This window comes from Alcaligenes sp. EGD-AK7 (assembly GCF_000465875.3).
GTDB lineage: Bacteria > Pseudomonadota > Gammaproteobacteria > Burkholderiales > Burkholderiaceae_B > Alcaligenes > Alcaligenes phenolicus.
The window spans coordinates 1-114,310 of record NZ_AVOG02000023.1; the positions used below are offsets into that span (position 1 = coordinate 1).

Below are 114,310 nucleotides of genomic sequence, written 5' to 3' on the forward strand. Positions count from 1 at the left end.
CCACCTATCGTCACCAGCTCTCCATGGGCAAGGTATTCGACAAGGATCTGAGCTTCGGCCCCGTAAAAGATGTGGCCATCACAGCGGGCTTTGACCTGAACACCAAAAACACCGCCTTTGCACCGCGCAAACGCCTGCTGGTACTGGGCCCAACCTTCAAATTCGATGTACCCCGAGGCTTTGTGGACCTGAGCCTGATGGTGGGTAAGGAGTGGAACCACTGCGGTCTGGGTGCTCCCGCCTGCCCGGACAGCCGCCGCTCTTTCGACACCCAGTTTTTAGCCAGCCTGAACTGGAATCTGCCCTTTGATGTGGGTTCAGTGCCTTTGAAGTTCCAGGGCTTTGCCAACTACGCCGGCCCCAAAGGTGATGACTACGCGGGCATCAGCACCAAGTCTGAAGTATTGGTCCGTACATCCCTGATGGCCGACGTGGGTAAAGTGGCCTTCGACAAGAAGAACACCTTGTGGGTGGGGATTGGCTACGAGTACTGGTACAACAAGTTCGGTAACCGCTACAAGGCAGACGGCAGCCTGAAACCCGGTATCAAAACCAGCGCTCCAACCGTACAGCTGGAATGGCATTTCTAAGTCGTACGCAGCAAAAAAACCGCTTTTCGAAGCGGTTTTTTCATTCCAAAGCGTAAAAATCCTAGAACTGCACCTCACCGTCCCAGTAACCCGGCGTGTTGTAGATGGCACGCAAATAATCAATAAAGCGCCGCACTTTGGCCGGCAGATAGCGCTGCTGCTGATACACCGCCTGAATGTCATAACTGGGAATCTCGAACTCGTTCAGCACCGTCACCAGCTCGCCCCGCTTGAGCTCTGGCTGAATTTCCCAGGTGGAGCGCCAACCTATCCCCCAGCCCTGCTTGACCCAGTTAAAAAGCAATTCACCGTCATTGCAATCCAGATCACCATCAACCCGTACCGCCAAAGGACGACCATCCCGCAAGAAGGTCCAGCCGCGTTGCTGCCCACCCTGCAAGTTGAAGGCCAGACAGTTATGACGGGCCAGATCTTCCGGTACGCGCGGCACCCCGTGACGCTCGAAATACTCGGGCGTACCACACACCACACGGCGGTTCGGATACAGACGTACCGCCACATAGTTGGGGTCAGTGACCTCGCCAATACGCAAGGCCATGTCATAACCTTCGCGCACCAGATCCACCACGCTGTCGGTGAAGTTGAAAGATAGTTTCAGCTCGGGGTAACGCTTCTTGAAGGACAAGGCATGCGGTGCCACATGACGGCGCCCAAAGGCAGCCGGAGCCGATACCACCAAGTGCCCGCGCACCACTCTACGCTGGGCGCTGATGCTGGCTTCGGCTTCTTCAAAATCCTTCAGAATTTGTTTGCACTGCTCCAGAAACTGCTCGCCCAGATCAGTCAAAGTCAGCCCGCGCGTGGACCGGTGCATCAAACGCACCCCCAGTCTCTGCTCCAAGGCATCCAGGCGCCTACCCATCACCACCGGGGTAACGCCTTCGATCACGGAAGCAGCCGCAAAACTGCCTTTTTCAGCGACCAGCGCAAAACTTCGAATTTCGGTATAACGGCTCATTCAATACTCCAAGTATCGATAGAAACAATCGTACCACCATTTCTAGGCAGGGCTATCACTCCTTATTATCGAGTTGTGAATTTCGTCAAACGATGATCTAGGAGATATCAATGGCTCGAATGAGAGCAGTGGACGCCGCCGCCGCGATTTTACGTAAAGAAGGCGTGAGCACCGTATTTGGCGTGCCTGGCGCCGCAATCAACCCCTTCTACTCCGCACTGCGCAAGGAAGGTGGCTTTGATCACATTCTCGCCCGCCACGTGGAAGGCGCTTCCCACATGGCCGAAGGTTTTACCCGTGCCAATCCCGGCAATATCGGCGTATGTATCGGTACTTCCGGCCCCGCTGGCACAGACATGATCACCGGCCTGTACTCCGCATCGGCTGACTCGATCCCAATTCTGTGCATTACCGGCCAGGCCCCTCGTGCCCGCCTGTACAAGGAAGACTTCCAGGCTGTGGACATTGAATCCATTGCCAAGCCCGTGACCAAGTGGGCCGTCACCGTGCGCGAACCCGATCTGATCCCGCGCGTGTTCCAGCAGGCTTTCCACATCATGCGCTCTGGCCGTCCTGGTCCTGTGCTGATCGATATGCCTATCGACGTGCAGATGGCCGAGATCGAATTTGATCTGGATACCTACTCCCCGCTGGAAGCCTACAAGCCTGCTGCCACCCGTGCCCAGGCTGAAAAAGCCATCGAACTGCTGAACGCTTCCGAGCGTCCGCTGATCGTATCCGGTGGCGGCGTCATCAACGCCAACGCATCCGAGCTGCTGCAGGAATTTGCCGAGCTGGTCAACGTACCCGTTATCCCGACTCTGATGGGCTGGGGTACTGTGGCCGACGATCACCCATTGATGGCTGGCATGGTTGGCCTGCAAACCTCGCACCGCTACGGCAACCAGACCTTGCTGGCATCGGACTTTGTATTCGGTATCGGTAACCGCTGGGCCAACCGCCACACCGGTTCCGTAGACGTCTACACCGAAGGCCGCAAGTTCGTGCACGTGGACATCGAGCCTACACAGATCGGCCGCGTATTTGGCCCTGATCTGGGCATTGCCTCGGACGCTGGCGCTGCATTGAAACTGTTCATTGAAGTCGCCAAGGAATACAAGGCTGCTGGCAAGCTGCGCGACCGCGCCGCCTGGGTAGCCGACTGCCAGAAGCGCAAGGCCACCTTGCAGCGCAAGACCAATTTCGACAACGTACCCCTGAAGCCTCAGCGCGTTTACGAAGAAATGAACCGCGCCTTTGGTCCTTCGACCACCTACGTCAGCACCATTGGTCTGTCGCAGATTGCTGCCGCCCAGTTCCTGCACGTGTACAAACCACGTCACTGGATCAACTGCGGTCAGGCAGGCCCATTGGGCTGGACCATTCCCGCCGCCCTGGGTGTGGTCGCCGCTGACCCAGGTCGTGAAGTGGTGGCCATTTCGGGCGACTACGACTTCCAGTTCATGATTGAAGAACTGGCCGTGGGCGCGCAGTTCAAGCTGCCTTACATCCATATTCTGGTCAACAACGCCTACCTGGGTCTGATCCGTCAGGCACAGCGTGGCTTCGAGATGGACTATTGTGTACAGCTGGCCTTTGACAACATCAACGCCCCTGAAACCGAAGGTTATGGTGTGGATCACATCACCGTGGTGGAAGGTCTGGGTTGCAAGGCCATCCGCGTACACAAACCCGAAGACATCCAGCCTGCCATTGAACAGGCTCGCGCATGGATGAAAGAGTTCAGCGTGCCGGTTGTGATCGAACTGATCCTGGAGCGCGTCACCAACATTGCCATGGGTACCGAACTGCACAATGTGACGGAATTCGAGTCCCTGGCCGAAGCGGGTATTGACGCCCCCACCGCCATCTCGCTGATGGACTGATTGCTGATTTAAAAAACGGAGTAGCACTATGCCAAAATTTGCCGCCAACCTGACCATGCTGTTTAACGAGCACGACTTCCTGGATCGCTTCCAGGCAGCGGCCGAAGCTGGTTTCAAGGGAGTGGAGTACCTGTTCCCCTACGCCTACGACAAACAGCAGCTGGCTGACAAACTGCAACAACACGGTTTGACCCAAGTGTTGCACAACCTGCCTGCGGGCGACTGGGACAGCGGCGAGCGCGGCATTGCAATCCTGCCCGAGCGCGTGGGTGAATTCCAGGACGGCGTAGGCCATGCCATTGAATACGCCACCGCGCTGGGCTGCAAGCAAGTCAACTGCCTGGCTGGCAAGCTGGCCGAAGGTGCAGACCGCGAACTGGCTCACAAGACCTTGGTCAGCAATCTGCAGTTTGCTGCCGCCAAGTTGAAAGACGCCGGCCTGCGCCTGCTGGTTGAACCCATCAATACCTTCGACATTCCCGGTTTCTACCTGAACCGTACCGAACAGGCCGCGGCGCTGTTGCAGGACGTGGGTTCGGACAATCTGTTCATCCAGTACGACGTCTACCACGCCCAGCGCATGGAAGGCGAGCTGGCTGCCACCATGAAAAAGCACCTGGACAAGATTGCACACATCCAGATCGCGGATAACCCAGGCCGCAACGAACCGGGCACAGGCGAGATCAACTACGCCTGGCTGTTCAAGTACATCGACAGCATTGGCTACCAGGGCTGGATCGGCGGCGAGTACAAGCCCGCCGGCGTGACCAAGGATGGCCTGGGCTGGATGACTGAACTGACTGAAGTCACTGCCTGATCGTCGAATACCTGCAGATAATTATTAGGAGATTACACAATGGCTAAAATCGGTTTTATTGGTTTGGGCATCATGGGCGCACCCATGGCCGTCAACCTGATCAAAGGTGGTCATGAGCTGTTTGCCTACACCCGTGGCGACTTCCCCAAAAGCGTGAAAGAAGCCGGCGCAACCGTTTGCGCCAACGGCACCGAAGTGACCCGTCAGGCTGACATCATCATCACGATGGTGCCCGACACCCCGCACGTGGAAGATGCGCTGTTTGGCGAAGACGGCATTGCCGCCGGTCTGACCGCTGGCAAGATCGTGGTGGACATGAGCTCCATCTCCCCCGTGGCCACGAAAGACTTTGCCGAGCGCATCGTCAAGCTGGGCTGCGAATACCTGGACGCTCCTGTGTCCGGTGGCGAAGTCGGTGCCAAGGCTGGCTCGCTGACCATCATGGTCGGCGGCAAGCAAGAAGCCTTCGACAAGGTCAAGCCCCTGTTTGAACTGATGGGCAAGAACATCACTCTGGTCGGCGGCTACGGCGACGGCCAGATCACCAAAGTGGCCAACCAGATCATCGTGGCCTTGACCATTGAAGCCGTGGGCGAAGCCCTGTTGCTGGCCTCCAAGGCCGGTGCCGATGCGGGCAAGGTTCGTGAAGCGCTGATGGGCGGTTTCGCAAACTCCCGTATTCTGGAAGTTCACGGTGAGCGTATGGTCAAGCGCACGTTTGATCCAGGCTTCCGCATCGAACTGCACCAGAAAGACTTGAACCTGGCCCTGACCACGGCGCGCCAGCTGGGTGTAGCACTGCCCAACACCGCAACGGCCCAGGAGCTGTTCAATACCTGCGCCGCCCACGGTGGCGCCGCACAAGACCACTCCGCCATGGTCCGCGCTCTGGAAATCATGGCCAACTACGAGATTGGTCAATAAGATCGGTTCAAGGATGCTCCCGTCCGGACTGATTTTTTCCAGATATCAAGCCAGTACGACCGGGACATCCAGCAAGCGGGCTGCGGCCCGCTTTTTTTTACCGCCAAGCCCCCCAGACAGCACAATCTTTCTCGAAGGCTGCCAGTCAAAGCGGGGAGGTGAAGGCGTGTTGTAGCGCAGTAAGATGGTTTGTTGCCGTCACTCTGCATTAGGATTGACCCATGAAGATCGAGCCACAAGACTTACTCAGCAAAATGTTTCAAGCTGCCGTCAACGCGGCTCAGCCTGAACATTGCATCCCGCCTTATCTGCCCGATGCTCCCAAAGGCCGCACCATTGTGATCGGTGCTGGCAAAGCATCGGCAGCGATGGCCCAGGCACTGGAGCGTCACTGGGACAAAGGCCCCATCAGCGGTGTTGTCGTCACCCGCTATGGCTACGGCGTGCCTTGTGATCACATCAAGATTCTGGAGGCCTCTCACCCGGTCCCCGATCAAGCCGGTGAAGACGCGGCCCGCGAAATTTTGCGCACGGTCAGCGATCTGAACGAAGACGATCTGGTTATTTGCCTGATTTCCGGTGGCGGCTCGTCTCTGCTGCCTCTTGCCGGAGAAGGCATCACCCTGGCGGACAAGCAAGCTATCAACAAAGCGCTGCTCAAATCGGGCGCTTCAATTGGTGAGATGAACACGGTACGCCGCCACTTGTCTGCCATCAAAGGTGGCCGTCTGGCAGCGGCTTGTGCCCCCGCCCGCGTCCTGAACCTGCTGATTTCCGATGTTCCCGGCGACAAGCCCATGGACATCGCTTCTGGCCCCACGGTGGCAGATCCCACCACGTGCGAGCAAGCGCTGGAAATCATTACCCGCTACGGCATCGAGATTCCAGCCGCAGCCCGTGCCCTGCTGGAGAGCGGCGATGGCGAAACCATCAAGCCTGACGATCCACGCCTGGCTCATGTCACCACCCATGTGGTTGCTACACCCCAATTGGCCCTGCTGGCTGCAGCTCGTGTCGCTGAAGCCCGTGGCGTGCGTCCCGTCTTGCTGGGCGACAGCATTGAAGGCGAAGCGCGCGATGTAGGCAAAGTCATGGCTGGTATTGCCCTGAGCGTTTCCCAGCATGGCCAGCCTGCCCAGGCCCCCTGCGTGCTGCTCTCGGGCGGAGAAACCACCGTGACCTTGCGCGGCCAGGGCCGTGGCGGTCGCAATGTGGAATTTCTGTTGTCCACCGCCATTGCCTTGAACGGGGCACCCGGTATCTACGGTTTGGCCGGCGATACCGACGGTGTGGACGGCCAGGAAGAAATTGCCGGAGCCTTCTGCGGTCCGGACACTTTGGAGCGTGCCTGGCAACAAGGTATACGCCCAAGGGCCAGTCTGGACAATAATGATGGTCATGGCTTCTTTGAAGCCTTGGATGACGCTTTGGTTACGGGCCCTACCCTGACCAACGTCAACGATTTCCGTGCAATTCTGGTTTTAACCCCTAGCGATTAACGCTTTTCTTAAAGGACTGGACATGAGAGACACGAAAGTACTGACCCTGGCCGATGTTAAAAAAATTGCTGCTGCTGCCGAGCAAGAAGCGCTGAAGAACAACTGGGCTGTCAGCATCGCCATTTGCGATGCAGGCGGTCACGCGCTCTGGATGCAACGTATGGACGGCGCTCCCTTGATGAGCGCGCAGGTTGCTCCCGCCAAGGCACACACATGCGTGCTGGGCGGTGGCAAGCCCAGCAAGGTTTTTGAAGACATGGTCAACAATGGTCGCTTTGCCGCTCTGTCCATGCCCATCACGCCACTGGAAGGCGGCGAGCCGATTGTGGTGGACGGTCAAGTCATTGGTGCAGTCGGCGTGTCCGGCGTAAAGGCACCTGAAGACGCTCAGATCGCCCGCGCCGGTATCGCTGCTCTTTGAGCTATCGATCCCCCTAAGGACAACAACCCATGAAACGTCAACGTCATTCCCGCATTCTGGCTACCCTGGGTCCTGCCAGTTCTACGCCAGAACGCATTCGTGAACTGTTCGAGGCCGGCGCTGATGTGTTCCGCCTGAACTTCAGCCACGGCACACATGAAGACCATGCCGCGCGCTATCACACCATTCGTCAGATTGAAAAGGAAACCGGTCGCAGTATCGGTATTCTGATGGACCTGCAAGGGCCCAAGCTGCGCGTTGGCAAAATGCAAGATGGCCGCGTGACATTGGAAACCGGCCAGAAATTCCGCCTGGACCTGGACCCCGCCGAAGGGACCAGCCAGCGTGCCTACCTGCCTCACCCCGAAATCTTCGCTGCACTGGAAGATGGGACAGACCTGCTGCTCGATGACGGCAAGCTGCGTCTGCGTGTGGACAGCTTTGGTCCGGATTTTGCAGAAACCACGGTCATGGTCGGCGGCCCGCTGTCCGACCGCAAGGGCGTGAACGTACCCGGCGTGGTACTGCCTATCTCGCCCTTGACCGAAAAAGACCTGATCGATCTGAAGTTTGGACTGGAATTGGGCGTGGATTGGGTTGCGCTGTCCTTTGTGCAACGTCCTGGCGACATCCGTGAAGCCCGCGAGCTGATCGGCGACAAGGCCTGGATCATGGCCAAGCTGGAAAAACCGCAAGCGCTGGAACACCTGGAAGAAATTGTCCAGCTGTGTGATGGCGTGATGGTGGCACGTGGCGACCTGGGCGTGGAAGTCCCACCCCAGCGCGTGCCTGTGTTGCAGCGTCAAATCGTGCGTACTGCCCGTGCGGCAGGCCGTCCGGTGGTTGTCGCTACACAGATGCTGGAATCCATGATTACCTCGCCGGTGCCTACACGTGCTGAAGCTTCCGACGTGGCTACCGCCATCTATTCCGGTGCCGATGCCGTCATGCTGTCCGCCGAATCGGCCTCCGGCCAGTTTCCACTGGAAGCGGTGTCCATCATGGACAGCATCATCAAGGAAATCGAAAACGATCCTAGCTGGCGCACCATTCTGGAAGCCAACCACAGCACCGCTGAAGCCAGCACCGCAGACGCGATCTGCTGCGCCCTGCGTCGCGTGGCCAGCATTCTGGAACCGGCAACGAACGTGGCCTACACCACGACTGGCTTTAGCGCCTTGCGTGCCAGCCGTGAACGGCCCATCGCCCCTATCCTGGCACTGACACCCCGTGTGGAAACCGCACGCCGTCTGGCCTTGGCCTGGGGTGTCCATGCCGTGCCTTGCGAGGACGTCAGCGATCTGGGCGAGATGATCGACCACGCTACCGATATGGCAGCGCAACATGAGTTCGCCCAGGCGGGCGACACCATCGTGATGATTGCCGGTGTTCCTTTTGGCACCAGCGGTCGCACCAACCTGCTGCATGTGGCCACGGTTCCACAGAAGTAAGTTCGCTCAACCTTGGCGATAAAAAAAGCCTTGTCCATCCACTATGATGGGCAAGGCTTTTCCTATTCAGACTGTGCAGTATTTTTTTTCATGTGAAGCCAAAACAGCGGCGGCGAGCCGCACGGGCATCAACAAGGCCAGAAGCCCCGTAAATGCTGGCCCTTCAAGACAGGACACTCACAAACAAAAGATACGGGCAAAAAAAACCCGAGATCTAGAGATCTCGGGCAAATCCACCAAAGGAGGAGGGTGGAGGAGACAATCGTGGCAAGTTGGGCTACCAGATAAAGTATCGAGCCAGAAAGCTAAGGGTTATTACGCTTGTGCTTTTGCTTATTTCCCGCTTTCTTTTCAACATCCAATAACTAAAGTCTACCCACAAAAATGGTGCAATGCAAGATAAATGCTGTGGAAAACCCTTAGATGCGTATCTTGTCGCATTAATGCATCAATTTCCTAACGCAAATATCAGTCCAGGTATCTAGTCGTTAACCCTAAGCCGCCAAACAAGCTCCAAACCCACAAACAAAAACGGGTCAGTAATTGACCCGTTATTGCTGCTTGCATCCCTGAAAGCTCAGCACTCACGAAGAAGTGACTAGGCCCAGAACCCCTTTTACAAGCGATACGCCGTTGTCGTCATGACTTTGGACATCATGCGCATCAAGGTTTTGACAGGTGGAGGCAAACCCACAGCCCCATGATTCTCGGCGGTACGACGATGCTCAATCTCGTCATCGCGCATTTTTTCTACGATCCGACGCGAGCGATTGTCTGTAGCAGGCAAGGACTCCAGATGGCTTTCCAGATGCTCTTCAACCTGGCGCTCTGTCTCGGCCATAAAACCAAGGTTATACGGCACCCCTGCCCGGCTGGCGAGCAAACCCAGCGCGAAGGAACCGGCATACCACAAGGGGTTGAACACGCTGGGGCGGCTATCGAGCTCGCGCAAACGGTCATCGCACCAGGACAGATGGTCCACCTCTTCCTGGGCAGCTTGCAGCAGTACCTCGGTAGCCTGGGGATCCTTGCACAGCATGGCCTGGCTGCGGTACAAGGCTTGGGCGCAAATCTCGCCCACATGGTTCACACGCATCAAGCCGGCAGCATGGCGGGCTTCGTCAGCCGTGATCTCGGACACTTCCTTGCCAGCGGGATTCGGGCGCGACGCGCGTGCCGAACGTCCCAATACTTCCAGGGCCCGATTCGTCTCGCTCAGAATCTGGTCAAAAAAGCTGTTGCGTCGGTACAGACGGGTATCGCTGTTGGAAACGGTATGGCTCATGAGGACACCTGCAAAACAAAATGGATGGGTATTATTGCCGCAAAAAGGCGATCACTGCCTTGCTCTCAGACAAGAGCCAAAGCAATGGCAGCACACAAGCCATGATAACCAGGCCTATGCCGGCAATCTCTTGGTCAGACTGTAGATAGAAATTACAGAGCCGAACCGGATTGTCGTAATACAGCAGACCAACAATAGCCATCATCCAACTGAAATTACCAAAGAAAAACAGACGAAACACCAGATGGGCGCGGCGCCAGGACTCCATGAACAACATGCCCATCAAGACCAGACCGATATATTTGGCAGTGGCCATGGGAGGCGATACCAGCACATCGTCCAGTGCTTTGGGAACCATCCAGTAAGCCGCCGCAAAGCTGACCATGATCAAACCGGGCAAACCATATTCATTCAGGGCGTAATACGGGCGCAGCAAGGACTGCATGGCAGCCGAACGGCCAACCCCCTGGTAGCGCAAGGCCAGTTGCAAGCTAATGCCCGACAGGACCAACAAGGGAATATGCACCAGCATATGCAGACTCATGGAGGCGGTCAGAGGGCGATCCCAGAAGGCTGCGGCAGCAAACAGCAAAGCTGCCACCAATGCCAGGGCACTACCAAAATAAGGACGTACTTTAGGGGATTCGACGACACGTTTTAAGGACATTACATCGCTCCCTTCTTGTCCAGATCCTCGAGGGCGCGCTTGGCATACGCCAGGGCCAACATAGGCTCACCGTAATCCACGATACGACCCAGGCGCGGCTCGGCACTGACAACGTGATAGGCTGCGTTGTGCTCGTACTCATCAAAAGGGGCGGGAATAACGACGATACCAAAATCATCCAGCACACGTTGACGCTGCTCGCCAGGCATCATGGTGACAAATTGCCAGACGTCCGGGTTGGCCTTCATGGTTTTGCTATAGCGGCGCAGGTGATCGGGTGAATCGGTGGGATCAAAACTGATGCTCAGCAAGCGGATACGGTCCTGCAGGCCCTCGTCCACAATCGCTTTTTGCAGTTGCTGATACTCCGAGCCCATCGCCAGACATAGCGTGACACAGCGGGTATAGATGAAATTGACGATGGTAATACGACCATCGTTTTGCAGCAGAGAGCTTAGCTGGGTACTGCCCCCGGCAGGGAGCAGTACTTCGACATCGGAGATCAAACGCGGCGAGGCGGCAACATCATTGCGACGGGCCGTCTCGGCTGTCAGGGCGGAGAACCCTTGCGTCAAATGGGCCAGTGCCCCAATACCCAGGGCGAAGACCAGGAGAATACTTATAAATAGTCTCATCGCTGGCCCATCATTTCAGTCTTACTCTTCCATGGGAGCCAGATCAGCGTCCCCATTCCAAGGATCGGTTTTATCAGCGGTTTTTTCACGTTCGGCTTTGACAAAGGCCACGTCCACAGGATCGGCGCTATTGCCACCCAATTCTGTACGCAGGTAATTAACAACGGCCGTCATTTCCTCGTCATTGAACTTCTCGCGGAACTCGGGCATCGCACCATTGTACTTATTACCCTTGACCGTGATCTCACCCGTAATACCGTGCAGCATGATCTGGACCAAAACTTCAGGCTTGCGCAGTACCCATTCGGAACCCACCAGCGGAGGGAACACGCCTGGAACACCGGCACCCGTTGCCTGGTGACAGGCGGCACATTGGGCTACGAACAGCTGCTGACCATCTACCGCGCCTTCTGGCAATTCGAAGTCGGCAACGATACGGTTGTCGCCCACGGTTGCGTCATGGCTCAGGTCACTGCTGAAAATATAGTAGATGCCCCACAGGAACAGACCTGCAATGATCAGCAGAACCACCCAAGGGATCGGTGCTGCGTTTTCTTCCGGATCGGAATGCTCACGCAGCTGTGCTTCATATTTACGATTGTCGCTCATTCTAATTCTCCGAGGCGCCCCGCCTTGCGGGGCGCGCTAGCTCAGCAATGCCTGTTTATTTGATAACGCTGGCTGGCGATACGGGATACGTACGATCCAGCGCCAACAGGTATTCAACCAGGTCCAGGGCCTCTTGCTTGGCCACAACCACCTTGCCTTCCGGTGCGAAATCACCTGGCAAGTTGACAACCTTGTCGCCTTCCTCTGCCTTGTCCTTGAGCTCGAACATGAAGGGGTAAGAAGGCATATTGCTGCCAGGGGTATAAGCACGAGGCTGATACAAGTGACCCAGGTGCCAGTCCACGCTAGGCTGACGAGCACCAATATTGAGCAGGTCAGGGCCGGTACGCATGGTGCCGAGCAGGTGAGGCGTGTCGTAGAAGTAGTCGCCTGCTACCGAGGCACGACCCCAGCCACGCTGGAAGTCAGGAGCCTGGTTCTGGCTACGTGGCTGCTGCGAGTGACAGTAGACACAGCCCATATCAATGTATTGCTGACGACCGCGCAGTTGCACTTCCGTGTAAGGCTTCAGGCCTGGAGAAGGCTCCACCCTTTTAACTTGCAGGTAAGGGACAACGACCAGAGCCGATGTGGCCAGGGCGAGCGTCACCATGGCGCCGCCCAATAGTTTGTATTCGCTTTCCATGACTAAATCATGCCTCCACTACATTGCGAGTTGCCGAGCGCTGGTGAAACAGGGCTGGACCAATACGACGGCTGCCATAGCGCAAAGCCATTGCCACAAAGTGGAAGGCAAACACAAGGTGACCCAGAGTCATCAAACCACCACCAATCGAGCGCGACTTCAGGTAAGGCATCGTGACAAACACCGATTCCATGAAGGCTTTGGCAGGATCAAGCATGGCCAGACCTTGCAGCCAACCGCCAATACTCAGACCAATAGCGTAGATGGAGAAACCAATCACAACCAGCCAGAAGTGCAGGGAGATCAGTTTGGGGTAAGGCCATTCCCAGGACATCACGCGTGGCATCACGTAGTAGATGGCACCGAACATCACGATGGTAAAGAAGCCGTACAAGCCGATATGGGCGTGGGCAACCGTGAAGTGCGTGAAGTGGGTAATCGTGTTGATGCTGCGCAGCGCTTCAAAAGAACCTTGAATGGAGCTGACGGTGTACATCATGCCGCCCAGCACGATAAAGCGCAGGGTAGGCGAGTGAATCAGGGTACGGAAGTGACCCTTCATGGTGTAGTGCTGGTTGATCGAGAAAGCCAGCACGGGGATGATCATCATCATGCTTTGGACGATGGACAGGGTAACCATCCACTGCGGCACAGGACCGCCAACCAGGTGGTGACCACCAACCTGACCGTAGAAAAATGCCAGACCCCAGAAACCCACCAGAGACAGGTTGTAGGAGCTGATAGGCTGACCGATGATCTTGGGCAGGAAGTAGTACACCGAAGCCAGAGCCATCGGGGTGTAGAACAGACCCAGCACGTTGTGGCCAAACCACCAGTTCATGGTTGCTTGTTCAACACCCACGTGCACGGCAGGCAGGTTGCCGACCAGGAACAGGATGGGGAACCAGAACAGGGCTGCGCCCATGTACCACACCGACACATACAGGTGGTGAGCACGACGGTTTTGCAAGGTGAAGACCAAAGGCAAGGCTGCCAGAGCACCACCGATAACCATCAGGATATCAACCTGCCAAGGCATTTCCAGCCATTCCATACCGTCGGTGATACCCATCGCGATACATGTCAGACCGATAGCCAGACCAATGTTCCACAAGATCCCGCCCGTGATGGCATAACGCGCACCGATCAGGGGAGTCTTGAGCAAACGAGGCAGCATCCACATGGCAACGCCGAACGCGGCCATTGGAGCCCAGCCGTAAGCCACACCGTTCAGGTGCAGCGTACGCATGCGACCAAAGGTCATCCAGGCGTGTTGCGTCAGAAATTCGGGATCGTGCAGCTTGATCGAGCTGATCAAGCCTGCCGTCGAGGCAAAGAGCAGCCAGAAGACCGAACAGGCCAGCAAAATGAAAGTGACCTTGGCGGAGGAGCGGTCGGCTTCCACGCGTTCTGCCAATTCAAGGCTCAGCGCCTGACGATCTTCAGCCGAAATTGCCTTGCGGCCCATCTCTTCTTGAAGTGCCTGACGTTGTTCAGGGGTGGCGGAGGGGTCATCTACCTGCCCGATTTCGCCTTTGGAGAAGATCTCTCGCGAAGCAGCGGGACTGTGGTCAAAGAAGTTACGGCGTAACGACCAGATGAAAACAAAGAGTCCTGTAACGGACAATATGAAAGCTAGTAGCAGTATTGAAACGGTATTCACAATGATCCAGGCCTGGTTAATGTGAAGCTGCCAAGCAGCTCGGCGGCACCTTGACGCGTCGCAGATCAAAAGAGCATGGACGCAAAAAATCTGCGACTGCCTAGGTCGCGAGAGCCGTCATGTTAAAACACCCGCTTGTGACGTCCGAATAAAGCCCCCATTGAAAGCAAGGTTTATTGAGACAGAACAAATACGAGCACGACATTTTTTGGTATACGGGCGACAGCCATTATAGGCGAGGGTAAACCCCTGTGACATATCTGTTTCAAAATGCCGTGTACCGCACAGCAGTTTATCCTAGGACAAACAACAAAACCAGTCTAAATCTTACAAAGAGCATGGTTCTGCTCTGATTTGTCCATATGGAATTTCTTATACGGGTGCCACATCCGCCACCATCAGATGCCCTGAGAAGTAACAAGGCTCACATCCGGGCTTCACATTTCAATTAGCAATAAAGCTGCAAAAATCCGCGTCAAATCACGCTAAACCTGGTTTCCATCCAGGCGCGACACAGCCCTCATCAAAAAGTACAATCACCGCTATCAATCTACTGACGAGTCTTGGCTCGCACTGCAAACAAAGGAATTCATATGGAATGCACAATCGACTGGGGCGGCAAAGACGGAATGTTGTTCGTTGCCCGTACAGGCAGTGGTCATGTGACGGCCATGGACGGTGCACCCGAAGGTGGCGGCAATAACCTGGCTCCACGCCCCATGGAAATGCTGCTGACCGGCGCCGGTGGCTGCGCAGCCTACGACGTGGTGCTGATCCTCAAGCGTGGTCGGCACGCCATTACCGGCTGCCAGGTCAAGCTGACCGCCGAACGCGCCGACACCGACCCCAAAGTCTTTACCAAGATTCACTTCACTTTTGTGGTCACTGGCAAGGATCTGCCCCAGGCCGCCGTTGAGCGTGCCGTACAACTGTCGCACGACAAGTACTGCTCCGCTTCGGCCATGCTGGGCAAAACAGCCGAGATCACCTATTCCGTCGACATTCAGCAAGCCTGAGGCCATCATGTCCCTGTATCCCTACGAAGACCTGCTGCGCCTGGTCTACACCCAAGGCACTCCCAAAGGGGACCGCACCGGCACCGGCACGAACTCGGTATTTGGTCACCAAATGCGCTTCGATCTGTCGCAGGGTTTCCCGCTGATCACCACCAAGAAACTGCATACCCGCAGCATCTTTATTGAGTTGCTGTGGTTTTTGCGTGGTGAGTCCAATGTGCGCTGGCTGCAAGAGCGCGGCGTATCCATCTGGGACGAATGGGCCGACAAGGACGGCAATCTGGGCCCGGTCTATGGTGTGCAATGGCGTTCCTGGCCCACTCCCGATGGCCGTCATATCGACCAGATCAGTCAGTTGGTGGAACAGATCCGCAAAAACCCCGACTCACGCCGCCTGATTGTTTCGGCCTGGAACGTAGCGGATGTGGGCCAGATGGCCCTGCCCCCATGCCACGCCCTGTTCCAGTTTTATGTGGCAGACGGCAAGCTGTCTTGCCAGCTCTACCAGCGCAGTGCCGATATTTTCCTGGGCGTGCCCTTCAATATCGCCAGCTACGCCTTGCTGACTCACATGATGGCGCAGCAATGTGATCTGGAAGTGGGTGATTTCATCTGGACTGGTGGTGACTGTCACCTGTACTCCAACCACTTCGAACAAGCAGAGCTACAGCTCTCGCGCGAGCCTCGCCCCTACCCCAAGCTGACGATCAAGCGCAAACCCGCCAGTCTGTTTGATTACGAGTACGAAGACTTCGAAATCACCGACTACGATCCTCATCCCCACATCAAGGCGCCGGTTGCCGTATGAGTTCCACTCCTTTCATTCGCCTGGTCGTTGCCTATGCGGCCAATCGCTGCATTGGCAAGGACAATGACCTGCCCTGGCGCCTGCCTTCCGATTTGCAGCACTTCAAACGCGTAACCATGGGTTTGCCCATCATCATGGGCCGTAAAACCTGGGAGTCTCTGGGCCGCCCCTTGCCCGGCCGCCCGAATCTGGTGATCAGCCGCAATGCGGTTTACCAGGCAGAAGGTGCGCAGGTATTCAGCAATCTGGAGGATGCCCTGGCAGCCTGCCCCGGCTTTGAAACCGCTTGTGTGATTGGTGGCGAACAGCTTTTCCGTCTGGCCTTGCCTGTGGCGCAAGAACTGATTGCGACCGAGATCAAGGCTGATGTGGACGGGGATACTTTCTTTCCGGAACTGCCCGCCGGGGAGTGGCAAGAAGTGGAGCGCCTGCCTCAGCCTGAGGAAAACGGTTTCACTTACGACTACGTGACGTACCGCCGCCGTAGTTAAGAAAACCGGCTACTTGGCCCAAGCTATCCGTCTCACTGCACGCTTAACCGCGTATGCTCGAAACCAAATAAAAAGCCTGAATCCGATGACACGGATTCAGGCCTTTTTTGCGATCAGTCCGCCAAAATCAGGCAAGACCAAGGCGTATTCCTGCTAACTCAATATCTGAACTTACTCAGCCACCGCGGCATAGGCAGGGCCATCCAGCAAACCTTGCAGATCAGCCGGATTGTCAGCCTTGAGCTTGAAAATCCAGGTATCAAATGGAGCTTCATTGATCAGATGCGGTGCATCGGACAAGGCCTGGTTGAACTCCACCAGCTCGCCCGCCACAGGCGCGTAAATGTCGGAGGCGGCCTTCACCGACTCCACCACACCCGCTGTAGCACCCGCAGCCAGACGCGTCCCTGGGGTGAAGTCACCCACAAACACCAGGTCGCCCAACTGATCTTGAGCAAAGTCGGTAATGCCAACCAGCACAACACCGTCTTCATCTTTGGCCCACTCGTGGCTTACTACGTACTTTCTATCTCCTGGCAGCTGCATATCGCCTCCCTGACTGACCAGCCAACAATTCCGATGATTTCAGAAACGGCAGCAGACCATGCCCACTGCCCTTCCTGCTCGCATACTTAACCCTGCTCTGCCTGTGTCTTCAAGGCGCGTGCACACGCTGCTGCCGACGCCCAGGCCCATTGGAAGTTATACCCGCCCAGCCAGCCGGTGACATCGACCGCTTCACCGATGAAGTACAGACCAGGTACTTTACGCGCTTCCATGCTCTTCTGATTGAGCTCGCGTGTATCCACGCCACCGCTCATCACTTCCGCCTTTTTATAGCCTGCGGTGCCACTAGGTTTCAACTCCCAGCCATTAATCACCTGTCCCACCGTGCGCAACACGCGATCCGGCAGATCAGCCAGACGTTGCTGTCCCACGCCTTTGGGCAACAAGTCCGAGGTATCCAGCCATTGTTCGACCAGACGGCGCGGCCACAAGGTCGACAAGACAGTGACCAGTTGCTGACGGTTACCCGCCTTCAGATCCAATAATTGTTGCGCGATGTCCTGACCGGGAGCCAAGTCCACACTAATGCTCTCGCCCGACTGCCAGTAGCTGGAGATCTGCAAGATACCCGGCCCGGACAAGCCACGGTGCGTAAACAGCAGATCTTCCAGAAAGGCCTGACGTTGCTTGCCCTGCCCTGTGCTGACCTCCACCTCCAAAGCCATGCCGCTCAAAGCAGAAAATGGCTTCCAATCCCGACCGTCAAAGGTCAAAGGGACTAGAGCGGGGTGCGGCTCAATCACTTTCAAGCCGAAGTGACGTGCCACGCGCAAGGCATAGTCCGTGGAACCCAGCTGCGGAATCGCCATGCCGCCCGTGGCAATCACCACTTGCAAGGCATTCAAATCCCCCTGACCGGTGCGCAGCACAAAGCCGTCCTCGGTACGGCCAATGGACTGCACCGAACAGGGCATGCGCCAGGACACCTGCCCTTTCAAACACTCCTGACGCAGCATCTGGATGATGGACTCGCTGGAATCATCACAGAACAACTGGCCTTTGTGCTTTTCATGAAAGCCGATGCGGTACTCCCGCACCAGCTCCAGAAAATCCTGAGGGGTATAGCCCGCCAAGGCCGAACGGCAAAAATGCGGATTCTTGGACAGAAAATTCTCGGGCGAGGTGCCCGTATTGGTGAAGTTGCAGCGCCCTCCACCGGAAATACGGATTTTCTCGGCCAGCTTTTCAGCGTGATCAATCAGTACCACTCGCAGGCCGCGCTGGCCTGCGATACTGGCAGCCATCATACCGGCCGCACCTGCGCCGATGACGGCAACATCAAAAAAAGGGATCACGCGGGTTTACTCGTTGGTTTCAGACTCAAGCACACAATCTACGTAGTAGCGTGGCAGTCCATCAGGGCCGATATCCTGCGCCAGTCCATGCACATAGGTCTCAAAGCCAGGGAAGCGGGCATTGAACTCGCGTGCAAATTGCAGGTACTCCACAATGCGCGAGTTAAAGCGTTCGCCAGGAATCAGCAAGGGAATACCGGGAGGGTAAGGCGTCAGCAAGACACCCGTCACACGGCCTTCCAGTTCGTCAATGCCAACGCGCTCGATATCGCCGTGCGCCATCTTGGCATAGGCATCCGAAGGCTTCAAAGCGGGAACCATGTCGCTCAGGTACACCTCGGTCGTCAGGCGAGCCAGATCGTACTTGCGATAGGCCTGGTGAATCTGCTGACACAGGTCACGCAAACCCATGCGCTCGTAGGTAGGCTGAGTCTTGCAGAAGTCCGGCAAAATGCGCCACATGGGCTGATTGCGGTCGTAATCGTCCTTGAACTGCTGCAAGGCGGTCAGCAAGGTATTCCAGCGGCCTTTGGTGATGCCAATGGTGAACAGAATAAAGAAGGAATACAGGCCGGTTTTTTCGACTACCACGCCGTGCTCGGCCAGATACTTGGAGACCAGAGCGGCAGGAATACCCTGTTCAGCAAAGGTGCCGGAAATATCCAGGCCAGGAGTCACTACCGTGGCTTTGACCGGGTCCAGCATGTTGAAGTTGGTCGACAACTTGCCAAAGCCGTGCCACTCCGCATCGGAGCGCAGAATCCAGTCGTCGCGCTCGCCTATGCCTTCTTCAGGCAGATTATCCGGGCCCCAAACCTTGAACCACCAGTCGTTCTCGCCGTATTCCTTGGACACCTTGCGCATGGCGCGACGAAAGTCCATGGCCTCGCAAATGCTTTCCTCGACCAGTGCGGTGCCGCCGGGCGGCTCCATCATGGCCGCCGCCACATCACAGGACGCAATAATCGCGTACTGCGGGCTGGTGCTGGTGTGCATCAGGTAGGCTTCATTGAACACGTTGCGGTCCAAGGGGCGGTTCTCCGCATCCTGCACCGTAATCTGGGACGCCTGCGACAAGCCAGCCAGCATTTTATGCGTGGAGTGCGTGGCGTAGATCATGGTGTCTTTGGTGCGCGGACGGTCCGCACCAATGGCGTGCATGTCGTGATAGAAATCGTGGAACGCCGCATGCGGCAACCAGGCTTCATCAAAGTGCAGCGTGGGGATCTTGGAGTCCAGGGTTTCCTTGATCATTTCCACGTTGTAGATCACACCGTCATAGGTGCTTTGCGTCAGCGTCAGAATACGAGGCTTCTTGTTCTTGGCCTTGCTGGCAAAGGGGTTGGCCTCGATCTTGCGCGCAATGTTTTCCGGCAGGAACTCATCTTGCGGAATCGGGCCAATAATGCCCAGGTGGTTGCGCGTGGGGCGCAGAAACACCGGGATAGCGCCCGTCATGGTAATGGCGTGCAGAATCGACTTGTGGCAGTTACGGTCCACAACCACCACGTCGTTATTGGCCACATTGGCGTGCCAGACGATCTTGTTGGACGTGGACGTTCCGTTCGTCACGAAAAAGCAGTGGTCGGCATGGAAGATACGGGCAGCATTGCGCTCGGCCTCGGCCACCGGGCCGGTGTGGTCCAGCAGTTGGCCCAATTCATCGACCGCATTACAGACGTCGGCACGCAACATGTTTTCACCAAAAAACTGGTGAAACATCTGGCCAACCGGGCTTTTCAGAAAGGCTACGCCTCCCGAATGCCCTGGGCAGTGCCAGGAATAGGAACCGTCAGAAGCGTACTTGACCAGCTCGCGGAAAAACGGCGGCGCCAGGCTTTCCAGGTAGGAGCGGGCTTCACGGATGATGTGACGCGCCACGAACTCGGGCGTGTCCTCGAACATGTGAATGAAGCCGTGCAGCTCGCGCAAAATATCGTTGGGGATATGCTGCGAGGTGCGTGTCTCGCCGTACAGATAGATGGGGATGTCCTCGTTGCGGAACCGCAGCTCGCCAATAAAGGAGCGCAGGTTCTTGATCGCATTGGCGACATCCTCCGGGGAATCCACATCGAATTCCTCATCATCAATCGACAAAATGAAGGCGCTCGCGCGGCTTTGCTGTTGCGCAAAAGAACTAAGGTCACCATAGCTGGTGACCCCGAGAACCTCTACGCCTTCGGCCTCTATCGCCGAGGCCAGGGCTCGAATGCCCAGGCCCGACGTATTTTCGGAACGGTAGTCTTCGTCGATGATGACGATGGGAAAACGAAACTTCATCCAGAACTCCTAGGTACGAGGCAGGGTAACGCCTAGCTGACCTTGATATTTGCCGCCGCGGTCGCGGTACGACACTTCGCACACTTCATCGCTTTCAAAGAACAACATCTGTGCACACCCTTCACCGGCGTAAATCTTGGCGGGCAGCGGGGTGGTATTGGAAAACTCCAGGGTGACGTGGCCTTCCCACTCGGGTTCCAGCGGAGTCACGTTCACGATGATGCCGCAACGGGCATAAGTACTTTTGCCCAGACACATGGTCAACACACTGCGAGGAATACGAAAGTACTCAACCGTGCGGGCCAGCGCGAAAGAATTGGGCGGAATAATGCACACATCACCGACAAAATCCACAAAGGATTTTTCATCGAAAGCCTTGGGGTCCACGATGGTCGAGTTGATGTTGGTGAAAATCTTGAATTCGTTGGCACAACGCACATCGTAGCCATAGCTGCTGGTGCCGTAGCTGACGATACGTTGTCCGTCTACATTGCGCACTTGGCCTGGCTCGAAAGGCTCGATCATGCCCTGGGCAGCAGCCCGCCGAATCCAACGGTCGCTTTTGATACTCATAAGAAATTAGCCGCCTTAAATCAGTAACCGGTTATTTTATCGTTTAGATACACACACAAGCCAATTGCGGCGCAAATATGTCATTTGCGCCACAATTCTCTGCCCGCTTTGCGCCGGGCAAGCCTGCATCAATCCTTCGAGAACCAGCGGTAAATCAGGGCCAGACCGTTTACCGTACCGGCGCTGACCTCAGCCGTCAGGCCTCGTGCCAGGCGGTAGCTGGCTCGACCCACCGTTCCGGTATCGGCCATGGCCTGCTCCAGGCTAACGGAAATATCCGCCGTCAGTGCCTTGGTGATCGCAATAAACTTGCGCTCTTCGTTGCTGGTGCCGCTGTTCAGGGATTTGACCACACTTTCCACCGGCAAAATGCTACCGGCACTGCCCAGGTCGCCCGAGCGCATCGCCACTTCATCAATCCCGAACTTGCGGTAGAAGGGCTCGCCATCGCCCAGGAAGGACGTCCCGACACTGAGCAGCAAGGCCATGTCACCACCAGAATCATCCGGCCCGTGGCCCAGCAGGAGCCAGGACAGTTTTTCAACTTCGCTGACTTCCGGGTAGGACACCAAATCGATTCTGGGCTTGCGAGCCGTACCGGCTACCTTAACACCTGCCTCTACAGCCTGACCGGTACGCAAGGCTTCGATGTCCAGAATAGGCGAGGTAATGTCACCCTGGAAGGTCACGGTTCCGCGCTTGAGCAGCAACTTCTGACCATAGAGCTCAATTCGCCCGCCACGAGTGCGCAAGGCACCCATGCCGGTCAACTTGCCGCCAATCATGGTGACCCTCAGGCTGCCAACCAGACCGGAGTTCACGCCGTAACCCGTCAGGTAAAAACGCGGCCCCAGATCCACATCAATTTCCATGCTCATGTCGGTTGCAGCCTGGGAAGGCTCGGAAGCCGGTTCGTCGCCTGCCCGCACAATCACCACATCGCTATCAACAGTGGGAATACCACCCAACATGTCCAGGTTGAACCAACCCGCATCAGCAACAACCTTGCCGGTAATGGCAATACGCGGCAGTTCCATGTCCAGATTGATATTGCCGGACATCATGGCGTAACGATCGGAGCGCTGCAGAATCGGGAAGCGGAAAATATCCACGTCAAAGGCCCCTTGCTGAGTGCTCAGGTTCCACTGCCCCGACACAGTCAGCCTGCCATCCTTGGCGTCCGGGCTCTCTTTCAGCCAGGTTGCGGTACGCCATTCCTGCGGCTCTACTCGTGGGCGAGCCGGGAACGTCAAGGACTCCAGGCGGAAGATGTCACCATCGAAACGGGCATCCAACTGACCGTCAATTAGACGGATGCCGTCATCCAGACGTGTGAAACGCAACTCGCGGCCCCTTACCGTGCCACGACTAGTCCAGGCCCATTTCGCACCCACATCAATATTCACGTCTGCATTCAAGCGACCGCCCAGCTCCATGGCATCGCCCAGGAACAGGCGCGTCCAGCTCAAGTCATCAATATTGGCTTGTATGCTGACCGTTTTGCGATCGTTCTCATTCAAGGCCAGCCCGTGAAGAGGAGTCTGGGCCTTGGCTGTGACGTAACCCATTTCCTTGGTACGCACATCCATCTGAGCATCCAGACGGCTGGTCGTGGCCGAGGTAGGTTTCGCATTGATGACGATACTCAGATCTTCCAGCCCCAGGGACATGGGCGGCTCAGCAAAAACCTGTACATCCCCCGCCACGCGGTCGACGCGCACCTGGCCGGACAAGGCGCCATTAAATTTCAGGTCCCAGCGCGCTTTGATATCAATTTCGGGCGGCTGAGTTTTCTTGTTCTTGGCAATCTTGACACCACCCTTGGCCTTGTCAGCGTTCTCTTCTACGCCAACTTTGCGCAGCAAGCGCGCGATGCGAGGCTCGGACAGGACCAGGTCCAACAACTCACCACGGCTGGCCCATTGTCCAGGCTGGTAAGTGGATTCCTGATGACGCAGATTGATCCAGGGTTCGCCATCAACTGTGGTGCTCAAGGTACCGGCACCAACTCGCACTGACCAGGGAGCCAAAGGCTCGGGTGCCTTGGGAGCGTTTGCTGTTTTATCGGCTGCGTTTTCGGGAACGCCAGCCTGTGCCTTCGCTTGCTCTGCTGCCGATGAAGCAGACGGAGCAGCATTGGCCGCAGCAGCAGACTTAGTATCGGGGTTGTCCTTCGTTTCCGGATTTATACCGGCTTGAGCCGCTCCTTCTTCCTTGGCGGCCCCCTGGCCTGCTGCACCACCTTCAACCTTGGATTGGTCCTTGGCCTCTGCTGTGGCAACTTGAACAGGAGGCTCCGGCGCCCGCAGAGCATCGGTAAAACGCACAGGCAGTGCCGACTGCAAACGCACGATCAAACCGGCATGGTCGGCCACCAAACGGTTTATCTTGCCATCCCAATACGCGGCCTTGCCCTGATCGGCAAAATGCCAGCCACCTTCCAGTGCCAGATCGGCCTCGGCCATGCCTTGGCCCAACTGCCCCTTGGCCTTGCCGCCCAAGTCGTACTGGCCCTTCAACTGCAGGGTGTGATGAGCGATATCGCCACGCAACTGCCCTTCTGCCGACGCCTTGCCCAGCTCCAGGCCAGGCCACAGTTGCTCGGCACGAGGCATCTTCGCCAGCAAATCCAGCTCGGCCTTGCCAGACATGCCAAAACCACCTTTCAACTGAACCTGGTTATCCCCGATCTTCATATCGGTGAGCACATCCGAAACCGACAGCAAACGCCACCAATCCGCTTGGCCCGGCTGAGCCGGAGCCGACGCTTTTGCCTTGATCTGCCCGATAGCGGCCTGCTTGTTCCAGCGACTACCCTGCAAAAGCTGCACATCCACATCCGCGGAGAGCAATTGTTCTTTATCCGCCAAGACCACATCGAACTGGCCTTGGGTATTAATCAGGGCGTCGGGCAGCACATCGCCCAACAAGGCATGCAGATCCAGCTTGTCGCTGCGGAACTGACCTTTGAAATGATCCTGAACGTGCACACCTTCCTGCGTGGCATCCCAGGCGAAGTCTGCATCCAGCGAGGACTCGTCTGGCAGTTTCACCGCCACCTTGGCCTGACGCACTGGCACGGAATCCAGCGGGCTCAATTCTGCGCTGGCGTCCAGGCTATAGCCCTGGCCCTGACCGTTAAGCAGCAAGGTGGCTTGTTCCAGAGAGCCATTCAAGGTGATTTGAGCGTTGACCACACAATCGGGCAAAGGCTCGGGCTCAGGAACAGCAACTGGTTCCTGGATACGTTCTTCATCGACAAGACCCGTACTACCCTCGGGCTCGGAGCTGATGACTCCGGCGACACCCTGGGCGTCTACGGGCTGATCGACTGGCGGGCTGGCAGGAGTTGCATGACTCGGGGCGCTGGCCTCAGCTTGACCTTGCTGTGTTATTGCAGCCTTGGCACTGGTCTTGGCCGTTTCAACCGTGGCTGTTTTTTTGGACCGATCGACTACTGCCTTCTCGGCAGGTTTGCCGGATTTCGACGGCTCTGCATAAGCAGGCAAATACTGTTTCGCACAAATAGGCGAATCGGCCGTCAAACCGCGAGCAATGATTTGAATATCGGCTCGTGCCGGGTAAGGCGCTTGTAGTCCCGCCAACTCCACCTCACCCTGAAAGCCGGCGCGGATGGACTCATTAGCCACCATCAAATCGTACAGTCGAAGCTGCGCGCTGTCGGAATCCAACGCCAGTGCCGAAGACAAATCCGCAATCGCGACCGGCAAGGGCGTGCCATCCTGCGTTAACAAGAACTGCCCCAAAGCCAGCTTGTCCACGGCAATACTAATAGGCAGCTCGGGCATTGTGAAGGGCTCATCGGACTTGGGCTCGTCCGAGGAGGTCAAGGCCACATCCACTTTCTGAGCACTAAGCTCTACCACGTGCAGGCGGCGTTCCCACAGTTCTTTCCAGTTGGCCTGCAAGCGCAAACGCTCGATATCCACATGGGTGTCCGGCAAGCCCAGCACCAGGTGGTCGATACTCAAGCCATCCCAAATGGTTCCGCGCACGCCTTGGGCGCTGCCCTGCGCATAGGGCAAAGCCGTGCGCAAGGCCCAGCTTGTACCGGCCTGACTGGCCAGCACCCAATACACAAAGCCGCAAACAAGCAGCAGGGCAATCACCACAAAAGGAATGCCCCACAAAGCGAAATATCGGAACCAGCGCCGAACCCAAGCCATTAAAATGCGATTCCCAAAGAAAAGCTCAAACGTACGCGTTTGTCTCGCTGACCATAGGCCAGATCAAGATTGAAAGGGCCAGCAGGGGTGCGCACCACCGCACCCAAACCGTAGCCCCAGGCTAAATCCATATCACCAAAGCTGGGCGCAGCGTCACCCACGTCAACAAAAGCGCGCATGCCATACATACTGGTGAAAAAGTGCGTGTATTCCACGCTGGCTACGGCCATGGCTGGCGCGCCCACCACGGCGTCGCCTTGTCGAAGCCCAATGCTTTGATATTTGTAGCCACGGACACTACGAGCGCCCCCGGTGCGATAACCGAAGTCAGGCGGTGTGCGGTCCGTCATGCGCCAAACCTTACCGATTTCACCCCGCAGGGACAAAATATCCCGCTCCCCAACTGGCCACCACTGCTGCAATCGCAAATTACTGCGGTAAAAGGTCTCGCCCTTGTCCAGCGTGACACCGGCGCCCACGCCAAAATCAATCAGATTGCCTTCGCGCGGATCGTACTTCTTGTCTACGTCCCGACGCAGCCATTGCCAGGTTGCAATGGCAGAAGGTGTTTCACGGGTGGGCAGACCGGAAATCTTGGTCTTGTCCCAGGCGCCCAGTAAGCCCCATTCGGTTTCATATTCCACGCGGCTATTGCCCGCTGCCTGTCGCTCCTGGCGCAGCTTCCAGCCCAGGGCCGCCCGCTCCGTGTCCAAACCTTCAATGTCCGAGCGATCGTACAAGACACCAAAACTGTTCTTGTAGCCGCTAATGGTGGGCGGCAAGTGAATGTCATAAAAGGCCCGCTGACGTTTTTTATCCACGCCAATACCGGCCTCGGTCCAGATCGGCAGGCCAAACACAATATTCTTTCGATACAAGGCCTCAACACGCGCGCCGTGGTCACTGTCAAAACCCAAGGAGCCGGTGAACTGCCTGGATGGCGCTTCTGTAACCCGTACACGTACAGGCAGTTCTACATCACCATCTGGAAGCTCTTTCTTTTTGCCGGCTTGTTCATCCAGGGTGACAAAGGCACCCCGGAAAAAAGTGGTGGCAGCCAAAGATTGCTGCCACTCGTCCAGCTTGTCCTGATCGTAAGGATCACCGGGGGTATAGCGCACATAGCGGTCTACCAGAGACTGGGGAACTCGCTTCAGACCAGTGGTTTCCAGCGGCCCCATGCGAACCCTCGGCCCGCTATCCACTTTCAGGGAAAGGTCGGCCACGCCTTCATCGGCCAATACGGTTGCCCGCGTGTCTATGTAACGAGCGTAGTAAAAGTCCTGGCGCTGTACACTTTCCAGCAGATCCGACTTGGCGGAGGACCAGACCGAATTCAAAAAGGGATCGTCCACTTTCAAAGGAAAGCTGGCTTTGATCCCTTCCAGACGCACCTGATATTCCGGCTCCTGAATCTTGCCTTTGAAGTCCAGGGCAATGTCTCGTACGCGCGTGATTTCGCCCGGCTGAATAATGATGTCCCAATATTCACCGCTGGAATCCTCACCCACCTCCAGCGTGACCACAGAGTCAAAATAACCCTGAGTCTGCAAGGCGGAGACGGTCGCATCGTGAGCCCGGCGCCGCAGACGCGAGACCTCTCCCAAGTCCTGGTCTTCCGCCAAACGTGTAATGGCACTGACCGCGCGCTGAATTTCTTTCAGCGCCTGGGGGGGCACGCCCCCCGGATCAATAATGACATCGGGAACGGAAGACTGAGCCCATACTGCAGGGCTCAGGACTATCGAAAACAACAGGCAAAAGCCGGATTTGCGCATACGTACTCAAAGAGGACGAGGAACAACCTTGGGGCGCTGCCCCGACGTGTCTGGAGGAAGTTGCGACAAGTTAGCCGAAACGCGATTGGCAATCTCGTGATACAGGCGGGCCTCGGGACTGTCTGCGCTGGCAATCACCGTCGGGGTACCGGAGTCGGTCTGAGCCCGAATGCTCATTGCCAACGGCAAGGCACCCAGCCAAGGCACGTTGAACTGGCTGGCCATATCGCGACCACCATGCTGACCGAAGACCGGGTCAGCATGACCACAGTTCGAGCAGATATGGACCGACATGTTTTCCACAATACCCAGAACAGGCACATTCACCTTCTGGAACATGTTCAAGCCACGCTTGGCATCGATCAGCGCCAGATCCTGAGGAGTGGTCACAATCACTGCACCCGTCAAAGGCACTTTCTGCGACAAGGTCAAGGCGATATCGCCAGTGCCGGGAGGCATATCGATAATCAGGTAGTCCAGATCATCCCAACGCGTTTGTGTAAGCAGCTGTGTCAGCGCCTGGGTTGCCATCGGGCCGCGCCAGATTGCGGGAGCGTCTTCGTCCAGCAGGAAACCAATCGAGTTGGCTTGCAAACCGTGACCAATCAGCGGCTCCATCATCTTGCCGTCTGCACTGCGTGGGCGCTCGTGCAGGCCCAGCATGGTGGGCACGCTAGGGCCATAAATATCCGCATCCAGCAAACCAACACGCGCACCTTGCATATGCAAGGCCAAAGCCAGGTTCACCGACGTTGTACTTTTACCCACACCGCCCTTGCCCGAGGACACCGCAATAATGTTGCGGATATTGGGCATGGGTCGCAACCCTTCCTGCACAGCATGCACGCCAATGCGGGGATTCAAATGCAGCTTGGACAGGGTGGCACCCACGCCTGTCAAGGCTTGCTCGATACGTTCGCGCAGCTGTCCCTGAATGTCATAAGCCGTATAGGGCAGGTGCAAAGTCAGCTCAACCTGGTTCTGGTCAATGCTCAGCTCGCATCGACCCGCATCGACCGATAACTTCTTTAACGTGTTGGGATCGGTCACACTCGCCAGGGCTTGCAACACGCGCTCGGAACTCACTGTCATTTATCCAAAACCTTGATATAAAGAAACATCACCATACCTTTAAACCAGAAAATTAGCGGTTCAAGAGGAATTTTTTTACACTTATGATGTCATACTAACCCTATGAACACATTTAACCAGATTATCCGCACAGCCCTCTTTGTCTTGCTGACAATTTTCGGTGCAATCATGGCGTTTATCTTCATGGTTTCTACCGCTATTGCGATCGGCATTTTATACATTGTGGCGCGTATTAGTGGCCGTCCTTTCGGCGTCAAAGCCTATTGGGACCAGCGCCGCCGCCCTGCCGCTGCCAGCAAACAGTCGACCACACCACGTTCGCGTGATGTCACCGACATCGAGATGCGCGAGATTCCTTAACAGTTCTTGACTGTTCGCCAAGCCTTTGGCGAGCAGCAACGCTGATTAGGCACTGCCCCCGAACACCCTGAGTCGTCAAAGGCTCAGGGTGTGTGCATTTGTATCATTCGCAATTGCCGATCAGCACTTTGCCCGTGGACATTCCTCGGTCTGGCGCAGCACAAGTGTGCAATAGACCGTAGAATCCTTGTTCCCTTTCTCTTTTATTTTGTTAAGTCATGTCACGAACGATATTTGTTACGACCGCCCTGCCGTATGCCAACGGCTCGTTTCACATCGGCCACATCATGGAATATATCCAGGCCGACATCTGGGTTCGGTCCATGCGAATGTCGGGACATACTGTGCATTTTGTGTGTGCGGACGACGCCCATGGCGCGCCCATCATGCTCAAGGCAGAAAGCGCTGGCATTACCCCCGCTCAGTTGGTAGACAAGATCGCGGCCGAGCGCCCCACCTACCTGAACGGCTTTAACGTCAAATTCGACCACTGGCACCGTACGGACTCGCCAGACAACGTCGAACTGGCCCAGGATATCTACCGCACGCTGAAAAGCGCCGGCTTTATTGACACCCGCACCATCGAACAGTTCTACGATCCGGTCAAAGGCATGTTCCTGCCCGATCGTTACATCAAGGGCGAGTGCCCCAAGTGTCACGCCAAGGACCAGTACGGCGACAGCTGCGAAGTCTGTAGCGCGGTTTACGCTCCTACCGAACTGATCGAGCCCTACTCCACCCTGACCAATGCACGTCCGGTGTTAAAGACCTCGGAGCACTTTTTCTTCCGTCTGTCCGACCCGCGCTGCGTAGCCTTCCTGCAAGAGTGGACCACGGGCAAGAACGCCCAGGGCAAGCCACGTCTGCAATCGGAAGTGCTGGGCAAGACCCGCGAATGGCTGGGTACAGGCGAAGGCGCAGAGGCCTCTCTGAACGACTGGGATATTTCCCGCGACGAACCCTACTACGGCATCCCGATTCCGGACGCTCCCGGCAAATATTTCTACGTCTGGCTGGACGCCCCTGTTGGCTATCTGGCCTCCTTGAAAGCCTACTGCGCCAAGGCCGGTCTGGACTTTGATGCCTTGCTGGATCCGGAAGGCAGCACCGAGCAGGTCCACTTCATCGGCAAGGACATCGTGTACTTCCACGCCCTGTTCTGGCCTGCCATGCTGAAGTTCTCCGGCCGTAAAGTGCCTGACGCCTTGAACGTGCACGGTTTCATCACGGTTAGCGGCGAGAAAATGTCCAAGAGCCGTGGCACCGGCATTTCGCCTCTGCGCTACCTGGAGCTGGGCATGGATGCAGAGTGGATGCGCTATTACATGGCCGCCAAGCTGAACTCGCACGTCGAAGACATGGATTTCAATCCTGACGACTTCATTGCCCGCGTCAACAGCGACCTGATTGGCAAGTACGTCAACATCGCCAGCCGTGCCGCCAACTTCATCAGCAAGCATTTTGATGGCAAGCTGGCATACCAGGGCGACACTTCCGAACTGCAAAACCAGCTCAAGGAAGTCGCCGAGAAAGTCCGCACCGACTTGGAAAGCCGCGAGTATGGTCGTGCCGTGCGCCAGATCATGGCTCAGGCCGACATCATCAACCAGGCTTTTGATACCGCCCAACCTTGGGTCATGGCCAAAGGCATTGCGACCGCCGAGCAAGCTCAGAAAGATGCGCTGCAAGATATTTGCTCGCGCACCCTGGCTGGCTTCAAGGGCTTATCCGTCATGCTGACCGCCATCTTGCCCACCCTGACCCATCGCGTGGCCCACGAACTGTTTGGTCTGGACCGCGACTTTGTCTGGGACGACGTGGCTGCCTTGCCTGATCACATCGCTCCCTTCAAGCATCTGATGCAGCGAGTAGACAGCGCCATGGTGGACGAGCTGCTGGCTCCGCCACCCGCTCCCGTCGTGTTGCCCGGTGGTGAAGCCATTGCCGAAACCATCGACATCAAGGACTTCATCAAGGTGGACCTGCGCATTGCCAAAATCGTCAGTTGCGAAGCCGTAGAAGGTTCGGACAAGCTGCTGCGTCTGAGCCTGGACACTGGCGAAGGCCGCTTGCGCCAAGTGTTCTCCGGCATCAAGTCGGCTTACCAGCCCGAAGATCTGATCGGCAAGCTGACGGTACTGGTCGCTAACCTGGCTCCTCGCAAGATGCGTTTCGGCGTATCCGAGGGCATGGTGCTGGCGGCCAGCCATGCGGATGATGCGGTGGATCAAGGCATCTATATTCTGGAACCATTCCCCGGTGCCCAGCCCGGTATGCGCATCAATTAAGACGCATTCCTGATACGCAAAAGAGCCTCGCCGAAAAAGCGAGGCTTTTTTGTCTACATCTACCAAAGAACAGGCTCAAAACAGTCTGCCAAGCCCCTTTCAGCGCCCCGTAACCCCGGAAAGCCGATACACTCTTTATCTTGAAACTGCTGTATTGATGCACAGTCTGCTGCTTTGAATGCAAGGACCTCTTGGCATGGAAAACATCCCCCCTACTGAACTGGATCGGCACCTTGGTGCGCAGCGCTCCACCTGGGTCAGTGTCATCGTCAATATCAGTTTGAGCGTGCTGCAAATTGTGGTGGGTCTGTTTGCTCATTCGCAGGCCCTGATTGCTGACGCCATCCACTCCCTGTCCGACCTGCTGTCGGACTTTGTAGTGCTGATCGCCAACCGCCATAGCCGTCGAGGTCCGGACGCAGATCACCCTTACGGACATTTGCGCTACGAAACGGCGGCCACCCTGGCCATTGGCGGCCTCTTGCTGGCCGTCGGACTGGGCATGCTATGGAATGCCGTGTCTTCCTTGCGCGACCCCAGCAGCATCGAAGCAGTACACCCGATTGCCCTGGCCATTGCCTTCATCGCGCTCTGTAGTAAAGAACTCCTGTTTCGCTACATGTTGCGTGTCGCGAAGCGCTTGCGCTCGACCATGCTGGTTGCCAATGCCTGGCACGCGCGCTCCGACGCAGCCTCCTCGCTGGTCGTCAGCGTCGGGGTGATGGCCAACCTGGCAGGTCTGCCCTTGGGCGACCCCTTGGCCGCCAGTATTGTGGGTTTGATGATTCTGCGCATGGGCTGGAAGTTTTCTATTGGCGCATTTCACGACCTGACCGATAAAGCGGTCGATCAGGAAACGGAAGAGCGCATTGCCAAGCTCTTGCGCGAGACCCCCGGTGTGGAAGGCATACACCAGCTAAGAACCCGCAAGCTGGGTGACATGATCTGGGTAGAAGTGGATCTGGAAATGGACGGCACCCTGACTATTGCACAAGGTCATGCCATTGCCGTGGCCGCACGGGACCGTGTAATGGCCGAAGAGCCCGTGCTGGATGTCATGACGCACTTTGATCCGGTCACACCCAAGCGCTAAACCCTGTCTAAGCTCTACGAGCCTCGCCAGCCCAACAGCAGGCTATCCAGGACGGCGGGCGCTCTCGGGTGCCAGCATCTCTACCAGTACACGGGACAAGGCCGTCACCATCTCATTGGCATGAGGCCGATGCAAAATCGCCAGTTCAAAAGCATCGATACGGGGCAGACCTTGTGCTTGGCCCAATTCAACATGGTCATCGCGCACCGCACGCCGCGGCAGCAAGCTGATCCCCATCCCGTCTGCCACCGCCCCCTGAATACCGCTCAAGCTGGAACTGGTAAAGCTGATACGCCAACGACGTCCCAAGGACTCGACAGCACTGATGATTTCCTCTCGATACACACCCCGACGCGGGAAGGTCACCAAGGGGATGGGGTCCAGATGAAAGACCGGATCAGTCGCACTATCCACCCAGGCCGTCTGCTCGGGTAGACAAGCCACCGCTTCACGGGCATTGTGACGCTGCTTGACCAGCACCAGATCCAGCTCACCCTGATCGTAAGCGGCCAGCAGGTCGCTGCTCAGGCCGCTACTGACTTCCAGACGCACCTGCGGGAAGCGACGGTTGAAGCCCGCCAAGGCCCGCATGGTCTGTCCATTGGTAAAGTCCTCAGGCACGCCCAGACGCACGGAAATAGTCACCAGAGAACCGGATAGGGCTTCAGACAGCTGATGATTCAAAGCCAGCATCTGGCGGGCGTAACCCAACAGGGTCTGCCCCGCTTCAGTCGTGCTGACGCCCCGGCTGGCCCGGTCCAGCAGACGCAGCCCGGCCAGTTCCTCCAGGCGCCGCACTTTCTGGCTGATCGTGGACTGTGTGGAATGCAAACGCGTTGCGGCCGCCGTGAAGCTGCCGCAATCGACTACCGTCAACAAGGCCCGCAGCAGGTCCAGGTCGTACAAGGGCCGGTTCAGGCTGGGACTGCTTGATAGTTGATGATCCATATGCTCAAACCCTTTCTGAAATCCGCCAGGGTAATCCACCCCGCCGCCCGTTTATTCAAAAAACAAATACTAGAGATTTATACATTTAATTTGTAAATATCACCAGCAGTCGTTAAGGTGTATTGGTCCCGCGCATTACAACGACATCCCGCCTGTGCCTTTTGCCAGCCGCCGGGATTGCGCCGTGCCGTTCGACAGATTTTTCCTTACTGAATTTCAATGGGAATCAACATGTCCAAAGTCAATTACTACGCCCCTCCAGGTGGCCATCCTCCTCAGACTCAGTTGCTGACGGACCGCGCCATGTTCACCGAGGCCTATGCCGTGCTGCCCAAAGGCGTGCTGCAAGACATCGTGACCAGCTTCCTGCCCGGTTGGGAAAATACCCGTCTGTGGGTATTGGCACGTCCTCTGTCCGGCTTTGCCGAGACCTTCTCCCAATACATCATGGAAGTAGGCCCACAGGGTGGCAGCAACAATCCTGAGTCCGACCCCGAAGCCGAAGGCGTGATTTTTGTCGTCAAGGGCCAGCTGGAACTGGTTCTGGAAGGCACCAAGCACATCATGGAAGAAGGCGGCTATGCCTTTATTCCTCCTTCCACCAACTGGACCTTGCACAACCGCACGGGCGAGCTGGCCAACTTCCACTGGATTCGCAAGCGCTACCAGCGTGTGGAAGGCCTTGATGCCCCTGAAGCCTTTGTGACCAACGAAAAAGACGTGAAACCTGGCGTCATGCCTGGCACCGAAGGCCGTTGGAGCACCACCCGTTTCACCGACATGTCCGACCTGCGTCACGACATGCACGTGAACATCGTGAACTTTGAACCCGGTGGCGTGATCCCCTTCGCTGAAACGCACGTGATGGAACACGGTCTGTACGTTCTGGAAGGTAAGGCGGTGTACCGTCTGAACCAGGACTGGGTTGAAGTGGAAGCCGGTGACTTCATGTGGCTGCGCGCTTTCTGCCCGCAGGCTTGCTACGCAGGCGGACCAGGCCGTTTCCGCTACTTGCTGTACAAAGACGTAAACCGTCATGCCAATCTGACACTTGGCGGCACTCGCTAATAGGGTCTGAAACAAAACAGCCGCTGCCCGTCAGCGGCTGTTTTGCATTACAAACACGCCAAACCGGAACGCGTCCCCCTGATGCCGACTGTGCCCGCAGGGGTCCCACACGGCACAGATAGAGACTCTGGTTTCAAGGCTCATTCCAACCTTGCTTCTCTACAGGAGAAAAACATGAACGATAAACACTATCTGCTGCGCTCCATCCAGATCGCCGAAGAGAATGTCGCCCGCGGCGGCCAGCCCTTTGGCGCAGTGCTGGTGCGCGATGGCCAAGTTCTGGCCGAAGGGGTTAATGAGACCTACATTGCCCATGACCCCACAGCGCACGCTGAGATCCAGGCGCTGCGTACTGCCAGCCAGAACGTGAAAAGCAGCAGCCATGCAGGCAGCACCATGTATGCCAGCGGCATCCCCTGCCCCATGTGCATGGCCGCCATGATCGCCTCGGGCGTGGAGCGCGTGGTGTATTGCGCCGACGATGAGGAAGGCGAACCCTTTGGCTGGTCCACCGAATCCTTCTACAAGAAAATACAGCAGGACTTTGGCAAACAGGGCGTGAAAATGGAACACCTGCCCTTGCCTGAAAAACGCAAAGTGTATGAAGCCTGGCAAGCCCGGTTTGGGCAAGGCTCCAACCAGGACTAAAACAAGGAACATTCAAAACCCTGCCATCAAGCAGGGTTTTGCGTATTTACATAGACAGACAAGTCAGAAAAGTTTATAAAACAGAGCAGTTATAGTAACGATTCTCATTTATTGAATCCCAAAGGAAATACATGATTGCGTCCCGCCCAGCCTCTTTAAAAATGATTGTTGCCTCCGTAATGGGCGCTTTGCTGCTCAGTGCATGCCAGACTGCACCGCAATCGCAACAAGCGGGCCAAACATCGTCCTTTAATGCGACTGCGCCTCAGGCACAGGTCACTTTCCGTCAGGACACCATTGATGGTGCCTACGAAATTCTGGCTGCCAAGGACAGCAAGCAGTTGTTTGTTGCTGCTACTCCTTTGTTTGAAGACCGTGCTGCTGGCTTCCTGCACGTTCTGGACCAGGACACGCTGCGTGAATCGCAACTGATCCAATTGCCGCGCCGTGCCTTTGCACTGGGCCTGAACCAGAAAACTCACACTCTGTACGTGGGCAACACCCTGGACGGCTCGCTGCTGGCAATCAACAGCCTGAATGGCACCGTCAAGCAACTGATCCAACTGGGTCAAAAAGAAGACAAGGGCGGCTGGGAACACACCCGTAAAGTCGTTATTGACGAGCAAGACAACCGCATCTTCGTGACCAATCCCTCCGAAGGAGGCCGCGTATGGATTGTGGATGGCGCCGACGGTCGTATCCTGCACAATATCGATAACGTGGGCTTGTGGCCTGCTGGCGCTGCCTACGATGCCAACACCAAGCGTCTGTTCGTGGGCCACGGCGGCAAGGATGAAATTGCCGTCATCAACCCGGCCACAGGCGCTATCGAACAGCGCTTCACCACTGGCGATGCAAAAAGCGATAAACGTGAAGATTCCCGCCACTTCTTCGTGAACATCGCCCTGAGCGCGGATGGCAAGAAGCTGTTTGGTGCTGACGCCAATACCGGCAAGATCTACCAATTCGACACCAGCTCCGGCAAAGTGGAAAACACGGCTGAAGTGGGTCTGGGGCTGCTGGATATCGTGTACAACGACGCTCGCAAAGAGCTGATCGCCACCAACCGTGGCGTGGATCGTGAAACACCAGCCGGTACCGGTTCGGTCACCATTCTGGATGCCAACACCCTGGCTGTTAAACACCGTATCAGCGCCCCTGTGCACCCCAACAGCGTCACGCTGAGCGCTGACGGCCAGACCGCTTTTGTCACTATCAAAATCCCTCATGGCGACAAGAGCCCGCACTACCTGAAAGGTGCCAAGGACAGCGTTCTGCGTCTGAACCTGAATCAGCTCTAAGCCCCTGGCTTAAAGCCTGGTCCCAAGCCGAGACTGCCCACAAGGCAGCTCGGCTTTTTTTGTACCTGCCACTTTGGTCTGCCAGGCGGCCTGCCCCTCATCTGTGCCTTGGCCGCAGGATAGTTTTGTCCGCTGTTCAAGCTCTAAGACAAGGCCCGCCATCACTGGCTCTTGGGCGTTTCAACGCTGTTTTAACAATGCGGTCTGGAAACAAGCAGCAAAGCGGATTGCTGCAACCGGCCACTTGCTCAATAGAATCAATTAGTGGCCTAGCAAGACGCCTCTTGTCTCCCGGCCCCACACTCCCTTTCCCGCCTCCAGCTGTGCCACAGATTGGCATTTCTGGAGCGTTTTCTATTGAAGACAAGTCATGGTTCAGCTGAACGCGTATCACCAGCCTATTGGCCCCTCGCTCCCTCATTGGCAGGCCCGCCCGCAGCCAGCACGCTGCGTTCTGCACGGCAAATACTGCCGTCTGGAAGCCGTGAACCCGGAACAACATGGCGACAGCCTGTACGAGGCCTACAGCAACGCCAGCGATGGCCGCGACTGGACCTATTTGTCTGTAGGCCCCTTTAACAACCGCGCACAGTTCGACCAGCACCTGCAAACCATCAGCCAGGCCAGCAATGCCGTGCATTACGCCGTCGTCGAACAAACCACGGGTCGCGCATTGGGCACCTTGTCCCTGATGCGGATCGACCCACAAAACGGCTGCATTGAAGTGGGCTTTGTAGCCTGGTCGCCCGCTCTGAAACAAACCCGTATGGCCACCGAAGCCCACTACCTGTTGATGGCTTATGCAATTGATGGACTGGGCTACCGTCGCTACGAATGGAAGTGCGACACACACAATGCCCCCTCCCAAGCCGCTGCACGACGATTGGGCTTTCGTTATGAAGGTATCTTCCGTCAGGCGATTGTGTACAAGGGCCGCTCGCGCGATACAGCCTGGTTCTCCATTACCGACCAGGACTGGCCAGCCCTGAAAGCGAATTTCCAGGCCTGGCTGGCACCTGAAAACTTTGACGATCAAGGTCGTCAGAAACATCGTTTGGGGCAGCAAATAACTGTCGCTCCAGCCGGTCCCGGCGCCCGCCGCTTAAAGCAAATGCTGGCCCTGCAAACCGAGCTGAATCAGTTGATTGATCCGAACTGGCGAGTGGCCAAGCAGGACTACTACCGGGCGATCTGGGTGGAATGTGCGGAGCTGGCCGATTACCTGGACTGGAAGTGGTGGCAGCATAGCGAGCGCAATCTGCCGCAACTCCAACTGGAGCTGATCGACATCCTGCATTTTGGTCTGTGCGATGTACTGCGTGCCAACGATGCGCTGCGCGAGCAAGAAGCCGCCACCGCACTGGATCAGCTCCAGCACGCATCAGCCACCGCCAGCGACTCTACGGCCATCATGACGGCTCTGGAACGCTTTACCTTGCGCGTTCTGGAGACACGCCAGTTCGATTTCAGCGGCTTTGCCCAACTGGCTGCTCTTTGTGGTCTGACACTGGACACGCTCTACCACTCCTACGCGGGCAAGAATGCCCTGAACCGCTTGCGCCAACTGCGCGGCTATCAGCACGGCCACTATCACAAGCAGTGGGGCGGGCAGCAGGACAACGAGCATCTGGCACAGCTGCAATTGCGTCTGCCCACCGAGCATGACCATTACCCCGAAATGGTCCTGCATGCCCTGCAAGAAAGCTACGACACGTTTTTTTCGGGAGCCTCCCAGGTCCGGAACGGAGCCTGCGTACCGCCTCCCCTTTCTTCACGTTGACAAAGGACTGTCCATGTACCTCGATTGCGATTGTTCCATCAATGTCTTTCTGGACTCGCCTAAACCGGACTCCAATCCCGTGGAAAGCAATGACACGCGACATCCACCCGACCCCCGGCCACAGCCGCATAAGGTGCAACATCCCTGGTCCCGCTCGCGACGCCGCGAGCGCTCCCGCTGGCGCCAGGGTTAAGCAGCCCCAGCGCTTGTCTCCCGGCCCGGCACCACTGCCGGGCTCGTCTCCTTGATAAGGCCCCAAGCAAATGGAATAGGAGCTATGAGCCAGCGCGCATAGCTCCTCTTGATGTAAATCAAGACAATGAATCCCATCGTCGGCACAAGGATCGACGAGGCCTACCAAAGGAGACAAGCACATGGATACCCCACTCAGAGACAAATCCTATTTTGATGAACGCGCCACCAAAGAGATGGCCATTCATCTACAGCAAGTGCAACGCGACACCCGCGAAACCATGGCATTTGCCTGCCGCATCCTGGCCATGACCGAGCAGGAAGCTGGTTTGGCCGGCCAGATCAGCGTCCGTTCCGAGCGCCCCGGTGCGTATTGGACCTTGCGCTTTGGTCTGGGTTTTGACGAAGCCACCCCCGAAGACTTCATTGAAGTTGACCGCGACTTGAATACCCTTAGCGGCGAAGGCATGGCCAACCCGGCCACACGCTTTCACCTGTGGGTCTACGAAGCTCGCCCCGACGTCAATTCCATCATCCATACACACTCGCCCTGGGCCACGGTATTGGCCACCGCCCGCCAGCCCTTGGTAATTTCGCAAATGGACATGACGCCTCTGCATAATGACTGTGCATTTTTGGGCGAATGGCCTGGCGTGCCCATTGCCGATCAGGAAGGTGTCATCATCTCCAAAGCCCTGGGTGACAAGCGTGCCATTATTCTGGCCCACCACGGTTATCTGACCGCAGGTAAAAGCTGCCAGGAAGCCACGTACCTGTCGGTGTATCTGGAACGCGCCGCACGTCTGCAAGTGCGTGCACAAGCGGCCTTTGGCCCACTTACCCCTGTGGACGATACCTTGGCGGCCGAAGCGCACGACTATCTGCTCAAGCCCTCCATTGTTAACGCTACCTTTGACTACTGGTCCCGTCAGACCCAAGGCATTGCGCCCTTAACTAAAACTCGCTGACGCCCGCAACCAATACCCCGCTTCCACCAGGAGGTCGCCATGACGATGCCTAACAATGGACAGGCGCGTTCGTCGCGCCAATACGTTACCGCTGGCTTGGCCAGCATGATGGGAACCACCATAGAGTGGTATGACTTTTTCTTGTACGGCACCGCTGCCGCACTGATTTTCAACAAGATCTTTTTCCCCGCCTTTGACCCGATTACGGGCACACTGGCGGCCTTTGCCACCTACTCTGTGGGCTTTTTCGCTCGTCCTTTAGGAGGATTTGTTTTCGGCCATTTTGGCGACAAGTTGGGCCGCAAATCCATGCTACTGATCACGCTCTTTCTAATGGGGATCCCCACCATCCTGATCGGCCTGATTCCCTCTTATGAAAGCATTGGCTACTGGGCCGCTGTGCTGCTGGTGCTGATGCGCTTTCTGCAAGGTATCGCAGTAGGCGGAGAATGGGGCGGGGCCGTGTTGATGGCGGTTGAACATGCCCCGGAAGGCAAAAAGGGCTTTTTTGGCAGCTTGCCGCAAACAGGGGTTGCCCCCGGCCTGATCCTGTCTTCCCTGGCTATGGGCGCCGTCGCCAGCTTGCCAGAGGAAGACATGCTGTCCTGGGGTTGGCGCCTGCCCTTTCTGGCCAGCGTCGCCCTGCTGCTGGTGGGTTGGTGGATACGTGCCAAAGTGGCCGAATCCCCCGACTTCGAGCAAATGAGCAAAAAGGGCAAACAGGTTCCGATTCCTGCTCTGGAAGTTCTGCGTCATTACCCACGCGAAGTCCTGCTGGTCGTGGGAGGCCGTCTGGCAGAAGTGACCTGGTTCTACACCGTGGTGACCTTTGCCCTGGCTTACGCCACCACCACCTTGGGAGTAGAGCGCAGCGTCATGCTGGATGCCACCGTCTGGGGTGCCTTCGCGGCCTTGTTCACCATGCCCCTGTTTGGCGTATTGGGCGACCGAATCGGCTTCAAATGGGTCTTTATGGCAGGCACGATCTGCATGCTGGCATTCTCCTCCACCTTCTTTTCCATGCTGGGCAGCCTGGATTCCAGGACCATCACCCTGGCTTTGGTGATTGCGATTGGGCTGGTGTATGCCGCGCTGTATGGCCCGCAAGGTGGCCTGTTTTCCACGCAATTTCCACCTGAAGTGCGGTACAGCGGCATCTCCATTGCCGTGCAGGTATCCGGTGCCATCGGTGGCGGCCTGGCTCCCTTGGTGGCGACCTCCCTGCTGGCCTATGGCGACGGTCAACCCGACTACATCGTCTGGTACCTGAGCGCGCTGGGTCTGATTGCTTTTGCCAGTACCTGGTTCATGCATGGGCCGACGCACTTCTCTCTTCCCGCCCTATCCAGCCGAAAGGTACGCACATGAACGCAGCCGGTATTCACTACTACTTCTGGATGAATTCGGACTGGGCCTACCTGGGAGCCGACAGACTGGAAGCGATTGCTCGCAAGCATGGCATCCCTATCCACTACAAACCCGTGGACTTGCCGCAAGTCTATGCACGTACAGGCGGTGTCCTGCTGGGACAGCGCTCACCAGAACGTCAGGCTTATCGCATTGCAGAGCTTAAACGCTGGTGTCGCAAATTGGGCATACAGGTAAATCCCACACCGCGCTTCATGTGCCCAGACGCCACGCTGGCCTCCACCCTGGTGATTGCTATCAATCAGGCTGGTATGCCGGTGCTGGATCTGTACAAAGCCATTTTGCGGGCACAATGGTGCGAGGAGCAGAACATTGCTGACCCCACGCAACTGGCTCGAATCCTGCAAGCACAGCAGCTGGATGCAGACTACTGGCTGAAACAGGCACCGCTGATGCAGGCGCAGTATCAAGCCCACACCGAAGAGGCCATTAAAGCCGGTGTCTTCGGTTCGCCCTCCTATGTGTATCAGGGCGAACTGTTCTGGGGTCAGGACAGGCTGGACATGCTGGACGAAGCCATCGCCCTGCATCCTGCGCCAGCTTGAAGCACAACCCCGACACCAAGCCTGACTGTTTTTAAAACAAGGGCGGGGCAAGGTTTATCTACCTTGCCCCGCTCTACTTGTTTACAGCTTGGTTCGCAGGCTCAAACCCTGCCCCCAAGCCATCAAAATGATTCAAACGGTCTATACCGAAATCGCTCTAATAGCCCTAACAGTCATCAACGGCGAGCATCCGTACTTGGTCAAAATCTAACAAAAAAGCGGCGAATAAACGCCTCGCTACGGGCTGCGCTTGCTGCTTGAACAAATCGTCACCCAAAGAGCCTCACAATCTTCCCCGGACGACCTCATCCAGATGCACACTAGTGCGGGCAAAACCGCGGCTGGCCTGCCTGAACATAGTCCTTTATTCAGAGGTAAAAGCCGTAGAATCACGCCTTTTCCTGCCAGGAAAATTCACCGATACGCCAGCGTAGCATTCCTGAAATTGGACTTTTGGGTCCGCCTTAAGGCCCGAGTTTCGGGCTTTCGGCATGCCGCCTGCCAAAAATGAAATGCAATGAGCAATTTTGAAAATTTACTTTTTCCATTGATACAGAATGTTATGTCTGCCGTACGAATCATATCGATAGATTTTATCTATTCATTGAGTCTGTATTCTGAGGAAATTGGCTACTTGAGCAATGCCAGTAAAGGTAGCCGTCTTCGTCAGAAGAAGGGCGCGGGGCTTTATATTGAACAAATACGCCACTATAAAGTATCAGCCAGATCAAAAAATCAGGATTCTGCTGATCTCCAATAACACTAGACAGCACGAACAACTTCTTCAAGCCCTGCTGGCTGGTGCTTTTCGGGTTTCTGTTGCTGCGGACGGAGTGCAAGGATATACCAAGGCCCAATTAACGCTACCCGAACTTATCCTGATGGATAAGCAATTGACGGGGATAGACGCCTTGTCCTTGACCCATATGTTGCAAGGATTAAAAGCCACGGCCCAAATCCCCATCATCGTTCTGGATTCACGCATGGATGGCAGCAGCGATGAATGCGTCACTTTTCTAAAGGCTGGTGCGGTTGATTACATTGGCAATCCGTATGCGGTCGATGAAGTAAAAGAACGTATCAACGTGCCCTTGCGCTGCCCCAAGCAGATGGCGCCTGCACTTGTGCCGGGCAAGATGCCAAGCCAGCGGCCCAGCACGACAGCCGAAACCAGCATGCTGATCCATGCCATTCAGAAAACCATTGATGCCAATCTGGGTGCGCCGCCCAGTCAAAAAGAACTGTGCGATATGTTCAAGATTTCGCGTCGAAAAATCATGAATATATTTCAGCGTAATTTTGGCTTAAGTGTAAGTAGCTATATCCGATTGCAGCGTATGTATCGGGCCGAGTATTTGCTGAAGACTACGGCCTTGAAAATTGATGTGATTGCGACCGATTTAGGATTTTCCAGCCCGGCCAATTTCTCTACCGCATTCAAAACGTATGCGGGAGTGTCTCCCGGAAAATTCCGCCAGGCTATGGAGAAGAACAAACCCTATACAGAAAACACACCATGTATTCGCTCCATGGGCCCACCTGTTTTCTCATCTGGGTGGTGTCCGCCGTAAATGGCAACAGGAAAAGAACAAGGTCCACAGGAGACTCGAGCCAGACTCACATAAAAATAAAACTGTTGAACGAAACAATGCCAGGAAGGTGATAAAGGAACCCGCCCTTCACACCTCCACCTTGGCCAGATACAGAAAAAGATGGCTGCACGCCACACAAATCCGGTTTCAGAGGGTCTGCACTTGCCGCCAGGGGGCAAGGTGATAAAATCGTGGCTACTTGAATAGTTCAATTCAAAACAGATCCGGGACGACCTGGATCTGCCTTTTCAGTACAGGGACGGCCCTACCTCTTTGGCGGAGCATCCACGATGGCCCACCCTGCATCACCCTCAACTCAACTCATTACTCCCATCACCTGGCTGCGTCTGCTCGGTTCCTGGTCCATTGTTGTCCTGTTCATGATTTTCGGCGGGCAATGGCTGGGAGACTCCCTGAACGGCACCACGGCGGCCATCGTCTTTCTGGTGCTGTTCGTGACCATCCTGACGGCCTCGTTTGGTGTGGTCCGTGAAGCCGACCACCTGGCCCACCAACTGGGCGAGCCCTACGGCACCCTGATCCTGACCCTGTCCATTGTGCTGATCGAAGTTATCCTGATTGCCTCGGTACTGCTGGGGCCGGGCGACTTTCCCACCATAGGTCGGGACTCGATCTACGCCGTGATGATGATCATCCTGAACCTGATCACCGGCCTGTGTCTGATTGCCGGCGCAGCGCGCAATGGCGATCAGGAGTTCAATCGCCAAGGCACCAATACCTACTTGTCCATGATCGTCTTGCTGACCAGTGTGGGCCTGATTCTGCCCAACTACACCAGCAATGCGGGCGAGTTCAGCACCACCCAGGCCATTGGCATTTCGGTTCTGACGGGCCTGGTCTATGCCATCTTTCTGTATCTGCAAATGGGCAGTCACCGCCATGACTATGTGCAGCCCAATCAGGCGATTCAAAGCACTGAAGATACGACACCCACATCGCGTGATCCCCAGGCGACTCGCGCGATGCTGATACGCAGTCTGGTGCTGATCGCCCTGATCCTGCCTATCGTCCTGTTGGCACACCATCTGGCCATTGTGACGGACTACGGTATCGCCGCCTCGGGCGCCCCCGTTGCCGTCGGCGGTGTACTGATCGCAATTATCGTATTCACCCCGGAGTCCATCACTGCGATCAAGGCGGCCATGAACAATGAAATGCAGCGCGCCATCAATCTGTGTCTGGGTGCCTTCGTCTCTACCGTGGGGCTGACTGTGCCAGTGGTGCTGATGATTGGTCTGATCACCGGCAAGCAAGTGATCATGGGCATCAGCAATATGGAAATCGTGTTGTTTCTGATCACGGCACTGCTCAGTATCTTGAGCTTTAGCGGCAAGCGAACCTCACCCATTCAAGGCTATATGCATCTGATGGTTTTCGCCGTGTTCGGGCTGCTGCTGTTTTATCCCTGAGAAGAACAAGGCAAACAGAGCCAAACCGGCTTTGTTTGCACCTATCCAACGGGACAGACAAGCATAGCGGGCCTTCGTGGCCCAAGCGCCTGTCACTCAAGGTCCATGATTTACTGACAGAAACCGAGCTGCTCAGGATCGATCCGGTTCCGAACGAACACACTTATACTCGAACTCGTTCATACCATCGGCAAAGTCCACGTGTTCCCACCCCAAGCGCGTAAAAAAGCGGCAGGCACGCTGGTTTTCCGGGAACACAAAAGCCACCCATTTACGACATGGGGGATGGCCTGGCCAAGCCAATACCGCTTCCAGCATGGCTCCGGCCTGACCATTGCCGCGTAATGGCGGCGCAACGGCAATATCGGTAATTGCATGTGGCAGATTTCGCCCGTCTCCCCAGGCACACCCAATCAAACCAATGGGCTGACCGTTCTGCTCGGCAACCAGCTGGACGCCATCGCTTTGGTTCAACACGTGCTCCAGCCACTCCTGATCCAGTGGCCCCAACTCGCGGTTCAAGTCCTCGTCCTGGAACCATTGCTGTATCCAGTCCCAGTCCGTCGCACGAATTCTTCTGATTTCCATCGCTACCCCGTTTTGAGTTGTCCGCTGCAGCTTGGAGCAGCCCCAGACAAAAACGTTCGAGACCAGCCTCATTCCAAGGCGGAATGACGCAACAAATTTTCCAGCCAATCCGCAAACACCTGAAAACGGCGCGACAAGTGTTGGCGATGCAAATACAGCAAGGACATGGGCATGGGAGCGGCACGGTGATCCGGCAGCACCTCCACCAATTCACCTGATTGCAAATGCGCCTGCACATCGTAAGCAGGGATCTGAATTAGCCCCAAGCCGGACAGACAGCAGGCGATATAGGCCTCGGCATTATTCACCGTCACACGACCTGGCAGATCCAGCACCTGACGCTTGTCGTGCTCCATCCACTCCCAAGGAGCCACACGCTCGCTGGTGGGCGAGGCATAACGGACCACTTGGTGGTTCTCCAGATCCGTTGGCGTCTGGGGCATGCCATAACGGGCAAGATAAGCGGGGCTGGCTACATTGATCAAGGGCAAGCTGCCCATTTTTCTGGCGATCAGGCCCGAATCACTTAATGGTCCCACGCGCAGCACACAATCCACCTGCTCCTCAATCAGATTCACCTCGCGGTCCGTCACGCCCAGATGCACATGGACATGCGGATAGCGCTCCAGAAACTCCGGCAGCGCAGGTGCCACAATCAGGCGGCCTACCCGCCCCGGCACATCCACCTTGATCGTGCCACTAGGCCCCACACTGGCTTGGCGAAACAGGTTTTCGGTTTCCTGCACATCGGCAATCACGCGCAGACAGCGCTCGTAAAACGCCGCACCATCTTGCGTGACTGTGACTTTGCGCGTGGTGCGATTCAACAGGCGAGCGCCCACTCGCCCTTCCAGCTCCTGAATGGCGGCCGACACCGAAGAGCGCGGCATACCCAAGGTATCCGCCGCGCGGGTGAAATTGGCACACTCCACGACCCGCGTAAAGATGCGAAACAGGTCAATGCGGTCCATAACTTTCTCCAGATAAGCAGCAGCAAAACACGGGCTGAACTGCTAGACCCGGTTGACTAAAGCAGCGGTGCGTATTGTTCGTTTTTTCAGACAAATGATGTCAGAACTAGATGATTTAAACAATTTCAGCGACTTATATCATGAAAAAACGAAAAGGCTTGCAGCCCGCAGCCCACACTAGCAAGGAGTCATCATGGCAAAGCACAGCATCAAAGGTAAAACCGTTCTGATTGCAGGCGGGGCAAAGAATCTGGGCGGCCTGATCGCCCGCGACCTGGCAGAGCAAGGAGCGAGCGCCATTGCCATTCACTACAACAGCGACAGCTCCAAAGCGGATGCCGAAGCCACCGTCAAAGCCATCCAGGCAACTGGTGCACAAGCCGTCGCCTTCCAGGCCGACTTGCGTTCGGCCAGTGCCATGGAAAAACTGTTTAGCGATACCGTCGCCGCAATTGGCCGCCCTGATATCGCCATCAACACGGTGGGCAAAGTACTGAAAAAGCCACTGACCGAAGTGAGTGAAGCCGAGTACGAGGAGATGAGCGACATCAACTCTAAAACTGCTTTTTTCTTCCTGAAAGAAGCCGGCAAACACGTACAGGACAATGGTAAAGTCTGCACCCTGGTCACATCCCTGCTGGGTGCCTTCACCCCCTTTTACGCCGCGTATGCCGGCACCAAAGCGCCGGTAGAACACTACACCCGCGCCGCCGCCAAAGAATATGGCGCACGCGGTATTTCCGTCACGGCGGTGGGCCCTGGTCCTATGGATACGCCCTTCTTCTATCCAGCCGAGGGCGAGGATGCCGTGGCCTATCACAAGACCGCGGCTGCCCTGTCTCCCTACTCCAAGACCGGGCTGACGGACATTGAAGATGTTGTGCCCTTTATCCGTCATCTAGTCAGTGACGGCTGGTGGATTACCGGCCAGACCATTCTGATCAACGGTGGTTACACCACCAAGTAAGAAGGCAAGCCAGTGTCTGAGCCTGCAAGATCACTGCTTCGGGCTTGAGCACTGGCTTTTCTCAATACCTGCGCATGGATGTCCAAAAGGCATCCACAAGTGGGAATGCCAGCCAGAACGTAACCGCGTTCAAACCCGAGATTCCTGATACGGGTTCTCGAAAATATCTTCTACGGTCTGCTCGAACAAGGCACTGATCTTGAATGCCAAATCCAGGGACGGTGCATGTTTGCCCGTTTCCAGCGCATTGACCGCCTGCCGGGACACCCCCAAGCGCTCCGCCAAATCTGCCTGCGTCCAGTTCGCCTCGGCCCGCAATACACGCAATCGATTTTTCATTTAATCGCTAGTCCGGACAAAGGGTGAAACCAGAGCGAACACCGCCCAAAAGAAGGGGTAAATCAGCCAGGCAGGAATATGGGGCGCAGCGGCGTAGGTTTCCCCAAAGCCCCAGGCTGTCCACAAGGTCAAGGTTGCGCCTGAGGCCAGCACAAAACACTTGGCCACGATCACCCGCACGAACTCATCGCTTTGCGCCATCAAGCGCAAGGTGGCCCAGACTTGTCCGGCCACAGGCAAGGCGACGGCTATGGCAATCAGCCAACCAACAGGCCGACCGAGCAGGCTGTCGAACAGCCCCAGAATGGTCAAGGCATTGACCAGGATATACACGCCCATAAAGAGCAAAGTGCGAATCAGATAGCTACGACCTGGTGACGGCGCAGAGGAAGAGTTCCGGTTGGCAAGCATGGTTAAGCACCTGAATGTAAAGTAAACCTGACTTTATAGAAGTCAACACTACTTGTCAATAAGTAATGTTTACTTTACATTTTTGAATATAGAGCCAGTCAACCAGCAAACATTCCGATTGGCTGGCTGGTCTATTTGGGCCTACACGTTCTGACCATAAAAACGAGATTTGCAGCTGGCACCTGCGCGCGTTGCTACCCCCCAACACGCAGCCTGGATATAAAGCCACTTGAACAGGCAAAGTTCAAGACCTGCCCGTGTAGCCTAGCGTCGACGGAGATTGCCCAAACCGCGCCTGAAATAGACGGCTGAAATGAGAGAGGTCCTTGAAGCCACAGGCCATGGCCACTTCGGTCACCCGTTTAGGTTTCCCGCCCTCCAGCAAACGGTAGCTATGGATCAAACGCTGCTCCCACAGCCATTGCATGGGGGTTGTCGCCTCAAAAGCAAAGAGTCGGTACAAAGTGCGAGTCGCCATAGACGAAGCACGGGCAATCTGGTCCACATCCAGCGTATCATCATGCAAATGTGCACGCATATAAGCCTGAACCTGCTCCAGCCGCCGCTCCTGACGAGTGCCCCGAGAAAGCGCAGGAGCGTCAGACTCGAATACCGCGGAGAAGATATCCAGCACAGAAGCCGTCACACGCTGATCCATACCGTCCGCTGCCGCCTCCCCCATACCAAGCAGTTGCTTGACCAAGGCGCCAGCCATCGGCCCCAGACGCGAGTTGGCTGCAATACGACGCGCTGCCAGATTGCCCACCGAGGGCAAGCGCGATGCCAATAAGGGGCGGGGAATCATGACCATGGCCGCGTGAGCCAAAGAGCCCAGCTCCAGATCAAAAGGCCGAGATTGATCCTGAAGTACCAGATCCCCTGTTCCCAGGCTGACGTAGCGTCCGTCCTGGCTCAGTTGAATATGACCATCCAGCATGAGCCACAGCATGAAACAGTCGCGCTGATCTTTACGGATATCGGCCTGCCGTCTGCTCACCCGTATCGCCTCCCCCTGAGGGGTGGCAGACCAGATGCTGCTCAGGCCCAAACCACCAAAACTAGTGAGGGTGACCCGCGCCTGAAACTGGGGCCGGGCAATCTGGCTGCACTCGGTCTGTGAAAACTGCCTGCAAGTGACCTCGTGCCAGTGCTCAAAGCTGTCTCCGGGCTTGACCGCTATGATCGCTGTCATAGGTTCAGTCTCCATAATCGGGGCTATCTGCACCGATGGATTAATCATTTTTCAACAAGATTACGTCCATTACCCAAAGACAGACAAGCCCTGAAAATACCAAGCCTCAGCTCCCTGCCCGTGTACTGTCCAGGATGGCAGGCACAGTCAAAAAAAACGTAAAACTGGCAGTGGCAGCCAAGCCAGAACTGCGCCACCCTCCTACTCTACAAGCGTCTATGACACCGGCAGCGGCAATACCAAATACACAGTCGCCCGGCCGTGAGCAAACCAAAGGAGAATGAAATGGCTATTCAAATTGATCAAATCAACCCCAGCAGCACGGCGGTCATTGTGATCGACATGCAGAACGACTTCATCGCACCCGGCGCCCCACTGGAAACACCCATGGGCATGGAGTTGATGCCCCGCCTGCAAAAACTGCTGGGCCACGCTCGCCAAACTGGCATGGAAGTGATCTTCACCGCCCACGCCCACCGCCGCAACGGCTGCGATATGGGCCTGTTCGGAGAGATTTACCCTCCGATTCAAAACCAGGTGGGGCTGGTAGATGAGACAGCGGGCGTTGATATCTACCCCGAAGTAGCCCCACAGGGGGATGAAGTCGTCATCAAGAAGCACAGGTACAGCGCGTTCTTTGGCACCGACCTGGACATCATCTTGCGTACTCGGAAGATCGACACCGTTGTCATCACCGGCGTGACCACCGAAAACTGCTGCCACGCTACGGCTCGCGATGCCATGTTCCATGGCTACAAAGTGGCCTTTATCTCTGATGCCACAGGCACCTACAACTACCCGGATATGGGCTTTGGGGCGATTCCGGCTGAAGAAGTACACCGCGTCACCTTGGGGGTGCTGGCAGTATCCACCGCGCATGTCATGACGACGGATGAGCTGATTCACAAATCCAGACAATAATCACGAACCGGACCAGAACCCGCATGCATTGAGCCTCCAGCTCATCAGGCAGCACCACAGGTCTTGTGAACCGCCCCACTTGTGAGGCTCGCTTCTCAAGACCTGTGGTTATTTTTCTTGTGCCACAACAAGTTGCGCCAGCCGCTGAATGGAGAGCGGCGCACAGCCTTCCGCATCATTGCTGATCGTCACATACGCCGCCTGCCCCGCCCCCGTGATCCCGCGAATCGTGCGGGCCAGCACCGTGCGAGTATGCACGTCCTCGCTGACAATGGCATCGAATGGGGTATGCTTTTTTTGAGCATCGGCATAGCCGTAAGCACCAAACTCCCGGTTCAAGTTCCAGCGACACACCAAGGGTCCCGGCCACAAGGCGCGCAAGACGGGCAGTTGCTCTTCAATCGGCGGCATCTTGCCATGCAGCCCCAGACAAAATGTCGCGCCATTGGCCTTGAGCGTATCGACAAGATGTTGAGTCAACAGCTCTGGATCTCTTACCTCTACCGCAAGCACCACCTGTGAGCCTTGCGGCAAAGCCTCACGCGCCGCTGCCAGCATCTGCCCCAACTTGTCGAACAACTCTGCCGAACGATTCAACCAGCCCCAGGACAGAGGGCTTAACTGGAAGACCAAGACGCCCAACTTGGCACGCAAGCCCTCGACTGCAGGCTGCACGAACTGCTCTACAGCCAGACGAATATCCAGAAAGTCCGGATTAGATTTGCGTACCTTGCCCTGCTCATCACGAACTTGGGCATCCGTAATCATGGAAGGACATTTCACAACGAAGCGAAAATCTTCATCAACCTGAGCGGCATAGGCGGAATACTGCGTGACCGTCAAAGGACGCCAGAAGGTGCGATCCACACAGACGGTGCGCATCAAGGGATGCTGGTGATAGGCCTCCAGGCCGTGCTTGGACAAGATACTCGACTCGTACTCGCCATCCCAGATCAAGCCTTCCCAACCAGGGTAAGACCAGGTGGAAACACCGAAACGCAAGGCTTCAGGAAGCTGGGCGGCCAGATCGCTTAGCTCCAGCGCGGAAGCAGCAAGGCTGACTTTGGTGATTTTGCGTCGGGAAGGAGCAGCGGGCTTTGAGGCGGGTGGCTGAGGAATGGCATCGCCGAAAAGATCTTCTTGCATGCTGGGTATAGTGCCATGGGAATGAAGTTAAGCAAATGCCGGCTCAAAATCCACCAGATCCGTACTTTGCATGCCTAGCCCTTTGGCGACGCTACGCCGACGACTAACAGCCTGAACAATCTCCGCCCAGATTGCTTCTGCTTCCTTCACCGTTAACCTGAAGTATGGTGCCCCACAACATGCGCACTGGAACCTGGAACCCAGGCGCACCTCCAGGTCTGAGCGCTTGGCAGATCGTGTCGTCATCAGAAACCTTCCAACTTGTCAGGATTCACAGAGGCCGAATCATCTTGCGACTTGGCCCCCGAGGTTTGATCCGCTTTGATACGTCGTGGCCGCCTGACGCGCTGGGGCAACTGCTCACGCAGCAAGTCCATCCCCAAGGCATCATTTTCCATGGTCATTACTTTAGTCACATCATTCAAGCGTCCCAACACATGCAAAGCGCTTAAAAAGGTATGCAAGGCAGTACCGGCATTACCATCCTCCATGCGCCGGACTGTGCTCAACGACGTACCAATACGCTGGGCCAAATCCTCTTGGCTTAATCGTCGCGCACGGCGAGCCGCAGAGATATCCCGCCCCAGCCGCAGCAAGGCACGGTCTACAGGACGGGAGATGACACTACGAGGAGCATTTTTATTCTCTGAATCAGTCATATTTTTATCCATTCATATATGAACAAATATAAATCATAAGAACTCAAATATGAACAATAAGGACGCAGTATATGCTTTCAGTGAAACTCTCCATACCCAAGTGGGTACAGGTGCTTGATCACACGCCAAGAAGCGGCACAGCGCTACAAGACACCTGTACAAGCAAATGGCCAATATGCTCATCACGCGACAGTGCGGTGAACAGCCGATAAAAGTATTGGGGGAGATATCAGAACTGGAGCGGGCGATGGGAACATCACGCCGCACTCAACTCGTTGATTGATAACGGGTTCCTTCCGTGAGCGGCACGGAATTAGACCAGATTATGTACCAGTGTCACCTTCTAGGGCAAAGGCCAGGTCGGTGCAGCTCTTCCCAATCTCTAGGTCGGCGGCGAGCCAGCCTACCACACGGCTTTGGTCACTTTGCCCCAAGAGGCGCCACAGTCGTGGGGGGCCATCTGATCTGCGCAAGTCTGCAGCAGCACATTCACCAGTTCGGTCCCGGCATGCGTCGCATCGCCGTCATTGCCGTGGTCGACGCGACGGATTGCAACGGCAAAGAATCGTCGGCACCGTGGCCGCCAAAATCTCCTTGAAACCACCTGCTTTCAACTTCCAAGCCTGCGCTACCGTCCGAGCCCAATTAGGATGGAATCTGCGATAGCGCTTGCCTCAACACCTCAATCACGCCCTTGTGCGGCAGGTACCCAACGATGCCATGCGCATTGGGGGTCGTGTTGTCGACGGTACCGTCGTTCCCGATTCCCTCTGCGAAGTTCTCCTTGGTAAGGGGCTTTCCGAGTGCAACGAAATCGGAGGGGTCATAGAAGTTCTCCCACTTCTGGACAAATGCAGCCTTTCGTCGCGGGACACCCAACTTCGCTTTGAACGCATCCAGCCCGAGTGGCGATCCCATGGTGATCAGGAGAGGGACCTGAACCCCGGCACTGACAGCTTCCATCTCTCGCAGTAGCTTGAAAGCGATGACAGTTCCGAGTGAGTGAGTAATCAGTATTTGAGGACTACGCTTTAGGTAAGGGCGAACGATATCGTCGACCGCCTTGGCCGCTTTTGGCGAGGAAAGGTAGGTATGGCCTTGTCGCACGAGCCGAAGCAGGAGCGCACCCTTGAGAGGGGAAATCTTCTCGACCACGCGCATGAGACCCACGAGGCGCCTTGCAATGAAGTTGTCCATCGGCACGGCAATGTTCCCTGACTCTTCGATGGCAGCGCTGATCTGGGCCTCATCGATGTCATGATCGCCAGCGAACTCCTCCATAACAGCGCTGAGGAACTTCAGTTCATCAGCATCGCCGATATCGACTGCTGTGGATTCAGCTCCCATGCCGACAGCGACTTTGGTCTTGCGGTTCGTCCAATCCGCGAGAGTCGTCCCGTAGTACGCCATCTCGACTGAGGCGCCGGCAAGCAAGCCAGGCTGAACAGCATGGAGAGACTCAGTCCACTTTTGCAGGAGCTCGTCCTTCGTTGAGCCTTCTTGCCCGATCCCGTGAATCATCAGCACATTCATCTGCTTTCCTCCAGGTTGAATTTTTGTACCAAGATACGCGCGCCTTCTGCTTTGAATGACGAGAACTGGGATGGCAGGAGAAAAGCAGCGACGTCACCTAAATTTTCCGCAACTGCCTTCTCCGCTGGTTCCGGGTTTTCCATGAATTGCCATCCTTGGCGCAGCCAAGGCCATAGACCGGCGATCTCTCCCATCGCAGGGCGGGTCGCGTCGGTTACCCATCTGGGTAACTTTTGATTTGCAGCTGAATATGGTCGCTCCCTGACTGGGGGAACTTCTGTCACCAAGCTGCCGTGGCCGGAGTCGGTGCTTTGGAGTAATCCCATGAACGCCACGTCGAATGGAATGGCCTGTCCGTAATCGCAGTAAAAAAACGCCATGCGCCGAATACTGTCGATGTCTCCACTATAGTCATATAGGTAGCTGGCGATGGCTCCCAGTGTTGGGTTGACGTGTTTGGCTGAGCGGAGTCGCGCCGCGATATCGTCCACCTGATCTGCAGCAAGATTGCCGGCCTGAAGGTCGACAATCGTCTCGATGTAAGTGCTTAGTGGATCCGGTCCCCAGTCCCATCGGGAAACGCAGGTCCAGTTGATCTCGTTTCTTCCGTCGCGAACAAGAAAAGTGACCAGCATCGGATAAACGACAGCCGACGCAAAAACGCCATCCTCGAATTCGACCAGTATTTGAATGGCCCCTTGCTTCTTGCTGCTCACCCGGTAGTGTGTGACGCCGCCTTCCGTGAAAAACTTCTCAACGGAAGATGTGCTCCAGATCGCCTTGGGCACCGCACCGTGGATAGACAGGTTGAAATCACGGAAGTCGGCCTCTCTCTGGATTGAGAGTCCGTCTCGGATGTGCCGCGTGAGTAATCGCGCTTGGAGAGGGCGCGAAAACTCGTGGATGTTAGGAAGCCTGATATGCAGCTCTCTACTACCATCATCCGGCTCCTGAACCACCTCCGGTGGTGCCGGCCACTTGGGTGGAGGTAGCCCATGTGGGCTGCCTCCACGCTGAAAGTAGACTGCATGCTCTCGGGGTATGCCGGTGGCGCAATCTGGCTTGCACTGGAGGTCGTAGATTTCTCCGATTTCCCGCAATCGGTCTTTGGAGAACAAGGCCAGTGATTCGGGTATTACGCAGTCGGGAAGGTATTTGTCAAACGCTTCGTCCCTGAAGCCGCAAAGGCCTTCGATCAAGACGGTGGAGAACACGCATCGATCAGGAGCCTTGCCGTCCCCTTTCAGCATATACGCCTGTTGACCATCTACCACCGCATTGAAGCGATCGATGATCGGTGCCTGTGCTTCGTATGGCCCTCGTGGAAGCACGGGATCACCAAAAATGTCAGCAGTATCTATGTCCGCCGGTAGCGAGCGGCAAGCATCGCCAAAGATCGTCAGGCTCCTGATGCCGTGTCTGTAGAGTTGTCTCTTCAGCCCTTCCACAGAGATGGCGCGAGTTTCGTCAAACCAATCGCTTGGAAGCCACATATTCTGCTCGGCCCCGGAGCGGAATCCATGCCCAGCGAAGTGAAGGACAAAGAGCTCCACCTCGTCGTTGGAAGCGAGCATCCCCTTCAGCGATTCTCGAATACGCTGAATGGTGACGCGTGTCTCACCCTCATCAGTGATCACCTCCGTGGTGAATCCGGCTTGGCGCGCCCAATCTCCCATTTCGTGTGCCGCCGTAATAGCCCCCGGCAAGTATGAAAGTGGGGGAGCCTTCGATACCCCAATCGTCAGACACAGCTTCACGGTTGTCCCCTCCGGCAATGCGCCAATTTAATCGGTTCGTCGAAAGTAGATCGTACTAGCGCGATCACGTTGTCGTCGCCCCTGTGTTGCTTGAGGTCTTCGTCCCGATGAGAGTCGTGACGCCAGAGACGCGCGCTTGCGCCAGGCTGTCACTGCGTATTGCGCTGGATCTCTGGCTTCTCAGGTGAGGATGCAGGGGGACCGTGATAGGCTTTTCTGTCGCTTCGGTTGCCCGCAATAGATCGGTTGATGTTCTGAGATTTGTCGGTGAATCGTCGAATCGATGACATTCGCATGTCATTCCTTCTTGATCTGAACGAAGACCCATGCCGTCTGGCGAGATGCCTCATCGTTGCCCGTCGAGGTGGCGTCGCCGCGCCCTGTGCTACCCGAACCGCGTCTGCTGAAAGACCATCGGCGTCTGACATGCGGGTGATGCCCAGACTTGAAAGCACGTAGACCGAATGCGTCTTTCGCCGCGATGGCATCTGTAGCAAAACCTCACCACCAAGCCTCCCCGCCTCGGGCGAGAAACATCTTGAAGCATACCGCCACGCAGAGGCTCGGTGTTGGTGGACAAGGTGCCACATCGACTGGTTGCTGGGGTGAGCATTGCAGCCATTCGCCGTCACTACAACCTTTCCACAAGCCAAGTCGCCACCGCTCCGCGCCGCGAAGGTGTGGGATGGCGTCGACCAGACCACGAGAAAAGCCGATGTCCTGAACCCGTTCACCAGGGAGTAGCCAATGACAAAGTCATATTCTTCCGGCGCCCAAGCCAAGGTCTTCTATCGTCCGATCGAGGCGGCCATTCAGTGGGCGGGGCTGTCGCGTTTCGAGCGCCGCATCCTCGATGTCGCCAAGGGGATGAACCGCTTGCCCGAGCACCCCGAACTGGCGCGCTGGCCACAGCTTCGCCTGAACGCGGAACGGATCTACGACGCACTGGTGCATCTCGACCTTCCCTACGGCAAGGATGGCATCACGAGCAACGACCCCGCCTTGCTCGATGACCCTGGCCTCACGATCCGCCACGTCGATCTGAAGGCCTGGATGATCCGTTTCTATCCCGACCAGCGACCGGCCTTCCTGTTCGATGCCTTTGAGCGTCACCTGCATCCGGCCGTCAGTGTCGATGCCGTGCAGGCACTGGTCATGGATCGCGAGGCGTTGAAGCTCCAGCTTGCCGACAAGGTGCAAGCCTGGGACGCGCTCTATGACCAGTTCCAGACGCTCAGCCAGGAGCACCAGGCGCGCACGGAGCGCGAGAAGCATTCCGGGATGCCGGGCGCCCGCAGTGAGTCCACCTACCTGAACATCGTTGGCGGTCTTCTGACCCTGCTGCTGGGCAAGTCGCCCAAGGGCGTTCCCTATTCGTCCTTCGAGACGCTGGAATCGGTCATCAGTGCGCTGGTTGCCCACTACGGCGACAAATCCGGGATCAGCGAGCGAACGCTGTGGGCGAAGTTTTCGGCAGCCAAGCGACATCTCGCCACCCAGGACCGCTGACTGCAAGTGCAGACGGCGAGCCTGCACTTGCGGTGACTGCGCAGGGACCGCGCTATTGAATACGGGGCACTTCCATCACCGCCGCTACACAGCGCCAAGGAGTGTCCCTCGTGACTGCCCAGACCATCGCCACCGCGACGCCGAACGAACACCGCATCCTGCGCCGCGCGGAAGTCGAGGCCAAGACCGGCTTCAAACGCGCCCACATCTACAACCTGATCAAGGAGGGCAAGTTTCCCAAGCCCCTGCGCCTCGGGGTACGCGCCATCGGATGGGATTCGGTGGAGATCGATCAGTGGATCACCGATCGACTCAGGGAGCGGGCATGAGCCCGCGCTCCCCCGGAATCCCTTCCACGAGGAGTCGCACCATGCAGGTGGTATCCATCATTTCGACCAAGGGTGGCGTCGGCAAGACGACCACCGCAGCGAACCTGGGCGGTTTCATCGCCGATGCGGGACTGCGCGTGCTGCTGCTGGACCTGGACGTACAGCCCACCTTGTCGAGCTACTTCACGCTCGGCACGCGTGCGCCTGCCGGCATCTACGAGATGCTGGCCTTCAACGAGCAGCGCATCGAGCAATTGGCTTCGCAGACCGCTGTGGCGGGTCTCGACCTGGTGGTGTCGAACGACCACCGCGGCGAACTGAACACACTGCTGCTGCACGCGCCCGACGGCCGGCTGCGCCTGCGTCACCTGCTCCCCGCGCTGGCGTCGCACTACGACCTGCTGCTGATCGACACCCAGGGCGCGCGCAGTGTGCTGCTGGAGATGGCGGTACTGGCGTCCAATCTGGCGCTGTCACCGGTGACGCCGGAAATCCTGGCGGCGCGTGAGCTGAGGCGCGGCACGCTGCAACTGATCGAGGACATCGCTCCGTATCGGCACCTCGGCATCGAGCCACCGCCGCTGCGCTTGCTCATCAACCGTGTGCATCCGGTGTCGTCGAACGCCCGACTGATCCAGCAGGCCCTGCGCCAAGTGTTCCAAGCGCACGCTGGCATACAGGTCCTGAACACCGACGTCCCGGCCATCGAAGCCTACCCACGTGCTGCCACACGGGGACTGCCAGTGCATCGCGTCGAATACCGGCAGCCGGTGGGCCGTACTGCGCCTGCGGCGTTGGAAACGATGCGTGCGCTGGCTGGCGAGCTTTTCCCGGCATGGCGGGAACGCTTCGCGTGCGTTACCGGCAGAGGCCACGCAGGAGGAGCCAGTCATGGCAAACGCGCATGAACTGGCCCGCGGCCATGAGCGGCTGCGCGTGCTGATCGAGTTCGCGCTGGGCGAAGGCTGGCGCGTGAAGCGCACGCGCGGCGGGCACCTGATGTTCACCAAGCCCGGCTGCGCCGTGATCTATACCAGCTCGACTGCGAGCGATCACCGCGCCAGCCGCAACGCTCGCGCGCAGCTTCGCCGCGCCGATCGACAGGCACTGACGGCATCTCGGGAGAGCAGCGATGGCTGAGCCGACGCCGCAGGACATGGCCGCCAAGCTGCTGGCCAGCGGCTTCGAACGCAGCGGTCCTTCGGCCGCGGCCTTGACCGACCCCATCGCCGACACGCCGATGGTGGTGACGCTGGACGAGCTGCGCCCCTATGAACATGACCCGCGCGTGACGCGCAACCCGGCCTACGAGGAAATCAAGGCCTCGATCCGCGAGCGCGGGCTCGACGCGTCGCCCACGATCACGCGCCGGCCGGGCGAGGCGCACTACATCATCAGGAACGGTGGCAACACGCGGCTCGCGATCCTGCGCGAATTGTGGAGCGAGACCAAGGAGGACCGCTTCTTCCGCATTGCATGCCTGTTCCGCCCCTGGCCGGCACGCGGCGAAATCGTGGCGCTGACCGGACACCTGGCCGAGAACGAACTGCGCGGCGGGCTGACCTTCATCGAGCGGGCCTTGGGCATCGAGAAGGCGCGCGAGTTCTACGAGCAGGAAAGCGGCCAGGCGCTGTCGCAGAGCGAACTCGCGCGGCGGCTGACGGCCGACGGCTATCCCGTGCCGCAGTCACATATCAGTCGTATGGCCGATGCGGTGCGCTACCTGCTGCCGGCGATACCGAACCTGCTCTACGGCGGCCTGGGGCGACATCAGGTGGAACGGATCGCTGTACTGCGCAAGGCGTGCGAGCGCACTTGGGAACGGCGTGCGCTGAACCAGTCATTGGCGGTGGACTTCGTCACGCTGTTTCAGGATGTGCTGATGCAATTCGACACACAGCCGGATGACTTTTCGCCGCAACGGGTGCAGGACGAACTGGTGGGTCAGATGGCTGAGTTGCTGGAGGCGGACTACGACACGCTGGCGCTGGAGATCGACGACAGCGAAAGCCGCCAGCGTGCGCTGACCAGCGAACCGGCGGCACCGACACCTCCGGCAGCGCCTGTCGTGCCTGCTACTCCTCCCGCACCGGTCTCCGCGCCTCAGCAGCCACCGGTTTTGTCCGTGCCGCGCGACACTACGCCGGTCACGCTGGTCACGCCTGCGGCGCCAGCAGCGACACCGCCTGCATCGTCCGAAGCGCCGAAGGACCAGCACGGGCCACGCGACGAGCGCCTGCAAGGCCACATCGTGACACCGGCGCCGACCACCGAGCGCCTGCAGTCCATCCAACGGATGGTTGCGGACCAACTCGGCGACAAGCTGCCCGACTTCGAGGCAGATGCGCTGCTTGCGATCCCCGTACAGGCTGGCGGGCTCTTTCCCATCTCGGATGTCTGGTACATCGAGCCGGGACTGGACGCGCCGGATCGCCTGCGCGTGCACATCGCACAGTTCGCGCGCGAGATCGCCGAGGATGCGACGGTAGCCGAACACATCGAGGCCAGCGAGGGCGGCATCGGCTTCGTCTGCGTGTCGCCGGCCGTGGGCCAGGCGAAGGCGCTGCCGGCGTTCGGGCGGGCGGTGCTGACCCTGCTGCATGCACTGAGTGCGGCACCGCCAGCCGCGAACGGCTTGGACCGTGCGCGATTGGCCGACGAGTTGGCGGCGCTGCTGCATGGCCACGGCGGTTCGACCACACGTCTGAGCGATGCTGCGCTGGTGAAGCTGTTCCGTCTGCTGCGCCTGGCGCGCCGGCTGCTGGATCTGCAAGCCGGCGAAGCGGGCCACGAAGCCTGAGCGCAGGAGGCTCCCGCATGTCGGCACCGCACCCGCTCAACCAGGCCGTGATCGCCCAGGCCCTGCATGACCTGCGCAACGGCCAGTTGCGCCGCTGCAAGGCCATGGGCTTCGGCGAGGAGGAGCTGGATGCGCTGAAGCACCCCGAACTCGTGAGCATGCTGGTGAATGCCACGGTGTCGTGGTGCTCGGTGTCGGTGAACCAGGAAGTGTTGAAGCGGCTGCTGAGCCAGGTGCACGACGTGGAGCGGGAGATTGCCACGGTGGACCGCATGCTGCGCCTGGGGGCGAGCACGGAGATGGTCAGCAAGTTCTACGGCCTCACGCATCAGGAAGTGGCGCTGCGCCGCAACATTCTCGGGCTGCCCAAGCGCAAGGGCCGGCATCCGGTGCTCGATGAGGCGCAGGACGTGGCCTTGTGGGAGCGCTGGAAGGCCGGCGTCGCCGAGCGCCATGTCGCCCTGACCGACGACATGGCGATGCTGGCGCTGACCATGGACCTGGCCGAGGCGCTGAGCCTGCCGATGTCGGTGATCTGGTCGGCGATACGGAACTGGATCGACCAGGGGCTGGTGTAGCGATGTCCACCGGCGGCGCACCACGGCGCGAAGGCCCTATTGCGCTGTCCGCGCTCTTCGACGAGGCCCTGCAGCACCTTGAGCCGAAGGAACCGGCGCAGGGCACGGCGCCGGCTGCCGACGGTTTCCTCTACAGCGGCAACCGCCATGAGAGCGTGCCGCGCAGGTTGTTCCTCGACCGGCGCCTGACGCCGCTGGAGCGCAACGCCTGGCAGGTGTTCCGCTTGCAGCTCAACGACGACGGCGTGACCGCCTTTCCCACCTACGACCAGCTCCGCCCCTATCTGGCGTCCATGCCCTGTGCGGCGCAAGCCTCGCACGAGACCGTAGCGCGCGCTTTGACGCTGCTGCGGCTGACGCGCTGGCTCAGCCTGGTGCGGCGGCGGCGCGACCCGAAGACCGGCCGTATCCAAGGCAATCTCTACGTGCTGCACGACGAACCGCTGTCGCCCTTCGAGGCGATGCAGCTCGACCCGGACTACCTGGGCTTGGTGAGTCAGGCGCTTACGCACGCCGCGAAGGCGGTACAGATCGTGGGCATGAATTCGCTGCGGGAGATCGCCGAAGACCCGCTGCTCAGCGGGCGCACGCTGCCCACGCGCCTGCAGGTGCTCGCACAGCGCATGGCGCGGCATGGCTGGACGGCGAGTTATCCACAGGAGGGTGCCGGTCACGAATCCGAAGAGGGTCAGGAAGCCCAGCTTCGGAATGGCGCGTACCCGTCTTCGGAATCCGAAGCAGGGCTGGAACCCGCGCAGGACGGCCATCTTCGGATTCCGAAGGAGGACCGTACAGTACGTATGTATCGTATAAATAAAGAAGTACGTACAGTACCGCGCGCGAGGGCCTTGCAGAACCTGCAGCTGCCCGAGCGCTTCCTGCGCTTGAAGGACGAGCAACAGGCCGGTGCGCTGGTGGCGCTGCAACAGGTGGACGAGGCCCAGCGGCAGGCCGTGCTCGACGAATGGGAGGCACGCTGCCGCAACAGCGCTGTGCGCAACCCGGCCGGCTATCTGTTCGGCATCGTGCAGAAGGCGATTCGTGGGGAGTTCAAGGCGTGGGCGGGCGACGGCGCAGCGGCGGTGACACCAGCAGCCCGGCCACCCCCGGCAGCACCATCGCCGGCGCCAGCGCCGGCATCCCCCGAGCTGGCGCGTGCCCACCTGGCCCGGCTGCGGGCGGCGCTACGCGATTCCTGACCGTCCGGGCTATCCCCAGGGGATAGCTGGGACAGACGGCCTTCCGCAGGTGATCCCGTCAGTTCTCTGCCTCGTCTCCGGTGGATTCGCCCCAATAGGCATAGTTGAACAACGCATCCACCTCGGTGAAGTCCGCGAGGCCCAACTCTTGCCGCACTACATCGGCATGCTGGCAATAGCGCGCGTAGTCGTCTGCGCCGACGTTCTGCTTGCTTGGACGGGCGGGATACTCTCTGATCCCGGCCAGTGCCAACCCAGACACCGCGTTCTGGTTCATCACGGCGTATCGCTTGTTGTCCAGTGCGTGCAGTATCTCGGTCAGCAGGTTGATGCCTGCTCGGGGGATGCCCTCGAAATGTTCGTGAAGGACAGTGAAGGCTTCACTAGGTGGAAGGTTGCGCCTGCCCACAATGTCCGCCACCGCTGCGACGAACTTGTCTGGGTGTTCGGCGATCTGGTTCTTGCCTCGGTGCAACCCGCCAGAATGGAACAGGCCGATCAACGACTCGAAGCGGGCCAGAAACCCTCGGCTCGTGTTGCCACGCACGGTAGCCCAATCCTCCAGCATCCGTTTTGCTTGGCGCAGGTTGCTCTTTCGTGTGGCCCTCTGCGCACTGAAACCAAGTTCTGAATTGTCGTTTTTCATCAGTTCCAGGATGCCGGCCATCGTCGTGAAGCTCGGCCTTTCGGCGCGGCTCGCTTCTTGCGCACGCTTCTTGGCCACCTTTCGGCAGATGTCGTGGATGACGTATTCCCGTTCATACGCATCAATACGGGCCTTGGTCGCCGGCACGAGGACTTCATCGGCGATCAGCGCATCGAAGTGCCGAGCGACCGATGCCATCAGCGTTCCCTTCTCATCCTCGATCACGGCCGAGGCTTCGTAGTTGCCATAGAGGCCGCCCTGAGTGAAATTGGCTGAGCCGACGATTACCGAGCATCCCTTGGCGTGCCGGAAGGCGTAGACCTTCGGGTGGAACGTGTCACTGGAATCGCTGAGGTACAGCTTGAGCTTGTGCTTCTCGGTCAGCTTCAGGAGCTTTCGGAGCACAGCGGGCTCGGTCAGATAGAAATCCAGACCGATTGCAAACCGGGCATCCATTCCACGCTCCAGCGCCTTGCGCAGCGGCTTGAGCAGCTTATCCATGGCCGAAACCTTCGCAAAGGCCACCAGGCATTCCAGGCATTCCGCCTGCTTCAGCAGCTTCTCGATCACGTCGCCGTGACCGCGTTCCTCGTTCACCAGCAATCGAACGGACGTTCCCTCTTTCATCGTTTCCCCTCGTTCTTGCGTGCCACAGTCCCCAGCCAGGGGCACCCCGGGGCCATTGTCCGGATCTGCCCGCCGACATCAATTTTCGGAGACCCCAGACCTATCCCCAGGGGATAGATGGAGCAGATGGCCTTCCACCCACCAAGAAACCGGGCGCAAGCCGATTGCGGTTTGTTGACTGACGGTCTTCCGGCTGGTGCCGATGCTGGCGACTCGTTCCCTTACCGCGAGTCGTCACCCATGGCCAATGAACCCCTGCAATTGAATCTCGGGGCGCTGCGTAGCGCGATGTCGCTGACGTTGCACACTCACCACGCCTCCCGTATCTGGCATGGCCGCGCACCGTCAGAAGGACGCGCCGGCATCATCGGCCTCAACGGCTTCATCAGCGCGATGAACAAGATGAAGCGCGGTTCCGAGCAAGACGACCCGTACTCGGACTGGTGGATGCTGCGGGTCGAAGACAAGCTCGCCGACACCAAGACCCGCCTGCAGACCCTGCGCGAGCAGGTGGATCAGGCCTTGGCCGATGTACCCCCGGCGCTGACGCTGGGCGAGAACATGAACGTGCAGCCGGTCAAGCTGCCGCTGTTCGTCAATGCGCAGCTCGGTTTCATGGCGGTGTACCTGCTGGCCGATTACGACGACCTGGCGCGAAAGCTGATCCTCGCCCACCACACCGCGCTGATCGACCGCAGCACCTTGGAGCGCTGGCTCAACGATGGCGCGCACGCGCTGCGCAGCCTGTTCTCGCTGGCCCAGCAGTATCGCTACTCGGGCACGACGCGCGACGACTTCGCGGCAAAGAATGCCGCGGCGCATGCGGCGCTGGAAAAGTTTGGCGAGCTGCCGCAGGACGTGCTGGAAGGCACGCGCCGTTCGCGCTTTGCACCACCCATCGCGCGCCGCACAGGCAAGCCAGGCACACCGGCTGCTGCACCGGCCGCTGATGCTGCTGCTCCGGCCACCAAGGATCGCGCAGCCGATGCCGCGTTGGATGATGAGGATGCCAGCACATGACGGCATCGACCCCGGCAAGCCGACCAGTACGCTTCACGTCGCTGGAACAGGCGGACTTCCAACGTCTGGAACACGCCGGCTACCTAAAAGGCCTTTTACAGCCCTTTAAAGGTAAGGGAAGTCTGGAGACTTGGGCCAACCAGTGCATGGCGCTGCGCGACGACTTGATCGCCCTGGCGCAGCGGCGCGTGCTGCAACAGGCACGGGCCTATCCCTTCTCGCTGCTCGATGTCCAGCTGGCCCAGCAGACCACTGGCGCAGGCACGACTTTCCTGCGTTGGCGCAACCACGATCGTTCCTTGATGGGCGTGGCGCTGTGGGAGTCGCTGCTCGACCGCCCGGCGACGCCGGCCTCGCTGATCGACGACCTGTACGCGATGGAACTGCAACGCATCGCGCTGAACATGCAGATCAGCCTCCTTCACACGCTGGGCCGCCAAGCCCAGGAGTGCGCCAGCAAGGCCGCGCAGGCCGAAGCGGCTTACCTGCGACGTGCCCACGGGCATGCCGCGTCCGTTCCATCCACCACCCCCAAGGAGTCACCATGAGCACGCACTTCGTCGGCGAGGGCAACATCGGTTCTGCGCCGGACTACCGCGAATTCCCCAACGGCAACGACGATCCGCGCCGGCTGCTGCGCCTGAACGTCTATTTCGACAACCCGATCCCGAAGAAGGACGGCGAGTTCGAGGACCGCGGCGGCTTCTGGGCGCCCGTGGAGCTGTGGCACCGCGACGCCGACCACTGGAAAGACCTGTACCAGAAAGGTATGCGCGTGCTGGTGGAAGGCCGTACGGTGAAGGACGAATGGGAGGACGCTGACGACAATGAGCGCACGACCTTCAAGATCGAGGCCCGCCGCATTGGCATCTTGCCGTACCGCATCCAGGCCGTGACCCTCAGCGCCAGGACGCTGGAACCCGAGGCCGCAGTACCGCCGGCGAAGGAAACCAAGGGGACGAAGGCGCCGAAGGAAACCAAGGCCAAGGGCTGACTCCCCGCAGGGGGCGGCTGTAGCAACCGTCAGACGCCCGCCATGCACCAGCTATCCGCCAGGGTGGTCCACCGGTTTCCAGCCGTCCTTCCGAAACGACGCCCCCGTTGCGCCAGCCGTTGCGGTTGCGCGCATGCCGCTGCGGCAACGCATCGCCTGCCGATCACAAAGCGGTGTCCGCGCCAATCGGCTTCCTTGCTGCCGGCATCCGCTGGCCCGGCCAAGCTGGGGCCATCCGATGAACCGTACACTTTTCGAGGAGGCTTCATGCGCGTGTTCCTGTGCGAGAAGCCGTCCCAGGGAAAGGACATCGCCCGTGTGCTGGGCGCCGGCCAACGCGGCAACGGCTGCTACAGCGGTGCCGGTGTCGTCGTGACCTGGTGCATCGGTCATCTGGTGGAGGCGGTTCCGCCCGAAGGCTACGGCGAGCAGTACAAGCGCTGGGCCATCGAACAACTGCCCATTCTTCCCGAGCGCTGGCGTGTCGAGCCCAAGGCGGCGACCGCGGCGCAGTTCAAGGTCGTGCAGCAGCTCGTCGCCAAGGCAGGCGAGCTGGTGATCGCGACTGACGCCGACCGCGAAGGCGAGATGATCGCCCGCGAAATCATCGATCTGTGTGGCTACCGCGGGCCGGTTCAGCGCCTGTGGCTATCGGCGCTCAACGATGCGTCGATCCGCAAAGCGCTGGGTGCGCTCAAGCCGTCCGCCGAGACGCTGCCGCTGTATTTCTCCGCACTCGCCCGATCGCGTGCCGACTGGCTGATCGGGATAAACCTGAGTCGGCTGTTCACACTGCTGGGTCGCCAGGCCGGCTACAACGGCGTGCTATCGGTGGGCCGCGTACAGACGCCGACGCTCAAGTTGGTGGTGGACCGGGATCGCGAAATTGTGCGCTTCGTCTCGGTGCCGTTCTGGGCCATCGAGGTCGCACTCTCGCATGCAGGCCAGACCTTTGTCGCAAGCTGGACACCGCCGCAGGGTAGCACCGACGAAGCCGGCCGTTGCCTGCAGCAGCCTCTGGCGCAGCAGGCGGCGGAACGCCTGCGCGCGGTCGGCACCGCCCAGGTGCTGTCGGTGGAGACCGAGCGCGTGCGCGAAGGCCCGCCGCTGCCGTTCGACCTCGGCACCTTGCAGGAAGTATGTTCCAAGCAGTTGGGCCTCGACGTGCAGGAGACGCTGGACATTGCCCAGGCGCTGTACGAGACGCACAAGGCGACGACGTATCCGCGCTCGGATTCGGGCTACCTGCCCGAGAGCATGCTGGCCGAGGTGCCGGCCGTGCTCGACAGCCTGGTCAAGACCGATCCCGGCCTGCGGCCGTTGATCTACCGCCTGGACCGGCAGCAGCGTTCGCGAGCGTGGAACGACGGCAAGGTCACGGCGCATCACGGCATCATCCCCACGCTGGAGCCGGCCAATCTCTCGGCGATGACCGACAAGGAGTTGGCCGTCTACAGGCTGATCCGCGCCCACTACCTCGCGCAGTTCCTGCCGCATCACGAGTTTGACCGGACGGTGGCGCAGCTCACGTGCGGCGGGCAGTCGCTGGTGGCGGTCGGCAAGCAGATCGCGACGGCCGGATGGCGCCAGGTGCTGGCGGCGCCGGAGCCCGAGGACGGTGACGGCGAGGACGCACAGCGCGGCCAGGCGCTGCCGGCGCTACGTGCTGGTGCAGCCTGCCAGGTCGGCCAGGTCGAACTGAAGGCATTGAAGACGCTGCCGCCAAAGCCCTACACGCAGGGCGAACTGGTCAAGGCCATGAAGGGCGTCGCCAAGCTCGTGACGGACCCGCGCCTGAAGCAGAAGCTGAAGGACACCACGGGCATCGGCACCGAGGCGACGCGCGCCAACATCATCAGCGGGCTGCTGGCCCGCGGCTACCTCTTGAAGAAAGGCCGCGCCATCCGCGCATCGGATGCGGCCTTCACGTTGATCGACGCCGTGCCGGCGGCCATTGCCGACCCCGGGACCACGGCGGTGTGGGAGCAGGCACTGGACATGATCGAGGCCGGCCAGATGACGCTGGACACCTTCATTGCCAAGCAATCGAACTGGGTCGCCCAACTCGTGCAGCAGTACCGCGGCGCAACGCTCGTCATCAAGCTGCCGCCCGCGCCGAACTGCCCGCAATGCGGCGCCCCGATGCGCCAGCGTAGCGGCAAGAGCGGCACGTTCTGGTCGTGCAGCCGCTACCCGGACTGCAAGGGCACGCAGCCGGTCGAAGACGCCGCGGCAGGCAAGCACGGCCCGTCCAACCGTACTTCCGGCCGCACATCCGGCCCACCGCGTCGGCGCCCCAAGGCGAACTGACGCCCACGTCTCCCTCTGCCACGCTGGCTGCTGCCGACGGCGGGCAAACCTCCCGCGCCCCGCGGGACTCCCCAGCGCGCGTTCCCTTCTGCAACGGTGTGCGCGTCCTGCACAGGCCAATCACGGCTTGCAGGGCGAGAAGGTCATTGCTCCGTCGAATCGCGCTCGCCGCGGTTCCGTTGATCGAGGTGTTTCCGTCCATCCACGAACGGTCTCCTGACGCCTTGGCCCGCAAGGCTGCGAGGTGCCAGGAGACCGCTTGCGGTCGACGGTATTCGGTGCCGGAGCCCGCCGGCGGAACAACGGGTTCCCTTTGTGTGTGGATACACGCCAGAGGATGCCGGCCCCAGCCACGAAACGGGCCGGGTGAGATTGCTGACGCAGCGAATGGCTTTGACGACGGCCTGGCCTGCTTGCAGCCCACAGGTGGATTGATTCCTCTCCAGCCGAAGCCTTGCGGGGCTTCGGCGCCTTTGTCGTGGGCGGAAGGATCGTGCACTGCTGCTGCCGGCAGTGCTCGGGCCAAACCGGACGGCGCGCGGTTCCGTTTGATCGGCGACGGCGCGGCGCCGCGCTTCCATCCTTCCCGCATGTGTCGCTGACGGTCGTCAGCACCATGCCCTGGCAGCCCCGGTCTTCAAGGCTGCAACGCGGTTCACCGCGTTGACCGATCCAGTCCGTCTCGCACCGACCACCGCGGACGCGTGTCGCCACGACGCGGGTGCTTTCGATGTTCAACCTTTCGGGAGGTCTCCGCTCCCGACTGGGCGTGGTGCTCCCGGTCTTCAACCACCAGGAAAAAACCATGTCCCTTGCGTTCGCATCGGCACTTTCGAGTGCTGAACAGGCCCGCGCCGAATCCATCGGCTACCAAGCCCTGGCCTACGTCGGCAAGCGCCTGCCCCTGCAGGTGCTCTGCAGCGCAGCCGGCCATTACATCGGCACCGCCGACGCGGATGGTCCGGTCTCGCGCGAGTCGGTCAGCTACTTCCGATCGCACCACGCTGCCGAGCACGCCCTGCAAACTGGCCGCTGGCAGCAGCGCCTCAACCCGTGATGTCCAAACACTAGGAGCCCCCGTCATGAACCGTGCTCTGCCTCAAGAGGTACTTGATCAGATCGAGCTGGAACACCAGCACTTCGCCGCCGCGCCCCAAGCCTTCTTCGAGGCGTGGAAGCGCGGTGTCAACATCGCCGGTGCCGAATGGTTCGGCGACGGCACACGCGAAGGCCTGCAGCGTGCCACCACCAAGTGGGATCTGCGCCCGAACCTGCTGATGCTCAACGACGCCCTCGGCGTCCTGAGCAGCGGCCAGCGGATGTTCCTATCCGCGATGGTCAGCTTCTACAACGCCCGCGAGGGCGGCGCGATGCTCAAGCGTTGCGGCTTCGAGGGGCTGTCCGACCTCGGCGGTCTCGACCTGGAACGGCGCAAGGTCATCGCCGACCTGACGCTTCACTACAGCGGCTGGTGAGCCACACCCGGCACACCACCGTCATTTCATCCCACCCCACGAGGGACATGCGTCCCCACGCGGGGCCATGTCCCTCCTTCTTTTCGCTGGAGCGGCCATGACCGGAATCTTCCCAGCCACTGACCTTCACCGGCGCCGGCTCTCGTCATCACTGATCGGCGTTCTCGATCAATGCTGGCGCCCCCACCGCCGCGCGCTGGCCTTCCTGCCGCATGTCGATCACAAAGAAAATGACTGTGACATCTTCTCCATTCCTACGATAGCTTCCCCTGACAGCGCCGGGCCTTGCCCCGTCGGCGGGTATCGCCGATTGGCATTGATACGTTGTGCCCGGAGGTGGCTGCCGTGCCACCTCTTCGACTGCAGTGCGCATCTCTGAGATGTCCTTGCGATTGCTGTAGGTGACATGGAAGAGGATGTCGGCCCAAGAGTAGCCAAAGAGCTTGTGGAGATGTGCAGAAATCCGCTTGTCGTTTGGCTGCGATGCTTTCAGCGCCTCGAAAACGGTAATGTCTACCCCTCGGCGACGGACCACGAAGTCACGCCTTCCGGCATTGCCCTTCTCTGTGTAACCGCCCGGTGACTGCTCGTGCGCCTGCCAACCCAAACTTCCTTCGAGTCGCGCTTCGACCAACTCGGCGACGATGCCATTGAAGTCGTCTTCATCGAATTCCGTATGCCTGTCGAGCTTGAGGAATGACAGCGTTCGCTGAAAAGCGGCGAGCGCATCCTGAAAGGCTGCCGTCAGCAGCTTCTCCAATGCCAAGGGTGGCCCCATCAGAACTTCTGCCTGCTCCGAAGCGGGGAGCTCCATGAATGAACGCATGGCTGCGCGCAACTGGACCGCCGCCTCCTGTTTGAAAAGCAAGAGGGGAGGCGCGCCAAAGCCGGCCGAATGATCGATGTGGCTCTCGGCCCCGACGAGCAGCGATGCGTCGCCGTAGCGCTCCCTGCCCGACCGAATCAACGCACGGGCACGATCCGGCTCGCCAAGCCTCGCGCTGGCCACCGCCTCGAATGCCGTGCTCTCGGCGGTGCGCTCCGCAGACGCAAGTTCCTTGAGGCGATTCATGGCCTCCCTGGGGCGCCCAACGGCTAGCAGCATGGCTGCGCAATTTGGCACATGGATGGCGCGGGACATGTCGCTGAGTCCCTTGATAGAAGAAATGGCCCGGTCAGCCTCATCGATTGCGAGGCGGGCCATCTCAGCATCCTCCCCGACCACGACACGAAACAGGTTCTCCCCGAGGAGCTTGACCACACGTGCGGCGAGCAGGTTGATAGCGTATGCAGGCAACGGGTGCTGCCGATACAGGCTGTGAAAAATCCCTGCAGCTTTCAAGGCTTCGGGTGGCTCGTTCTTGAGGCACACCAGCGCGCGGAAGAAATCCAGTGTTCTCTGCGCCTCGGCCTGGTGTTCCGGCCGCAGACCGTCTGGAATCTTGGCTGATGCAACCGCATCAAACGTGCCGCTCAGGTAGTGGATCTGCAATTGCTGATTCAGGGTCTGCACGGCCAACGCGGGAAGATTTCTTCCACGTTGCGCTTCTTGGGCCTCTCGCAGATATGCACTGGCAAGCTCAGGAAGCCCTGCATCCAGAAGCGCTTGCCCACGCTCCGACGCTTGTGTGACGAATGCTGCACGGCTAGCTTCGTCGGGTGTCAATACCTGCAACCGGGCAATAATGCGCTCGCGGTACACCGCCGGCACACGGGGCAACAACATCGCCAGTATCAGAGGATCCTCGACCAGCAGGAGTGCCTTTACGAGGCGCTCTTGTTGAGCAGGAACCTCCGGCCGATTCACGGCCTCGATCAAATCTGACTCCAGGCGCGGCCCTTGCCGACCTCGGACCTGGTTGTCCAGCTGGAATGTGAAGGCGTCGACCCGGCCCCTGTCTGGGCGATTACTCGCCCCAGCCTGGATCGCCAAAGCCAATGCTTCGACGAGGTCGCCAGGTACGCTTTCGGGGTAGCCCACCACCGCACGGCTCAGCATTCGTATCTGCTCACGCATGGACAAACCCAGACCCACGACATCGTCCGGTCGACGAGCCAGTTCGTCCTGCAAGTCGAGGGGATAGAAGATCCTGGGTTGGAGGTGGCCGTGATCCATTGCCAGCCGGGCCAGTGCGGCCGCGCCCGTAACGTCTACCCATCGTGTATCGGCCCGTTCCTTTGCATGGAATGCCTTTCGATAAGCAGAAGCCACGGTCTCCGCTTCTGCAGGAGGCAACGACTCACCCACCACGGCAACGGCCTTCAGCATGACCGCAAACTCCAGGGAGGTGGCCTGGGCGCTTGCCATTTCTATAAGTGACTGGCGAACTTGCCGCTTGATATCCACGGGCAGTCCACGCAGGTGGTCGAGGCCGATGGGCAGCAAAGGCACGCCATCACTCCCCCCGCAATCGTGCTCCTGCATCACGATCAGCAAGCGCGCGGATTCAGTCGGAGCTACGTCGCCCTGAACAAGGTGATACCGGAGAACCTCCAGACAGTCCGCCAACAATGACGCTTGCACCGAGTCGGCAGCCTCATTGCGATAGTCCCGGTCGATCTGGAACTGCACATGCCATGTAGCGACCAGGTGGCAGACGAGGCCCGCTGCAGATGGACAGAAAATGAGGTCGGCAAGGACCTGCGGCGCTTGCAAGCAGCAGTCGGTCAGCACGTCGCAAAGCTCAGGATGGCACGTCGCTAGCGCGACCAGTTCCTGCGCCTTCTTGGAAGGGACCGGCCCAGCCTCGACATGCGCCAGCTCAAGCACCAGTACCCTCATGAGCGCACAGAGCGCATGCGCCTCATAGAGGTCGGTTCCGTAGTGAGAGCGCGTACGAGCGAGGACGCGCCCCAGCAGATCAGGCTTCACTTCGATAGGTGCCAGCTCTCGCATGTCCCCGGAGGCACGCAGGCTTTCGGCAACGGACACATGGTCCCATGTGGGGAGATTGGCATTGCGTAGGATTTGAAGTGAAGCCTCCCTGAACCGCTGTGCATCCTGCTCGGACCAAACGGCAGAAGGAATCAGGGGGACCCAATCGAGCACTTCCCAGTGCATGGTCCACGTTGCGAGATCGACTGGTGGCGGGTCATCCCAAAGTCGCGCCGCAATCCAGGTCGGCGTCTGGACGGGCGGCTTGTGCCCCGATTGGGCTCCAGCGACGAAGTAGTCCTCAAAGGTACTTGCACTGGCATGGGCGCCTGGCTGCGCGATTTGATATTTCACGTCGCTCAGCCAGTAGACGAAAGACCGTAGCGCCTCTGCATACGGCACATCGTGCCGAAGGTAATAGTCGCTCAACGCAGCAGCAGGAACTACCCGTCCCTGAATGAGCCGAAACCATCCCCTCGCCAGCGCTTCATCGAAGTCCGGCAGCTCGCCTCCCACCTCCAAGCGAATGCGCATGTACTCCTGCCGTGCCGTCGCTTCATCATCGTTTCGGCTCGAAGTCGTATCCAGCAAAAGCTTGAGCAGATCTACGTCGCCAGGCGCCTCCTGTTCGCCGGACATCAAGCCCATATGAGGACGGCGCATCGAAGGCAATGCAGCGAGTCTTGCGCGTAGCACAGCTCGTGCATGGAAGGATGAGTAGCGCAGGCTTGGAATTCGATTCATTGCTCACGGGCTCTTCGGGCTCTTACCTGTCGGTCGGGAAGGGGCAAAGTACGACTGCATGCATGAATTTGACCACGGCCACCAAGCCTGAGCCAATGTGATTCTCGGTAGCGCACTTAAGGACGATTCCTCGACCGTGCAAGCCTTTACTGGGTCCTTCTTTGAGAATGCGGGCAGTTAGGGGTACCAATTTTCGCTAACGCTTGCGCCGTCCCGGCGCCACGCTTCCGGCCATGTTCCGCTGACGTCCGTCAGCGACATGCCCAGGCAGCCACGATCTTCAAGGCTGCGATGCGGTTCCGACCGCGTTGATCACTCCAGTTCGCACCGGCATCCATGCGCGAACGACCATCGGTTCTCGATGGCGATGCCACCAAGCTGTTCCATCAACCCACGCGGGGGTTCCACACCTTCCCCGCCTTGGGTCGGGTGTGTCTCCGCCTCATTGTTCCCAGGAGATTCACCATGACCACTTCCACCGAAAAGTCCTACTTCGATCTGCACATCACCGGCCTCGGGTATCTCAATCGCATCCGCGAAGTGAAGCCCAAGAAAGGCGATGCGTTCCTGGCCTGCGACATCGCAGCCCTGAACGGTCCCAGCGATGACGTCTCGTATGTGCGTTTCGACACGCGCGTATCGGGATCGGAAGCGCAGCACCTGGTGCGCCGCTGCATTCAGGCGGTCGACGCCGAGAAGAAGGTGATGATCGGCTTCCGCCTGGGCGACCTGTGGACCGACACCTTCACCTACTCCAAGGGGAAGCGTGCCGGCGAGCAGGGGGTAAGCCTCAAGGCCCGCCTGCTGTTCGTCAGTTGGATCAAGGTCGACGGCAAGCTCGTCTACAAGGCCGAACCCAAGCCGACCGAGACCGGCGAGCGCGACCCGGAAGTCCCTGTGACGTCCGACGCGCCCGCCGCGCAGCAAGCCTCGGCACCGGAGCCTTCCAAGCCCGTCGCCGATGCTGCCGACGACGCAGCCGATGCCCCCGCATTGGCCGTTGCCGAGTCGTTCTGATCCGCAAGGCCCCATCCGCGGGGCCTTGTCTTCTCTTCGTCCGCAGGAGACCTTCATGATCACCATCCCCGGCCAACTGGCCATCAAGACCATCCACGGCAGGAACGGCGACTTCAACGTCGGCCGCCTGGCGACCTCGATCGGCGAGTTCGTCGTGAAGAACGCCGAACTCGATCAGTACCGCGAGGGCAAGTACGACGGTGATTTCGTCATCGTCGAGATTCGCCCCTCCACGTACAACGCCAACGGCCGCATGGTCATCGAGATCCGCGCCCATCTGGGCGGGATGACACTGTCCAACATCGACGCCCTGAGCCGCGACGAAGCCCGCCGGCTGAGTCCGCAGGAAGTCGATCCGATCGACGAGGAGGCGCAGGCGCCCGTACCGGCAACGCCCCCGGCCAAGCCGAAGGCGAAGCCGCGCAGTCCGCGCGATCCCCTGGTCGATACCACGCCGTTCGGCAGCGAACCGGCTCCCGTGCCCGCTGCGGCCTCGGCCGAGGCAGACGACGCGGCGCTGTTCGGTGCCTTGTGGCCCCTGGGCGATACCGTGAAGCTCGATGCGACCGTGGATCGTCGTGTGCTGCGTCAGCAGCGCGACCGTCTCGACAAGCTGGGCTACGAGTTCGCTCCGTTGTCCCAGGACTGGCACCTCAAAGCTGCCTGATCCATCCGCCGCCTTGCGTGGCATTCCGCCACCCGCCGGGGTTCTCCCCCGACGGGGAGGGCTCCGGCCTTTTCTTCAAGGAGACCCTCATGGGCTGGACCTTCGTTCGTCAGACGCGCGATCAGTTGATCCGCGAGCTGCTCGCTCCGCAGGCGTCCGAACGCGCTTGCTGCGAAGTCATCGACCACACGCTGGACGGCGACGTTCTGTGGACCGTGGTTCGCGTCACCGCCAGGCAGGCGGGCGTCATGGGCCTCGCGGCCGGTGAGTCCGTCTGCTACATCGGCTGCCATCTGCTGGAAAGCTCGGGCGGCGATTGGGGCTACAAGTCCCTCGATGAGTCCGTGCATCCGTACTACTACTCGTGTCCGCTGCGCTATCTCGACATGGCGCCGGTGCAAAGCCCCGAGTGGCGCGAGCGGGTTCACCGCTTCCACGCGGGGCGCGCTGTCTAGCGGCACGCATCTTCCTTCACCCAACCGGGGCGAGCATGGCCCCGCGGGCTGTGGTTGCTCCTACATTTCCAAGAGGACATCACCATGCCTGCACCTTCTTCCGCGAAACCGCTGTACCGCATCGACGAATGCCCCGACCTCATGGCCGACGGTTGCGTCGGTGACGAGCAGGGCAATCTCGTCTTTCTCTCGATCTGGGCGCGCGACACCGCCGTTCAGGAGTTCCTCGCCCGCCTGACCCTCGGCCGGGATGAACAGGGAGTGGATCAGTTCCACGTCATCACCGAGCAGGGCGCATCCATCCCGGTCTTCGTCGGCAACGTCGAGAACCTGGAAAAGCGCATCACCCGCGCCTATCGGCGAACGCTGTTCGGTTCGCTGACGAATGTGTGGCTGTTCGATCGTCGCTGCGTGAAGCCAGACAAGGCCAACGCCAGCGCGCTGGCGCTTCTGCCCAGGGATTCCGCTCACCGGCTCGACCGGCTGTGGACGCTGGTGCAGGACACCTGCCCGCTGCCACTGCTCGACCACTGGCGCGACACCGTGCTGGAGCTGTTGCAGACACGGCGGATGCTGACCGGTCTTCCCTTGGCCCTCGGGCCGCTGGAAGGCCATCGGCTGGCCCTCGATGTCCCGGCGCTGACGAAGGCGTTGGGCGAGCTGATCCGCAACGGCACCCTCGGCGCCACGCAGTACGAACTGGCCGCGAACGCACCGCTTCGGCGTGTGGCGTGAGCCATCCCCACGGGCATGCGCGCCGCGCGTGCCCGCCTTCCCTCATCCATCACCAGGAGAAATCCATGGCACTCATGTTTCCGCGCCTGGCGCGCAATTTCATTCGTAACGGCTACTTCCCCACCGACGAGCCGACGCTGGAGCGGGCCTTGTCCGCGCTGGCGCCGTCTCCCGGCGCCATGTCCATCCTCGATCCCTGCGCCGGCGAAGGCGTGGCGATCGCCGAAGCCGCCCACGCCCTCGGGCGCGAGCAGGTTCAGGCCTTCGCCGTCGAGTACGACGCCGAGCGTGCCCGCCACGCACGGCAATTGGTCGATCGCTGCATCCACGGTGACCTGATGGACACGCTGATCTCGCGCCAGTCCTTCGGGCTGCTGTGGCTGAACCCGCCGTATGGCGACCTGAGCAAGGACGTGAACGGCAACATCGGCTATCAGGGCCAGGGCCGTGCACGGCTGGAAAAGCTGTTCTATCAGCGCGCGCTGCCGCTGCTGCAGTACGGCGGCGTGCTGATCTTCATCGTGCCGTCCTACGTGCTCGACGCCGAGCTGGTCGGATGGCTGACGCGCCACTTCGCCGACCTGCGCATCTACCGTGCGGTGGAAACGCAGTTCAAGCAGGTGGTGATCTTCGGTCGCAGGATTCGTCAGCGCGACCAGGCGTTGGAGTCGGTCAAAGCCGTGCGCGGTCTGCTGCTGCAGATCGGACAGGGCGACGCCGAAGCCGATGAGCTGCCGCTCGAATGGCCGTTCCTGCCGTACACCGTCCCTGCCAGCCCGGCCGAGCCGGAGCACTTCTGTCGCGTGACGATGGAGCCCGAGCAGTTCGCCGATGAAGTCGGCCGGCTACAAGGACTCTGGCCGGCGCTCGATATGCACCTGGGCGCCGCGCAGCAATCGCTGCGTCCGCCCGCGCGGGCCTTGTCGCACTGGCATCTCGCCCTGGCTTTGGCCGCAGGCGCGATCTCCGGCGTAGTGAAGTCCAAGAGCGGGCGCATGCTCGTCGTCAAAGGTGATACCCACAAGGAGAAGACCCTCCAGACGGAATACACCGAACGCGACGACGGCTCCGTGGCCGAGACGCGCATCCTCACCGACAAGTTCGTGCCGGTCATTCGTGCATGGGACTTGACGCTGGGCTCGCCCACGTGGGGCGAAGTGCTGACCATCCGCTGATCGCTGTTCCCTGACGGTTCGCCGTCGCTTTCATCCACCCACCGGGGTCACGTTGCCCCCGATGGGGTGCCGTGGCCCCTTCTTCCAGAAGGAGAAATCACCATGGCACTCGCAATCCTCAACCTCGCGTCACAAGCACGCTTTTCGCCCGGGCAGGTGGTCATGACCGCCGGCGTCGACGAGTTGGTCCGACAGGGCCGGCTCAATCCCAGCGCGTACCTGCGCCGCCATCTTCATGGCGATTGGGGCGACCTGGACGACGGCGATCGACGGCAGAACGATGCCGCGCTGAAGTCCGGCGAGGATCGCCTGTTCTCGTCCTACCAGGTCACGCGCGACCTGAAGCTCTGGATCATCACCGAATGGGATCGCAGCGTCACCACGCTGCTGTTGCCCAGCGAATACTGATCCACATCCAGCGGCACCTACACGTTTCTACGCCGCATCTTTCTTCCCACCCAGGGGCATGTCACCGCCCCGAGGGGAAGTGCATGCCCCATTGCTCTGGAGCATCACCATGTCCCTCGATCTCAAAACCGTTCCCGAAACCGCTGTACAGGCCGATCTGCTCGAAGCGGCCGCTTCACCCCTCACGCTCAGCCTGCAGGACTTCGTGTCCGAGTTCGGCGACGAGTTGCTCGACTCGCTCAACCGCGCCAATCCTCCGGTCTACACCGGCCAAGTGCGGGTGCATCGGCAACTGATCCTCGCCGCGCTGAAGCGCAAGCTGTTCCCGGCGCAAGCCGATGTGGTCCACGCCGTCACCGAGCTGTTGGTCGACCGCGGCGAACGTGCCGCGATCGTCAATGGCGAGATGGGCTGCGGCAAGACGACGGTGGGTATTGCCACCGCCGCCGTGCTCAACGCCGAAGGCTACCGCCGTACCCTGGTGCTCTCGCCACCCCACCTGGTCTACAAGTGGCGGCGCGAGATCCAGGAGACGGTGGCCGGTGCCAAGGTCTGGGTGCTCAACGGCCCGGACACGCTGGTCAAGCTGCTGAAACTTCGCGAGCAGTTGGGCTTGCCGGCCGAGGGCCAGGAGTTCTTCGTCCTGGGCCGCGTGCGGATGCGGATGGGGTTCCACTGGAAACCTGTCTTCGTTCGACGGCGCACGCCTCACGGCGACGTGGGGGCCTGCCCGGATTGCGGGCATGTCATCACCGACCTCGACGGCGAGCCGATCAACCCGGTCGAGCTGGAAGCCGAGGAGTTCCGCCGCAAGTGCAGCCACTGCCGTGCACCGCTGTGGTCGTTGATCCGTCCCAGAGGCCTGTCCGCCAGCGACCAGTCCTCGACCGTGCTCAAGGCACTGAAGCGCATTCCTACCATAGGCGAAGTCACCGCGCAGAAGCTGATGCAGAAGTTCGGTGACGCCTTCCTCGCGTCGATGCTCGGGGACAACATCCACGAGTTCATCAACCTGATGGATGGCAACGGCGAGCTGGTCTTCTCGGACCGGCAAGCCCATCGCATGGAACGCGCGATGGCCAACATGGAGTTCGGCTTCGGCGAGGGCGGCTACCAGCCGTCCGAGTTCATCAAGAGGCAGCTTCCCCAAGGCACGTTCGACCTGCTCATCGCCGACGAGGCGCACGAGTACAAGAACGGCGGCTCCGCACAGGGCCAGGCCATGGGGGTGTTGGCGGCCAAGGCGCGCAAGACGCTGCTGCTCACCGGCACGCTGATGGGCGGCTACGGCGACGACCTGTTCCACCTGCTGTTCCGAGCCCTGCCGGGGCGGATGATCGAAGACGGCTACCGCCCGACCAAGAGCGGCAGCATGACGTCGGCCGCGATGGCGTTCATGCGCGATCACGGCGTGCTCAAGGACATCTATTCCGAGAGCACGGGCACGGCGCACAAGACGGCCAAGGGCACCAAGGTATCGGTGCGCACGGTCAAGGCGCCGGGCTTCGGTCCCAAGGGTGTGCTGCGTTGCGTCCTGCCGTTCACGGTCTTCCTCAAGTTGAAGGACATCGGTGGCAACGTGTTGCCGCCCTACGACGAGGAGTTCCGCGAAGTCGCGATGGACACGGCGCAAGCCGCGGCCTACCGCGATCTGGCGGGTCGGCTGACCCAGGAGCTGAAGCAGGCCCTGGCGAAGCGCGACACGACGCTGCTCGGTGTGGTCCTCAACGTGCTGCTGGCCTGGCCGGACTGCTGCTTCCGGTCGGAAACGGTGGTGCATCCGCGCACGCGCAACACCTTGGCGTTCGTGCCGGCTCAGTTCAACGAGCTGGAGTTGATGCCCAAGGAACGCGAGCTGATCGAGATCTGCAAGCAGGAGAAGGCAGAAGGTCGCAAGGCCCTGGTCTATTCGGTCTACACCGGCACGCGCGACACCACATCGCGCCTGAAGGTGCTGCTGGAGCAGGAGGGCTTTAAGGTGGCGGTACTGCGCGCGAGCGTGGATGCCTCCCGCCGCGAGGACTGGATCGCCGAGCAGTTGGACCGTGGCATCGACGTGCTCATCACCAATCCCGAGCTGGTGAAAACCGGCCTGGATCTGTTGGAGTTCCCGACCATCGTGTTCCTTCAGTCCGGCTACAACGTGTATTCGTTGCAGCAGGCCGCGCGGCGCTCATGGCGCATCGGCCAGAAGCAGCCGGTACGCGTGATCTACCTCGGCTACGCCAACTCCTCGCAGATGACCTGCCTGGGGTTGATGGCCCGGAAGATCATGGTGTCGCAAAGCACGTCGGGCGACGTGCCGGAGTCCGGGCTCGATGTCCTGAATCAGGACGGCGACTCGGTGGAAGTCGCGCTGGCACGACAGTTGGTGTGCTGAATCTCACTGCTTCACTTCAACGGCTCCTCCGGGAGCCGTTCTTTTTTGGTCATCCAGACGGTGACATCGATCCGGGAAGCGGAAGACAGGGCCTCATCCACCGCCATGGGCCATGCGGGTCGCCTCGTAGGCCTGCATGTGTGCAAGGCTCACCCTCAGCAGCGGCGCATCCAGTCGAGCTTCATGCGCACGACGCAGCATGTCCCCAATGATGTGCTCATGCTCGGTGGGGCCACCACGTTGCAGATCGCGCAGCATCGATGCGGTGCCGGTGGACCCGCGCTCGGACAACGTCGTGAACATGCGGGCATAGGCGTCCTGCGATGGGATGTACCCTGAGGCGGCGGCGGTAGCCACGCATTCGCCAAGCATCTGGCGCACCAGCGCTTCGCCATCTTGTGCCTGCACGATTGCGCCAACGGGCGCGCGCATCAGCGTGGTCATGCCAGCATAGGTCGTGAGGAATACGAACTTCTCCCACATCTCCTGCAGGATGTCCTGGCTCAACACCGGTGCGAAACCGCCGCGCTCCATCAATCCATGCAGCGCCTGCGCCGCGTCCTGCTGGCTGTGGGTGCGTGCGCCGAGGGCGAGGCGCTGCAGCGTGTTGAGATGCTGGATGTCACCGGCCGGGCCGAGCGCAACACCGATGTGGCACAGGCCGCCCAGAACGCGCTCGGCGCCGAAGCGCGCATCCAGGTGATCCAGATGCCGCACCCCATTGAGCAGCGGAACGATGCATGTCGAGGGGCCGATGGCGGGCGCGATGGCAGCCATCGCGCCTTCAAGATCGTAGGCCTTGCAGGCAAGCAGCACGGCATCGACGGAAGGCGGTGCCTCGACGACTGCTTTCACGGGAAGGGTCAGGTCACCCAAAGGGCTCTTGATGACGAGCCCGGTCTCGGCGAGTTGTGCGGCGCGTCTCGGCCGAACCAGGAAACGCACGTCCACGCCGGCCGCGGCCAGACGCCCGCCGAAATAGCCTCCGATCCCACCTGCACCCAGCACCAGAAGACGCATGGCCATGCTCCTGTTTGAAGTTGAGAATTTCTACTATAGTAGAAATTCGTGGCGCGATCGATTTCAGCGCCATCGAGACCCCACGCATCCATCCTGACTTGATCGCGGCCCATGCCGAACTCTTCCGCTCTCCAGACCGGGCAGAAAGGTGAGCGCGCCGAAGCGCTCCCGGCCAATCTTCGACGTCTGCGCCTGGAGGCGCAGCTCACCCTCGATCGGCTCGGGGCGTTGTCGGGCGTGAGCCGCGCGATGATCTCCAAGATCGAACGTGGCGCCTCGGTGCCCACTGCCACGGTGCTGGGCAAGCTTGCCGCGGCATTGCAGGTCAGCCTTTCTCAACTCCTGGGGGGATTCCATGCGCGCCAGCCCAGGCTGCATGGCAGGGAGCGCCAGGCGGTCTATCACGACCCCGCTTCCGGCTTCGAACGCCGTTCTCTTTCGCCGCTGTTCGAGGACGGCGCGGTCGATCTGGCCTTCAACGTGTTGCCACCGGGCAAGTCCGTCGAGTTTCCTCCGCACCATGCAGGCGTGGAGGAGTTTCTCGTCGTGCATGAGGGGGCGCTTGCCGTGGTCATCGACGGCAGGCGCTTCGACGTCGCTGCCGGAGATACCTTGTTCTTTCCTTCGGATTGCGTGCATGAGTTCCGCAATGAAGGCGGCGAGCCGGCTGTCTTCTATATCGTGATCAACGATCGGACGCGGCGGTAGGCGGCGAGATCGCCCCGGCACGACCATTCGCCGCGGCATGATCCCGACATGCGTCCTGGCGACCGCGCGGTTGCCGGCAATGCTTTCGGCAAATCGGGAGACCACGGATTCGCTTTGTTTGCTGTGACAAAGGGCCGGCGCGGCGATGGTGATGGCTCGTTGTTTCAGGACACCGATCCATGCGCCCATCCTGCCAGCCCTTCCGTATCGCCGGACACAGCCATCTGATCCGTTTGCCCGGCTTGCTCCTGGCCGCCATGGCCAGCGGCTGCGCGATGACGAACGCCGTGCCACCGCCCCCCGCATCCGAAGTCACCGACATCGCGCCCGAAGCCGTGACGGAGTTCGTGCCGGTGACGCGGTATGGCCGCTACACCCTGGTCGAACTCGCGCCCACAGCGGCCCAGCACGACCTGTTGCTGCAAGTGGTGGAAGTGGAGATCCCCGGCACGCTGGGCGCCACCGTCGGGGATGCCCTCCGGCACCTCGTCCTGCGTTCCGGCTACCGGCTGTGCGATGAGCAGTCCGCCGATCTGCTGGCCTTGCCGCTGCCGGCGGCTCACTACCGGCTCGGCCCGGTCCTGCTGCGCGATGCGCTCTTGACCCTGGCCGGCCCCGCCTGGGATCTGCAGGTCGACGACGGCGAGCGGAAGGTGTGCTTCATCCCCGGCCGCCGGGAGGCTTCTGCGCCGCACGAGCCCAAGCCACCGGAAATCAACCGTTCAGCGGAGAGCCCTCCGCTGATCCGGGAGGTTTCGCCATGACCATCCGGGACACAGCGACGGGCCAGCGCACGACGCTGCTGCGGGTCGCGGCCGCAACCTGGTTGTTGCTCGTCAGCGCGGTGGTGCTGGTGGATCACATGGCCTTGTCCGGGCTGGCGGAACAGACCCAGGCTTCCGCGCCCGTCGCGCAGATGGCCCAGCTCGAATCCCGACTGGACGGCCTCTCGCATCGGATCGAACAACGCCACACTCAGCCCGCCGCCTTGCCGCAGGCGCGCTACGAGCAGGACACCGCGGCGTTGGACCAGCGGCTGGCGGCGATCGAGCTGGCGCAGGCCCATCACGCCGCCACCGATGCGCTGCACGCATTGGAAACCCGCGTCACGCGACTGGAAGCCCGCCCGGGCTCGCGCCAGCCCAAGCTGCCCGCACCACGGCCATCCCAACCTGTGGCGGCCCAACCCAAGCCTGTCGAGCCTTCATTCCGCCTGATCGGAGTGGAACTGCGTGCGGGAGAACACTTCGTGTCGGTGATGCCTGCCGATGGCACAGGGCTGGCCGATGTCCGCCTGCTGCGCGCCGGAGAGTCGGAGGGTGGCTGGCGACTGGACGGGATCGAGCGCTATGGCGCCGTCTTCCGGCAGGGAGACGAGATCCGCAGGCTGCCCATCCCGCCCCGATAAGGAGGCCCACACCGATGGTCCCGCGCCACTTGACCCCGCCGTTGCTGGTTGCATTGCTGGCCGCCTCTGCCATGCAGGCGGCGCTCGCGCAGCCCACCGGCGCAACCACCGCGGCCAGGACGGCGCCGAGCCGTGAAGCGTCTGCGGCCATCGCTCGCAGCGACGAACAGCGGGCGCAGGACTGGGGGCTGCGCACGGATGAATGGACGCGCTATCGCGAGTTGATGCAGGGGCCGCTGGGCGTCTACTCGCCCAGCCTCGACCCGCTCACGGCCCTCGGCATCGAAGCACGTTCCGACGAGGAGCGCCGCCGCTACGCGGAATTGCAGGTTCGGGCCGAAGCCCGGCGGGTCGAGAAGACGCTCGCCTACCAGCGTGCCTACGACGCCGCCTGGCAACGGATCGCGCCGGGCATGGCGCGGGTCAGCCTGCCTAGCGCCAAGCCGACCGGCGCGGGCACCGCCATCGCATCAGGCACCGACCGAACCGCCATCTTCGTGAAGGACGGCTGTACCGCCTGCGACCAGGCCGTGCAGCGGCTGCAGGCGTCGGGCGTCGAGTTCGATGTCTATGTCGTCGGCAGTCGCACCGACGACGCGCGCATTCGTGAATGGGCACGCCGGGCCCGTATCGACCCGGCGAAAGTGCGCGCACGGCACATCACCCTCAACCACGACGGTGGCCGCTGGCTGTCCCTCGGCCTGCAGGGCGAACTGCCCGCCGTCGTGCGCCAGGTCGGCGGCCAATGGCAGCGACAGTAGGCCTCGCGCGTCTCGCGCTCCTGCTGCTGGCTTGCTGGGCACTCGGCCAGGCGAAGGCCGGGGAGGTTCCGCCGCCGGCCTACCAGTTCGCGGCACAGCGTGCGGGCATTCCGGCGGCGGTGTTGTACGCGGTGGCCTTGCAGGAGAGTGGCACCCGGTACCACGACCGCCTCGTGCCCTGGCCCTGGACGCTCAACGTGGCCGGGGCATCGCGTCGATTCGCCACCCGTACCGAGGCCTGCGCCGGCCTGCACCAGGCATTGCGCGACGTGCCGCCCACCCGCATCGACGCCGGCCTGGGCCAGATCAACCTGGGCTACCAGCGTCACCGCTACGACCACCCCTGCGAACTGCTCGATCCCTATCGGAACCTGGCGCTGGCCGCGCAGATCCTGCGCGAGCAGCACGCGCCGGGCCAGGACTGGCTGATCACGATCGGCCGCTACCACCGTCCCGCTGGTGGCGCACCCGCTGCGCGCTACCGCCAGAGTGTTGGCCGCCACTTGGCCCGCGTACTGGGCGAGCCAGCGCGGGGCTCGGATACCCGGAGAACCCTGCCATGAAGCCTCGAATCTTCCGTCCGGCTACGCGGTGGCTGATCGGCTTGCTGCCGCTCGTGTCCGTGCCAGCCGCTTTCGCACAATCGCCGCCCTTGATCGTCGTCGAGGATCACGGCGGTGCCTCCGCGCTGCCTTATTACCAGGCCCTGGACCTGCAACCGCGCACCGGAAGCAGGCCATCTCCCAGGATCGAGATGCCACGCCTGCCCGAAGGGCCTTCTGGCGAGGCGGCCATGCTGCCGGTGCGTTCTGCCCATTTGGCCCCTGGCGATGTGGCTCCCCGGGCGATCCAGGCGCCTGGGCTCACTCCGATGTTCCTGGTTGGTGATGACCAGCGCTCCCATGCCTGGCTGCGCCAGCGTGCCCCGGCGCTGCGCGAGCTCGGGGCCGTGGGGTTGGTGGTCCAGGTCGAGTCACCGCGGGCACTTGCGTCACTGCGTGCCCTGGCGCCCGGGCTGATGCTGGCGCCGGCGTCCGGGGACGAACTGGCCAGGCGCCTGGGGCTGCGCCACTACCCGGTGCTGGTGACCGCCACCGGCATCGAACAGTGAGGAATGCCCGATGGCCCAGCCGCACGCCGTCGAAGTCCTGCTGCGGCCAGCGGTGGAGCTATACACCGTTGCCGTATGCGCAGGCGCCGCGGTGGTGTGCGTGGTGGCACCGTGGTCGCTCGCGTTGAATCCGGTACTCGGCCTCGGCAGCGCGCTGGCCTTCCTGGCCTTCGGCGCGATTCGCCTGCGCGACGCCTGGGCCATCCTGCGGTACCGCCGCCACATCCGTCGTCTGCCTCGCTACGTGATGACGAGCCGTGACGTGCCAGTGAGCCAGTACCGCCTGTTCGTTGGGCGTGGCTTCCGCTGGGAGCAACGACACACCCATCGGCTGACGCAGACCTACAAGCCCGAGTTCCGGCGTTACGCCGAACCGACGACGTTCTACCGCCTGGCGCGCCGCCTGGAGGAGCGGCTGGAGTTCGCGCCGCCGCCGCTGCCTAGGCTGGCGCGGGCATTGGCCTGGGATAGCCCGCTCAATCCGGTCCGGCCGCTGCCGCCCGTGGGTGGCATGCCGCGCCTGCATGGCATCGAGCCGCACGAGACCGACGTCACCCTGCCGCTGGGCGAGCGTGTGGGCCACACCCTGGTGCTCGGTACCACGCGCGTGGGCAAGACGCGCCTGGCCGAACTGTTCATCACCCAGGACATCCGCCGCAAGGTCCATGGCGAGCATGAGGTGGTGATCGTCTTCGACCCCAAGGGCGATGCCGACCTGCTCAAGCGCATGTATGTCGAGGCCAGGCGCGCCGGACGCGAAGGCGAGATGTACGTGTTCCACCTGGGCTGGCCCGACATCTCGGCACGCTACAACGCCGTGGGCCGGTTCGGGCGCATTTCGGAAGTCGCCACCCGCATTGCGGGGCAGCTTTCCGGCGAGGGCAACAGCGCCGCGTTCCGAGAGTTCGCCTGGCGCTTCGTCAACATCATCGCGCGTGCCTTGGTGGAACTGGGGCAGCGGCCAGACTACCTGCTGATCCAGCGGCACGTCGTCAACATCGACGCGCTGTTCATCGAGTACGCCCAGCACTTCTTTGCCCGAACCGAGCCCAAGGCCTGGGAGATGATCGTCCAGCTCGAAGGACGTCTCAACGACAAGACCATCCCGCGCCACATGGTCGGGCGAGAGAAACGGGTGGTGGCACTGGAGCAGTACCTGTCGCAGACGCGAACCTATGACGCGGTGCTCGACGGCCTGCGCTCTGCGGTGCGCTACGACCGCACCTACTTCGACAAGATCGTCGCTTCGCTGTTGCCGCTGCTGGAGAAGCTCACCACTGGCAAGATCGCGCAACTGCTCGCGCCGAACTATTCCGACCTGTCTGACCCGCGTCCGATCTTCGACTGGATGCAGATCATCAGGAAGCGGGCCGTGGTCTATGTGGGACTGGATGCGCTGTCCGACGCCGAAGTGGCGGCGGCCGTCGGCAACAGCATGTTCAGCGACCTGGTGTCGGTAGCAGGGCACATCTACAAGCACGGCATCGACGACGGCTTGCCGGGGCCATCGGCCGATGCCAAGGTCGCCATCAACGTTCATGCGGACGAGTTCAACGAACTGATGGGCGATGAGTTCATCCCGCTCATCAACAAGGGCGGCGGTGCGGGCATGCAGGTCACGGCCTATACGCAGACGCTCTCGGACATCGAGGCGCGCATCGGCAATCGCGCCAAGGCCGGCCAGGTCATCGGCAACTTCAACAACCTGTTCATGCTGCGGGTGCGCGAGACCGCCACCGCCGAACTGCTGACAAGGCAATTGCCGAAGGTGGAGGTCTACACCACCACGCTGGTCAGCGGCGCCACCGACAGTTCCGACATCCACGGTCAGACCGACTTCACCAGCAACGCGCAGGACCGCATCAGCACGTCGAGCGTGCCGCTCATCGAGCCCGCACACGTGGTCGGCCTGCCCAAGGGTCAGTGCTTCGCCCTCATCGAAGGCGGTAACCTGTGGAAGGTCCGCATGCCGTTGCCAGCGCCCGATCCGGACGAAGCCATGCCCCGGGACCTGCAACAACTGGCCGGCTACATGCGCCAGCACTACGCCGAGTCGGGCGAATGGTGGGAGGGCAACGGGCAGCCCCCGTTGCACGACGACGACGCGTTGCCAGCGAATCTGGCCGAGGAAGTGCAAGAAGGCACGCCGGATGAAGAGGCCCCATCGTGAAAGAGCCCGCCGCGACCGCCGAGCGACAGCAGGCACGCCAACGCGGCCTGGTCGCCAGCGTGGTCACGCTGCCGTGGCGCCTGTTCGGCGTACTGGTCGCCTCGCTGCTGCTGTCCATCGTCATCGAATGCGTCGGCATGCACCTGTTTTGGCCCGACCAGGGCTGGCGCCACGCGCAGGGCATGCTCGACTACGAACTGAACCAGCTCTCCACCCATTTCACCCGGAGCGCCGTCGTGCAGGAGCCAGGACGCACCGCGCGCTGGCTGGTGGAGGGCACCTACGAGTGGGTTTTCGTGAAGACGGGCTTGCTGGACTGGATGCGCGACGCCTCGGCGCAGGCCAGCGCACCCAGCCGAGGCGCGCACCGAGACTTCCGCCATTACCTGGCCCAGGTCTATGTCTGGACCAAGGGCTATCTGATTGCTGCCGGCTTCACCGTTCTGACGTTCATCGTCCGCCTGCTGGTCTTGGTGCTGACACTGCCCCTGTTCCTGCTCGCGGCCTTCGTCGGCCTGGTCGACGGACTCGTTCGCCGCGACATCCGCAAGTTCGGCGCCGGGCGGGAATCGGGCTTCGTCTACCACCGGGCGAAGGCGGCCTTGATGCCGCTGGCGGTGCTGCCGTGGTTGACCTACTTGGCGTTGCCGGTGTCATTGCACCCGTTGGTGATCCTGCTGCCGAGCGCGGCGATGCTCGGGGTTGCAACCAATATTGCGGCCAGTAGTTTCAAGAAGTACCTGTGATCTGTGCGCCGCTACGATGGAATATGCTTCGTCGAGTTCATCGAGACATGGGGATCAGTTTGAACATGTCTCCGCTGTACGTAGCAGCCACTCAATCTGCCGCCGCGCGGTGGAGATGACCTGACTAAAAATCCGAGCCTCGACATTTGGCTCACGATTGTCCGTCGGAAAATCCGAAGAGCGACTGCCGCCGACGAGCAGAACCTGAATCGGGGAACCCAGATACTTCGCCAGTTCGTGCCGGTAACCAATCGCCTGCACATAATCTTCGTGCTTCAGCGCGTGGCTCGGCCGCTTAAACTCGATCAGCAGGTACTGTCCACCGAGGTTCTCGTTGAGAAGCAGGTCGGGGCGTTTGTCGGCTTTGTCGCCTGTGTAGGTCTTGCCGAGGACATCTTCCACTTGTCGCCGCAACGTACTGTTTGAGCTGAATAGCGAGTATTCGGCGCCAAATACCCACAAGTTTCGCTCCAGTGCCTTGTGCAAGACGGCTTCCGTCGTGGCGGCATCACGGGCAAGGCCGTCCAGTTGATCAAGGAAGACCTGACGAGCCGTCGCTTGCTGTACGAGGAATGCCATCTCCGCCAAGCCAAATTCATCCAGGCGCTCAGCTACCCCTGCGACATCGCCCGGCGTTGCCTCCGCGATATGCTCCAGAAGAATACGGTAGTCGGAACGCTCCATCGCTTCCAACAGCACGTTTACCACCGGTTCGACTTTGCTCTCCGGCTCACCGTAATACTTGTCGAGAATCTTCTTGATCGCACGATCGGCAAATGCACGTTTGTGCTCTGGCAGAGCCGACAAGCGCGTGAGGATCGCTCTCTGCAGGCGAGCCTGCGCCAACTGAATTTCGCGCCGGTACTGCTGCTCATAGGCTTCTCGCAAGATAGGCTGGACGTAGCCTTCAACTTCTTTCAGAAGCTCGCTGTTCTCGACCGCCGCATCCCAGCCCGCCGTGATGTGGTCGCGCAGTCCATCTGCTTCGATCTCGCCGTAGAGCTTTCGCAGCAGCTTGGATGGAAAGTCATCTCGTTGATCCAGGCCGAAGAACCCAGGCCGTCCAACGGCCTTGCCATCCACACGCAAAGTGATACCTGGCTGACGCAACCCGGACTTGCCGTCGCTGATAGAGAAACGCAGCTTTACCTTGCCGGCACTTGGAAGTTCCTCTTCCTGCTCCGAGTAGCTACCGGATACATCATCGACGTCGAGCCGCTTGCCGTCGATCGTGATGGCAAAGTCATCCTGTCGCCCGTAGTCCTGCAAAAGGATCTGGCGCAGCCGATTGGCATCCGGATAAGCCAGGCCCTGATGCAGATCGCTCAGCGTAATGGTCGTGCCATGCAGTTCCGGCCCACAAGGATCGCTCTGCAGGCCAATATTCAACTGTTCAATGTCTTCGACCTGGGATAGATCGTCCAGCCGCAAGGTGATACGGCACAACCGACCACGCGCCCGGGTTTCAAGCGTCATCACCGCTGCGGCCATGAGCCCGGCGAACTTGCCGATGCCCTTACGCCCCTTGACCAAACGGTTCTTTCCGGCCGTACGCTCCCCGCGTCGGGAGCGCCGATCAGATGCGATCGACAGATAGTGGCGGCGCAGCTCTTCCTCGGTCATGCCAGTGCCGTCATCCTGGATGACAAGAGGGTCTCCACTCAGAGGTTTCGGGAGGAGGATCGTTACCTGCTCTGCGTCGGCATCCCATGCGTTGTCCACGAGTTCCTTCAACGCTCGCTCGGACGAGGGATATTCCTGACTCAACAATGTGGCGAGGCGGGAATCTACCTGGAAGCGCAGATGAGCACGACTCATATCGGAATCTCCGTGGGTGAGCGACGGTAGCTGGACTACGCCTTGACCTCGTAGCGTAGGTAATCCGCGAGCCGTTTCGACTCGTTGATATCGTCGTGGGGCACCAGCAGGTACTTCCAGGGTTTGGTGCCTACGCTCGCCGCGTGATCGGACGCGTGCTTGCACCAGCGCATGGCGGCAGTGGCCTTGGCCTGAACCTCCTGGGTGTTGATGTCGGCGCGCGCCTTCGTCTCTACCATGAGGATGGTCGCGTCCGTCTCGGCCACGAAGTCGGGGATGTACTCCGGCTGCTCAGTGCCAAGCTTGTAGTAGATCTGGAACTGCCCCTTCGCAGGCTTGAACCACTTCGTCGCGTCGCGCTCCAGGATGATGGCGAAGCGCCGTTCGGTATCCGAGTCGAACTTCTGCAGCGGGTACAGGCAACGCGCGAAGCCGCCGAATAGCATCTGCTTGATGCGACTGGTCTCAGTCACGGTCTCCCGGAAGTGGTGAGCCGTTTGGCCCGCCGTGGCAGTGTAGTTGCACGGCTTGAGTTCGGTGAAGCCGCGACTGACCTGCACCTCGTACTCCGTCGCCTCTTCCCAGAAGTGGGCCATCATCTGCGCGTGGATTTCCCGCGCGATCAGGCGGCGGTCACGATCGAGGACATTGATGGCTTCATCCTCGGACAGATAGCCGCGCAGGTGCTGCACCATCTGGCCTGCGAGGTCGTAGAGCAGATCGGCGTGGGTGAAGTAGTCGATGTCGTCGAAGTCCACCAGCGCGTGGACGATGTAGTCCTCTGGGCGCTGCTCCTTGAGCCCGACCTCGGCGGCAAGGGTGAACTGCTCGTTGGTGCGCAGCATCTGCCCGACGATCTCGCGCTCACCCGGCTGGAGATGGAGCTGGCTCACATCCAGCTTGAAGGCGTGGAAGCCCGTTGTGACTTCGCCAGTCGGCACCACCGCGATGCGCGGGATGTCGATGGTCTGCTGCACCACGATCTCGGTGGTCTTTGCCACCACGGCGGACAAATCAAGAGCGGAGGCCGATGCATCCACGCCCGCCAGCAATTCGCCTTGCAGGGGCTTCAACCGTTCCGCCACCTCTGCGAGGATTTCCTTCTGCACTTCGGGTTTCAGCAGCGCGCTGCTGGTGGGCACCAGATCGCGCTTGACCTCGTACTTGCCGATGACGTCCATGACCACGCGCGCGGCCTGCTTCTCCGCCTCCGTGGTGAACACCGGTTTGGGCACCGGGACTTCCGCCCCACTGTCGGTGGCTGAAGCCCCTGTGATCACTACCGGTGCTTCCGTCAAACCGAGACGCGCCGCTGCCCCGGACTCGACCTGCACGCTGACCTTCTTGTCGTCGGAGCTCGGCGCGTCGAGGATGACCTGCTTCAGGCGAATCGGCGAGTCGCCGCGGTTGGCCTCGTCAATGATCTCCTGGAACTTGTCGTGCGCGACGATGTTCAAGCGATCCACCGCCGCGACGCCCGTGCGTTTGCCGTAGGGCAGGCGCAGGCCACGTCCGATGGATTGTTCGATCAACGTCCGGGCATTGGCGGCGCGCAGTGGCACGATGGTGTAGAGGTTGGTCACGTCCCAACCTTCTTTGAGCATGTTGACGTGAATCACGATCTCGGTCGGCTCGTCCACGCTCTCCACGGCCAACAGGCGGGTGATCATCTCTTCTTCTTCCGCACCGGTACGGCTGGAATCGACCTGAATCACCTTGCCCTGGTAGCGGCCCTCATAGAAGGCTTCCGACTCCAGAAGCGCCAAGAGTTGCCCCGCGTGCGTGGTATCACGAGCGATGACGAGCATGAAGGGCTTGACCGGCTTGACACCGTTCTCGCGGGCATAGGTGAGCAGCTCGACCTTGGTCGTCTCGTGCAGGCGCACACCGTCTTCCAGTTTCGTCTTCTCGATCTCCTCGGGCGTGTGCGCCTTGGCGTCGAAGTTGCGCTGGGTGACCACGGCAGGCTCTTTGACGAAGCCGTCCTCCATCGCCCGCGCCAGCGGATAGTCCATCACCACGTTCTTGAACTGCACCGGCCCCTTGCTGGATTCGACGAATGGCGTCGCCGTCACCTCCAGGCCAAACAGCGGCCTCAGTTCATTGATGGCACGCACACCCGCGCTGGCGCGGTAGCGATGCGATTCGTCCATCAGTAGCACGAGGTCGGGCAGGGTCGCGAGATGGTTGAAGTAGCTGTCGCCCAGCACTTCCTTCATCCGCTTGATGCGCGGCTCCTTGCCGCCGCGCACCTCGGAGTTGATTTTGGAGATGTTGAAGATGTTGATGCGCACGTCGTGTGCGAAGCCCTGTGGCTGGTCATCCACCGCCGCGCCGGTCTGGTCGTAGTTGTCACCGGTGATGATCAGCGGCGGTTGTTGCGCGAATTCGGCGATGCCCTTGAAAACGTACTTCGGCGTGTTGCGCGTGAAGTCCGTGATGAGCTTGTTGTAGATCGTCAGGTTGGGCGCGAGCACGAAGAAGTTGTTGATGCCGTGGGCCAGATGCAGATAGGCGATGAAGGCTCCCATCAGGCGCGTCTTGCCCACGCCTGTTGCCAGCGCAAAGCACAGTGACGGAAACTCGCGCTCGAAGTCCTCCAGTGTGCTGAACTCAGCCTTCAGCGTGGAAAGAATCGCCGAGACATCGCGCTCGTGGCCCAAGAGTTCGGGCGCGGCATCAAGCATGCGAGCCAGTTTGGTGAGCGATTCCGCCTGGGGCGGACGAAGGGACAGACGACCAGTAACGGCGTGCAGAACGCGGGCGTTCATCATTCGTTCTCCCCAAACAGTCCGCCCTGTCCCGCGTTGGCTAGGGCTGCTTTTCTGCTCTTGGTGTTCTTGGCAATATTGCCCGGGGCTACTGGCTCGGCCCTCTCAACCTCCGCCATCGGCAGGTTGCTCACATTCAGGCTGTAGTCGTCACGGCCCCAGTGGCAGCGGGCCAGCACCATCTTCGGAATCTTCTTCAACGTCAGGTTCGGCCAGCGCTCCGCCGCACTGGCCGCCGTGACACCGTGGAAAGCGGCGCAGCACACCAGCAGGCTTTGCTCCGCGCCGACCTCATCCGACAACACCTGCAACTGCTCCGCAGACAGGTTTTGCGTGGTGACATAGATGAAGTCGCGCTCGCTGGAATGGCCGTGCTGCCACCAGTGTGTTTCCGATGGCGCATAGTTGAAGCCTTCTAGCTTGGCCAGCGCCTCGGCCAGCATTGCGGCATTGAACTCCGGGTTGATGACAGGGTTGCCCCAGCGGTCATTGATGATCAGGCTGGGTGCGAGGCGGTAATAGCGGAAACCACCGCCGCCTTTCCAGCCGACGCTTTCGGAGATGCCGCCCTTGTCTTCTCCGTCGATAACCTTTTTCAGGCGCGGGATGATGTGCGTGTGGCAATGCTCACCCAGCTCGACCATGATCCAGCGACGACCCATCTTGTGCGCGACTGCACCGGTGGTACCTGAACCTGCAAAGGAATCCAGTACGAGATCGCCGGGGCGAGTCGCAAGCGAAAGGACTCGCTCAAGCAGTCGCTCTGGCTTCGGTGTGTCAAACAAATTCTCACCAAACAGCGCACGCATTTCCTTCTTGGACTCGTCGTTGTGTCCAACTTCGTCGTAGGTCCATATCGTTGTGCTGGGGATCGTATCGCTTACCTCTGAAAGGAATCTTTTGTATGCGGGCCTCGCGTTGCCGTCCACACCAAACCAAATTCGGTTGTCGGCAATCAACTCGGCGAACTTTTCCTTTGTGTAACGCCAGCTTGTGCCAGAAGGGGGATAGACTTCCCGACCAGACGGCAACTTTACTGGGAAAATTGCGTAGTCTCGCGCCTCGTTACGTAATACGTCACTTGCCTTCCAAGGGCCTCGCGGATCGTTGTCACGATTCACATACCTACCAGTTTGCTTCTCCGTTTTTGCGAGGCGCCCAAGATTAAATTTGGTCAAGTCCTTGGCTATCACTAAAACAAAATCATGCGAGACAGAAAAATATTTTGAATCAGATTTTGGTGCATACTTTTTCTGCCAAATAACTGTGGAGATGAAATTATTTCGGCCAAATATTTCGTCGCATAAGACTTTGAGGTAGTGCCCTTCATTGTCGTCGATGGTTATCCAGAGTGATCCGTCGTCCGAAAGCAGTTGTTTAATTAGCTCCAATCGATCTCGCATCAATCCCAGCCAGATAGAGTGCTCCAACCCGTCGTCGTAGTGCGTGAACGCGCTCCCCGTATTGTACGGGGGGTCAATAAATACGCACTTGACTTGACCGGAGAACTCCTGCACAAGGGCTTTGAGCGCCAGAAGATTGTCGCCAAATATGAGTCGATTATCGAAAATGTCAGTGTTGGCAAAACGCATCGTTGCATGGTGCGATTTGCTTTGATCCTCAATAAGAATTCGAGGCTCAAGCTTTGGTTTCCGCTCTTTGCCTATCCACGTGAGTTCGAGTTTCTTGTTCATGCTAAACACCTGATCCGTTTCGACCCAAGACGGCATTAAGCATTTCTATGCAATCGTAGGCCCGGCACACCGGATATATTGACCGATATGACGCGCCGTCTTGATCTGTTCTGTTAATCCCCGCGGTTTCCAGAAGTGGTCGAGGTGCTCCGCCGACCACATAAGCGGTAACCGATCCATTATACAGTTGATCTTCGAATACACCGACATTAATGCCGAACTGGTTTTCAATATCGCTTGGGCGAAGATAGTAAATTACTTGAAAGTACCAGTCCCTTGGCGGCTCCGCAGGCTTATTCGCTGAGGTATACCAGCCATAAACCGACAGTTTTTCTACAATTTTCGAGACGGGTGCGAGCCTATAGCAAAAGGAAGATCTAACCTCTATCGTTTTTATCTCTTGGGTTCTGAAATTGATGATCTCCAGATCATACGGGTCGGGGTTCTCAAAGTTGTCGGAACGATGCTTGTCGTACTCGCGGACAGCATACAGATCCGATAATCCCCAGTAGGCTATGCATTGCTCAATCATCGCTAGAACCGCAGAGTCGGCGAGCTTTCCGGCGATTATTCGATTCTTTATGACGTCCGGCGATCTAAGGATTCCGCCGGGATTGTGAGCATTGATGAAATTAACTTTCGCCTCGGCGATGGCCGCCGCATTTCGAATATCATTGACATCAAATGAGGCCTCGATTACAGAGTGATGGGATTTTCCAGGGCATGGCCATTTGGTGGAGGTAATATTCATTTTGAGACCTAAATCTGTGGCGCGCGCTGCGACAAAAAATCGATGACGCGCTTTCGCGGATATCCGTCTGCTGGGGTATTGATATTGCGCAGCGCGGGTAGCGTAGGATCAGCAGTCAGCGCGAAATGAGTCTCCATCAGATCGACCATAAACGAGGCGACGCTGCCCTGATTACGGAAGTAGGCCAGCGGGCCCTCGCCCAGCAAGCGTTGCTGCCCGAGGTCGAAGGTCTGCTGTCGCAGTTGATCGAGTGGCTGACTGATCAAGCCCGGAATCGTTGCTACATCGATTGCTGCAGCCGCACCCATGCGTTGGCGCAGGCGCTTCATCATCACCGCCGTGATGACGTGAATGGCGTGGCGGTATATCAGCTTTTCCTGACTGCGTGCCGCCGCCTTCTGTTCATAGTCCACCACCAGCGTGCGGATGGCTCGGTGGCAGAGCACGGCGTTTACCAGGGACACGCCGGTCAGAGTGACCGGGAACAGTGCTTGGTACTCGGTGGATTCCGGATTGCTCAGTCGCGCCGGTTCGCTCTTTAGCCAGACGGCATAGCGGGGATCATCTTGCCGAGAGGCGAGCACGCGTAGCGCCTCGTCGAGCGAGATGGCCTGGGGGCCGGTCGCCGCCGCTTCCGGGCGGTAGTGGTAGGCGAAGCCGAGATGCGCAATCTCCTGCCGTAGCCGCTCCTGATTTTCGTCCAGCGAGGCGAAGTTCGCCATCTGCACAGGGTTCTGGTGGTTGCGTGCCTTGGTAACGCGCTTGCCGAACTGTCCATCCGCCGGAGCCTTGATCAAGGTGAGCATCACCTTGGCATCGTCGATGTTGCTGCCCGGGTGCTGATTCACGAACTCGGCAGCGGACGCGACCGTCTGAGCACCATTGATGATGGACAGGCCGCGAACCTTGAACTTCCGGAACCCACTGTTTGGGTTCTTCCCCTTCAAATCAATCTCGTCGCAGACCGCCGTCACACCGTTGTTGAGATAGAAGAAGCTGCCCGGATCGTCGCGCAGAGTCGCCTTGATGGCCTTGTTGACGTCGGATCGGCTGCTGCCTAGAAAGTAGCGGATGTTTCTCTCGTATAGCGCTTTGCCCTTGTCTTTGTGCAGCGCGACCAGGTCGGCCAAGCGCGCAATGCCGTAGTAGGTTGTGCGCGGGCTCTCGACCTTTGCGTGCTTCTGCAACGCTATGTCGGTATGAACCGGAGGGTAGGCTTGCTCCGCCAGTAGGTCCCGAGTGATGTCGGCTGCAGCGTAGTAGTCCACCTGCTTGTCGAGCCGCTCCTCGTCAAGGTCATCATCGTCCAGCAGCAATTGCAGCGCATCCATGGCCGACTGCGACACGCCTTCGCCCGTGCAGGACACGACCAGTTTGATGCGGCTGCACGCATCAAGCGCTCCTTCGATTTCGGCCTTGCGGTTCTGGACGTTCCCGTTGAAGCCCATGAAGTCCTGCTTCAACAGCAACCGAATACCGGCGCAAAATGACTGCGCTTCGTCCTGTTTGAACTGCTCGGACTCCTTCAATTTGGCTTGCAGGAGGTAGAGCGTTTCCGTGGGGGCGTAGTAGTGGATTGCATCCAGCCCCTTGTCATTGAAGTCGTCTACCACGGACGCGGCGGCGTCCTTCGGCGTAATGTTGAGTAGCTTGTGTAGCGCGAACGCACTGAAGGCGCGCGAGAGCTGCTTGGTTGCCTGATCCTCCGGCCTGGCCGCGCCCAGCAGGGGCGGAAGGAACGGAACGAAGCGTTCCGCCAGAACCTTCTTCAGGATGGTCATGTACTGAGGTTCGAGCGCCGCCATGTCAATGGTACTTCCCGTATCGGTTCTCGAATGCGGGCTTCGTACCTTCCAGTATGGTCACGACGACTTCGTTCAACCCTGTGTTCTCGATGGCTCCCGATTCATAGCTAATGGTGGAGTCCAACGCTCGGTCGAACCTCGCATGGATGATCTGCTCTGCATCGCAAACAACCGCCAGGTTGGGGTTGTGCGTAACCATGATGATCTGCCTCTGCTTTTTGGCTTCGGAGAGAACGGGAACGAGCAGACGGAACACCGTCTCGTTGTCAAGATTCTCTTCCGGCTGATCGAGAATGATGGGGGTCTTTCCCTTGTCCACCAGCAAGTAGAAGATCAGCAGAAGCGCGCCACGTTGGCCAGGAGACAGTTGCTCGATCTGTGTGTCCTGGAAGAGCAGCGAGTACCGAGGCTCAAGGAAATTCAAGCCAAAGATGAGGTCATAGACTGCCGTGGCAGACTGCCCCTTCTTCAGCAAGCTGAATATTCCGGCATCTGAACCGGATGCCTTCGCAGCGGCCAACACCTTTTCCTGCAAGGAAGCAATGAAGCCTAGAGCCCCGTCCTTGGTGTTCAAGTCATGGCCATCGAACAGTCTTCTGATGGTCGCCAGGGCTTCGTCCTGCCCGCGAAAGTCACCCGAGGTTTGCTTGATCAGCGCAAACAATTGGTCGGCGATAGCATCAGCGGATGCCGCCAGCGTTGCCTGAAACTGCAGCCTGTAGTCCTCGCGTATCAGGACGTTCTTCTGAATCAGGTCCTGCACCGGCTTGAACAATTCCGCGCGCGCACGCCGCTGTGCATCAAGAGTGTCGAAGATTTCCCCGGACAGCTGCAAACGCCTCGCTTCCAAATCCTTGAGCTGCTGCGGAAGTTCCTTGATCTGCTCGATCCTGGTTTCCAATCCGACCTTGGTCTCAGGCTCGGTGATTGAGCCGATGAGTTCGTCGCGCTTTGCGTTCCATTCCGCAAGCTGGCGCTGATAGGCCTCATACTGCTGTTGCGGAGCGTTCAACTTTGCAGTGAGACCTTGCTGAGTTGCGGTGACGGCATTGAGGGCTTCCGCCAGCTTTTCGGCCTCGTTTTTTATCTCGCTTTGCTTCGTTGCCAAATCGGTCGATTTCTGGTCCAGAACGGCGGTCTTGATTTCGATGGCAGCGAGATCGGTCCAGGCGAAGCCGAGAAGTTTGACATCGTCGGAGACGGCCTTTTCGGCCTGATCGAAAGATCGTTGAAGCAACCTCAACTGCTCGCGAATATTCCCTATGGCCTTTTGGCGTTTGGCCAGTTCCGTGGTCTCGCCAGCAATCTCTTGGCTGCGCTTTCTGGCGGCTTCGGCCTGTTGAGTTGCTGCAGCCAAGCCTTCAGCCGCTTGCTTTTGCGCGGGGCTCATTGCTTCGGTCGGCGCCGCGACCTCCGCAGGCTTCAGCTTGTCGTGTTCCTCGATCTGTTTTCCCTTCAGCAAGAGCAGATCGGTGAGTTTCTTCAACTCAATGGGTTGAAGCTGCTCCTCGATGCGAACGATGTCTGCGTTGGTCGATGCCAGCTCCTTACGGTACTCACCCAATCGATTCCTGAGCGATTGCTCCTGTTGTTCGGTCAACTGATCAAAGTCGAGTGCGCCAAGCCGCATTTCTTCACTCGCATGGGAGAAGATCACTGACCTCAGCTCCTTCTCAAATGCGTTCGACTTGCCCGATACGTGCTCATTGCAAAGCTCTTCGAAGTAGCCCTGCGGGATGTAGCGAACAAGCTCCGCCTTCTCCTCTGATGGCGACTCATTCAACGGCCTGGACTCGGTGCTTTCGTCTCGCCAGGTCAGCGTTCCGGTGAAGTGCCGCGCGGGCTCGCCGGTCTTGCCCCAAAAGCGATCCTTCTTCAAAAAGCTGAAGTGCTTGGATTGTTTGGAGTTGCCGAGCGTCGCGATGACATCCGCCAAAGCGCTCTTGCCGCTTCCCTTGTTCCCAATGACGGCGACAAGATCGGGATTCAGCGGGATGTCACAGCCGTGCAGCCACTGCCCGACGCCAGCTTTGTCCACTGTTTTGCTAATCTCGATAGACTCGATGTAAAAAGTCTTGTTGGACTCGACTTCTTGAACCTTGGGCGGCCTGTCACCAATGAAGGAGCGCTTCGCCGGCTCAAGAATGGCTTGCTTGAGGCCATGGAACGTTGGGTCAGCTTTAATCCACGTCCTTTTCCCAGAGGGGAAGTCGCCATAGCCCCGCTTGTTGTTGTCGCCAGGTGTTCCAACGAAGCAGTGGGCGTCGCTTCCTGAGACTGCCAAGCGCGGAATATTATTCAGACCCGCTTGAAAGTTTTTGAACCACTTGGCGTTGCCGGCGGTCTGCTCGCCAACAAATGCGCCGCGCAGATCGGCGTCTCGCGTCTCGAAGATCGGAGAGGTTTGAAAGAGGTTCATGGCATAGGCGTAGTGCTCTTGCCATCCGACCTCTGCCAGTCCGTCATTCGTATCAAATGGCATGAGACCGATCGCGTGCTCATTCGGAACCTTCCGAATCGCTTCCCTGTACGAGTCAGCGTTGATCTCCGCAATCACCACTCCTGCGAGCAGAGCCTTCTCGTCGGAAGCATCGACATCAGATTTTTTGAAGCCGTGATGCTTCAACTTGTCCTCACCGACCTTCCTGGCAAGCTCTCTCAACGCAGGCTCGGAAAGTGGCCTGTCCACTAACTCAATGCGCAAGGCAGATATGAAATCCCTGAGCACCTGTTCATCGACCTCGTTCGAGAACAGTACGTGTGCATTCAGTCGCCCCTTCATTGGAGCAGCAAGCCGAAGTTCGATCCCTGGAAGGACGGTTTTTTTTAGGACGGGGGCATCCTCGTCCTTGAGGCGCTTTCGTAGTGCAAGCCAGCCGTCAAAAGTCCAGTAATCCATGATCGCGAACACAGCAGGTTCTGCCTTGTTCATAGCCTCGATCATTTCATCGACCAGCTTCTTGCTCTTTGCAGAAGAGAGATTGGCATCGAACCTATCTCCCGACCAATGAAACGATGCGGGCGTATGGACATGCAGGTCCCACTGCCTCCAAATTGCACCCCGAGAAATCTCTCTTTTTGTCATCATTTCAGTTCCCACTCGATGGTGAACAGCATGTGCTCCTCCACTTGCTGTTGAAGCTGCAATTCCAACTGGCCGATGAGCCCGTTGCGCTGTGCTTCCACTTCGTCCTGCCGGGAGAACAGATCGCGGCGGAGCTTGCTCCGCTTGCCCTCAAGCTCCCGTTGCTTCTTCTGCCAGGACAGCTTTTCTTCCAACGTCGGCGCGGTGGCGGCAGTGCTGCGCACCTCCTTGATTTGCCGGTCGATCTCTTTGATTTCCTGCTCAAGGCCCAACTTCAGGTCGTCAGCCCACGCATCCAGCTTCTGTACTTCTTGCTCGAAGTAACCGAGATTGCGCTGATTGATCTCGCGCAGCAGCTCGGCCTTGCGGGCTTCGACGTCGGACGCCAGTGCGGAGTCGGCCGCGCTGCTGAGCAGGCTAGGCGGCTGGGCAACGGCGGGCAGGCGCAGTAACTTCCTAGGATCGTCTTCCAGCAGAGTGATGCCATCCGACGTGATGGCCGTTACCAGCAGGTGCTGCTCCTGGTTGCCCAACGCATCGACTTCGATCAGCTTCAGTGTGAGCCATCCCGCTTTGCCGCGATAAGGCTCCAGGGTGCTCACCCTGGTACCGTATGCGTCGTAGTCGAACACGAGCTTCGCAGCTTCAAGCGTACGGGCCTTGGCCTTCTCGGTGACCCATGAGGCCAGCGGGTGATGGATTCGGTACAGGTGTGAGTCGCCGGAGCGACGGGGCAACTCATAACGTCCCAGCTCGATTCCAGCGCGTGCACTGGCATCAATGCCGTCCGGCACACGCTGCAGGAGGAAACCGTGGTCATCGAAGCTGGCAAATTCGCCCAGTTCCGCGGAGCTTAGCTCCATCAGCATCCGCTCGAATCTGCTCCGGGCGCTGTGGCTATCTTCCGCGCGGACCCGGAGCTTGGCTTGCACTTCCTCATCGAAATTCTCCAAGAGGAGTTGACGCGTCTTGACCATGGCGTCGCTGATCTCTCCCGAAAGGTCAAGTCGGAGTTGCTCGAAACTGGACTTAATCTCCTCGGGCTCTCGGCAGTTTTGGTAGATATCAGCGATGCGTCGCTCGAAATCGACACCCGAACCGATAGCGCCCAACACTTCGTCGCTGGCGCCAAACACGCCCTCGAAAAGTTGGAACTTCTGCGCCAGCAATTCGTAGACGCGTTTGTCCGCCTCGTTGCTGAGATCAACGAAGTTCACCACCACCACGTCGTGCTTCTGTCCGTAACGGTGGCAGCGCCCGATGCGCTGCTCAATGCGCTGAGGGTTCCACGGCAGGTCGTAATTGATGACGAGCGAACAGAACTGAAGGTTGATGCCTTCGGCGCCGGCTTCGGTGGCAATCATGACCTTGCCGCGCTCCTTGAAGTGCTCAACCAGTGCCGCACGAGTGTCTGCAGTCTTGGAGCCGGTGATGTGGTCAGTGCCTTCGTGGCGTTTGAGCCAGTCCTTGTAGATCGCCTGCGCACGCTGGTCGCTGTTCGTGCCGTTGAAGAGCACGATGCCGTCGCCGTAGGGCGTGTCAGCCAGCAAGCTGAGGAGGTACTCCTGTGTGCGCTTGGACTCGGTGAAGATGATGGCCTTTCTGGCCGCGCCCAACCGGTCCAGCTCGGCAAAGGCGCGATCCAGCGCAGTGAGCAGCGCCTTGCCTTTGGCGTTGTCGCGGATGCTGGTTGCCAGCGCCTTGAAGTGGCGAAGTTCTTCGATTTCCTGCGCGATGGCATTCCGCTCTGAGCGGCTCGGCGTCGTAGAAGCGGCTTCCTGCTCGCTCCACTCATCAGCGGTTTCGTCCAGCGACTCGTAGTCCTCGTCGAGTTCTTCGGCCAGATCGGGAATCTCGGCAATTTCGTCAAGCACTCCCTGAAGCCGTTTGGCCATCGTCTCCAGAGCGCCTGCGATGGCGTGCGAGCTGGACGCGAGCAACTTCCATAGCACCAGTGAAATCAGCTGGCGCTGACCCTCAGGCATGGCCTTCAGGTTGGGGCGACGCAAGTAATCAGCGACGAGTCTGGATAGTTCCTGCTCTTCGTTTGACGGCGTGAATTCCTGGATGATGGCCTTGCGCGCCGTATACGACACATAGGGCTGAACCTGTTTGCGCAGAGTGCGCTTGCAGATGGGGGCCAGTCGGTCACGCAAGGCGTTGAAGGCCTGTTCCCGGCCAGTAAATTGGGAGCGAAAGCTGTCAAGGTCTCCGAACACGCGATCATCGATGAAGCTGACCAACCCATAGAGTTCGAGCAACGAGTTCTGCAACGGCGTTGCGGTCAGAAGCACCTTGGAGTGAACGTGCGACAACGCCTCCTTGAGTGTTTTGGCAATGACGTTGCTGGTTTTGTAGACGTTGCGCAGGCGATGCGCTTCGTCTAGGACGACCAAGTCCCAGTCAATGCTCTTGACATCGTCAGCCTTGGACTTGGCGAACTGGTAGGAGCAGATGACCGGACCGGAGGCGAACAGGAAAGGGTTCTGTCGATCCTGCTTGCGGATTGCGTTGTAGCTTTTGGCTTCGAGAATCAATCCTTGCAGGCCGAACTTGTCTTGCAGTTCCTGGTGCCACTGCTTGCGCAGGTTGGCCGGGACGATGATGAGAATCTTGCGGCGTCGCTCGGCCCAGCGCTGAGAGATGACCAACCCTGCTTCAATGGTCTTGCCGAGCCCCACTTCGTCAGCGAGGAGCACACCGCGCGAAAGGGGATTGCGGCAGGCGAAGAGGGCGGCATCCACCTGATGTGGATTGAGATCAACCTGCGAGTCGACCAGTGTTGAGGCCAGCGATTCCACGGAATCGCCCGCCGCACGGCGCGTGAGCAGCCACGCAACGTACTGACGTTGATGCGGTGTCAAGAGCTGTGTTGTCGTCAACTGCGGTCTCCCCCTTATGTCTCAGGCGTAGTCGGCTGCTAGCCTTTCCAGACTCAGTCCGTTTCCGGTTTCATCTTGCTAATGCTGCTAGCAATCCAGCGATCCAGCTCGGATCGCCGGAAACGCCACGTCCCTCCCAACTTGAACGCCGGGATCTCTCCCCTTTGAGCCAGGCGATAGACCGTCCGCTTACCGGCTTTTAGGTATGCCGCGACTTCTTCAAGCGTCAGGATTTCGCTTTCGGCGTCAGTCATCTGAAAACCGTCTCGGTTGATCTTTCATAGCCTTCGCTTGCCAAGTTTGCTCAATTCTACCAACGAACCCCGGCCGATGACCAATCATCGGCGGCTGCATCCAGCCCCGAATGAGCAGCTATCGGATGGAATCCGGTCGAACCGCATTTCGCATTCACGGCGGCACCGAAGCCGGCGACGGAACAGCATCTGGCCATCCGCATTCACGGGAATGGCTCGATGGCGCAACCCAACCGTTACACGCTCGCATGGTCGCTGCTGGCCATGTTGCTTGCGGCCGGGCAACCCGCCACCGCGTCAGACGATGCCATCGAACGCGAGCAGCTTGCGGCTTTGGTTCGCCAGATCGATCTGATTGACCGCCAGGCCGAGCACGCCGTCCTTACCGCTCAGCAGCAGCGCGCCCGCTACCACTTCGACCATGCCCGCCTGCGCGAGGATCTTCAGCGCGTCCGGGCGGGCATCCAGGACTACCTGACGCCGCCGCGCGCCCAGCCGCGCGATCCGGTCGAGCTGTCTGGTGACTACCGCCAGTCCAGCCCGCCCTCCGACCAGGAGGCACCCCAATGAACGCCGCCCAGGTCAGCGCCTTCCAGGCCAATGGCGGCTTCGCCCCCGCCGCCGTGGCCACGGTGGTGCTCGGCCTCGTGTTCGCCGTCCTGCTCCTGTGGGGCGTTTGGGCCATGCGTACCGCCTACACCGGGTGGGCCGAGCAGCGCCTGTCCCAGCGTCAGTTCCTGGGTGTCGTCGTGCGCTTCGTTGCGATGTACCTGGTGCTGACCTATTTCCTCTTGTCCTGACCACCACGAAAGGCCCGACCGCCATGAAGACCCATCCGATTCCCCATCGCGTTGCCACCACCATCCTCGCGCCACTGATGCTGCTGGGCTTGCCGCTGATGGCCCGGGCGCAGGGCCTGCCGACCATCGAGGACCCCTCGCGCGGACAGGGCAGCGGCATCATGCAGACGCTGCAGAACTACGGCTATGACATCGTGCTGCTGATCGCGCTCCTCGTGGTCGCCTCGATGTTCGTCGGTGTGTGCTACCACGCCTATACGCGCTACTCGGAAATCCATACCGGTCGCGCCACCTGGGGCCAGTTCGGCCTCACCGTGGCCGTGGGTGCGATCCTGCTGGTGGTCGGTATCTGGCTGCTGACCAAGGCCACTGGCGTGCTCTGAGCGGCGATGGCTGCCTTGAACGATATCGCGCGCGACGGGCTGGTCACCTTCCTGCCGCACAGGCTAAACCGCCAGCCCGTGGTGGTGAGGGGCCTGACCGCCGACGAACTCTGGATCTGCGCCGGTCTGTCCGCGGTGGCGGGGTTCATCGCCGGCGTGCCGCTGGCCTGGGCCACGCACAGCGTCGCCATGGTGCCGACCCTGATCGTGGCCGGCGTGGCGGCTGGCGTGTTCGGTGGTGGCGGCTTCCTGCGCCGGCAGAAGCGCGGCCGCCCGGACACCTGGCTGTACCGGCAACTGCAGTGGCGCCTGGCGCTGCGCCATCCGCTGGCAGCGTCCTGGCTCGGTGGGCACCGTCTCATCACGCGGTCGGGGTACTGGACCACCCGGCGCTCACGCGGAGCAGCCGCCTCATGAGCCGTTTCAGGAACGAAGTCCATCACCTGCAGGCCCATGTGCGCACGCTGCGCCTGGGCGCCGGTGCGTTGTTCGTGGTGGCGCTGCTGCTCGGTTTCGGCTGGTGGAGTGCGCCGAGGCAACTGACGATCCACGTGCCCCCCGATCTGCGCTCGGGCAGCACCCGCGCCTGGTGGGATGTGCCGCCCGAGAATGTCTATGCGTTCGCCTTCTACGTCTGGCAGCAGGTACAACGTTGGCCGACGGATGGCGAACAGGACTACCCGCGCAACCTCCACGCGCTGTCGGCCTATTTCACACCGGCCTGCCAGGCCTTCCTGCGACAGGACTACGAGTACCGGCGCAGCAGTGGCGAACTGCGCCAGCGGGTGCGCGGCATCTACGAGATTCCGGGGCGCGGCTTTGGCGACAACCCCACGATGCGGGTGAAGACGGTTTCCAGCCGCGACTGGATCGTCACGCTCGATGTCAGCGCGGACGAGTACTACGGTGCCGAGCAGGTCAAGCGGGCCCTGGTGCGCTATCCGCTGAAAGTGGTGCGGCTGGACGTCGATCCCCAGCACAACCCCTTCGGCCTTGCGCTGGACTGCTATGACGGCGCGCCGCAGCGGATCGAGGCACCGTCGCCGGCAGTGCCTCCGTCCGGCACGCCCGGCGGCGGCCTTTCGCAGGGAGGCAACCCATGAAACACCACGTCTTCACCATCGTGGCGAGCCTGGCCGTTGGCTTCGGCCTGGTGCCGGACAGCCATGCCATCGAGATCCTGCGCTGGCAGCGGCTGCCGCTGGCCGTCCCGCTGGTCGTCGGCCAGGAGCGCGTGGTCTTCATCGACCGCAACGTGCGTGTCGGCTTGCCCCCGAGTCTGGGCGAGCGGCTGCGCGTGCAGAGCGCGGGCGGCGCCATCTACCTGCGCGCCAGCGAGGCCATCGCGCCGACGCGGCTGCAGTTGCAGGACGTGGAATCCGGCGCCATCGTGCTGGTCGACATCGCAGCCACGGACGCCCGGGAAGGCGAGCCGCCGCTGGAGCCTGTACGCATCGTCCTGCAGGACGCCGCCGAGGATGCCAGCGGTGACACTGCCGCCGGTCCGACCCAAGCAGCGCAACCCGCCAGGCGTCGGCAGACGCCGATAACCGTTGTCCTGACGCGCTACGCGGCGCAGAACCTTTACGCACCGCTGCGCACCGTCGAGCCCGTGGCCGGCATCGGGCGCGTGCCGCTGCGGCGCCCGCTCGCGCTGGACACACTGCTGCCAACGCTGCCGCTCAAGGCGCGGGCGCTGGCGGCCTGGCGACTCGAAGACCAGTGGGTCACCGCGGTCCGCCTGACCAACACCTCGCCGCACCGTATCGATCTCGATCCAAGGGGGCTGCAAGGCGACTTCGTGGCCGCGACCTTCCAGCATCCCGACCTGGGGCCGGCGGGCGCTTCGACCGACACCACGGTGGTCTATCTGGTCACGCGCGGCCGTGGCCTGGCCGAGTCGCTGATGCCGGTGCTCAGCCCCATCGATGCCGGCACGAACCTGCCGCCGGCCGCCGCTGCGGGGAGGACGTCCGATGAGGAGTAATCCCCTGTTGAAGTGGCTGCTGATTCCAATGGCATTGTTGCTGGTGTTCGTCGGTGCCAGGCTGTTTCCGGGCAGCGACGCCGCACCTGGCAAGCCGGATGTCCCCGGACAGCTCACTCCCGAGGAAATGAAGGCGCTCGGCATCGCGGGCGACACCCCGCGCGATACCGTCGCCACCCTGGTCGCGCAGGTCAAGCAGCTCCGCACCGAACTGCAGACCGCGCTGAGCGACAACCGCCAGCACAAGGCCGAGAACGAGCGCCTGCGTACCCGCGAGGGCGCGATCGACCAGCGCATCCAGAACGCCCTCGACAGCGAACGCCGCCGCCTGGAACAGGAGCGCACCCAGGCCGCCAGCGACCGGCAGCAGACGCAAGGGCTGATGCAGGAATTGCAGCGCCGCCTGGACGGGCTGTCCGGCAAGGGCGATGTCGCCGACCTGCCGATCGGCCTTGGACTGGACGGGCATGACGGCGGGCCGCTCAAGGATGGCGGCATGCGCTGGATCGAACCGGATGACGCCCGGCCCGATCCGAAGGGCGGTTCGAGCAGCCTGCGCTTGCCCGCCTTTCCCTCCAGCTTCGGTCCGGCCTCGCCGGAGCTGTCGGCCGCGGCGGAGGCCGTCAGCGACAGGACGGCGCAGGCCGTTGGCGGCACCACCCAGGCGGTCTATACGGTGCCCACCAATGCCACGCTGATGGGCTCGGTCGCCATGACCGCACTGATCGGTCGCATTCCCATCGACGGCACCGTCAACGACCCGTTTCCCTTCAAGGTGCTGATCGGGGCCGACAACCTGGCGGCCAACGGCATCGAGATTCCCGACGTGGCCGGTGCGGTGGTCAGCGGCACGGCCTCGGGCGACTGGACGCTCTCGTGCGTGCGTGGGCAGGTCCGTTCCATTACCTTCGTGTTCAGCGACGGCACCATCCGCACGGTGCCGGAGGACGACGGCAAGCGCAGTCGAAGCCAGAACAGCACCAGCCTGCTGGATGGCCTGGGCTGGATCAGCGATCCCTACGGCATCCCGTGCGTCTCGGGCGAGCGCCGCAGCAATGCCCAGCAGTACCTGGGATCGCAGGCGTTGATCACCGCGGCCGGCGCGGGCGCCGCCTCGCTCATCCAGTCCGACAACGGCAGCGTGGCCGTGGTCGCCAACAACAACGGTTCGCTGGGCACGGTCGGCATTTCGGGCAACGAGGCCATGGGCCGCATCCTGGCCGGTGGCGTGCGCGACATGGCCGACTGGGTCAACAAGCTCTACGGCCAGGCCTTCGCGGCGGTCTACGTGCAGCCCGGCGCCAGGGTGGCCGTGCACCTGGAGCAGCCGATCGCCATCGACCACGACGCCAAGGGGCGCCGGGTGAATCACCTCATGGGAGAAGTGCATGCGTCGGACCTGGATTGACCGCCCCCTTGTCCTGCTCGCCGCCGCCGTTCTCGCGGGTTGTGCCACCAGCTCGGAAAAGCTGCTGCCCCGGGGCGAGCACACCATGCTGGACATCTGGCAGCACGAGACTGGCGGCTACAGCGGCGGCCAGGCCGGCCGCCTGCTGCTCGACGCACGCCAGGACCTGCGCCGCCCGCTGGCCGACGCTGACACCCTCGCGGCGCCCGCCCGGAACGCGGCCTACACCCGCACGGCAGCGAACGAGATCCAGCGACAGTTCCATCGACTGCCGAACCCCGATCTGGTGATGTACGTCTTTCCGCACCTAGCCGGCACCGACCCGGTACCGGTGCCCGGCTACAGCACCGTCTTCCCGCTCTACCAGCGCGTGCAGTACGCGATGCCGGGCGAACGGCTGGAGGACTACTGATGGGCTGGCGACTGCCGTGGCCGCGTCGTCCGGCCCCCAGGCCAGTCCAGGCCGACATCGAGCCGGACGCCTGGACGCGGCATGTTGCCAGCCTCGCCGCGCACGGCATCGAGGCACCTGGCGCCGCCCTTGAGCGGCATCATCGGCGACCCGCAACGCAGGCCGACCACGCGGCGCTCTACGACGTGGCACCGTCCTTCGCCGACCTGCTGCCCTGGGTCGAGTACCTGCCGGCCACGAAGTGCATGCTGCTCGAAGATGGCCAATCGGTGGCGGCGTTCTTCGAGTTACAGCCGATCGGTACCGAAGGGCGCGAGACCGCCTGGCTGTGGCAGGCCCGCGATGCCTTGGAAAATGCGCTGCAGGACTCCTTCGACGAACTGGACGAGAACCCGTGGGTGGTGCAGCTCTACGCGCAGGACGAAGCCGATTGGGACCACTACCTGCGCACGCTGGGGGCGTACCTGCATCCACGCGCGCAGGGCAGCGCGTTCAGCGAGTTCTATCTGCGCTTCTTCGGGCACCACCTGCGCGCGATCGCGAAGCCGGGCGGCCTGTTCGAGGACACCACGGTCACACGCCTGCCGTGGCGCGGCCAGACCCGGCGCGTGCGCATGGTGGTTTATCGGCGCACCCCGGACGCAGCATCGGCCCGGCGCGGGCAATCGCCCGAGCAGGCCCTGGCGACGATTTGCGACCGCCTGGTCGGCGGCCTGGCGAATGCCGGCGTCAAGGCCCGGCGCCTTGGCGCGGCGGACATTCACGACTGGCTGCTGCGCTGGTTCAACCCGGATCCCGGCGCGCTGGGCAGCACGGCCGAAGACCGGGAACGCTTCTACGCGCTCGCCCGCTATCCGGAGGAACGGGAAGAAGGTGAGATCGAACTGGCCAGCGGCGACTTCGCGCAACGTCTGTTCTTCGGCCAGCCGCGCTCGGATGTCGCCCGCGGCCTGTGGTTCTTCGACGGCATGCCGCACCGGGCCATCGTCATGGACCGTCTACGCTCGCCGCCCGCGACCGGACACGTGACCGGCGAGACGCGCAAGGGCGGCGATGCGATGAACGCGCTGTTCGACCAGATGCCCGAGGACACGGTGATGTGCCTGACCCTGGTCGCCACGCCGCAGGACGTGCTGGAGGCGCACCTCAACCACCTGGCCCGCAAGGCGGTCGGCGAAACGCTCGCCAGCGAACAGGCGCGCCAGGACGTGCAGCAGGCCCGCGGCCTCATCGGCAGTGCGCACAAGCTGTACCGGGGCACGCTGGCGTTCTACCTGCGCGGCCGCGACATGGCGCAGCTCGACGCCCGCGGCCTGCAACTGGTCAATGTCATGCTCAATGCAGGCCTGCAGCCGGTGCGCGAAGAGGACGAGGTGGCCCCGCTCAACACCTACCTGCGCTGGCTGCCCTGCCTGTTCGACCCGGCGGCGGACAAGCGGCAGTGGTACACGCAACTGATGTTCGCGCAGCACGCGGCCAATCTGGCGCCGGTGTGGGGGCGCAGCCAGGGCACCGGCCATCCGGGCATCACCTTCTTCAACCGGGGCGGCGGGACGATCACCTTCGATCCATTGAACCGGCTCGACCGGCAGATGAACGCCCACCTGTTCCTCTTCGGCCCGACCGGCTCCGGCAAGAGCGCCACGCTGAACAACATCCTCAACCAGGTCACGGCGATCTACCGGCCCAGGTTGTTCATCGTCGAGGCCGGCAACAGCTTTGGCCTGTTCGGTGACTTCGCCGCTCGGCTGGGCCTGAGCGTGCATCGCGTGAAGCTGGCACCCGGCGCGGGCGTGAGCCTGGCGCCATTCGCCGATGCCTGGCGCCTGGTCGATACACCGGGCCAGGTGCAGACGCTGGATGCCGACGCTCTGGACGAGGACGGCGACACCCATCCGGCCGACGACGGGGATGACCAGCGCGACGTGCTCGGCGAACTCGAAATCACCGCCCGGCTGATGATCACCGGCGGCGAGGACAAGGAGGAAGCGCGCATGACGCGCGCCGACCGCAGCCTGATTCGCCAGTGCATCCTGGACGCCGCCCAGCGCTGCGTAGCACAGGCGCGCACGGTGCTGACCCGCGACGTGCGCGACGCGCTGCGCGAACGCGCCCGGGACGCCAACCTGCCGGATGCCCGGCGCGCGCGGCTGCTGGAGATGGCCGATGCGATGGACATGCTCTGCCAGGGCGCAGACGGCGAGATGTTCGACCGTCCGGGCACGCCCTGGCCCGAGGCGGACATCACCATCGTGGATCTGGCCACCTTCGCGCGCGAGGGCTACAACGCGCAGCTCTCCATTGCCTACATCTCGCTGATCAACACGGTGAACAACATCGCCGAGCGCGATCAGTTCCTGGGCCGGCCGATCATCAACGTCACCGACGAAGGCCACATCATCACCAAGAACCCGCTGCTCGCGCCCTACGTGGTCAAGATCACCAAGATGTGGCGCAAGCTCGGTGCGTGGTACTGGCTGGCGACGCAGAACATCGACGACCTGCCCAAGGCCGCCGAGCCCATGCTCAACATGATCGAGTGGTGGATCTGCCTGTCGATGCCGCCCGACGAGGTGGAGAAGATCGCCCGGTTCCGCGAACTTTCACCCGCACAGAAGGCGCTGATGCTGTCCGCGCGCAAGGAGGCGGGCAAGTTCAGCGAGGGCGTCATCCTGTCCAAGTCGATGGAAGTGCTGTTCCGCGCCGTGCCGCCCAGCCTCTATCTGGCCCTTGCGCAGACCGAACCGGAAGAGAAGGCCGAACGCTACCAGCTCATGCGCCAGTACGGCATCGGCGAACTGGATGCCGCCTTCAAGGTGGCCGAAAAGATCGACCAGGCGCGTGGCATCGCATCGCCGCCGCTGTCCCTGCCAAAATGACCGGAGCGCGTCATGCCCTCGAAGCAAACCACCTTGCCAAGCCGGTCCCAGGTCCTTCGCATGCGCGCCGGGCGCCTCCCACGACTGTCCTGGGTGGTCGCTGGCATCCTTGTAGCCGGCCTGCTGGGCTGGCTCCTGTACCGCACGCCCGGTGCGCCGACACCGCGCACGGGGGCTGAGGTCGCGCAGGCGCATCCGGTCGGCCCACCTTGGCGCCACGGCCCAGCCGATGCGCGCTTCACGCTGACGCTATACGCCGACTTGGAGTGTCCGTTCTGCAAGGCCTACTACCCGACCCTGGTGGCCTGGATCGATGCCTATCCCGAGGCCAGCCTGCGGTGGCATCACCTGCCGCTGGCGATGCACGATCCCGAGGCGAGTCGGCTGGCCCGCGTGGCCGAGTGCGCAGGCGAAGCGCAAGGCCACGAGGCCTTCTTCGATGCCATCGCCTGGCTCTACCAGAACACCCGCGGCGATGGCCAGGGGCTGCCCACCGATCAGGCCTGGCCAGGTCTGACGACCCCCATGCGGACCTGCCTGGACAGCGACCGCCCCGCAGCCATCGTTCGCGCGCAGGCCGACGAGGCCCTGCGCAGCGGCATCAACGCCACGCCCACCGTGCGGCTTGACGACGGTCTGACCGGGAAATCGCTGCTGCTGCACGGTCCGGTCGAGGGCGATGCGCTGCTGTCGGCGCTCGATCTGGTTGCATCGCCGGACAGGCCGGACGCTCGTTCAGTGGGGGCCGCCGACGCCGCCGGCACGGTGGTCCGTGGTCGCCGTCATGGCCTCGCCGAGACCCAGTAGTCGCGGAGGGCGTGCACGCTGTCCGATGGCGAAGGCATGTAGCCGCTCAGGTTGATGAGCCCGACGTTCATGCCGCGTTCGTCGGAGGTGCCCCTGAGCATCAGCCGTTGGAAGCGACTGGTGTCCAGGCCATATCGATGCGGATCATCGACTTTCAGCGCAAGTAGGTGCAGGTGCGAGTTCCAGATTCGGAACTTCGCATGTTCGATGGCCCGTATCGCCTGCCAGGGAACGAAGACCCGCTGGGGGCCTTCGCGCGTGAGGCCGAGGGCATCGGCCACGAGGTCGGCGGGTGGGTCGAGGCGACGCAAGCGCCGCACGAGTGTTCGCACGATCGCCCGTGTGAGCGCCACGGCCAGGATGACGCCGCCCAGCGCAAGGGCGAGCACGACAGGGTCCGTCTCGCGGATGTCCCTGACGAGGGGCGGCAGCACGACGACCAACAGAGGGAACACGATCCCCATGCCCATGACCAGCACTTCCCACCACGCGGCGCGCGCGATGGGAATGCGCAGCGTCGCCGGGAAGCGAGGCAAGGGCATGTGCCTGCTTCGCCAGCGCAGGCGGCGTCCATGCTGTCGGGCCAAGACAATGAGTCCCATGACGAAGGTGACGAGGAAGACCGTGGCAGCCAGTCTGGCGGGGCCAGGCTCCGCGCGCAGGGATGACAGCAACGCAAGCACCAGCATCAGGCCCGACACCAAGAGCACCGGCTCCACCACGAAGACGTAGATTCCTCTCCACCAACCGCTTCCTGCCCACTGCTCGCTCATGGCCCTCCGTCCTGATACCGCTTCGATACCGCTCCCATCCTGGTCATCCAGTCGCTGCGGTCGAAATACACCTCGTTGCGGCGAATCTTGCCCGCGTGGTCCAGTTGCACCAGGCATACGCCGACCACGGTCAGCACCTCGCCGCCAACCGGGATGTCCGCGCGCCATTTGTTGAGAAAGCCATCCTGCATGGGGATGCCCTCGACCTGCGTCCACACCCACGCCGGATTGCGTGCCAACAGGCGCTCGAAATAGCCCAGCAACGCGGGCTTTCCCCGCAGCCCTTGGGGTACGGCAGGGTCGAGATAGAAGGCATCCTCCGAATAGAAGGCAGCCAGTCGCTGGGGATCGTTGCCGGTCCAGGCGGGCAGCCACGCCAGCGCAAAGCGCCGCGCCTGCTCCGCATCGAGGGCGTTCATCGTGATGTACCGGGCCGACCCGGAACGCGCGTCATCGGTGCGCCGCCTTGCGGGTACCGCTGTCGATGGCCTTGAGCAGCGCTGCACCAAGCACCGACTTGAGCACGCCGCCGAGGACGAAGGGGGCCACACCCACGGCGATGGCCTTCTGCACGCCGACCATCGCGGCCAGCCAGGCGCCGCCTAGCAGCAGGCACAGGGCGTTGCCGATCAGCATCGCCGCGAAGGCCATCACGACGCGCCCGCCATGCCAGCCGCGTTCGACCAGCCAGCCGGTCAGCGCGCCGGCCACGGGAAAAGCCAGCAGGTAGCCACCCGTCGGTCCCAGGAAGCGCGCCAGGCCTCCCGTGCCACCGGCGAACACCGGCAACCCGAGCGCGCCCTGGGCCAGCCAGACGAGGATCGTCAGGCCACCCAGGCGCCAGCCGTACAGTGCGCCGACCAGCGTGACGGCCAGCGTCTGCATGGTCATCGGCACCGGCACCATGGGCACGCTGACGTGGGACGACGCGGTGAGCACCAGGGTGCCGAACAGCACCGCCAGCACCTTGGTCGCGGTGGACTGTCCGCGCAGCCAGCGGGTTGTGTCGAGGGGCCCGAGGGTTTGGGTCGAGGTTGAGGTCATGGGTTCTCCTTCATGAATGGCGGTACTGGCCGCCGGGCGCATCCTTGCGCGGACACCGGAAACGTCATCGATCCTGCTTGCCCTGCAGGCAGATCAGCGTCTGCTGGCCGAGCGCCACCTGGGCGCGTCCCTGCTCGGTGACGCCGAAGACTTCGAGTTGGCAGATGGTCAGGGTGCGTCCGGAGCGCACCACCGTGCCGATCGCTTCGAGGTAGTCGCCCTGCGCGGGGGCCAGCAGGTTGATCTTGAACTCGACGGTCAGCACGGAGCTGTCCGGGGGAAACAGCGTGAAGCCCGCGTAGCCCCCGGCCGAGTCGGCGATGGCGCTGGTGCCGCCGGCATGGAAGTAGCCATGCTGCTGGGTGAGGGTTTCGCGGAACGGCAACCGGATGCTGACCCGCCCGCGCGCAACCTCATGCAGTTCGGCGCCCAGGTGGTGCATCAGGCCCTGGCGGGCGAAGCTGTCGCGGACGATTCGCTCGACCTCGGGATCGAGCGGCAAGGAGGGGGCGGCTTGGGTCATGGTGCGGAGATTCCTTCTCGTTGTGGGGACGCATCGGGGTGGCGGCGACCGATGAGGTTCATGGCCTTGAAGCTCGCGACGACCTCGCCCTGCTGGTTGATCCCCTCGGCCACGGTATGCACCATGCCGCGGTCGGGCTTGGAGCGCGATGGCGCCGCGTCGGCGATGGTCAGCCGCAGGTGCAACTGGTCACCCGGGCGCACCGGCTTGAACCAGCGGACTTCATCGACGCCCGGCGAGGCCAGGCTTGCCACCGACGTCAGGTAGTGGTCGACGAACAGCCGCATCATCAGGCCGATGGTGTGCCAGCCACTGGCGATCAGGCCGTGGAACGGCCCGCGGGCCGCTGCCTCGGGATCGATGTGCATGGCCTGGGGATCGAATTGCCGCGCGAACGCGATGACTTCCGGCTCTTCGACCCCGATGGGGCCGTACTCGAACGATCGACCCTTTTCGTAGTCCTCGAAGTAGCGCTGATCCCTCGGTGTCTTGAAATCGGACAGTGCCATGGCAAGGCTCCGGTGTCAGGAATGGGGGTTGAAGCGAGGCGGCCGCTTCTCCAGGAATGCACGCATGCCTTCCTCTCGATCGTACAGCGAAAGGGTGCGGTGGAAGTCGGCTCGCTCGCGGCGCAGTCCTTCGTCCATGGGCAGGCTGGCGCTGGCACGCGCGGCCTGCTTGATCAGGACCAGCACCTCGCCCGACAGGGACGCCATGTCGGCGGCGAGCCGGCGGCCCTCTTCGAGCAGGTGATCGGGGGGCACGATGCGCGAGACCAGCCCGCTGCGTTCGGCCTCGCGGGCGTCCATGCGGCGCCCGGTCAGCAGCAGGTCCAGCGCCTTGGCCATGCCGAGCAGGCGCGGCAGGCGCTGGGTACCGCCCGCGCCGGGCATGGTGCCGACGCGAACCTCCGGGTGGCCGAACATGGCGTTCTCTGCCGCCAGCACGATGTCGCACATCTCGACCAACTCGCAGCCGCCGCCGAGCGCGAAGCCCTGCACCAGCGCCACCACAGGCTTGGGGAACGTGCCCAGCGGCGCGCAGCAACCGGCGAAGTCAGTGGCCCGCGCCTGCTCCGCGCTGATGCCCAGCATCTCCTTGAGATCGGCACCGGCCGCGAAGTGTTCGCCTTCGGCGCGCAGCAGGACCACCCGCACGGCGGCGTCGGCCGCCAGCCTGTCGAGGTGCGCGGCCATCGCATCGGTCAGCGAGCGGCACAGGGCGTTGCGGGCTGCCGGCCGGTCGATGACCAACTCGGCATAGCCATCCGGGTGCGACACGCATTGAATGAAATCGGAAGACATGGGTTCTCCTGCGAAGAACCGCCCGAAGTGCCGGGCCGTCATCGGTTCGGCAGCGCCGGGCAGTACCTGCGAAGTCTGCTGCGCGATGACGCTTGCGTCCAAACGCGAATATCTCAGGTGGGACTGAAAATTTCTCGCTGGAGCAGTCGCCGACGCCTTTGAAGAATGCCGGCCAACACATCGACAACGGAGGCGATTCCATGAAGGTCGTCCGTGGCCGGGAGGTCACCACCAACAGGCCCTGGGGTGCTGTCCCCATTGCCGAACTGTCGGGCCTGTCCGTGAAGATTCACTGGACCGACCAGGCCTATCGCTGGCACATCAACGACGGCGAGGAGGTCTTCGTGGTCCTGGACGGCACGGTGGACATGCACCATCGAGTCGATGGGCGGGAGCAGGTGATCGAGCTGGGCGTCGGCGATGTCTTCTTCGCGGAAGCGGGATGCGAGCACCTCGCGGTTCCTCGTGGCGAGGCACGCATCCTGGTCGTGGAAAGGGTGGGCAGTCCGTAGGTGGTGTCGGGCGCCCACAGAAATCTCAACGCCGGCTGAAAAAAACTCGCTGGAGTCGGCGCCATGCCCGGCCCAGAATCGATTTGCGGACGGACCTCGTATTTCCCTCAACGCCCCGGTACTCCCCGTCCCAGTGAACTCCCATGGAACATACCGCCCTCGTGGCGCTGATCGTCTACGCCTTCGTCATGTCGATCACACCCGGTCCCAACAACGTGATGCTGATGTCCTCGGGCCTGCTGTTCGGCCTGGGCCGAACCTGGCCGC

Annotated in this window: 107 protein-coding genes (1 of these 107 cut by a window edge); 65 read left to right on the top strand and 42 right to left on the bottom strand. The window is 60.3% G+C overall.

What is annotated here, in order from left to right; genetic code table 11:
• Positions 1–590: hypothetical protein (locus N879_RS10915; protein ID WP_021446968.1), on the top strand; the 590-nt coding region annotated here is incomplete at its 5' end.
• Positions 591–651: 61 nt separating this feature from the next.
• Here N879_RS10915 and N879_RS10920 read toward each other — a convergent pair.
• Complete coding sequence (locus tag N879_RS10920) at positions 652–1,569, bottom strand: LysR family transcriptional regulator (protein ID WP_021446969.1); 918 nt, start codon at positions 1,567–1,569, stop codon at positions 652–654.
• Between the two features lie 110 nt (positions 1,570–1,679).
• On the opposite strand from N879_RS10920, the gene gcl reads away from it, so the two are divergent.
• The 6 genes from gcl to pyk all read left to right on the top strand — a co-directional run bounded on the left by gcl (position 1,680) and on the right by pyk (position 8,567).
• A complete protein-coding gene (gene gcl, locus N879_RS10925; protein ID WP_009461112.1) occupies positions 1,680–3,455 on the top strand; it encodes a glyoxylate carboligase in 1,776 nt (591 codons plus the stop codon).
• A 28-nt stretch (positions 3,456–3,483) separates the two neighbouring features.
• Positions 3,484–4,272 carry a hydroxypyruvate isomerase gene (hyi, locus tag N879_RS10930; protein WP_021446971.1) on the top strand — a complete coding sequence of 263 codons (789 nt, stop codon included), beginning with the start codon at positions 3,484–3,486 and terminating at the stop codon, positions 4,270–4,272.
• 39 nt (positions 4,273–4,311) lie between these two features.
• Positions 4,312–5,196, top strand: a complete 885-nt coding sequence (locus N879_RS10935) for a 2-hydroxy-3-oxopropionate reductase (RefSeq protein WP_009461114.1) — start codon at positions 4,312–4,314, stop codon at positions 5,194–5,196.
• Positions 5,197–5,417: 221 nt separating this feature from the next.
• Positions 5,418–6,695, top strand: coding sequence for a glycerate kinase type-2 family protein (locus N879_RS10940; RefSeq protein WP_021446972.1), 1,278 nt, complete (start codon positions 5,418–5,420; stop codon positions 6,693–6,695).
• A 22-nt stretch (positions 6,696–6,717) separates the two neighbouring features.
• Positions 6,718–7,116, top strand: a complete 399-nt coding sequence (locus tag N879_RS10945) for a GlcG/HbpS family heme-binding protein (RefSeq protein WP_009461115.1) — start codon at positions 6,718–6,720, stop codon at positions 7,114–7,116.
• Between the two features lie 29 nt (positions 7,117–7,145).
• Positions 7,146–8,567 carry a pyruvate kinase gene (pyk, locus tag N879_RS10950; protein WP_009461116.1) on the top strand — a complete coding sequence of 474 codons (1,422 nt, stop codon included), beginning with the start codon at positions 7,146–7,148 and terminating at the stop codon, positions 8,565–8,567.
• Positions 8,568–9,183: 616 nt separating this feature from the next.
• Here pyk and coq7 read toward each other — a convergent pair.
• From coq7 to N879_RS10980, 6 genes are read right to left on the bottom strand one after another with little or no spacing between them, the layout of a single operon-like run.
• On the bottom strand, positions 9,184–9,852 hold the full coding sequence (gene coq7 / locus N879_RS10955; protein WP_009461117.1) for a 2-polyprenyl-3-methyl-6-methoxy-1,4-benzoquinone monooxygenase: 669 nt from the start codon (positions 9,850–9,852) through the stop codon (positions 9,184–9,186).
• A 31-nt stretch (positions 9,853–9,883) separates the two neighbouring features.
• A complete protein-coding gene (locus N879_RS10960; protein WP_009461118.1) occupies positions 9,884–10,519 on the bottom strand; it encodes a hypothetical protein in 636 nt (211 codons plus the stop codon).
• Positions 10,519–11,154, bottom strand: coding sequence for an SCO family protein (locus tag N879_RS10965; RefSeq protein WP_009461119.1), 636 nt, complete (start codon positions 11,152–11,154; stop codon positions 10,519–10,521). Before N879_RS10965 ends, N879_RS10960 begins: the two co-directional genes overlap by 1 nt.
• A gap of 21 nt (positions 11,155–11,175) precedes the next feature.
• Complete coding sequence (locus N879_RS10970) at positions 11,176–11,763, bottom strand: c-type cytochrome (RefSeq protein WP_009461120.1); 588 nt, start codon at positions 11,761–11,763, stop codon at positions 11,176–11,178.
• A gap of 55 nt (positions 11,764–11,818) precedes the next feature.
• Positions 11,819–12,409 carry a cbb3-type cytochrome c oxidase subunit II gene (locus tag N879_RS10975; protein ID WP_009461121.1) on the bottom strand — a complete coding sequence of 197 codons (591 nt, stop codon included), beginning with the start codon at positions 12,407–12,409 and terminating at the stop codon, positions 11,819–11,821.
• 7 nt (positions 12,410–12,416) lie between these two features.
• Entirely contained in the window at positions 12,417–14,072 is a 1,656-nt protein-coding gene (locus tag N879_RS10980; protein ID WP_031232725.1) for a cbb3-type cytochrome c oxidase subunit I, read from the bottom strand.
• Between the two features lie 593 nt (positions 14,073–14,665).
• Between N879_RS10980 and N879_RS10985 the strand changes: the two genes are divergently transcribed.
• Genes N879_RS10985 through N879_RS10995 form a run of 3 tightly spaced genes read left to right on the top strand, consistent with a single transcriptional unit; the run spans position 14,666 to position 16,387 of the window.
• The gene (locus tag N879_RS10985; protein WP_009461122.1) at positions 14,666–15,088 is read left to right on the top strand and encodes an OsmC family protein; all 423 of its coding nucleotides are present in this window, start codon (positions 14,666–14,668) and stop codon (positions 15,086–15,088) included.
• A 7-nt stretch (positions 15,089–15,095) separates the two neighbouring features.
• On the top strand, positions 15,096–15,896 hold the full coding sequence (locus N879_RS10990) for a thymidylate synthase (RefSeq protein WP_009461123.1): 801 nt from the start codon (positions 15,096–15,098) through the stop codon (positions 15,894–15,896).
• A complete protein-coding gene (locus N879_RS10995; protein WP_009461124.1) occupies positions 15,893–16,387 on the top strand; it encodes a dihydrofolate reductase in 495 nt (164 codons plus the stop codon). The genes N879_RS10990 and N879_RS10995 overlap by 4 nt, the downstream gene beginning before the upstream one ends.
• Before the next feature lie 171 nt (positions 16,388–16,558).
• On the opposite strand, the gene gcvH is transcribed toward N879_RS10995, so the two are convergent.
• The 7 genes from gcvH to apbC all read right to left on the bottom strand — a co-directional run bounded on the left by gcvH (position 16,559) and on the right by apbC (position 28,159).
• Positions 16,559–16,933, bottom strand: a complete 375-nt coding sequence (gcvH, locus tag N879_RS11000; protein WP_021446974.1) for a glycine cleavage system protein GcvH — start codon at positions 16,931–16,933, stop codon at positions 16,559–16,561.
• 86 nt (positions 16,934–17,019) lie between these two features.
• Positions 17,020–18,249: an NAD(P)/FAD-dependent oxidoreductase gene (locus N879_RS11005; RefSeq protein ID WP_009461126.1), complete on the bottom strand. Its 1,230-nt coding sequence runs from the start codon at positions 18,247–18,249 to the stop codon at positions 17,020–17,022.
• 6 nt (positions 18,250–18,255) lie between these two features.
• On the bottom strand, positions 18,256–20,529 hold the full coding sequence (locus tag N879_RS11010; RefSeq protein WP_009461127.1) for an arginine/lysine/ornithine decarboxylase: 2,274 nt from the start codon (positions 20,527–20,529) through the stop codon (positions 18,256–18,258).
• Positions 20,530–20,538: 9 nt separating this feature from the next.
• Positions 20,539–21,102 (bottom strand): dCTP deaminase, encoded by a 564-nt coding sequence (dcd, locus tag N879_RS11015; protein ID WP_009461128.1) that lies wholly within the window; start codon positions 21,100–21,102, stop codon positions 20,539–20,541.
• A gap of 128 nt (positions 21,103–21,230) precedes the next feature.
• The gene (locus N879_RS11020) at positions 21,231–25,289 is read right to left on the bottom strand and encodes a translocation/assembly module TamB domain-containing protein (RefSeq protein ID WP_009461129.1); all 4,059 of its coding nucleotides are present in this window, start codon (positions 25,287–25,289) and stop codon (positions 21,231–21,233) included.
• Positions 25,289–27,067, bottom strand: coding sequence for an autotransporter assembly complex protein TamA (locus N879_RS11025; RefSeq protein WP_009461130.1), 1,779 nt, complete (start codon positions 27,065–27,067; stop codon positions 25,289–25,291). Before N879_RS11025 ends, N879_RS11020 begins: the two co-directional genes overlap by 1 nt.
• A gap of 6 nt (positions 27,068–27,073) precedes the next feature.
• Positions 27,074–28,159 (bottom strand): iron-sulfur cluster carrier protein ApbC, encoded by a 1,086-nt coding sequence (gene apbC, locus N879_RS11030; RefSeq protein WP_009461131.1) that lies wholly within the window; start codon positions 28,157–28,159, stop codon positions 27,074–27,076.
• Between the two features lie 102 nt (positions 28,160–28,261).
• Between apbC and N879_RS11035 the strand changes: the two genes are divergently transcribed.
• From N879_RS11035 to N879_RS11045, 3 genes are all read left to right on the top strand, one after another.
• A complete protein-coding gene (locus N879_RS11035) occupies positions 28,262–28,519 on the top strand; it encodes a hypothetical protein (RefSeq protein ID WP_009461132.1) in 258 nt (85 codons plus the stop codon).
• 218 nt (positions 28,520–28,737) lie between these two features.
• Complete coding sequence (gene metG, locus N879_RS11040) at positions 28,738–30,807, top strand: methionine--tRNA ligase (protein ID WP_021446975.1); 2,070 nt, start codon at positions 28,738–28,740, stop codon at positions 30,805–30,807.
• A gap of 196 nt (positions 30,808–31,003) precedes the next feature.
• The gene (locus N879_RS11045; protein ID WP_009461133.1) at positions 31,004–31,900 is read left to right on the top strand and encodes a cation diffusion facilitator family transporter; all 897 of its coding nucleotides are present in this window, start codon (positions 31,004–31,006) and stop codon (positions 31,898–31,900) included.
• Positions 31,901–31,942: 42 nt separating this feature from the next.
• Here N879_RS11045 and N879_RS11050 read toward each other — a convergent pair whose 3' ends face one another.
• Positions 31,943–32,848 (bottom strand): LysR substrate-binding domain-containing protein, encoded by a 906-nt coding sequence (locus N879_RS11050; RefSeq protein ID WP_021446976.1) that lies wholly within the window; start codon positions 32,846–32,848, stop codon positions 31,943–31,945.
• A 231-nt stretch (positions 32,849–33,079) separates the two neighbouring features.
• On the opposite strand from N879_RS11050, the gene N879_RS11055 reads away from it, so the two are divergent.
• The 10 genes from N879_RS11055 (at position 33,080) to N879_RS11095 (ending at position 43,800) form a co-directional block, all read left to right on the top strand.
• Entirely contained in the window at positions 33,080–33,916 is an 837-nt protein-coding gene (locus N879_RS11055) for a bifunctional allantoicase/(S)-ureidoglycine aminohydrolase (protein ID WP_009461134.1), read from the top strand.
• A gap of 174 nt (positions 33,917–34,090) precedes the next feature.
• A complete protein-coding gene (locus tag N879_RS11060) occupies positions 34,091–34,564 on the top strand; it encodes a nucleoside deaminase (protein WP_009461135.1) in 474 nt (157 codons plus the stop codon).
• Positions 34,565–34,695: 131 nt separating this feature from the next.
• Positions 34,696–35,865 (top strand): YncE family protein, encoded by a 1,170-nt coding sequence (locus N879_RS11065; protein WP_009461136.1) that lies wholly within the window; start codon positions 34,696–34,698, stop codon positions 35,863–35,865.
• A 370-nt stretch (positions 35,866–36,235) separates the two neighbouring features.
• The gene (locus N879_RS11070; RefSeq protein ID WP_021446979.1) at positions 36,236–37,645 is read left to right on the top strand and encodes a GNAT family N-acetyltransferase; all 1,410 of its coding nucleotides are present in this window, start codon (positions 36,236–36,238) and stop codon (positions 37,643–37,645) included.
• A 13-nt stretch (positions 37,646–37,658) separates the two neighbouring features.
• The gene (locus N879_RS20425) at positions 37,659–37,838 is read left to right on the top strand and encodes a hypothetical protein (RefSeq protein WP_137430725.1); all 180 of its coding nucleotides are present in this window, start codon (positions 37,659–37,661) and stop codon (positions 37,836–37,838) included.
• Between the two features lie 181 nt (positions 37,839–38,019).
• Positions 38,020–38,805, top strand: a complete 786-nt coding sequence (locus N879_RS11075) for an aldolase (protein ID WP_009461139.1) — start codon at positions 38,020–38,022, stop codon at positions 38,803–38,805.
• Positions 38,806–38,844: 39 nt separating this feature from the next.
• The gene (locus N879_RS11080; RefSeq protein WP_009461140.1) at positions 38,845–40,173 is read left to right on the top strand and encodes an MFS transporter; all 1,329 of its coding nucleotides are present in this window, start codon (positions 38,845–38,847) and stop codon (positions 40,171–40,173) included.
• Positions 40,170–40,778: a 2-hydroxychromene-2-carboxylate isomerase gene (locus tag N879_RS11085; RefSeq protein WP_009461141.1), complete on the top strand. Its 609-nt coding sequence runs from the start codon at positions 40,170–40,172 to the stop codon at positions 40,776–40,778. The genes N879_RS11080 and N879_RS11085 overlap by 4 nt, the downstream gene beginning before the upstream one ends.
• A gap of 692 nt (positions 40,779–41,470) precedes the next feature.
• A complete protein-coding gene (locus tag N879_RS11090) occupies positions 41,471–42,349 on the top strand; it encodes a response regulator transcription factor (RefSeq protein WP_009461142.1) in 879 nt (292 codons plus the stop codon).
• 311 nt (positions 42,350–42,660) lie between these two features.
• Positions 42,661–43,800: a calcium:proton antiporter gene (locus N879_RS11095; protein WP_009461143.1), complete on the top strand. Its 1,140-nt coding sequence runs from the start codon at positions 42,661–42,663 to the stop codon at positions 43,798–43,800.
• Positions 43,801–43,932: 132 nt separating this feature from the next.
• On the opposite strand, the gene N879_RS11100 is transcribed toward N879_RS11095, so the two are convergent.
• Together N879_RS11100 and N879_RS11105 are read right to left on the bottom strand one after the other, a co-directional pair.
• A complete protein-coding gene (locus tag N879_RS11100) occupies positions 43,933–44,388 on the bottom strand; it encodes a GNAT family N-acetyltransferase (RefSeq protein ID WP_009461144.1) in 456 nt (151 codons plus the stop codon).
• 68 nt (positions 44,389–44,456) lie between these two features.
• Positions 44,457–45,359 carry a LysR family transcriptional regulator gene (locus N879_RS11105; RefSeq protein ID WP_009461145.1) on the bottom strand — a complete coding sequence of 301 codons (903 nt, stop codon included), beginning with the start codon at positions 45,357–45,359 and terminating at the stop codon, positions 44,457–44,459.
• A gap of 193 nt (positions 45,360–45,552) precedes the next feature.
• On the opposite strand from N879_RS11105, the gene N879_RS11110 reads away from it, so the two are divergent.
• On the top strand, positions 45,553–46,326 hold the full coding sequence (locus N879_RS11110; RefSeq protein WP_009461146.1) for an SDR family oxidoreductase: 774 nt from the start codon (positions 45,553–45,555) through the stop codon (positions 46,324–46,326).
• A gap of 129 nt (positions 46,327–46,455) precedes the next feature.
• On the opposite strand, the gene N879_RS11115 is transcribed toward N879_RS11110, so the two are convergent.
• The 3 genes from N879_RS11115 to N879_RS11125 all read right to left on the bottom strand — a co-directional run bounded on the left by N879_RS11115 (position 46,456) and on the right by N879_RS11125 (position 48,268).
• Positions 46,456–46,665, bottom strand: coding sequence for a helix-turn-helix transcriptional regulator (locus tag N879_RS11115; protein WP_009461147.1), 210 nt, complete (start codon positions 46,663–46,665; stop codon positions 46,456–46,458).
• Positions 46,666–47,076, bottom strand: coding sequence for a hypothetical protein (locus tag N879_RS11120; RefSeq protein ID WP_009461148.1), 411 nt, complete (start codon positions 47,074–47,076; stop codon positions 46,666–46,668).
• Positions 47,077–47,320: 244 nt separating this feature from the next.
• Positions 47,321–48,268, bottom strand: coding sequence for a helix-turn-helix domain-containing protein (locus tag N879_RS11125; protein ID WP_021446983.1), 948 nt, complete (start codon positions 48,266–48,268; stop codon positions 47,321–47,323).
• A 285-nt stretch (positions 48,269–48,553) separates the two neighbouring features.
• On the opposite strand from N879_RS11125, the gene N879_RS11130 reads away from it, so the two are divergent.
• Positions 48,554–49,189: a cysteine hydrolase family protein gene (locus N879_RS11130; RefSeq protein WP_009461152.1), complete on the top strand. Its 636-nt coding sequence runs from the start codon at positions 48,554–48,556 to the stop codon at positions 49,187–49,189.
• Positions 49,190–49,297: 108 nt separating this feature from the next.
• On the opposite strand, the gene N879_RS11135 is transcribed toward N879_RS11130, so the two are convergent.
• The 4 genes from N879_RS11135 to N879_RS11155 form a co-directional block, all read right to left on the bottom strand.
• A complete protein-coding gene (locus N879_RS11135; RefSeq protein WP_021446984.1) occupies positions 49,298–50,335 on the bottom strand; it encodes a DUF72 domain-containing protein in 1,038 nt (345 codons plus the stop codon).
• Between the two features lie 245 nt (positions 50,336–50,580).
• Entirely contained in the window at positions 50,581–50,994 is a 414-nt protein-coding gene (locus N879_RS11145) for a helix-turn-helix domain-containing protein (RefSeq protein WP_009461154.1), read from the bottom strand.
• Between the two features lie 645 nt (positions 50,995–51,639).
• On the bottom strand, positions 51,640–52,527 hold the full coding sequence (locus N879_RS11150; RefSeq protein ID WP_009461155.1) for a hypothetical protein: 888 nt from the start codon (positions 52,525–52,527) through the stop codon (positions 51,640–51,642).
• Entirely contained in the window at positions 52,524–54,284 is a 1,761-nt protein-coding gene (locus tag N879_RS11155; RefSeq protein WP_009461156.1) for a caspase family protein, read from the bottom strand. Before N879_RS11155 ends, N879_RS11150 begins: the two co-directional genes overlap by 4 nt.
• Positions 54,285–55,031: 747 nt before the next feature.
• On the opposite strand from N879_RS11155, the gene N879_RS11160 reads away from it, so the two are divergent.
• The 7 genes from N879_RS11160 to N879_RS11190 all read left to right on the top strand — a co-directional run bounded on the left by N879_RS11160 (position 55,032) and on the right by N879_RS11190 (position 60,699).
• Entirely contained in the window at positions 55,032–55,793 is a 762-nt protein-coding gene (locus tag N879_RS11160) for a hypothetical protein (protein ID WP_021446985.1), read from the top strand.
• A 110-nt stretch (positions 55,794–55,903) separates the two neighbouring features.
• Positions 55,904–56,122 carry an AlpA family transcriptional regulator gene (locus N879_RS11165; RefSeq protein ID WP_009461157.1) on the top strand — a complete coding sequence of 73 codons (219 nt, stop codon included), beginning with the start codon at positions 55,904–55,906 and terminating at the stop codon, positions 56,120–56,122.
• A gap of 41 nt (positions 56,123–56,163) precedes the next feature.
• Positions 56,164–57,030, top strand: a complete 867-nt coding sequence (locus tag N879_RS11170) for a ParA family protein (protein ID WP_021446986.1) — start codon at positions 56,164–56,166, stop codon at positions 57,028–57,030.
• Complete coding sequence (locus tag N879_RS11175) at positions 57,014–57,262, top strand: hypothetical protein (RefSeq protein WP_009461158.1); 249 nt, start codon at positions 57,014–57,016, stop codon at positions 57,260–57,262. The genes N879_RS11170 and N879_RS11175 overlap by 17 nt, the downstream gene beginning before the upstream one ends.
• Positions 57,255–58,922 carry a ParB family protein gene (locus tag N879_RS11180; RefSeq protein ID WP_009461159.1) on the top strand — a complete coding sequence of 556 codons (1,668 nt, stop codon included), beginning with the start codon at positions 57,255–57,257 and terminating at the stop codon, positions 58,920–58,922. The genes N879_RS11175 and N879_RS11180 overlap by 8 nt, the downstream gene beginning before the upstream one ends.
• Positions 58,923–58,939: 17 nt before the next feature.
• On the top strand, positions 58,940–59,500 hold the full coding sequence (locus tag N879_RS11185) for a DUF2857 domain-containing protein (protein ID WP_009461160.1): 561 nt from the start codon (positions 58,940–58,942) through the stop codon (positions 59,498–59,500).
• A 2-nt stretch (positions 59,501–59,502) separates the two neighbouring features.
• Complete coding sequence (locus N879_RS11190) at positions 59,503–60,699, top strand: STY4528 family pathogenicity island replication protein (RefSeq protein WP_009461161.1); 1,197 nt, start codon at positions 59,503–59,505, stop codon at positions 60,697–60,699.
• Positions 60,700–60,757: 58 nt separating this feature from the next.
• Here the strand turns inward: N879_RS11190 and N879_RS11195 are convergent, their stop codons facing one another.
• Positions 60,758–61,972: a phospholipase D family protein gene (locus tag N879_RS11195; RefSeq protein ID WP_009461162.1), complete on the bottom strand. Its 1,215-nt coding sequence runs from the start codon at positions 61,970–61,972 to the stop codon at positions 60,758–60,760.
• Positions 61,973–62,212: 240 nt separating this feature from the next.
• Between N879_RS11195 and N879_RS11200 the strand changes: the two genes are divergently transcribed.
• From N879_RS11200 to N879_RS11225, 6 genes are all read left to right on the top strand, one after another.
• The gene (locus tag N879_RS11200) at positions 62,213–62,992 is read left to right on the top strand and encodes a PFL_4669 family integrating conjugative element protein (protein WP_021446987.1); all 780 of its coding nucleotides are present in this window, start codon (positions 62,213–62,215) and stop codon (positions 62,990–62,992) included.
• Positions 62,989–63,540 carry a DUF3158 family protein gene (locus N879_RS11205; protein WP_009461164.1) on the top strand — a complete coding sequence of 184 codons (552 nt, stop codon included), beginning with the start codon at positions 62,989–62,991 and terminating at the stop codon, positions 63,538–63,540. Before N879_RS11200 ends, N879_RS11205 begins: the two co-directional genes overlap by 4 nt.
• Entirely contained in the window at positions 63,537–63,986 is a 450-nt protein-coding gene (locus tag N879_RS11210) for a single-stranded DNA-binding protein (RefSeq protein ID WP_009461165.1), read from the top strand. The genes N879_RS11205 and N879_RS11210 overlap by 4 nt, the downstream gene beginning before the upstream one ends.
• 267 nt (positions 63,987–64,253) lie before the next feature.
• The gene (locus N879_RS11215; RefSeq protein WP_009461166.1) at positions 64,254–66,296 is read left to right on the top strand and encodes a DNA topoisomerase III; all 2,043 of its coding nucleotides are present in this window, start codon (positions 64,254–64,256) and stop codon (positions 66,294–66,296) included.
• An 805-nt stretch (positions 66,297–67,101) separates the two neighbouring features.
• Positions 67,102–67,353 (top strand): hypothetical protein, encoded by a 252-nt coding sequence (locus N879_RS11220; protein ID WP_009461167.1) that lies wholly within the window; start codon positions 67,102–67,104, stop codon positions 67,351–67,353.
• Positions 67,354–67,378: 25 nt separating this feature from the next.
• The gene (locus N879_RS11225; protein WP_009461168.1) at positions 67,379–67,771 is read left to right on the top strand and encodes a hypothetical protein; all 393 of its coding nucleotides are present in this window, start codon (positions 67,379–67,381) and stop codon (positions 67,769–67,771) included.
• A 148-nt stretch (positions 67,772–67,919) separates the two neighbouring features.
• On the opposite strand, the gene N879_RS11230 is transcribed toward N879_RS11225, so the two are convergent.
• Together N879_RS11230 and N879_RS20860 are read right to left on the bottom strand one after the other, a co-directional pair.
• Complete coding sequence (locus N879_RS11230; protein WP_152978315.1) at positions 67,920–71,309, bottom strand: hypothetical protein; 3,390 nt, start codon at positions 71,307–71,309, stop codon at positions 67,920–67,922.
• 332 nt (positions 71,310–71,641) lie between these two features.
• Positions 71,642–71,764 (bottom strand): hypothetical protein, encoded by a 123-nt coding sequence (locus tag N879_RS20860; RefSeq protein ID WP_268750658.1) that lies wholly within the window; start codon positions 71,762–71,764, stop codon positions 71,642–71,644.
• A 91-nt stretch (positions 71,765–71,855) separates the two neighbouring features.
• On the opposite strand from N879_RS20860, the gene N879_RS11235 reads away from it, so the two are divergent.
• The 7 genes from N879_RS11235 (at position 71,856) to N879_RS11265 (ending at position 78,227) form a co-directional block, all read left to right on the top strand.
• Positions 71,856–72,407, top strand: a complete 552-nt coding sequence (locus N879_RS11235) for an STY4534 family ICE replication protein (RefSeq protein WP_009461170.1) — start codon at positions 71,856–71,858, stop codon at positions 72,405–72,407.
• 55 nt (positions 72,408–72,462) lie between these two features.
• On the top strand, positions 72,463–73,074 hold the full coding sequence (locus N879_RS11240) for a DUF3275 family protein (protein WP_009461171.1): 612 nt from the start codon (positions 72,463–72,465) through the stop codon (positions 73,072–73,074).
• 89 nt (positions 73,075–73,163) lie between these two features.
• Positions 73,164–73,529 carry a hypothetical protein gene (locus N879_RS11245; RefSeq protein ID WP_009461172.1) on the top strand — a complete coding sequence of 122 codons (366 nt, stop codon included), beginning with the start codon at positions 73,164–73,166 and terminating at the stop codon, positions 73,527–73,529.
• Between the two features lie 84 nt (positions 73,530–73,613).
• Entirely contained in the window at positions 73,614–74,264 is a 651-nt protein-coding gene (locus N879_RS11250; RefSeq protein ID WP_009461173.1) for a hypothetical protein, read from the top strand.
• A 65-nt stretch (positions 74,265–74,329) separates the two neighbouring features.
• The gene (locus N879_RS11255; protein WP_009461174.1) at positions 74,330–75,439 is read left to right on the top strand and encodes a DUF6094 domain-containing protein; all 1,110 of its coding nucleotides are present in this window, start codon (positions 74,330–74,332) and stop codon (positions 75,437–75,439) included.
• 102 nt (positions 75,440–75,541) lie between these two features.
• A complete protein-coding gene (locus N879_RS11260; RefSeq protein ID WP_009461175.1) occupies positions 75,542–75,847 on the top strand; it encodes a hypothetical protein in 306 nt (101 codons plus the stop codon).
• A 109-nt stretch (positions 75,848–75,956) separates the two neighbouring features.
• Positions 75,957–78,227, top strand: coding sequence for a helicase-related protein (locus tag N879_RS11265; RefSeq protein ID WP_021446988.1), 2,271 nt, complete (start codon positions 75,957–75,959; stop codon positions 78,225–78,227).
• 93 nt (positions 78,228–78,320) lie between these two features.
• Here the strand turns inward: N879_RS11265 and panE are convergent, their stop codons facing one another.
• Positions 78,321–79,247, bottom strand: coding sequence for a 2-dehydropantoate 2-reductase (gene panE, locus N879_RS11270; protein WP_022983370.1), 927 nt, complete (start codon positions 79,245–79,247; stop codon positions 78,321–78,323).
• 111 nt (positions 79,248–79,358) lie between these two features.
• Between panE and N879_RS11275 the strand changes: the two genes are divergently transcribed.
• The 8 genes from N879_RS11275 to N879_RS11310 all read left to right on the top strand — a co-directional run bounded on the left by N879_RS11275 (position 79,359) and on the right by N879_RS11310 (position 86,151).
• Positions 79,359–79,955: a helix-turn-helix domain-containing protein gene (locus N879_RS11275; RefSeq protein WP_009463809.1), complete on the top strand. Its 597-nt coding sequence runs from the start codon at positions 79,359–79,361 to the stop codon at positions 79,953–79,955.
• A gap of 179 nt (positions 79,956–80,134) precedes the next feature.
• Positions 80,135–80,719 carry a PFGI-1 class ICE element type IV pilus protein PilL2 gene (pilL2, locus tag N879_RS11280; RefSeq protein ID WP_021446991.1) on the top strand — a complete coding sequence of 195 codons (585 nt, stop codon included), beginning with the start codon at positions 80,135–80,137 and terminating at the stop codon, positions 80,717–80,719.
• Complete coding sequence (locus tag N879_RS11285; protein ID WP_009463807.1) at positions 80,716–81,363, top strand: hypothetical protein; 648 nt, start codon at positions 80,716–80,718, stop codon at positions 81,361–81,363. The genes pilL2 and N879_RS11285 overlap by 4 nt, the downstream gene beginning before the upstream one ends.
• 71 nt (positions 81,364–81,434) lie before the next feature.
• Positions 81,435–82,124 (top strand): TIGR03759 family integrating conjugative element protein, encoded by a 690-nt coding sequence (locus N879_RS11290; RefSeq protein WP_442853942.1) that lies wholly within the window; start codon positions 81,435–81,437, stop codon positions 82,122–82,124.
• Positions 82,109–82,687 (top strand): transglycosylase SLT domain-containing protein, encoded by a 579-nt coding sequence (locus tag N879_RS11295; protein ID WP_009463805.1) that lies wholly within the window; start codon positions 82,109–82,111, stop codon positions 82,685–82,687. The genes N879_RS11290 and N879_RS11295 overlap by 16 nt, the downstream gene beginning before the upstream one ends.
• On the top strand, positions 82,684–83,235 hold the full coding sequence (locus N879_RS11300; protein WP_009463804.1) for an integrating conjugative element protein: 552 nt from the start codon (positions 82,684–82,686) through the stop codon (positions 83,233–83,235). Before N879_RS11295 ends, N879_RS11300 begins: the two co-directional genes overlap by 4 nt.
• A gap of 10 nt (positions 83,236–83,245) precedes the next feature.
• Positions 83,246–85,405 (top strand): type IV conjugative transfer system coupling protein TraD, encoded by a 2,160-nt coding sequence (gene traD / locus N879_RS11305; RefSeq protein ID WP_009463802.1) that lies wholly within the window; start codon positions 83,246–83,248, stop codon positions 85,403–85,405.
• Positions 85,402–86,151 (top strand): TIGR03747 family integrating conjugative element membrane protein, encoded by a 750-nt coding sequence (locus N879_RS11310; protein ID WP_021446992.1) that lies wholly within the window; start codon positions 85,402–85,404, stop codon positions 86,149–86,151. The genes traD and N879_RS11310 overlap by 4 nt, the downstream gene beginning before the upstream one ends.
• 54 nt (positions 86,152–86,205) lie before the next feature.
• On the opposite strand, the gene N879_RS11315 is transcribed toward N879_RS11310, so the two are convergent.
• The 8 genes from N879_RS11315 to mads1 are packed head-to-tail and all read right to left on the bottom strand — an operon-like array spanning position 86,206 to position 101,211.
• The gene (locus N879_RS11315; RefSeq protein WP_031232734.1) at positions 86,206–87,969 is read right to left on the bottom strand and encodes an ATP-binding protein; all 1,764 of its coding nucleotides are present in this window, start codon (positions 87,967–87,969) and stop codon (positions 86,206–86,208) included.
• A gap of 35 nt (positions 87,970–88,004) precedes the next feature.
• The gene (locus N879_RS11320) at positions 88,005–90,740 is read right to left on the bottom strand and encodes a DEAD/DEAH box helicase (protein ID WP_031232735.1); all 2,736 of its coding nucleotides are present in this window, start codon (positions 90,738–90,740) and stop codon (positions 88,005–88,007) included.
• Positions 90,740–92,434 carry a site-specific DNA-methyltransferase gene (locus tag N879_RS11325; protein ID WP_031232736.1) on the bottom strand — a complete coding sequence of 565 codons (1,695 nt, stop codon included), beginning with the start codon at positions 92,432–92,434 and terminating at the stop codon, positions 90,740–90,742. Before N879_RS11325 ends, N879_RS11320 begins: the two co-directional genes overlap by 1 nt.
• A 1-nt stretch (position 92,435) precedes the next feature.
• Positions 92,436–93,185, bottom strand: a complete 750-nt coding sequence (locus N879_RS11330) for a hypothetical protein (RefSeq protein ID WP_009463796.1) — start codon at positions 93,183–93,185, stop codon at positions 92,436–92,438.
• Positions 93,186–93,193: 8 nt separating this feature from the next.
• Positions 93,194–94,990, bottom strand: coding sequence for an AIPR family protein (locus tag N879_RS11335; RefSeq protein WP_009463795.1), 1,797 nt, complete (start codon positions 94,988–94,990; stop codon positions 93,194–93,196).
• A 1-nt stretch (position 94,991) separates the two neighbouring features.
• Positions 94,992–98,078, bottom strand: a complete 3,087-nt coding sequence (locus N879_RS11340; protein WP_021446995.1) for a TrlF family AAA-like ATPase — start codon at positions 98,076–98,078, stop codon at positions 94,992–94,994.
• Entirely contained in the window at positions 98,075–100,957 is a 2,883-nt protein-coding gene (locus N879_RS11345; protein ID WP_031232738.1) for an SNF2-related protein, read from the bottom strand. The genes N879_RS11340 and N879_RS11345 overlap by 4 nt, the downstream gene beginning before the upstream one ends.
• 53 nt (positions 100,958–101,010) lie before the next feature.
• Positions 101,011–101,211 (bottom strand): methylation-associated defense system helix-turn-helix domain-containing protein MAD1, encoded by a 201-nt coding sequence (gene mads1, locus N879_RS11350; protein WP_009463360.1) that lies wholly within the window; start codon positions 101,209–101,211, stop codon positions 101,011–101,013.
• Between the two features lie 219 nt (positions 101,212–101,430).
• On the opposite strand from mads1, the gene N879_RS11355 reads away from it, so the two are divergent.
• The 10 genes from N879_RS11355 (at position 101,431) to N879_RS11400 (ending at position 109,887) form a co-directional block, all read left to right on the top strand.
• Positions 101,431–101,781 (top strand): integrative conjugative element protein, RAQPRD family, encoded by a 351-nt coding sequence (locus tag N879_RS11355; RefSeq protein ID WP_021446996.1) that lies wholly within the window; start codon positions 101,431–101,433, stop codon positions 101,779–101,781.
• Positions 101,778–102,011 carry a TIGR03758 family integrating conjugative element protein gene (locus N879_RS11360; RefSeq protein ID WP_009463356.1) on the top strand — a complete coding sequence of 78 codons (234 nt, stop codon included), beginning with the start codon at positions 101,778–101,780 and terminating at the stop codon, positions 102,009–102,011. The genes N879_RS11355 and N879_RS11360 overlap by 4 nt, the downstream gene beginning before the upstream one ends.
• 77 nt (positions 102,012–102,088) lie before the next feature.
• On the top strand, positions 102,089–102,394 hold the full coding sequence (locus tag N879_RS11365; RefSeq protein ID WP_432676097.1) for a TIGR03745 family integrating conjugative element membrane protein: 306 nt from the start codon (positions 102,089–102,091) through the stop codon (positions 102,392–102,394).
• A gap of 6 nt (positions 102,395–102,400) precedes the next feature.
• Positions 102,401–102,811 carry a TIGR03750 family conjugal transfer protein gene (locus tag N879_RS11370; protein WP_009463352.1) on the top strand — a complete coding sequence of 137 codons (411 nt, stop codon included), beginning with the start codon at positions 102,401–102,403 and terminating at the stop codon, positions 102,809–102,811.
• On the top strand, positions 102,808–103,497 hold the full coding sequence (locus N879_RS11375; protein WP_009463350.1) for a PFL_4703 family integrating conjugative element protein: 690 nt from the start codon (positions 102,808–102,810) through the stop codon (positions 103,495–103,497). The genes N879_RS11370 and N879_RS11375 overlap by 4 nt, the downstream gene beginning before the upstream one ends.
• On the top strand, positions 103,494–104,381 hold the full coding sequence (locus N879_RS11380) for a TIGR03749 family integrating conjugative element protein (protein ID WP_009463348.1): 888 nt from the start codon (positions 103,494–103,496) through the stop codon (positions 104,379–104,381). The genes N879_RS11375 and N879_RS11380 overlap by 4 nt, the downstream gene beginning before the upstream one ends.
• Complete coding sequence (locus N879_RS11385; RefSeq protein WP_009463346.1) at positions 104,371–105,789, top strand: TIGR03752 family integrating conjugative element protein; 1,419 nt, start codon at positions 104,371–104,373, stop codon at positions 105,787–105,789. The genes N879_RS11380 and N879_RS11385 overlap by 11 nt, the downstream gene beginning before the upstream one ends.
• Complete coding sequence (locus tag N879_RS11390) at positions 105,770–106,201, top strand: TIGR03751 family conjugal transfer lipoprotein (protein WP_009463344.1); 432 nt, start codon at positions 105,770–105,772, stop codon at positions 106,199–106,201. Before N879_RS11385 ends, N879_RS11390 begins: the two co-directional genes overlap by 20 nt.
• Positions 106,201–109,080, top strand: coding sequence for a conjugative transfer ATPase (locus N879_RS11395; RefSeq protein WP_009463342.1), 2,880 nt, complete (start codon positions 106,201–106,203; stop codon positions 109,078–109,080). The genes N879_RS11390 and N879_RS11395 overlap by 1 nt, the downstream gene beginning before the upstream one ends.
• A gap of 12 nt (positions 109,081–109,092) precedes the next feature.
• Positions 109,093–109,887: a DsbA family protein gene (locus N879_RS11400; RefSeq protein ID WP_009463340.1), complete on the top strand. Its 795-nt coding sequence runs from the start codon at positions 109,093–109,095 to the stop codon at positions 109,885–109,887.
• Here N879_RS11400 and N879_RS11405 read toward each other — a convergent pair.
• The 6 genes from N879_RS11405 to N879_RS11430 all read right to left on the bottom strand — a co-directional run bounded on the left by N879_RS11405 (position 109,863) and on the right by N879_RS11430 (position 113,531).
• Positions 109,863–110,660 (bottom strand): hypothetical protein, encoded by a 798-nt coding sequence (locus N879_RS11405; RefSeq protein WP_009463338.1) that lies wholly within the window; start codon positions 110,658–110,660, stop codon positions 109,863–109,865. The genes N879_RS11400 and N879_RS11405 overlap by 25 nt on opposite strands.
• A complete protein-coding gene (locus N879_RS11410) occupies positions 110,657–111,079 on the bottom strand; it encodes a nuclear transport factor 2 family protein (RefSeq protein ID WP_009463335.1) in 423 nt (140 codons plus the stop codon). The genes N879_RS11405 and N879_RS11410 overlap by 4 nt, the downstream gene beginning before the upstream one ends.
• Positions 111,080–111,110: 31 nt before the next feature.
• Entirely contained in the window at positions 111,111–111,704 is a 594-nt protein-coding gene (locus N879_RS11415) for a biotin transporter BioY (protein ID WP_009463333.1), read from the bottom strand.
• A 64-nt stretch (positions 111,705–111,768) separates the two neighbouring features.
• Positions 111,769–112,227: a PaaI family thioesterase gene (locus N879_RS11420; protein ID WP_009463331.1), complete on the bottom strand. Its 459-nt coding sequence runs from the start codon at positions 112,225–112,227 to the stop codon at positions 111,769–111,771.
• Complete coding sequence (locus N879_RS11425; RefSeq protein WP_021447000.1) at positions 112,224–112,736, bottom strand: MaoC family dehydratase; 513 nt, start codon at positions 112,734–112,736, stop codon at positions 112,224–112,226. Before N879_RS11425 ends, N879_RS11420 begins: the two co-directional genes overlap by 4 nt.
• A gap of 15 nt (positions 112,737–112,751) precedes the next feature.
• The gene (locus N879_RS11430) at positions 112,752–113,531 is read right to left on the bottom strand and encodes an enoyl-CoA hydratase/isomerase family protein (protein ID WP_009463328.1); all 780 of its coding nucleotides are present in this window, start codon (positions 113,529–113,531) and stop codon (positions 112,752–112,754) included.
• A 200-nt stretch (positions 113,532–113,731) separates the two neighbouring features.
• Here N879_RS11430 and N879_RS11435 point away from each other — a divergent pair, with 200 nt between their 5' ends.
• Positions 113,732–114,043 (top strand): cupin domain-containing protein, encoded by a 312-nt coding sequence (locus tag N879_RS11435; RefSeq protein WP_009463326.1) that lies wholly within the window; start codon positions 113,732–113,734, stop codon positions 114,041–114,043.
• Between the two features lie 143 nt (positions 114,044–114,186).
• Positions 114,187–114,310, top strand: partial view of a LysE family translocator gene (locus N879_RS11440; protein WP_009463324.1) — the beginning only. It continues 470 nt past the right edge of the window; only the first 124 of its 594 coding nucleotides appear in the window; it begins with the start codon at positions 114,187–114,189; the stop codon falls past the right edge of the window.

What these genes read in the sequence shown, in the direction of transcription:
- N879_RS10920 (WP_021446969.1), bottom strand. Translation starts at nt 1,569, where the DNA reads ATGAGCCGTTATACCGAAATTCGAAGTTTTGCGCTGGTCGCTGAAAAA.
- gcl (WP_009461112.1), top strand. Translation starts at nt 1,680, where the DNA reads ATGGCTCGAATGAGAGCAGTGGACGCCGCCGCCGCGATTTTACGTAAA.
- hyi (WP_021446971.1), top strand. Translation starts at nt 3,484, where the DNA reads ATGCCAAAATTTGCCGCCAACCTGACCATGCTGTTTAACGAGCACGAC.
- N879_RS10935 (WP_009461114.1), top strand. Translation starts at nt 4,312, where the DNA reads ATGGCTAAAATCGGTTTTATTGGTTTGGGCATCATGGGCGCACCCATG.
- N879_RS10940 (WP_021446972.1), top strand. Translation starts at nt 5,418, where the DNA reads ATGAAGATCGAGCCACAAGACTTACTCAGCAAAATGTTTCAAGCTGCC.
- N879_RS10945 (WP_009461115.1), top strand. Translation starts at nt 6,718, where the DNA reads ATGAGAGACACGAAAGTACTGACCCTGGCCGATGTTAAAAAAATTGCT.
- pyk (WP_009461116.1), top strand. Translation starts at nt 7,146, where the DNA reads ATGAAACGTCAACGTCATTCCCGCATTCTGGCTACCCTGGGTCCTGCC.
- coq7 (WP_009461117.1), bottom strand. Translation starts at nt 9,852, where the DNA reads ATGAGCCATACCGTTTCCAACAGCGATACCCGTCTGTACCGACGCAAC.
- N879_RS10960 (WP_009461118.1), bottom strand. Translation starts at nt 10,519, where the DNA reads ATGTCCTTAAAACGTGTCGTCGAATCCCCTAAAGTACGTCCTTATTTT.
- N879_RS10965 (WP_009461119.1), bottom strand. Translation starts at nt 11,154, where the DNA reads ATGAGACTATTTATAAGTATTCTCCTGGTCTTCGCCCTGGGTATTGGG.
- N879_RS10970 (WP_009461120.1), bottom strand. Translation starts at nt 11,763, where the DNA reads ATGAGCGACAATCGTAAATATGAAGCACAGCTGCGTGAGCATTCCGAT.
- N879_RS10975 (WP_009461121.1), bottom strand. Translation starts at nt 12,409, where the DNA reads ATGGAAAGCGAATACAAACTATTGGGCGGCGCCATGGTGACGCTCGCC.
- N879_RS10985 (WP_009461122.1), top strand. Translation starts at nt 14,666, where the DNA reads ATGGAATGCACAATCGACTGGGGCGGCAAAGACGGAATGTTGTTCGTT.
- N879_RS10990 (WP_009461123.1), top strand. Translation starts at nt 15,096, where the DNA reads ATGTCCCTGTATCCCTACGAAGACCTGCTGCGCCTGGTCTACACCCAA.
- N879_RS10995 (WP_009461124.1), top strand. Translation starts at nt 15,893, where the DNA reads ATGAGTTCCACTCCTTTCATTCGCCTGGTCGTTGCCTATGCGGCCAAT.
- gcvH (WP_021446974.1), bottom strand. Translation starts at nt 16,933, where the DNA reads ATGCAGCTGCCAGGAGATAGAAAGTACGTAGTAAGCCACGAGTGGGCC.
- N879_RS11010 (WP_009461127.1), bottom strand. Translation starts at nt 20,529, where the DNA reads ATGAAGTTTCGTTTTCCCATCGTCATCATCGACGAAGACTACCGTTCC.
- dcd (WP_009461128.1), bottom strand. Translation starts at nt 21,102, where the DNA reads ATGAGTATCAAAAGCGACCGTTGGATTCGGCGGGCTGCTGCCCAGGGC.
- N879_RS11020 (WP_009461129.1), bottom strand. Translation starts at nt 25,289, where the DNA reads ATGGCTTGGGTTCGGCGCTGGTTCCGATATTTCGCTTTGTGGGGCATT.
- N879_RS11025 (WP_009461130.1), bottom strand. Translation starts at nt 27,067, where the DNA reads ATGCGCAAATCCGGCTTTTGCCTGTTGTTTTCGATAGTCCTGAGCCCT.
- apbC (WP_009461131.1), bottom strand. Translation starts at nt 28,159, where the DNA reads ATGACAGTGAGTTCCGAGCGCGTGTTGCAAGCCCTGGCGAGTGTGACC.
- N879_RS11035 (WP_009461132.1), top strand. Translation starts at nt 28,262, where the DNA reads ATGAACACATTTAACCAGATTATCCGCACAGCCCTCTTTGTCTTGCTG.
- metG (WP_021446975.1), top strand. Translation starts at nt 28,738, where the DNA reads ATGTCACGAACGATATTTGTTACGACCGCCCTGCCGTATGCCAACGGC.
- N879_RS11045 (WP_009461133.1), top strand. Translation starts at nt 31,004, where the DNA reads ATGGAAAACATCCCCCCTACTGAACTGGATCGGCACCTTGGTGCGCAG.
- N879_RS11050 (WP_021446976.1), bottom strand. Translation starts at nt 32,848, where the DNA reads ATGGATCATCAACTATCAAGCAGTCCCAGCCTGAACCGGCCCTTGTAC.
- N879_RS11055 (WP_009461134.1), top strand. Translation starts at nt 33,080, where the DNA reads ATGTCCAAAGTCAATTACTACGCCCCTCCAGGTGGCCATCCTCCTCAG.
- N879_RS11060 (WP_009461135.1), top strand. Translation starts at nt 34,091, where the DNA reads ATGAACGATAAACACTATCTGCTGCGCTCCATCCAGATCGCCGAAGAG.
- N879_RS11065 (WP_009461136.1), top strand. Translation starts at nt 34,696, where the DNA reads ATGATTGCGTCCCGCCCAGCCTCTTTAAAAATGATTGTTGCCTCCGTA.
- N879_RS11070 (WP_021446979.1), top strand. Translation starts at nt 36,236, where the DNA reads ATGGTTCAGCTGAACGCGTATCACCAGCCTATTGGCCCCTCGCTCCCT.
- N879_RS20425 (WP_137430725.1), top strand. Translation starts at nt 37,659, where the DNA reads ATGTACCTCGATTGCGATTGTTCCATCAATGTCTTTCTGGACTCGCCT.
- N879_RS11075 (WP_009461139.1), top strand. Translation starts at nt 38,020, where the DNA reads ATGGATACCCCACTCAGAGACAAATCCTATTTTGATGAACGCGCCACC.
- N879_RS11080 (WP_009461140.1), top strand. Translation starts at nt 38,845, where the DNA reads ATGACGATGCCTAACAATGGACAGGCGCGTTCGTCGCGCCAATACGTT.
- N879_RS11085 (WP_009461141.1), top strand. Translation starts at nt 40,170, where the DNA reads ATGAACGCAGCCGGTATTCACTACTACTTCTGGATGAATTCGGACTGG.
- N879_RS11095 (WP_009461143.1), top strand. Translation starts at nt 42,661, where the DNA reads ATGGCCCACCCTGCATCACCCTCAACTCAACTCATTACTCCCATCACC.
- N879_RS11100 (WP_009461144.1), bottom strand. Translation starts at nt 44,388, where the DNA reads ATGGAAATCAGAAGAATTCGTGCGACGGACTGGGACTGGATACAGCAA.
- N879_RS11105 (WP_009461145.1), bottom strand. Translation starts at nt 45,359, where the DNA reads ATGGACCGCATTGACCTGTTTCGCATCTTTACGCGGGTCGTGGAGTGT.
- N879_RS11110 (WP_009461146.1), top strand. Translation starts at nt 45,553, where the DNA reads ATGGCAAAGCACAGCATCAAAGGTAAAACCGTTCTGATTGCAGGCGGG.
- N879_RS11115 (WP_009461147.1), bottom strand. Translation starts at nt 46,665, where the DNA reads ATGAAAAATCGATTGCGTGTATTGCGGGCCGAGGCGAACTGGACGCAG.
- N879_RS11120 (WP_009461148.1), bottom strand. Translation starts at nt 47,076, where the DNA reads ATGCTTGCCAACCGGAACTCTTCCTCTGCGCCGTCACCAGGTCGTAGC.
- N879_RS11125 (WP_021446983.1), bottom strand. Translation starts at nt 48,268, where the DNA reads ATGACAGCGATCATAGCGGTCAAGCCCGGAGACAGCTTTGAGCACTGG.
- N879_RS11130 (WP_009461152.1), top strand. Translation starts at nt 48,554, where the DNA reads ATGGCTATTCAAATTGATCAAATCAACCCCAGCAGCACGGCGGTCATT.
- N879_RS11135 (WP_021446984.1), bottom strand. Translation starts at nt 50,335, where the DNA reads ATGCAAGAAGATCTTTTCGGCGATGCCATTCCTCAGCCACCCGCCTCA.
- N879_RS11145 (WP_009461154.1), bottom strand. Translation starts at nt 50,994, where the DNA reads ATGACTGATTCAGAGAATAAAAATGCTCCTCGTAGTGTCATCTCCCGT.
- N879_RS11150 (WP_009461155.1), bottom strand. Translation starts at nt 52,527, where the DNA reads ATGAATGTGCTGATGATTCACGGGATCGGGCAAGAAGGCTCAACGAAG.
- N879_RS11160 (WP_021446985.1), top strand. Translation starts at nt 55,032, where the DNA reads ATGACAAAGTCATATTCTTCCGGCGCCCAAGCCAAGGTCTTCTATCGT.
- N879_RS11170 (WP_021446986.1), top strand. Translation starts at nt 56,164, where the DNA reads ATGCAGGTGGTATCCATCATTTCGACCAAGGGTGGCGTCGGCAAGACG.
- N879_RS11175 (WP_009461158.1), top strand. Translation starts at nt 57,014, where the DNA reads ATGGCAAACGCGCATGAACTGGCCCGCGGCCATGAGCGGCTGCGCGTG.
- N879_RS11180 (WP_009461159.1), top strand. Translation starts at nt 57,255, where the DNA reads ATGGCTGAGCCGACGCCGCAGGACATGGCCGCCAAGCTGCTGGCCAGC.
- N879_RS11185 (WP_009461160.1), top strand. Translation starts at nt 58,940, where the DNA reads ATGTCGGCACCGCACCCGCTCAACCAGGCCGTGATCGCCCAGGCCCTG.
- N879_RS11190 (WP_009461161.1), top strand. Translation starts at nt 59,503, where the DNA reads ATGTCCACCGGCGGCGCACCACGGCGCGAAGGCCCTATTGCGCTGTCC.
- N879_RS11195 (WP_009461162.1), bottom strand. Translation starts at nt 61,972, where the DNA reads ATGAAAGAGGGAACGTCCGTTCGATTGCTGGTGAACGAGGAACGCGGT.
- N879_RS11200 (WP_021446987.1), top strand. Translation starts at nt 62,213, where the DNA reads ATGGCCAATGAACCCCTGCAATTGAATCTCGGGGCGCTGCGTAGCGCG.
- N879_RS11205 (WP_009461164.1), top strand. Translation starts at nt 62,989, where the DNA reads ATGACGGCATCGACCCCGGCAAGCCGACCAGTACGCTTCACGTCGCTG.
- N879_RS11210 (WP_009461165.1), top strand. Translation starts at nt 63,537, where the DNA reads ATGAGCACGCACTTCGTCGGCGAGGGCAACATCGGTTCTGCGCCGGAC.
- N879_RS11215 (WP_009461166.1), top strand. Translation starts at nt 64,254, where the DNA reads ATGCGCGTGTTCCTGTGCGAGAAGCCGTCCCAGGGAAAGGACATCGCC.
- N879_RS11220 (WP_009461167.1), top strand. Translation starts at nt 67,102, where the DNA reads ATGTCCCTTGCGTTCGCATCGGCACTTTCGAGTGCTGAACAGGCCCGC.
- N879_RS11225 (WP_009461168.1), top strand. Translation starts at nt 67,379, where the DNA reads ATGAACCGTGCTCTGCCTCAAGAGGTACTTGATCAGATCGAGCTGGAA.
- N879_RS11230 (WP_152978315.1), bottom strand. Translation starts at nt 71,309, where the DNA reads ATGCGCCGTCCTCATATGGGCTTGATGTCCGGCGAACAGGAGGCGCCT.
- N879_RS11235 (WP_009461170.1), top strand. Translation starts at nt 71,856, where the DNA reads ATGACCACTTCCACCGAAAAGTCCTACTTCGATCTGCACATCACCGGC.
- N879_RS11240 (WP_009461171.1), top strand. Translation starts at nt 72,463, where the DNA reads ATGATCACCATCCCCGGCCAACTGGCCATCAAGACCATCCACGGCAGG.
- N879_RS11245 (WP_009461172.1), top strand. Translation starts at nt 73,164, where the DNA reads ATGGGCTGGACCTTCGTTCGTCAGACGCGCGATCAGTTGATCCGCGAG.
- N879_RS11250 (WP_009461173.1), top strand. Translation starts at nt 73,614, where the DNA reads ATGCCTGCACCTTCTTCCGCGAAACCGCTGTACCGCATCGACGAATGC.
- N879_RS11255 (WP_009461174.1), top strand. Translation starts at nt 74,330, where the DNA reads ATGGCACTCATGTTTCCGCGCCTGGCGCGCAATTTCATTCGTAACGGC.
- N879_RS11260 (WP_009461175.1), top strand. Translation starts at nt 75,542, where the DNA reads ATGGCACTCGCAATCCTCAACCTCGCGTCACAAGCACGCTTTTCGCCC.
- N879_RS11265 (WP_021446988.1), top strand. Translation starts at nt 75,957, where the DNA reads ATGTCCCTCGATCTCAAAACCGTTCCCGAAACCGCTGTACAGGCCGAT.
- panE (WP_022983370.1), bottom strand. Translation starts at nt 79,247, where the DNA reads ATGCGTCTTCTGGTGCTGGGTGCAGGTGGGATCGGAGGCTATTTCGGC.
- N879_RS11275 (WP_009463809.1), top strand. Translation starts at nt 79,359, where the DNA reads ATGCCGAACTCTTCCGCTCTCCAGACCGGGCAGAAAGGTGAGCGCGCC.
- pilL2 (WP_021446991.1), top strand. Translation starts at nt 80,135, where the DNA reads ATGCGCCCATCCTGCCAGCCCTTCCGTATCGCCGGACACAGCCATCTG.
- N879_RS11285 (WP_009463807.1), top strand. Translation starts at nt 80,716, where the DNA reads ATGACCATCCGGGACACAGCGACGGGCCAGCGCACGACGCTGCTGCGG.
- N879_RS11290 (WP_442853942.1), top strand. Translation starts at nt 81,435, where the DNA reads ATGCAGGCGGCGCTCGCGCAGCCCACCGGCGCAACCACCGCGGCCAGG.
- N879_RS11295 (WP_009463805.1), top strand. Translation starts at nt 82,109, where the DNA reads ATGGCAGCGACAGTAGGCCTCGCGCGTCTCGCGCTCCTGCTGCTGGCT.
- N879_RS11300 (WP_009463804.1), top strand. Translation starts at nt 82,684, where the DNA reads ATGAAGCCTCGAATCTTCCGTCCGGCTACGCGGTGGCTGATCGGCTTG.
- traD (WP_009463802.1), top strand. Translation starts at nt 83,246, where the DNA reads ATGGCCCAGCCGCACGCCGTCGAAGTCCTGCTGCGGCCAGCGGTGGAG.
- N879_RS11315 (WP_031232734.1), bottom strand. Translation starts at nt 87,969, where the DNA reads ATGAGTCGTGCTCATCTGCGCTTCCAGGTAGATTCCCGCCTCGCCACA.
- N879_RS11320 (WP_031232735.1), bottom strand. Translation starts at nt 90,740, where the DNA reads ATGAACGCCCGCGTTCTGCACGCCGTTACTGGTCGTCTGTCCCTTCGT.
- N879_RS11325 (WP_031232736.1), bottom strand. Translation starts at nt 92,434, where the DNA reads ATGAACAAGAAACTCGAACTCACGTGGATAGGCAAAGAGCGGAAACCA.
- N879_RS11330 (WP_009463796.1), bottom strand. Translation starts at nt 93,185, where the DNA reads ATGAATATTACCTCCACCAAATGGCCATGCCCTGGAAAATCCCATCAC.
- N879_RS11335 (WP_009463795.1), bottom strand. Translation starts at nt 94,990, where the DNA reads ATGGCGGCGCTCGAACCTCAGTACATGACCATCCTGAAGAAGGTTCTG.
- N879_RS11340 (WP_021446995.1), bottom strand. Translation starts at nt 98,078, where the DNA reads ATGATGACAAAAAGAGAGATTTCTCGGGGTGCAATTTGGAGGCAGTGG.
- mads1 (WP_009463360.1), bottom strand. Translation starts at nt 101,211, where the DNA reads ATGACTGACGCCGAAAGCGAAATCCTGACGCTTGAAGAAGTCGCGGCA.
- N879_RS11355 (WP_021446996.1), top strand. Translation starts at nt 101,431, where the DNA reads ATGGCGCAACCCAACCGTTACACGCTCGCATGGTCGCTGCTGGCCATG.
- N879_RS11360 (WP_009463356.1), top strand. Translation starts at nt 101,778, where the DNA reads ATGAACGCCGCCCAGGTCAGCGCCTTCCAGGCCAATGGCGGCTTCGCC.
- N879_RS11365 (WP_432676097.1), top strand. Translation starts at nt 102,089, where the DNA reads ATGCTGCTGGGCTTGCCGCTGATGGCCCGGGCGCAGGGCCTGCCGACC.
- N879_RS11370 (WP_009463352.1), top strand. Translation starts at nt 102,401, where the DNA reads ATGGCTGCCTTGAACGATATCGCGCGCGACGGGCTGGTCACCTTCCTG.
- N879_RS11375 (WP_009463350.1), top strand. Translation starts at nt 102,808, where the DNA reads ATGAGCCGTTTCAGGAACGAAGTCCATCACCTGCAGGCCCATGTGCGC.
- N879_RS11380 (WP_009463348.1), top strand. Translation starts at nt 103,494, where the DNA reads ATGAAACACCACGTCTTCACCATCGTGGCGAGCCTGGCCGTTGGCTTC.
- N879_RS11385 (WP_009463346.1), top strand. Translation starts at nt 104,371, where the DNA reads ATGAGGAGTAATCCCCTGTTGAAGTGGCTGCTGATTCCAATGGCATTG.
- N879_RS11390 (WP_009463344.1), top strand. Translation starts at nt 105,770, where the DNA reads ATGCGTCGGACCTGGATTGACCGCCCCCTTGTCCTGCTCGCCGCCGCC.
- N879_RS11395 (WP_009463342.1), top strand. Translation starts at nt 106,201, where the DNA reads ATGGGCTGGCGACTGCCGTGGCCGCGTCGTCCGGCCCCCAGGCCAGTC.
- N879_RS11400 (WP_009463340.1), top strand. Translation starts at nt 109,093, where the DNA reads ATGCCCTCGAAGCAAACCACCTTGCCAAGCCGGTCCCAGGTCCTTCGC.
- N879_RS11405 (WP_009463338.1), bottom strand. Translation starts at nt 110,660, where the DNA reads ATGAGCGAGCAGTGGGCAGGAAGCGGTTGGTGGAGAGGAATCTACGTC.
- N879_RS11410 (WP_009463335.1), bottom strand. Translation starts at nt 111,079, where the DNA reads ATGAACGCCCTCGATGCGGAGCAGGCGCGGCGCTTTGCGCTGGCGTGG.
- N879_RS11415 (WP_009463333.1), bottom strand. Translation starts at nt 111,704, where the DNA reads ATGACCTCAACCTCGACCCAAACCCTCGGGCCCCTCGACACAACCCGC.
- N879_RS11420 (WP_009463331.1), bottom strand. Translation starts at nt 112,227, where the DNA reads ATGACCCAAGCCGCCCCCTCCTTGCCGCTCGATCCCGAGGTCGAGCGA.
- N879_RS11425 (WP_021447000.1), bottom strand. Translation starts at nt 112,736, where the DNA reads ATGGCACTGTCCGATTTCAAGACACCGAGGGATCAGCGCTACTTCGAG.
- N879_RS11430 (WP_009463328.1), bottom strand. Translation starts at nt 113,531, where the DNA reads ATGTCTTCCGATTTCATTCAATGCGTGTCGCACCCGGATGGCTATGCC.
- N879_RS11435 (WP_009463326.1), top strand. Translation starts at nt 113,732, where the DNA reads ATGAAGGTCGTCCGTGGCCGGGAGGTCACCACCAACAGGCCCTGGGGT.